Annotated in this window: 97 protein-coding genes (2 of these 97 cut by a window edge); 54 read left to right on the forward strand and 43 right to left on the reverse strand. The window is 72.0% G+C overall.

From position 1 onward, the window contains the following. Nucleotides 1-1435: the 3' portion of a tetratricopeptide repeat-containing sulfotransferase family protein gene (locus tag C7456_RS03105; protein ID WP_109722296.1), read on the forward strand. 158 nt of this gene lie to the left of the window's left edge; only the last 1435 of its 1593 coding nucleotides appear in the window; its start codon lies off the left edge, out of view; the stop codon is at nt 1433-1435. Nucleotides 1436-1601: 166 nt separating this feature from the next. Here C7456_RS03105 and C7456_RS03110 read toward each other — a convergent pair whose 3' ends face one another. After that, nucleotides 1602-4691 (reverse strand): TonB-dependent receptor, encoded by a 3090-nt coding sequence (locus tag C7456_RS03110; protein WP_109722297.1) that lies wholly within the window; start codon nt 4689-4691, stop codon nt 1602-1604. Nucleotides 4692-5135: 444 nt separating this feature from the next. Here C7456_RS03110 and C7456_RS03115 point away from each other — a divergent pair, with 444 nt between their 5' ends. Then, complete coding sequence (locus C7456_RS03115) at nt 5136-8303, forward strand: efflux RND transporter permease subunit (RefSeq protein WP_109722298.1); 3168 nt, start codon at nt 5136-5138, stop codon at nt 8301-8303. Between the two features lie 94 nt (nt 8304-8397). Next, nucleotides 8398-11559, forward strand: a complete 3162-nt coding sequence (locus C7456_RS03120; RefSeq protein ID WP_109722299.1) for an efflux RND transporter permease subunit — start codon at nt 8398-8400, stop codon at nt 11557-11559. Here the strand turns inward: C7456_RS03120 and C7456_RS03125 are convergent. Next, nucleotides 11556-13001, reverse strand: coding sequence for an MATE family efflux transporter (locus tag C7456_RS03125; RefSeq protein ID WP_109722300.1), 1446 nt, complete (start codon nt 12999-13001; stop codon nt 11556-11558). The two genes, C7456_RS03120 and C7456_RS03125, sit on opposite strands and share 4 nt — an antisense overlap. Before the next feature lie 54 nt (nt 13002-13055). Beyond that, a complete protein-coding gene (locus C7456_RS03130; RefSeq protein WP_109722301.1) occupies nt 13056-13619 on the reverse strand; it encodes a DUF2239 family protein in 564 nt (187 codons plus the stop codon). A 148-nt stretch (nt 13620-13767) separates the two neighbouring features. Between C7456_RS03130 and C7456_RS03135 the strand changes: the two genes are divergently transcribed. The 3 genes from C7456_RS03135 to C7456_RS03145 all read left to right on the forward strand — a co-directional run bounded on the left by C7456_RS03135 (nt 13768) and on the right by C7456_RS03145 (nt 17386). Beyond that, nucleotides 13768-15159: a M16 family metallopeptidase gene (locus tag C7456_RS03135; protein WP_109722302.1), complete on the forward strand. Its 1392-nt coding sequence runs from the start codon at nt 13768-13770 to the stop codon at nt 15157-15159. Between the two features lie 5 nt (nt 15160-15164). Further along, nucleotides 15165-16637, forward strand: a complete 1473-nt coding sequence (locus C7456_RS03140; RefSeq protein ID WP_245889754.1) for a M16 family metallopeptidase — start codon at nt 15165-15167, stop codon at nt 16635-16637. A 218-nt stretch (nt 16638-16855) separates the two neighbouring features. Then, nucleotides 16856-17386 carry an acyloxyacyl hydrolase gene (locus tag C7456_RS03145; RefSeq protein WP_109722304.1) on the forward strand — a complete coding sequence of 177 codons (531 nt, stop codon included), beginning with the start codon at nt 16856-16858 and terminating at the stop codon, nt 17384-17386. 76 nt (nt 17387-17462) lie between these two features. On the opposite strand, the gene C7456_RS03150 is transcribed toward C7456_RS03145, so the two are convergent. The 5 genes from C7456_RS03150 to C7456_RS03170 form a co-directional block, all read right to left on the reverse strand. Beyond that, the gene (locus C7456_RS03150) at nt 17463-18986 is read right to left on the reverse strand and encodes a DHA2 family efflux MFS transporter permease subunit (protein ID WP_109722305.1); all 1524 of its coding nucleotides are present in this window, start codon (nt 18984-18986) and stop codon (nt 17463-17465) included. 110 nt (nt 18987-19096) lie between these two features. Beyond that, nucleotides 19097-20293 (reverse strand): HlyD/EmrA/EmrK family protein, encoded by a 1197-nt coding sequence (locus tag C7456_RS03155; RefSeq protein ID WP_109722306.1) that lies wholly within the window; start codon nt 20291-20293, stop codon nt 19097-19099. 9 nt (nt 20294-20302) lie between these two features. Further along, entirely contained in the window at nt 20303-21778 is a 1476-nt protein-coding gene (locus C7456_RS03160; protein ID WP_109722307.1) for an efflux transporter outer membrane subunit, read from the reverse strand. Between the two features lie 28 nt (nt 21779-21806). Then, nucleotides 21807-22265, reverse strand: a complete 459-nt coding sequence (locus tag C7456_RS03165) for a MarR family winged helix-turn-helix transcriptional regulator (protein ID WP_109722308.1) — start codon at nt 22263-22265, stop codon at nt 21807-21809. Between the two features lie 75 nt (nt 22266-22340). After that, entirely contained in the window at nt 22341-22589 is a 249-nt protein-coding gene (locus C7456_RS03170) for a hypothetical protein (protein ID WP_109722462.1), read from the reverse strand. 226 nt (nt 22590-22815) lie between these two features. Here C7456_RS03170 and C7456_RS03175 point away from each other — a divergent pair, with 226 nt between their 5' ends. Continuing rightward, nucleotides 22816-23682 carry a helix-turn-helix transcriptional regulator gene (locus C7456_RS03175; protein WP_109722309.1) on the forward strand — a complete coding sequence of 289 codons (867 nt, stop codon included), beginning with the start codon at nt 22816-22818 and terminating at the stop codon, nt 23680-23682. Nucleotides 23683-23721: 39 nt separating this feature from the next. On the opposite strand, the gene C7456_RS03180 is transcribed toward C7456_RS03175, so the two are convergent. Beyond that, a complete protein-coding gene (locus tag C7456_RS03180; protein WP_109722310.1) occupies nt 23722-23988 on the reverse strand; it encodes a hypothetical protein in 267 nt (88 codons plus the stop codon). Nucleotides 23989-24151: 163 nt separating this feature from the next. Between C7456_RS03180 and C7456_RS03185 the strand changes: the two genes are divergently transcribed. Then, complete coding sequence (locus C7456_RS03185; protein WP_109722311.1) at nt 24152-24955, forward strand: AraC family transcriptional regulator; 804 nt, start codon at nt 24152-24154, stop codon at nt 24953-24955. Between the two features lie 130 nt (nt 24956-25085). On the opposite strand, the gene C7456_RS03190 is transcribed toward C7456_RS03185, so the two are convergent. The 3 genes from C7456_RS03190 to C7456_RS03200 all read right to left on the reverse strand — a co-directional run bounded on the left by C7456_RS03190 (nt 25086) and on the right by C7456_RS03200 (nt 28397). Further along, complete coding sequence (locus C7456_RS03190) at nt 25086-27515, reverse strand: S9 family peptidase (RefSeq protein WP_109722312.1); 2430 nt, start codon at nt 27513-27515, stop codon at nt 25086-25088. 153 nt (nt 27516-27668) lie between these two features. Next, entirely contained in the window at nt 27669-28064 is a 396-nt protein-coding gene (locus C7456_RS03195; RefSeq protein WP_109722313.1) for a tautomerase family protein, read from the reverse strand. 3 nt (nt 28065-28067) lie between these two features. Next, entirely contained in the window at nt 28068-28397 is a 330-nt protein-coding gene (locus C7456_RS03200; RefSeq protein ID WP_109722314.1) for a carboxymuconolactone decarboxylase family protein, read from the reverse strand. Nucleotides 28398-28502: 105 nt separating this feature from the next. On the opposite strand from C7456_RS03200, the gene C7456_RS03205 reads away from it, so the two are divergent. Continuing rightward, nucleotides 28503-29426 (forward strand): LysR substrate-binding domain-containing protein, encoded by a 924-nt coding sequence (locus tag C7456_RS03205; protein WP_109722315.1) that lies wholly within the window; start codon nt 28503-28505, stop codon nt 29424-29426. A gap of 7 nt (nt 29427-29433) precedes the next feature. Here the strand turns inward: C7456_RS03205 and C7456_RS03210 are convergent, their stop codons facing one another. Continuing rightward, nucleotides 29434-30387, reverse strand: coding sequence for a GlxA family transcriptional regulator (locus C7456_RS03210; protein ID WP_109722316.1), 954 nt, complete (start codon nt 30385-30387; stop codon nt 29434-29436). 132 nt (nt 30388-30519) lie between these two features. Between C7456_RS03210 and C7456_RS03215 the strand changes: the two genes are divergently transcribed. The 5 genes from C7456_RS03215 (at nt 30520) to hemC (ending at nt 34704) form a co-directional block, all read left to right on the forward strand. Then, nucleotides 30520-31194, forward strand: a complete 675-nt coding sequence (locus tag C7456_RS03215; RefSeq protein ID WP_109722317.1) for a cysteine hydrolase family protein — start codon at nt 30520-30522, stop codon at nt 31192-31194. Nucleotides 31195-31222: 28 nt separating this feature from the next. Then, nucleotides 31223-31888 carry an alpha/beta hydrolase gene (locus C7456_RS03220; RefSeq protein WP_109722318.1) on the forward strand — a complete coding sequence of 222 codons (666 nt, stop codon included), beginning with the start codon at nt 31223-31225 and terminating at the stop codon, nt 31886-31888. 61 nt (nt 31889-31949) lie between these two features. Continuing rightward, nucleotides 31950-33023, forward strand: a complete 1074-nt coding sequence (locus tag C7456_RS03225) for a sensor histidine kinase (RefSeq protein WP_109722319.1) — start codon at nt 31950-31952, stop codon at nt 33021-33023. Next, nucleotides 33001-33705 carry a LytR/AlgR family response regulator transcription factor gene (locus C7456_RS03230; RefSeq protein ID WP_109722463.1) on the forward strand — a complete coding sequence of 235 codons (705 nt, stop codon included), beginning with the start codon at nt 33001-33003 and terminating at the stop codon, nt 33703-33705. Before C7456_RS03225 ends, C7456_RS03230 begins: the two co-directional genes overlap by 23 nt. Nucleotides 33706-33792: 87 nt before the next feature. After that, on the forward strand, nt 33793-34704 hold the full coding sequence (gene hemC, locus C7456_RS03235) for a hydroxymethylbilane synthase (RefSeq protein WP_109722320.1): 912 nt from the start codon (nt 33793-33795) through the stop codon (nt 34702-34704). Nucleotides 34705-34934: 230 nt separating this feature from the next. Here the strand turns inward: hemC and C7456_RS03240 are convergent, their stop codons facing one another. Next, nucleotides 34935-35759, reverse strand: a complete 825-nt coding sequence (locus C7456_RS03240) for a DUF481 domain-containing protein (protein WP_109722321.1) — start codon at nt 35757-35759, stop codon at nt 34935-34937. Between the two features lie 41 nt (nt 35760-35800). Next, complete coding sequence (locus C7456_RS03245) at nt 35801-36661, reverse strand: hypothetical protein (protein ID WP_109722322.1); 861 nt, start codon at nt 36659-36661, stop codon at nt 35801-35803. A 130-nt stretch (nt 36662-36791) separates the two neighbouring features. Between C7456_RS03245 and C7456_RS03250 the strand changes: the two genes are divergently transcribed. Next, nucleotides 36792-37766 carry a helix-turn-helix transcriptional regulator gene (locus C7456_RS03250; protein WP_109722323.1) on the forward strand — a complete coding sequence of 325 codons (975 nt, stop codon included), beginning with the start codon at nt 36792-36794 and terminating at the stop codon, nt 37764-37766. A 173-nt stretch (nt 37767-37939) separates the two neighbouring features. Here C7456_RS03250 and C7456_RS03255 read toward each other — a convergent pair whose 3' ends face one another. Next, on the reverse strand, nt 37940-39715 hold the full coding sequence (locus C7456_RS03255) for an SLC13 family permease (RefSeq protein WP_109722324.1): 1776 nt from the start codon (nt 39713-39715) through the stop codon (nt 37940-37942). Between the two features lie 155 nt (nt 39716-39870). On the opposite strand from C7456_RS03255, the gene C7456_RS03260 reads away from it, so the two are divergent. Beyond that, the gene (locus tag C7456_RS03260; protein ID WP_109722325.1) at nt 39871-40818 is read left to right on the forward strand and encodes a patatin-like phospholipase family protein; all 948 of its coding nucleotides are present in this window, start codon (nt 39871-39873) and stop codon (nt 40816-40818) included. Here C7456_RS03260 and C7456_RS03265 read toward each other — a convergent pair. Together C7456_RS03265 and C7456_RS03270 are read right to left on the reverse strand one after the other, a co-directional pair. After that, a complete protein-coding gene (locus C7456_RS03265) occupies nt 40796-42550 on the reverse strand; it encodes a patatin-like phospholipase family protein (protein WP_109722326.1) in 1755 nt (584 codons plus the stop codon). The two genes, C7456_RS03260 and C7456_RS03265, sit on opposite strands and share 23 nt — an antisense overlap. Before the next feature lie 366 nt (nt 42551-42916). Continuing rightward, nucleotides 42917-43465, reverse strand: coding sequence for a DUF4166 domain-containing protein (locus C7456_RS03270; protein ID WP_109722464.1), 549 nt, complete (start codon nt 43463-43465; stop codon nt 42917-42919). A gap of 103 nt (nt 43466-43568) precedes the next feature. Between C7456_RS03270 and C7456_RS03275 the strand changes: the two genes are divergently transcribed. The 6 genes from C7456_RS03275 to C7456_RS03300 all read left to right on the forward strand — a co-directional run bounded on the left by C7456_RS03275 (nt 43569) and on the right by C7456_RS03300 (nt 49933). Next, nucleotides 43569-45644, forward strand: coding sequence for a M3 family metallopeptidase (locus tag C7456_RS03275; protein WP_109722327.1), 2076 nt, complete (start codon nt 43569-43571; stop codon nt 45642-45644). An 85-nt stretch (nt 45645-45729) separates the two neighbouring features. Continuing rightward, nucleotides 45730-46767, forward strand: coding sequence for an MBL fold metallo-hydrolase (locus C7456_RS03280; RefSeq protein WP_109722328.1), 1038 nt, complete (start codon nt 45730-45732; stop codon nt 46765-46767). Then, a complete protein-coding gene (gene xth, locus C7456_RS03285) occupies nt 46764-47531 on the forward strand; it encodes an exodeoxyribonuclease III (RefSeq protein WP_109722329.1) in 768 nt (255 codons plus the stop codon). Before C7456_RS03280 ends, xth begins: the two co-directional genes overlap by 4 nt. 9 nt (nt 47532-47540) lie before the next feature. Further along, nucleotides 47541-48224, forward strand: a complete 684-nt coding sequence (locus tag C7456_RS03290; RefSeq protein ID WP_109722330.1) for a YecA/YgfB family protein — start codon at nt 47541-47543, stop codon at nt 48222-48224. A gap of 238 nt (nt 48225-48462) precedes the next feature. Next, complete coding sequence (locus C7456_RS03295) at nt 48463-49296, forward strand: pirin family protein (protein ID WP_109722331.1); 834 nt, start codon at nt 48463-48465, stop codon at nt 49294-49296. A gap of 172 nt (nt 49297-49468) precedes the next feature. After that, nucleotides 49469-49933, forward strand: coding sequence for a hypothetical protein (locus C7456_RS03300; RefSeq protein ID WP_109722332.1), 465 nt, complete (start codon nt 49469-49471; stop codon nt 49931-49933). Nucleotides 49934-49940: 7 nt separating this feature from the next. Here the strand turns inward: C7456_RS03300 and C7456_RS03305 are convergent, their stop codons facing one another. The 8 genes from C7456_RS03305 to C7456_RS03340 form a co-directional block, all read right to left on the reverse strand. Further along, a complete protein-coding gene (locus tag C7456_RS03305; RefSeq protein ID WP_109722333.1) occupies nt 49941-50438 on the reverse strand; it encodes a gluconokinase in 498 nt (165 codons plus the stop codon). Between the two features lie 3 nt (nt 50439-50441). Beyond that, nucleotides 50442-51263: a carbohydrate ABC transporter permease gene (locus C7456_RS03310; protein WP_109722334.1), complete on the reverse strand. Its 822-nt coding sequence runs from the start codon at nt 51261-51263 to the stop codon at nt 50442-50444. Continuing rightward, the gene (locus C7456_RS03315) at nt 51260-52138 is read right to left on the reverse strand and encodes a carbohydrate ABC transporter permease (protein WP_109722335.1); all 879 of its coding nucleotides are present in this window, start codon (nt 52136-52138) and stop codon (nt 51260-51262) included. Before C7456_RS03315 ends, C7456_RS03310 begins: the two co-directional genes overlap by 4 nt. Beyond that, complete coding sequence (locus C7456_RS03320; RefSeq protein ID WP_109722336.1) at nt 52135-53448, reverse strand: extracellular solute-binding protein; 1314 nt, start codon at nt 53446-53448, stop codon at nt 52135-52137. Before C7456_RS03320 ends, C7456_RS03315 begins: the two co-directional genes overlap by 4 nt. Then, complete coding sequence (locus tag C7456_RS03325) at nt 53445-54902, reverse strand: glucoamylase family protein (protein ID WP_109722337.1); 1458 nt, start codon at nt 54900-54902, stop codon at nt 53445-53447. Before C7456_RS03325 ends, C7456_RS03320 begins: the two co-directional genes overlap by 4 nt. A 52-nt stretch (nt 54903-54954) precedes the next feature. Beyond that, nucleotides 54955-56481 carry a tryptophan halogenase family protein gene (locus tag C7456_RS03330; protein WP_109722338.1) on the reverse strand — a complete coding sequence of 509 codons (1527 nt, stop codon included), beginning with the start codon at nt 56479-56481 and terminating at the stop codon, nt 54955-54957. Nucleotides 56482-56575: 94 nt separating this feature from the next. Then, complete coding sequence (locus tag C7456_RS03335; protein WP_109722339.1) at nt 56576-59593, reverse strand: TonB-dependent receptor; 3018 nt, start codon at nt 59591-59593, stop codon at nt 56576-56578. A gap of 52 nt (nt 59594-59645) precedes the next feature. Beyond that, on the reverse strand, nt 59646-60665 hold the full coding sequence (locus tag C7456_RS03340; protein ID WP_245889755.1) for a LacI family DNA-binding transcriptional regulator: 1020 nt from the start codon (nt 60663-60665) through the stop codon (nt 59646-59648). Between the two features lie 286 nt (nt 60666-60951). On the opposite strand from C7456_RS03340, the gene C7456_RS03345 reads away from it, so the two are divergent. The 8 genes from C7456_RS03345 (at nt 60952) to C7456_RS03380 (ending at nt 66563) form a co-directional block, all read left to right on the forward strand. Beyond that, complete coding sequence (locus C7456_RS03345) at nt 60952-61395, forward strand: SPFH domain-containing protein (protein ID WP_342767291.1); 444 nt, start codon at nt 60952-60954, stop codon at nt 61393-61395. 153 nt (nt 61396-61548) lie between these two features. Then, nucleotides 61549-62181, forward strand: coding sequence for a 16S rRNA (guanine(527)-N(7))-methyltransferase RsmG (gene rsmG, locus C7456_RS03350; protein WP_109722465.1), 633 nt, complete (start codon nt 61549-61551; stop codon nt 62179-62181). Between the two features lie 68 nt (nt 62182-62249). Then, nucleotides 62250-63101, forward strand: coding sequence for a ParA family protein (locus C7456_RS03355; RefSeq protein WP_109722342.1), 852 nt, complete (start codon nt 62250-62252; stop codon nt 63099-63101). 2 nt (nt 63102-63103) lie between these two features. After that, nucleotides 63104-63976: a ParB/RepB/Spo0J family partition protein gene (locus C7456_RS03360; protein ID WP_211306216.1), complete on the forward strand. Its 873-nt coding sequence runs from the start codon at nt 63104-63106 to the stop codon at nt 63974-63976. Between the two features lie 222 nt (nt 63977-64198). After that, a complete protein-coding gene (locus C7456_RS03365) occupies nt 64199-64915 on the forward strand; it encodes a glycosyltransferase family 2 protein (RefSeq protein ID WP_109722343.1) in 717 nt (238 codons plus the stop codon). A 91-nt stretch (nt 64916-65006) separates the two neighbouring features. Further along, the gene (locus C7456_RS03370; protein ID WP_109722344.1) at nt 65007-65375 is read left to right on the forward strand and encodes a DUF488 domain-containing protein; all 369 of its coding nucleotides are present in this window, start codon (nt 65007-65009) and stop codon (nt 65373-65375) included. A gap of 325 nt (nt 65376-65700) precedes the next feature. Next, entirely contained in the window at nt 65701-66234 is a 534-nt protein-coding gene (locus tag C7456_RS03375) for a gamma carbonic anhydrase family protein (RefSeq protein WP_109722345.1), read from the forward strand. Continuing rightward, on the forward strand, nt 66231-66563 hold the full coding sequence (locus C7456_RS03380; protein ID WP_109722346.1) for a phosphotyrosine protein phosphatase: 333 nt from the start codon (nt 66231-66233) through the stop codon (nt 66561-66563). The genes C7456_RS03375 and C7456_RS03380 overlap by 4 nt, the downstream gene beginning before the upstream one ends. Before the next feature lie 19 nt (nt 66564-66582). On the opposite strand, the gene C7456_RS03385 is transcribed toward C7456_RS03380, so the two are convergent. The 3 genes from C7456_RS03385 to aroE form a co-directional block, all read right to left on the reverse strand. Next, nucleotides 66583-67116, reverse strand: a complete 534-nt coding sequence (locus C7456_RS03385) for a hypothetical protein (protein ID WP_109722347.1) — start codon at nt 67114-67116, stop codon at nt 66583-66585. A 126-nt stretch (nt 67117-67242) separates the two neighbouring features. Beyond that, nucleotides 67243-67494: a YkgJ family cysteine cluster protein gene (locus C7456_RS03390; RefSeq protein ID WP_109722348.1), complete on the reverse strand. Its 252-nt coding sequence runs from the start codon at nt 67492-67494 to the stop codon at nt 67243-67245. A gap of 5 nt (nt 67495-67499) precedes the next feature. Next, entirely contained in the window at nt 67500-68330 is an 831-nt protein-coding gene (gene aroE, locus C7456_RS03395; protein ID WP_109722349.1) for a shikimate dehydrogenase, read from the reverse strand. A 97-nt stretch (nt 68331-68427) separates the two neighbouring features. Between aroE and C7456_RS03400 the strand changes: the two genes are divergently transcribed. After that, nucleotides 68428-68643, forward strand: coding sequence for a hypothetical protein (locus C7456_RS03400; RefSeq protein WP_109722350.1), 216 nt, complete (start codon nt 68428-68430; stop codon nt 68641-68643). Nucleotides 68644-68742: 99 nt separating this feature from the next. Here the strand turns inward: C7456_RS03400 and C7456_RS03405 are convergent, their stop codons facing one another. Further along, a complete protein-coding gene (locus tag C7456_RS03405) occupies nt 68743-70227 on the reverse strand; it encodes a RimK family protein (protein ID WP_109722351.1) in 1485 nt (494 codons plus the stop codon). A 201-nt stretch (nt 70228-70428) separates the two neighbouring features. On the opposite strand from C7456_RS03405, the gene C7456_RS03410 reads away from it, so the two are divergent. Then, on the forward strand, nt 70429-70902 hold the full coding sequence (locus tag C7456_RS03410; RefSeq protein ID WP_109722352.1) for a GNAT family N-acetyltransferase: 474 nt from the start codon (nt 70429-70431) through the stop codon (nt 70900-70902). Between the two features lie 11 nt (nt 70903-70913). On the opposite strand, the gene C7456_RS03415 is transcribed toward C7456_RS03410, so the two are convergent. Next, nucleotides 70914-71606: a hypothetical protein gene (locus tag C7456_RS03415; RefSeq protein WP_109722353.1), complete on the reverse strand. Its 693-nt coding sequence runs from the start codon at nt 71604-71606 to the stop codon at nt 70914-70916. Between the two features lie 82 nt (nt 71607-71688). Here C7456_RS03415 and lptM point away from each other — a divergent pair, with 82 nt between their 5' ends. The 4 genes from lptM to xerC all read left to right on the forward strand — a co-directional run bounded on the left by lptM (nt 71689) and on the right by xerC (nt 74360). Further along, the gene (gene lptM, locus C7456_RS03420; protein ID WP_109722354.1) at nt 71689-71850 is read left to right on the forward strand and encodes an LPS translocon maturation chaperone LptM; all 162 of its coding nucleotides are present in this window, start codon (nt 71689-71691) and stop codon (nt 71848-71850) included. Between the two features lie 8 nt (nt 71851-71858). Further along, nucleotides 71859-72704, forward strand: coding sequence for a diaminopimelate epimerase (gene dapF / locus C7456_RS03425; protein ID WP_109722355.1), 846 nt, complete (start codon nt 71859-71861; stop codon nt 72702-72704). Nucleotides 72705-72774: 70 nt separating this feature from the next. Beyond that, nucleotides 72775-73461 (forward strand): DUF484 family protein, encoded by a 687-nt coding sequence (locus C7456_RS03430; protein ID WP_109722356.1) that lies wholly within the window; start codon nt 72775-72777, stop codon nt 73459-73461. Between the two features lie 11 nt (nt 73462-73472). Beyond that, nucleotides 73473-74360 (forward strand): tyrosine recombinase XerC, encoded by an 888-nt coding sequence (xerC, locus tag C7456_RS03435; RefSeq protein WP_109722357.1) that lies wholly within the window; start codon nt 73473-73475, stop codon nt 74358-74360. A gap of 91 nt (nt 74361-74451) precedes the next feature. Here the strand turns inward: xerC and C7456_RS03440 are convergent, their stop codons facing one another. Continuing rightward, entirely contained in the window at nt 74452-77445 is a 2994-nt protein-coding gene (locus C7456_RS03440; protein ID WP_109722358.1) for a TonB-dependent receptor, read from the reverse strand. Between the two features lie 461 nt (nt 77446-77906). On the opposite strand from C7456_RS03440, the gene hslV reads away from it, so the two are divergent. The 4 genes from hslV (at nt 77907) to rbsK (ending at nt 81621) form a co-directional block, all read left to right on the forward strand. Continuing rightward, a complete protein-coding gene (hslV, locus tag C7456_RS03445) occupies nt 77907-78440 on the forward strand; it encodes an ATP-dependent protease subunit HslV (RefSeq protein ID WP_109722359.1) in 534 nt (177 codons plus the stop codon). 120 nt (nt 78441-78560) lie between these two features. Next, a complete protein-coding gene (hslU, locus tag C7456_RS03450) occupies nt 78561-79892 on the forward strand; it encodes an ATP-dependent protease ATPase subunit HslU (protein ID WP_109722360.1) in 1332 nt (443 codons plus the stop codon). Between the two features lie 36 nt (nt 79893-79928). Further along, nucleotides 79929-80543 (forward strand): hypothetical protein, encoded by a 615-nt coding sequence (locus C7456_RS03455; RefSeq protein WP_109722361.1) that lies wholly within the window; start codon nt 79929-79931, stop codon nt 80541-80543. A 193-nt stretch (nt 80544-80736) separates the two neighbouring features. Beyond that, nucleotides 80737-81621 carry a ribokinase gene (gene rbsK, locus C7456_RS03460; protein ID WP_109722362.1) on the forward strand — a complete coding sequence of 295 codons (885 nt, stop codon included), beginning with the start codon at nt 80737-80739 and terminating at the stop codon, nt 81619-81621. Here the strand turns inward: rbsK and mnmE are convergent, their stop codons facing one another. The 4 genes from mnmE to rpmH all read right to left on the reverse strand — a co-directional run bounded on the left by mnmE (nt 81622) and on the right by rpmH (nt 85471). After that, a complete protein-coding gene (gene mnmE / locus C7456_RS03465; RefSeq protein WP_109722363.1) occupies nt 81622-82971 on the reverse strand; it encodes a tRNA uridine-5-carboxymethylaminomethyl(34) synthesis GTPase MnmE in 1350 nt (449 codons plus the stop codon). Between the two features lie 198 nt (nt 82972-83169). Further along, nucleotides 83170-84882, reverse strand: a complete 1713-nt coding sequence (gene yidC / locus C7456_RS03470) for a membrane protein insertase YidC (RefSeq protein ID WP_109722364.1) — start codon at nt 84880-84882, stop codon at nt 83170-83172. A gap of 61 nt (nt 84883-84943) precedes the next feature. Next, entirely contained in the window at nt 84944-85324 is a 381-nt protein-coding gene (gene rnpA / locus C7456_RS03475; protein WP_109722365.1) for a ribonuclease P protein component, read from the reverse strand. 12 nt (nt 85325-85336) lie between these two features. Continuing rightward, nucleotides 85337-85471 carry a 50S ribosomal protein L34 gene (rpmH, locus tag C7456_RS03480; RefSeq protein ID WP_007510029.1) on the reverse strand — a complete coding sequence of 45 codons (135 nt, stop codon included), beginning with the start codon at nt 85469-85471 and terminating at the stop codon, nt 85337-85339. Nucleotides 85472-85665: 194 nt separating this feature from the next. On the opposite strand from rpmH, the gene dnaA reads away from it, so the two are divergent. From dnaA to C7456_RS03525, 9 genes are all read left to right on the forward strand, one after another. Further along, nucleotides 85666-87006: a chromosomal replication initiator protein DnaA gene (gene dnaA / locus C7456_RS03485; protein WP_109722366.1), complete on the forward strand. Its 1341-nt coding sequence runs from the start codon at nt 85666-85668 to the stop codon at nt 87004-87006. A 240-nt stretch (nt 87007-87246) separates the two neighbouring features. Next, on the forward strand, nt 87247-88347 hold the full coding sequence (dnaN, locus tag C7456_RS03490; protein WP_109722367.1) for a DNA polymerase III subunit beta: 1101 nt from the start codon (nt 87247-87249) through the stop codon (nt 88345-88347). A gap of 91 nt (nt 88348-88438) precedes the next feature. Next, on the forward strand, nt 88439-89515 hold the full coding sequence (gene recF, locus C7456_RS03495) for a DNA replication/repair protein RecF (protein ID WP_109722368.1): 1077 nt from the start codon (nt 88439-88441) through the stop codon (nt 89513-89515). Nucleotides 89516-89594: 79 nt separating this feature from the next. Then, nucleotides 89595-92009, forward strand: a complete 2415-nt coding sequence (gyrB, locus tag C7456_RS03500; RefSeq protein WP_109722369.1) for a DNA topoisomerase (ATP-hydrolyzing) subunit B — start codon at nt 89595-89597, stop codon at nt 92007-92009. A gap of 439 nt (nt 92010-92448) precedes the next feature. After that, the gene (locus C7456_RS03505; protein ID WP_211306220.1) at nt 92449-93738 is read left to right on the forward strand and encodes a tetratricopeptide repeat protein; all 1290 of its coding nucleotides are present in this window, start codon (nt 92449-92451) and stop codon (nt 93736-93738) included. Nucleotides 93739-94013: 275 nt separating this feature from the next. Next, the gene (locus C7456_RS03510; protein ID WP_425454612.1) at nt 94014-94607 is read left to right on the forward strand and encodes an energy transducer TonB; all 594 of its coding nucleotides are present in this window, start codon (nt 94014-94016) and stop codon (nt 94605-94607) included. A 47-nt stretch (nt 94608-94654) separates the two neighbouring features. Next, nucleotides 94655-95407, forward strand: coding sequence for a MotA/TolQ/ExbB proton channel family protein (locus C7456_RS03515; protein ID WP_109722371.1), 753 nt, complete (start codon nt 94655-94657; stop codon nt 95405-95407). 11 nt (nt 95408-95418) lie between these two features. Further along, a complete protein-coding gene (locus C7456_RS03520; protein ID WP_109722372.1) occupies nt 95419-95832 on the forward strand; it encodes an ExbD/TolR family protein in 414 nt (137 codons plus the stop codon). A 6-nt stretch (nt 95833-95838) separates the two neighbouring features. Continuing rightward, a complete protein-coding gene (locus C7456_RS03525; protein WP_109722373.1) occupies nt 95839-96255 on the forward strand; it encodes an ExbD/TolR family protein in 417 nt (138 codons plus the stop codon). 514 nt (nt 96256-96769) lie between these two features. Here the strand turns inward: C7456_RS03525 and C7456_RS03530 are convergent. Together C7456_RS03530 and C7456_RS03535 are read right to left on the reverse strand one after the other, a co-directional pair. Next, nucleotides 96770-97513 carry a pyridoxine 5'-phosphate synthase gene (locus C7456_RS03530; RefSeq protein WP_109722374.1) on the reverse strand — a complete coding sequence of 248 codons (744 nt, stop codon included), beginning with the start codon at nt 97511-97513 and terminating at the stop codon, nt 96770-96772. A gap of 60 nt (nt 97514-97573) precedes the next feature. After that, on the reverse strand, nt 97574-98215 hold the full coding sequence (locus C7456_RS03535) for a 4'-phosphopantetheinyl transferase family protein (RefSeq protein ID WP_109722375.1): 642 nt from the start codon (nt 98213-98215) through the stop codon (nt 97574-97576). Between the two features lie 83 nt (nt 98216-98298). Here C7456_RS03535 and C7456_RS03540 point away from each other — a divergent pair, with 83 nt between their 5' ends. After that, a complete protein-coding gene (locus C7456_RS03540; RefSeq protein WP_211306221.1) occupies nt 98299-101787 on the forward strand; it encodes a hybrid sensor histidine kinase/response regulator in 3489 nt (1162 codons plus the stop codon). 143 nt (nt 101788-101930) lie between these two features. Here C7456_RS03540 and C7456_RS03545 read toward each other — a convergent pair whose 3' ends face one another. Further along, nucleotides 101931-102605, reverse strand: a complete 675-nt coding sequence (locus C7456_RS03545) for a response regulator transcription factor (protein WP_109722376.1) — start codon at nt 102603-102605, stop codon at nt 101931-101933. Between the two features lie 252 nt (nt 102606-102857). After that, nucleotides 102858-104798: an acetate--CoA ligase gene (gene acs, locus C7456_RS03550; RefSeq protein WP_109722377.1), complete on the reverse strand. Its 1941-nt coding sequence runs from the start codon at nt 104796-104798 to the stop codon at nt 102858-102860. Between the two features lie 202 nt (nt 104799-105000). Between acs and C7456_RS03555 the strand changes: the two genes are divergently transcribed. Both C7456_RS03555 and C7456_RS03560 read left to right on the forward strand, forming a co-directional pair. Beyond that, complete coding sequence (locus C7456_RS03555) at nt 105001-106452, forward strand: hypothetical protein (RefSeq protein ID WP_109722378.1); 1452 nt, start codon at nt 105001-105003, stop codon at nt 106450-106452. A 172-nt stretch (nt 106453-106624) separates the two neighbouring features. After that, entirely contained in the window at nt 106625-108283 is a 1659-nt protein-coding gene (locus C7456_RS03560) for an MFS transporter (protein ID WP_109722379.1), read from the forward strand. Between the two features lie 70 nt (nt 108284-108353). Here the strand turns inward: C7456_RS03560 and C7456_RS03565 are convergent, their stop codons facing one another. Both C7456_RS03565 and C7456_RS03570 read right to left on the reverse strand, forming a co-directional pair. Then, nucleotides 108354-108608, reverse strand: a complete 255-nt coding sequence (locus C7456_RS03565; RefSeq protein WP_109722380.1) for a GlsB/YeaQ/YmgE family stress response membrane protein — start codon at nt 108606-108608, stop codon at nt 108354-108356. A 92-nt stretch (nt 108609-108700) separates the two neighbouring features. Then, nucleotides 108701-108928, reverse strand: coding sequence for a hypothetical protein (locus tag C7456_RS03570; RefSeq protein ID WP_109722469.1), 228 nt, complete (start codon nt 108926-108928; stop codon nt 108701-108703). A 143-nt stretch (nt 108929-109071) separates the two neighbouring features. On the opposite strand from C7456_RS03570, the gene C7456_RS03575 reads away from it, so the two are divergent. Together C7456_RS03575 and C7456_RS03580 are read left to right on the forward strand one after the other, a co-directional pair. Beyond that, nucleotides 109072-111306 carry a hypothetical protein gene (locus C7456_RS03575; protein WP_109722381.1) on the forward strand — a complete coding sequence of 745 codons (2235 nt, stop codon included), beginning with the start codon at nt 109072-109074 and terminating at the stop codon, nt 111304-111306. A 9-nt stretch (nt 111307-111315) separates the two neighbouring features. Then, a complete protein-coding gene (locus C7456_RS03580) occupies nt 111316-112416 on the forward strand; it encodes a PA0069 family radical SAM protein (protein ID WP_109722382.1) in 1101 nt (366 codons plus the stop codon). A 3-nt stretch (nt 112417-112419) separates the two neighbouring features. On the opposite strand, the gene C7456_RS03585 is transcribed toward C7456_RS03580, so the two are convergent. After that, nucleotides 112420-113118 carry the 3' portion of a patatin-like phospholipase family protein gene (locus C7456_RS03585; protein ID WP_109722383.1) on the reverse strand. 234 nt of this gene lie beyond the right edge of the window, so 699 of the gene's 933 nt are visible here — the last part of the coding sequence; the start codon falls outside the window, past its right edge; the stop codon is at nt 112420-112422.

Consider the following 113118-nt stretch of genomic DNA (forward strand, 5'->3'; position numbering starts at 1 on the left):
CATGTTCAAGCGCGGTCGGTTCCGCGCCTCCAGCCGACCGCTGCTCCAGGCGGCACGTCGACTGCCCAGGAACGCGCCGCTGATCCTGGAACTCGTGCAGCATCTGATCGCGCGCGGAGAGATCGTCGTCGCCCGCGCCTGCCTGACGCTGCTCGCGCAAGCTCCCGATCCGCCGTCCGAACTGCTTGTTGCCCAGGCACGGATGCGCTTTTCGCTCGGCGAGCTGGATGAAGCGCTGGCGCTGATGAGGCAGGCGATTCGTGCCGGGGCAGATGCGCCGGGCGAGCTTCACTTGTATGCAATGCTGCTCCAGTTCGGCGGCGCCCTCGGCGAGGCCGGGGCCGTACTGGAACGCTGCCTCGAACGCTGGCCGCATTTCGGCGACGCGGCCATGGTGCTGGTCAACCTGCGCAAGCAGAAACCGGAGTCCAACCGTCTGGCTTGGCTGGATGAACAGCTGGGTCGGCTGCCCGATGCATCCGCCGGGCCAGACCATGCGTTCAATCGGGCCGAGTTCGAATATGCGCGCTTCAAGACACTGGACGATCTGGGCCGTCACAACGAGGCGTGGGATTCGCTTGCGCGTTGCAACGCACTCATGCATGCATTGAACCCCTACGATGCCGATGCCGAGGAAGCCGTTACCTCGGCATTGATCGCAATGCCCGCCGTATCCGCACCTGTTACCGCCTTCGAGGGCCCCACACCCATCTTCATCGTCGGCATGCCGCGTTCCGGCACGACCCTGCTGGACCGCATGCTGTCCAGCCATTCCCGGATCACCTCTGCTGGAGAGATCATCGAATTCTGGCGGCAGCTTCACTGGGTGGCCGATGTGAAACCGGCCAGAGCCGAGGGGCTACTCAGATTGATCGAACGCAGTGCGGATATCGACTACCGCGAGGTCGGTGCGCGCTACCTTCAGCAAACTCAATGGCGGGCGCAAGGCCGCGCCTACTACATCGACAAGCTGCCGGCCAACATCCAGATGGTCGCGTTCATCCGGCGAGCATTGCCCCACGCGCCTATCCTGCACATGGTGCGTGATCCGATGGATACCTGCTTTTCGAACTTCAAGGCGATGTTCGGCAACGTCTCGCCGTATAGCTACGAACTTGGCGCGCTGGCGCACTATTACCGGCAATACTCGCGCCTGGTGCAGCATTGGCGCGCGACCTTGCCGGGCGCCATGCTTGAGATCCCATATGCAATGCTGGTGCAGGATCCGCAGACCACGTTGAGCCGTGTGCTCGCCCGTTGCGGGCTGGACGTGGAACAAGCCTGCCTGCGTCCCGAACGCAACACTACGCCGGTCGCCACGCCGAGCAGTCCGCAGGTGCGGGAATCGATCCATACCCGTGGCATCGGCCAGTGGCGAAGCTACGCACGGCAATTGGAGCCTCTGCGACAGGCATTGGCCATTTCGATCGAGTGACGGCGCAGCCGCTGCAGCACGCTGCGGAAAGTCTGCCGCAGTGGGCGCCCTCTGCGGCAATTCGAACGCAAGTCGAAAGGCCGTCGCGCCGTCCTTCCGCAAAGCCGACGAAAAAAAGCCACCGGTCTCGCGACCGGTGGCTTCGTCATGCAAGTCGCTCGCCTCGTCAGTAGTCGTACGTAACCGACAGGCGCACGGTGCGGGGCGTCTGCCAGAAGATCCCCTCGCCGTAGGCATTGTTGATGGAGATCAGGTCCGGGGCCGGAGTGGCGCCATCCGGACCCAGGCCACCGTTGTAAGCGGCCTCGCCGGTGGGATTGGTCTGCAACGCCCTCTGCTGGTTCAGCGCGTTGAAGATATCCAGGTGGAAGCCGAGCTTGTGGTCCGCGAATGCCGGCATGTAGTGCAAGCCGAGATCGAGCTCTTCGGTCCACGGCGTGTGGCCCACGGAACCCGGCGTGACGCGCACGCCATGGCACCAATGGTAGTTGCCGCCGCCGCCGTTGTTGTAGCCGGTCGGATCGCCGACGCCATTGGGGCCGTAGTAGCCCAGGCACTCCTTCGGAATGCCCGACTGCGCCAGCAGCGTGCCGGACACCAGCCATTCCGGGCTGATCTGATAGGACCCGCGCGCACGGATCTGGTGCTTGCGGGTATTGATCAGCTCGCCGTACTGGCCGTCCATGAGCTCCGCGCTGTCCCAGTCCTCGGTCTTGGAGACATCGCCCTGGCCGAAGTCGGAACGCACCTGGCCCTCGGTGTTGCCGAAACCATGCGTGAAGGTGTAGTCGACGCGCGCTTCCCACTTGCCATCGAACGGATGCTCGAGGTAGAGGTTCACCGAGCCGATCTTGCGAACCGCACCCTTCGTGTAGCCCCAGTCCTGCTTGGTCATCGGCACGATGACGCGATTGGAACCGTCGTTCGAGACCAACAGCATGTCATTGGTCTTGCCCGGATTGATCAGGCGGCAATAGGAAGCACCGTAGATGGAGTCGGAGTAGTCATCCACGTTCAGCCCCATCTGGGCTGCCTTCGCGCCAAGCCGGTAGGCCGAGCACTCGTCGTCGATCGCAGCCTTCAGGTCGCGCCACATCGCCTTGGCGCCGTAGACCCAGTTGTCGCCCAGCTTCTTGTCGAAGCCGACGATGAACTCGTCCACGTACTCCGGCTTCAGGTTGCGCGCGGTCACCTGCTGCGGATCCTTGGGCAGGCCGAACTCGCCGTCGGGCGAGGTGGGCGCGCCTATCTGCGTCAGGCCCGTGGGTATACCCGTCACCGGGTCCACACCGGTGTAGCTGTAGGTCGTGACGATGTAGGTGGAACGGTTGGCCGCACGCTCCGCCGCATTGTCCGGCAGCGCAAGGTAGTAGCGGCCGGCATTGCCGTAGACCTTGAACGAGGAATCGCCGAACACGTCCCAGCTGACGCCCAGACGCGGCTCCCACTGGTTCTTCTCATCGACGAACGGCTTGCCGACGTCGTTGTAGTTGGTGAAGTGGTCGTTGCGGATACCGAGGTCCAGCAGCAGGTTGGGCGAGACCTGCCACGTATCCTGCAGGTAGTAGGCCTTCTGGCTGGTCGACATGCTGGTGGCCCAGCCGACCTCGCGCTTGCGCACGATGTTGCCGGGATAGTAGCGCCAGTAGTAGTTGATATCCGGATTGAACGGGTTCTGCTGGCTCGGACCCTGGTCATGGGCCCTGTAGTACATGTTGTCGATACCGACCGCCAGGTCGTGGTCGCCAAGCTTGTAGTCGAAGTCGACGCGCAGGCCGTGCGTATCGTTGGTCGCGTCAGGCGAGGTCCAGGTAGTGTTCGTCTGGGAGTTGATCGGAATACCCGGCAACTGGGACGGATTGGAGATGAACGGCAGCGGGCTGGTATTGCCGTACACCACCGGATCCTGGAACTTGGCCTTACCGTACAGGATGCTCAGGGTGGCCGAATCGGTGAGGTAGCTGGTGAAGTGGCCCACGTAGAACTGGGCGTTGTCCTTGGCGACGTCGTTCTTCGTCACATAGGACCCGGACTTCAGCGTGTCGTAGTCGAAATTGTAGGTCGAGCCCGCACCGGTGGACTGGTTGTTCTTCAGCGCCGTCAGCTCGAGGACGTTGTTATCGGTGATGTTCCAATCCAACTTGCCGTAGAACTTGGTGTTCTTGTCCTCGTTGTACTGGACGAGCGGAGTGCTGGCGGCCTCCACGTTGGTGGAATCCGTCTTGGTGGTTTCGGCTGCCAGGAACATGAACAGCTTGTCCTTGATCAGCGGGCCACCCAGATAGGCCGAGTAGATCGTCTCCCACTGCTTGTTGTCGTTGCGGTACTGGTGCAGGGTGCCGGGCAGGTCGGGGTTGGCCAGCTGGTAGTGCGTCAGGCCGTCGATGCTGTCGGCGTTCGGAATCGACGCGGGTACGACCGGATTGCCGTAACGGTCGTTGACCGGGCTTGCTTCGAGGAAGCGCGGGGCCCAGGCCACCTGGCCACCGAAATGCCATTCGTTGGTACCGCGCTTGCCGACCTGGTTGATCACGCCGCCGTCGGAGCGACCGTACTTGGCGCTGTAGCCGCCGGTCAGGGTCTCCTGCTGCTCGATCGCACCATATGGCAACTGGAAGCCACCCAGGTTCTTGTACGGCTCGCCGACGTTGTAGCCATTCACGTAGTAGGCGTTCTCGGAAACGCTGGAGCCGCCGAACGACACGAGCGAGTGCCCGCCGGGCCCCGTGAAGAAACTGCTACCTGCCGCGGTGTTCGGAGCGAGCAGCGCGATCGCCTCGGCGCTGTGCGTCAGAGGCAGCTTGCGCAGGTCGGCCGCGGTGATGATGGTGCTGGAGTTGACGCTGGTGACGTCGATGGCCGGCAGGGCGTTGGCCGACACGGTCACGGCGGCCAGCTGGGTGCTCTCCGTCGAGCTGCTGGTAAAATTGACGCCCGCGGCGCCGCCGGTGGACACCTGGACGCCCTCGTGCGTGCTGACCACCGCACCATCCTTCTTCAGCGTCACCGTGTAGGTGCCCACTGGGATGTTGTCCAGGCGGTAGCGGCCGGTGCTGTCCACTGCCACTTCTCGCGAGAAACCGGTGGCGCCTGAGGAAATCACCACGGTCTCGCCGGTAGCCGCAGGGGCCTGACCGAAAATGCCACCGGTGGTGCTCTGCGCCACCGCCGTGCCACCGAAGCTCATGCTCAAGGCAAGCGCCAGCGCGGTGTGTCGCCAGTGCGACGCGCGAAGGATTGGATTGCGGTTGTTCATTACAAGGACTCTCCCCAGAATGGCCTAGAAGGCCGAATGACGCGTAAAGCTGCGCCGAACAGCAGGCTGGCAACTTCTCTTGGCGCAATGGATGCCGGTCATTCAATACCTGGCACCATCCCCAGTGCCGTTCCCCGCCTGCTCAAAACAGCGGATTTGCCAGCGCGACCATAAAAGTGGCCACAGCTCACGTCAACAAAAATTTTATGTATCCAGAAGTCGTTGCTTACATAGCCTCCGCGGGAGTTTAATTTTATGGAACAATAAATGTTTTGTAGCGTACATTGTTTCTTTTTTAGAACAATACCAGCCCTTTGACGCCGACTTCATGCACATCCGCCGGGTACGTCTCTGGCTTAGAGTGCCGCGCCAGGGATGGTCACCTGGACAACCCTCCTTCTTCACACCAGCAGCCGCCCGGCGCATAGGCGCTAGGGGACTTCCATGAACCTCTTCGCCCCCCTCATCCGCCGCCCCGTCGGCACTTCGCTGCTCGCCGCGGGCCTGGCGCTGGCCGGGCTGTGCGCCTACCTGCTGCTCGGCGTGGCGGCGTTGCCGTCGCTGGATTTCCCGGGCGTCTACGTGGCGGCCAGCATGCCCGGGGCGAGCGCGCAGACCATGGCCAACACCGTGCTGGCGCCGCTGGAGCGGCACCTGGGGCGCATCCCCGGCGTGGACGAGATGTACGGCAACGCCAACGAGGGCTCCGCGGCGGTGATGGTGCGCTTCACCTTCGACCGCAAGGTGGACAGCGCCGCGCGCGACGTGCAGGCGGCGATCAACGCCGCCGCCGCGGACCTGCCCAGCGGCATGCCCAGCCCGCCGCAGTACTTCAAGTTCGACACCGCGCAGATCCCGATCCTGTTCATCACGCTGACCTCGGACGGGCTGCCGCAGGACCGGCTGTTCGACCTCACCGACACCCTGCTCAAGCCGGCGGTGGCGCAGATCCCCGGCGTGGCGCAGGTGCAGGTGTTCGGCGGCACGCCGCACGCGGTGCGCATCGAGCTGGACAGCGACGCGCTGGCCGCCAAGGGGCTCACCGCCAACGACGTGGCCAACGCGCTGCGCGCGGCCAACGTCACCTCGCCGCAGGGCACGCTGAGCGACGGCATCACCCAGATGACCGTCACCGCCAGCGACGGCCTGCACGAACCCGAGGAGTTCGCCAGCCTGCTGATCGCCATGCGCAACGGCGTGCCGGTGCGGCTGTCGGACGTGGCCAAGGTGTACGGCGGCCAGCAGGACCAGTACCAGGCGGCGTGGTTCAACGACGCGCGCACGGTCGGCATGCAGATCACCAAGCGGCCGGACGCCAACGCGGTGGCCACGGTGGAGGCGATCCGCGCCAAGCTGCCGCAGCTGGCCGCGGTGCTGCCGGCCAGCGTGCGGATGACGCCGGTGTTCGACCTCACCCAGACCACCAAGTCGGCGCTGCACGAGGTGCAGGTGGCGCTGCTGATCTCGATCGCGATGGTGGTGCTGGTGATGCTGGTGTTCCTGCGCCGGCTGCGGCCCACGCTGATCGCCACGCTGAGCGTGCCGCTGTCGCTGGCCGGCGCCTTCGTGGCGATGTGGGCGCTGGGCTACACGCTCAACACGCTGTCGCTGATGGCGCTGGTGCTGTGCATCGGCTTCGTGGTGGACGACGCCATCGTGGTGATCGAGAACATCGTGCGCCACATGGAGCACGGCGAGCCGCCGCTGCAGGCCGCGCTGACCGGCGTGCGCGAGATCGGCTTCACCGTCATCTCGATCACGCTGTCGCTGGTGGCGGTGTTCGCGCCGCTGCTGTTCGGCAACAACATGCTGATCATGCTGCTGCGCGAGTTCTCGGTGACGCTGGCGGCCGCGGTGGTGATCTCGGCGGTGGTGTCGCTGACCCTGACGCCGGCGCTGTGCGGCCGCCTGCTGCAGCACGAGCAGGCGCGCACGCGGCCGCCGGGCCGGCTGGAGCGCGCGGTGGAGCGCTTCGACCGCGCCCTGCTGCGCCGCTACGAGCGCGCGCTGGACTGGGCGATGCACCACCGCCGCCTGATGCGCTGGCAGCCGCTGATCCTGCTGCTGCTGACCGTGCTGCTCGGCATCGCGGTGGGCAAGACCGCCGGCGGCACCTTCATGCCCGACGAGGACACCGGCCAGCTGCAGGTGGACGTCCGCGCCGACGCGAACGTCTCGCCGGCCGCGCTCACCGCGCGCATCGGCCAGGTGCGGCGGATCATGCTGGAGGACCCCGCCGTGCAGGACCAGCTCACCATGCTCGGCGGCGGCGACGGCCCCAGCAACGGCGGCGTGGGCAACCGCGCGCAGATGTTCGTGGACCTCAAGCCGCGCGGCCGCGGCCCGGGCGAGCGGCGCGAGAACATCAAGGCGGTGATCGAGCGGCTGTCCGAGCAGTACAAGCGGTTGCCGGACGTGGACGTGTCGGTGAGCCCGGTGCAGTTCCTCGGCGGCGGCGGCAGCGGCGACCGGGGCGGCCAGTACGAGTTCCAGCTCACCAGCAGCAACGGCGCCGACCTGCAGCCGTGGACGCTGAAGATGGTGCAGAAGCTGCGCGGCATGAAGGAGTTCCGCGACGTCGGCAGCGACTTCGACCTGGTCGGCAAGCAGCAGCGGCTGAGCGTCGACCGCGCCGCCGCCGCGCGGCTGCACGTGGGCATGGGCACCATCGACTCGGCGCTGTACAACGCCTTCGGCCAGCGCCAGGTGTCGCAGATCTATTCGGACATCAACCAGTACTGGGTGGTGCTGACCACCGCCGGCGCGCAGACGCTGAGCCCCACGGCGCTGCTCAACCTGCACGTGCGCAACGACGACGGCCGGATGATCCCGCTGTCCGCGGTGGCGAAGCTCGAGCCGGGCATCAGCCCGCTGCGCGTGCGCCACCACAACCAGATGCAGGCGGCCACGATCACCTACAACCTGGTCAAGGACGTGAGCCAGGACCGCGGCATCCAGCTGGTGCAGCAGGCCGCCTACGCCGCCGGCCTGCCGGCCGGCGTCAACGTGGAGTTCACCGGGCAGAACCAGCGCCTGCAGCAGGCCCGCTCCAACGGCATGGTGCTGCTGTTCGCCTCGATCGTGGCGATGTACATCGTGCTCGGCATCCTGTACGAGAGCCTGGGCCACCCGCTGACCATCCTCTCCACGCTGCCGGCCGCCGGCATGGGCGCCTTCCTCGCCATGCTGGTGACGCAGACGCCGATCTCGCTGATGGCGATCATCTCGATCCTGATGCTGATCGGCATCGTGAAGAAGAACGCGATCCTGATGGTGGACTTCGCGCTGGTGGCCGAGCGCGAGCGCGGTCTGCCCTCGCCGGAGGCGATCCGCGAGGCGGCGCTGGTGCGCTTCCGCCCGATCACCATGACCACGCTGGTGGCGATGGGCGCGGCGCTGCCCTTGGCGATCGGCTTCGGCATCGGCTCGGAGATGCGCCAGCCGCTGGGCATCGCCATCGTCGGCGGCCTGCTGGTGTCGCAGCTGCTGACCCTGCTCAGCACGCCGGCGATCTACCTGTGGAACCACGACCGCAAGATCCGCAAGGCGGCGCGCCAGGCGCGCCGCGCGGAGAAGCGGCGGCTGCGCGCGCTGGCCGCCGCGGTACACTGAGCGCACCGGCCGCGGCGCGGCCCGCCATGCCCTTCGGCACGGGCGGACTTAAGGCACATCCGCGCGGCGGCCGCGGGCGGGCATAAAGCACGGCATGAATCTCTTCGCCCCGCTGATCCGCCGGCCGATCGGCACTTCGCTGCTGGCCGTCGGGCTGCTGCTGGCCGGCCTGTGGTCCTACCTGCTGCTGGGCGTGGCGGCGTTCCCGTCGATGGAGTTCCCGGGCGTGGTGGTGGTCGCCTCGCTGCCGGGCGCCAACGCGCAGACCATGGCCAACACGGTGATGGCGCCGCTGGAGCGGCACCTGGGCCGCATCCCCGGCGTGCGCAGCATGTCCGGCTCGGCCAACGACGGCGGCGTGCAGGTCCAGCTGCTGTTCGAGTTCGGCCGCAGCACCGACGTGCTGGCGCGCGACGTGCAGGCGGCGATCAACGCGGCGGCGCCGGACCTGCCCACCTCGCTGCCGGCGCCGCCGCAGTACTTCAAGTTCTCCACCAGCCAGTTCCCGATCCTGCTGGTCACGCTCACCTCCACCAGCATGCCGCCGGACCGGCTGTTCGACCTCACCGACACCCTGCTCAAGCCGGCGATGGCGCAGGTGCCCGGGGTGGCGCAGGTGCAGGTGTTCGGCAGCACGCCGCACGCGGTGCGGGTGGCGCTCGACCCGGCCGCGCTGGCGGCGAAGGGGATCAGCGCCAACGACGTGGCCAACGCGCTGCGCGCGGCCAACGTCACCTCGCCGCAGGGCACGCTGAGCGACGGCATCACCCAGCTGACCGTCACCGCCAACGACGCGCTGCACACCACCGCCGACTTCGCCTCGCTGCTGATCGCCATGCGCAACGGCGTGCCGGTGCGGCTGGCCGACGTGGCCACGGTCGGCAGCGGGCAGGAGGACAAGTACGCCGCCGCCTGGTTCAACGGCGCGCCGGCGGTGGGCATGCAGATCTCCAAGAAGCCGGAGGCCAACGCGGTGGCCACCGTGCAGGCGATCCGCGCCGCGCTGCCGCGCCTGCGCGGCCTGCTGCCGGCCGACGTGGAGATCACGCCGATCTTCGACCTCACCCAGTCCACCGCCTCGTCGCTGCACGAGGTGGAGACCACGCTGCTGATCTCGATCGCGATGGTGGCGCTGGTGATGCTGCTGTTCCTGCGCCGGCCGGGGCCCACGCTGATCGCCATGGCCAGCGTGCCGCTGTCGCTGGCCGGCGCCTTCCTGGCGATGTGGATGCTCGGCTTCACGCTGAACATCCTCTCGCTGGTGGCGCTGATCCTGTGCGTGGGCTTCGTGGTGGACGACGCCATCGTGGTGATCGAGAACATCGTGCGCCACATCGAGCAGGGCCGGCCGCCGCTGCAGGCGGCGCTGACCGGCGTGCGCGAGATCGGCTTCACCGTCGTCTCGATCACGCTGTCGCTGGTGGCGGTGTTCGCGCCGATGGTGTTCGGCAACAATGCGTTCACCCTGATCGTGCGCGAGTTCGCGGTGACGCTGGTGGCCACCATCGTGATCTCCGCGCTGGTCTCGCTGACCCTGACGCCGGCGCTGTGCGGCCGCCTGCTGCGGCACGAGCCGGCCGGCCGGCGCGTCCCCGGCCGGCTGGAGCGCGCCGCGGCCCGCCTCGACGAGGGCATGCTGCGGCTGTACCGGCGCGCGCTGGAGTGGGCGATGCGGCACCGCCGGCTGATGCGCTGGCAGCCGGCGATCCTGCTGCTGCTCACCGGCGCGCTCGCGGTGGCGGTGGTGAAGACCGCCGGCGGCGCCGCCATGCCGGACGAGGACAGCGGCATGATGATCACGCAGATCAGCGCCGACGCCGACGTCTCGCCGGCCGAGCTGGCGCGGCGCACGCGGCGCGTGGCCGACATCATGCAGGCCGACCCGGCGGTGCTCGACGTCACCACCCTGCTCGGCGGCAACAACAACAGCGGCGCGGTGGGCAACCAGTCCACCCTGTTCGTCGACCTGAAGCCGCGCGGCGACGGCCCCGGCCAGCGCCGCGAGCCGATGAACGCGGTGATCGACCGCCTCGACCGGCAGTACAAGGCGCTGCCCGGGCTCAGCATCGCGGTGAACGGCCTGCACCTGTTCGGCGGCGGCGGGGGCGGCGGCGGCCAGGGCTCGGCCTACGGCTTCCAGCTCAACAGCATCAGCGGCGAGCCGCTGCAGGAGCCGGTCGCTCGGCTCGCGCGGGTGATGCGCGGGATGAAGGAGTTCCGCGACGTCACCACCAGCTTCGACACCGCGGGCAAGCAGCAGATGCTGCAGGTGGACCGTTCCGCCGCCGCGCGGCTGGGCGTCTCGATCGGCGCCGTCGACGAGGCGCTGTACAACGCCTTCGGCCAGAACCCGGTCTCGACGATCTATTCGGACATCACCCAGTACCGCGTGATCCTGACCGCCGACAACGCCGAGCGGCTGCACCCCGACGCCCTGCTCAACACCTACGTGCGCAACAGCCACGGGCGGATGGTCCCGCTGTCGGCGCTGGCGCGGATCGCCGCGCGGCCGATGCCGAGCACGGTGGAGCACTACAACCAGCTCGAATCGGCCTCGATCGGCTACAACCTCGCCACCGGCGTGTCGCAGGCCGACGGCATGCGCCGCGTGGACGACGCGATGGCCGCCGCCGGCCTGTCGGGCGGCGTGCAGCGGCAGTACACCGGCAGCAACCAGAACCTCGCCGAGGTGCTGGTGAACGCGCTGCTGATGCTGCTGGCGGTGATCGTGGCGATGTACGTGGTGCTGGGCGTGCTCTACGAGAGCCTGATCCACCCGCTCACCATCCTCTCCACGCTGCCGGCCGCCGGCATGGGCGCCTTCCTCGCCATGCTGGTCACCCGGACCCAGCTCACCATGATGTCGGTGATCGCGGTGCTGATGCTGATCGGCATCGTGAAGAAGAACGCGATCCTGATGGTGGACTTCGCGCTGGTGGCCGAGCGCGAGCAGGGCCTGAGCCCGTCGGAGGCGATCCGCGAGGCGGCGCTGGTGCGCTTCCGCCCGATCACCATGACCACGCTGGTGGCGATGGGCGCGGCGCTGCCGCTGGCGATCGGCTTCGGCATCGGCTCGGAGATGCGCCAGCCGCTGGGCATCGCCATCCTCGGCGGGCTGTTCGTCTCGCAGCTGCTGACCCTGCTCAGCACGCCGGCGATCTACCTGTGGGGCCACGACCGCCGGGCGCGCAAGGCGGCGCGGCGCGCGCGGCGGGCGGAACGGCAGCGGCTGAAGGCGGCCGGGCAGGCGGCCTAGTCGGCCGCCTCCACCACGGTGCCTGCCGGCACGCCCTGGCCGGTGCTCGGCGCCTGCTGCACCGGCGCGGGCTCCAGCATGTGCGCCTGCCGCCAGCGGCCGAAGCGGTAGTAGCCCAGCGCGAGCAGCATCGAGGCCAGCGACCCCAGCGGGAAGCTCCACCAGATCGCGTCCGCGCCCATCCTCGGCTGCAGCAGCAGCGCGAACGGCGGACGGATGAACCACAGCGTCACCAGCAGCACGAACAGCGGCGGCCACACCGCGCCGGTGGAACGCACCACGCCGAACAGCACGAAGGTGACGCCGAAGAACAGGAACGACCACACCGCGATGGCGTTGAGGTGCTCGGCCAGGCCCAGCGCCGCGGCGTCGCCGGGCAGGAACAGCCCGAGCGCGGCGCGGTTGCACAGGTAGACCAGCCCGATCAGCGCGCCGCCGAGCAGGAAGTTGTAGGCCACGCCCGCGCCGGCGATGCGCGCCACGCGGTCCCAGCGCCTCGCGCCGACGTTCTGCGCCGCCATCGAGGACACCGCCGCGCCGATCGCCATCGCCGGCATCTGCACGTAGGTCCACAGCTGGGTGGCGGCGCCGTAGGCGGCCACCGTCTGCGAGCCGTGCGCGTTCACCAGCTTCATCATCACGATCGCCGAGGCGGAGATCACGATCATCTGCAGGCCCATCGGCAGGCCCTTGAAGACCAGCGCGCGCAGGATCGTCCAGTCCGGCTTGAGCAGCGCCAGCTCGCGGCGGCCGATCCACAGGAAGTGCCGGCGCAGGCGCAGCGTGGCGAGCAGGGCCAGCAGCGCCGTGCTCTGCGCGATCAGCGTGGCGGTGGCCGAGCCGGCGATGCCGAGCCTGGGGAACGGCCCCACGCCGAAGATGAACAGCGGGTTGAGCCCGATGTCCAGCAGCACCGACAGGCCCATGAACAGGAACGGCGTCCTGGAGTCGCCCGCGCCGCGCAGCGTCATCATCAGGAAGTTGTAGAAGTACATCGACGGCAGCGCGACGAAGATGATGCGCAGGTAGGCGCTGGCGTAGGGCTGCGCGTCCGCCGGCGTGCCCAGCAGGCGCAGCAGCGCCGGCGTGGCGAGGTAGCCGGCCACGGCCACCGCCACCGAGATGGCCACGAAGAAGCCCACGCCGGTGCCGACCACCCGCTTGGCCTCGGCCAGGTCGCGCGCGCCCAGGCTCTGCCCGACCAGGATGGTCGAGGCCATGCTCACGCCGAACACCGCCGACAGCAGCAGGAACAGGATCAGCGTGGCGTTGCTGGTGGCGGTGAGCGCGGCCTCGCCGAGGAAGTGCCCGATCCACATCGCGTTGACCGAGGCGTTGAGCGACTGCAGCACGGTGCCGCCCAGGATCGGCAGGGCGAACCACAGCAGGGTGCGGGCGATCGGCCCTTCGGTGAGCAGGGCCTGGCGGCCGGGCTGGGTCATGGTCGGTCCGTGCGAAGGAGGGAAGGAGTGGGGAGACCGGAACGGGACGCGGGCCTAGCGGCCCGCCTCGTCCCAGGCGATGGCGGCCAGCCGGCGCAGATGATCGCGCACATCGACCGGCCAGGGGTCGGTGAGCCGGGCGAAATCGGCGCGCTGGCCGCGCCAGAACGCGCGGCTGGCCTCCTCGTAGCCGGGCAGGTCGCCGGCCATCGCCAGCATGAAGCGGTCCACCGCCTCGCCGGCCTCGCGGGCGCGCTGCGCGCCGCCGTCGCGCATCGCCCGCTCCACCAGCCGGCGCAGCACCGCCGAGGCGCCGCCCGGCTGGGCCGCCAGCCAGTCCCAGTGCCGCGGCAGCAGGGTCACCTCGCGCGCGCTCACGCCCAGCCGCGGCCGCCCGCGGCCGCGCGGCGGCGGCGCCTGCGCCCGCAGCTCGGCCTCGCTGCCGCGCAGGTCGAACTCCACCGGATGGCCGCTGCGGTCGTCGAAGACCAGCAGCGGCCCCGCCGCGCCGGCGGCGGCCGCGCGCCTGAGGGCCGCCGCCACCTCGTCCGGCGCGCCGGAGGCAAGCAGGCGCGTGCCGTCGAAGGCGGTGCAGCTGCGGCTTTCGGAAGGAAGCATGGTTTTTACCCGGATCGAATCCGGACGTTTTTATCCGGAACAAAATAAACCATCAAGCCACCCGGCCGCGACGCCCGCGCGACTTCCGGACCACGCCCGCGCCCGCCCCGGCTTGCTATGGTGGAGCTTTCCAGAGGAGGGAATGCCCATGTCCAGACGTCTCCGGTCGGCCGCCCGGCTGGCCGCGCTCACCCTGCTGGCCGGCGCGGCGGGCGCCGCGGCGCCGGCGGCGGAGCTCGCGGTGCCGCCGATCGCCTACCACCAGCGCAGCCTGCCCAACGGCCTGGAGGTGCTCAGCATCGAGGACCATGCCAGCCCCACCGTCACCGTGCAGGTCTGGTACCACGTGGGCTCGAAGGACGATCCCGCCGGCCGCTCCGGTTTCGCCCACCTGTTCGAGCACCTGATGTTCAAGAGCACGGCGCACATGCACGCCGAGCAGATGGACCGGCTCACCGAGGACGTCGGCGGCGCCAACAACGCCTCCACCGGCGACGATGTCACCAACTACTTCGAGGTGATCCCGTCGAACTACCTGGAGACGCTGCTCTGGGCCGAGGCCGAGCGCATGTCCAACCTCAACGTGGACGAGGCCAACTTCAAGTCCGAGCGCGCGGTGGTGGAGGAGGAATACCGCCAGAGCGTGCTGGCCCAGCCCTACGGCAAGCTGTTCAACGCGATCGACCCGCATTCCTTCGCGGTGCACCCGTACAAGCGGCCGACCATCGGCAGCATCGAGGACCTGGAGGCGGCCTCGCTGGACGACGTGATCGCCTTCCACAAGACCTTCTACCGGCCGGACAACGCCACCCTGATCGTCGCCGGCGACTTCGACCCGAAGCAGCTGGACGCCTGGGTGGACCGCTACTTCGGCTGGATCCCCAGGCCCGCCGCGCCGATCCCGCAGGTCGCCGCGACGGAGCCCGCGCGCACCGCCGACAGGCGCTACACCGAGACCAGCGAGACCGCGCCGCTGCCCGCGGTGGCGCTCACCTGGCTGATCCCGCCGGCGAAGGACGCCGACGTGGTGCCGCTGCAGGTGGCCGCGGCGCTGCTCTCGCAGGGCGAGTCCTCGCGGCTGTACCAGGCGCTGGTCTACCGCTCGCGGGTGGCGCAGGACGTCGGCGCGGAGGTCGACGCGCGGACGGGGCCGGGCCTGTTCGTCGCCTACGCCATCCTCGCCAGCGGCCATCGGCCGGCCGAGGCGGAACAGCAGCTGCGCGCGGAGATCGCCCGGCTCGCCGACGGCCCGGTCGACGCCGCCGAGCTGGACAAGGTCAAGACCCAGCTGCTCACGCAGGAGCTCAAGCAGCGCCAGACCGCGCAGGGCAAGGCCTTCGCGCTCGGCCAGGCCGCGCTGATCGAGGGCGACCCGGCGCGCGTGAACGGCGACCTGGCCGCGCTGCAGCGGGTCGGCGCCGCCGACGTGCAGCGCGTGCTCCGGCGCTACGTGACCGGCGCGCACAGCGTCGCCATCGACTACCTGCCGCAGGCCAAGCCGCCCGCCGGCAAGGCCACGAGCAAGGGAGGTGCCCAATGAAGCGCATGCCGTATCGCCGTCTGGCCGTCTTTACGGCCGCCGCCCTGGCCGCCGGCTCGGCGTTCGCCGCGGGCGCCGACTTCCCCGCCGCGCCGCCGCCGCCCGGGCCCGCGCCCCGGCTGAGCGTGCCCACGCCCGCCGCGCAGACCCTGGCCAACGGCCTCACCGTGGTCAGCGTGCGCCGCACCGGCCTGCCGCTGGTCACCGCCCGGCTGCTGCTGCGCCGCGGCGCCGAGCTGGACCCGCCGGGCAAGGCCGGCCTGGCCGCGCTCACCGCCACCCTGCTCACCCGCGGCGCCGGCGGCCTCGCCGCGCCGCAGATCGCCGCGCAGGCCGAGGCGCTGGGCGGCTCGCTCGACGCCAACGCGGCCTGGGACCAGAGCGAGATCGGCATCACCGTGACCACGCCCCGGCTGCCGCAGGCGCTGGCGCTGCTCGCCACCGTGGCGCGCAAGCCGGACTTCCGCGCCGAGGAGCTCGAGCGCGCCCGCGCGCAGGCGCTGGACGAGCTGCACCTCGCGCTCAGCCAGCCCACCACGCTGGCCTCGCTGACCGCCGCCCGCGCGGTGTTCGGCGACGGCGCCTACGGCCATTCGCGCAGCGGCACGCCGGCCTCGCTGGCGGCGATCGGGCGCGCCGACGTCGAGCGCATGCACGCGGCGGTCTACCGGCCGGACAACGCGGTGCTGATCCTCACCGGCGACGTCACGCCGGAGCAGGCCCGCGCGCTGGCGCAGCAGAGCTTCGGCGACTGGGCCAGGCCGGCCGCGCCGCTGCCGGCCGCGCCCGCCGGCCAGGGCCGCGGCGCGCTGCCCGCGCTGCTGGTGATCGACCAGCACGGCGCCGGCCAGGCCGGCGTGGTGGCCGCGCACGCCGCGCCGCCGCGCGGCGACGCCGGCTACTACGTGGGCGAGGTGGCCAACGCGGTGCTCGGCGGCTCCTACTCGGCGCGGCTCAACGAGGAGATCCGCATCAAGCGCGGCCTCTCCTACGGCGCCAGCAGCCGGCTCGACGGCCGCCGCGACGGCGGGCTGTGGCTGGGCCTGGCGCAGACCAAGAACCCGTCGGCGGCGCAGGTGGTGGACCTGATGCTGGGCGAGTTCGCCCGGCTGGGCTCCGCGCCGGTGCCGGAGGCGGAGCTGGCGGCGCGCAAGGCCACCCTGGTCGGCGCCTACGGCCGCAGCCTGGAGACCACCGCGGGCCTGGCCGCGCAGGTGGGCGAGCTGGCCGCCTACGGCGTGGACCTGGCCGAGATCGGCCGCTACATCGAGCGCGTGCAGGCGGTGACGCCGGCGCAGGTCATGGCCTACGCCACGGCCCTCCTCGACGCCGGTGGCAGCCGCGTGGTGGTGGTGGGCGACGCCGCGCAATTCGGCGATGCGCTGCGCAAGGCGCACCCGCAGGCGCAGACCCTGCCGCAGCAGGCGCTCGACCTGGACCGTCCGGACCTGCGCGCGCCAGGCGCCGCCGGGCGCTGAGCCCGCCTCCCGCGCCGCGGCCCGGCCGCCGCGGCGCGGGAACGCCCCGCTTTCTCCCGACCGGTGCCGCCTCGGCACCGGACGGATCGCGCGCGTTCCGTCCGCGACGACACACCGTTGCCCATTCGTGGACGAGATTTTGAGGGACTTGTTTTTTAAACTATGGAGTACATAAAGAAGCCGCCAATCCCCCCACAAGACAAGAAAGGCAAGCTCCCATGTCCCATTCCTCCCTGACGCGCAGCGCGCTGGCGCTCGCCCTGCTCTCCGCCGTCTCGCTGCCGGCCGCCGCCGCCACCCGCGTGGAAGTGCAGGCCGGCCGCAGCTACATGGACTCCCACGGCGCCAACGCCGCCTTCGTCGAGGCCGTGTTCGACCCGCACCCGATCGGCGCCAGCCGCTTCACCTGGTCGCCGGACGTGTCGCTGGGCTGGATCGACGGCCGCGACGTCGCCCGCTACGACCGCATGGAGTACACCACCCGCCCGCCGGTGACCCTGCTCGCCGGCGGCGCGCGCCTGCGCACCAGCGACGAGTCGGCCTGGTACCACCCGTTCTTCTTCAGCTTCCAGCTGGCCGCCACCAACCACACCACGCAGGCACTCTCCAGCCATTACCAGTTCGTCAGCACGCTGGGCTGGCAGGCGCGCCACTTCACCGTGGCGCTGCGGCACATCTCCAACGGCAGCATCCAGGAGCCCAACCGCGGCGAGACGATGGCGCTGGTCGGCGTGGCCTTCGACCTCTAGGGAAGCCGCGCCGCCGCAAGAACGGCAACGGCCCCGCGCGGGGCCGTTGCCGTTTGCAGGAATGGAAACGCGCGGCTCAGTGCCCGCCGCCCGCCGCCGGGCCGGCCTTGGGCGCGAACGGCGGCCTCGCCATCCAGATCACCAGGATCAGCCCGAGGAAGATCCAGCCCAGCATGTGGAAGATCTCATTGAAGGAGATCTGGTAGCCCTGCTGGGTGATCATCTGGTTGAGCATGACGCTGGCGTGCTCGCCGCCGCCGAGCTGCTGCACCGCCGACTGGGTGGTCGCGTCGTACGGCGTGACGTGCTCGGTCAGCTGCGCGTGGTGCACCACCGCGCGGCGCTCCCAGATGTAGGTGGTGAGCGAGGCGGAGAAGCTCGCGCCCAGCGTGCGCAGGAAGGTGGCCAGGCCGCCGCCGGCGGCGATCTCGTTGTTCTGCAGGTCCGACAGCAGGATGGTGGTCACCGGCATGAAGAACAGCGCCACGCCCAGGCCCTGCAGCAGCTGCACCAGCGCCACGTGGGCGAAGTCGATGTCCAGGTAGAAGTCCGAGCGCAGGAAGCAGGTCACGCCCATCACCATGAACGCGGCGGAGGCGAGCAGGCGCAGGTCGGTGCGCGTGGCGTACTTGCCCACCACCACGGTGAGCAGCACCGGCAGGATGCCGATCGGCGCGGTGGCGAAGCCGGCCCAGGTGGAGGTGTAGCCGAGGTTGCGCTGCAGCCATTGCGGCACCAGCAGGCCGATCGAGAAGAACGAGGCGTAGGCCAGCACCAGCGCCAGCGTGCCGAAGCGGAAGTTGTGGTGGCGGAACAGCTTGAGGTCCACGATCGGGTGCTCGTCGGTGAGCTCCCAGATCAGGAAGACCGCCAGCGCGATCGCCGAGACGATGCTGGCGACCACGATGAACTGCGAGTTGAACCAGTCCTCGTCGTTGCCCTTGTCCAGCACGATCTGCAGCGCGCCCACGCCGATCACCAGGGTGATCAGGCCCACGTAGTCCATCCGCGGGCGCATCGTCGCGTCGACGCGGCCGCGCATCTGGTTGGTCACCACCATGCTGGCGAAGATGCCGATCGGCACGTTGATGAAGAAGATCCACGGCCAGGAATAGTTGTCGGTGATCCAGCCGCCCAGGATCGGGCCGGCGATCGGCGCCACCACCGTCACCATCGCCAGCAGCGCCAGCGCCATACCGCGCTTGGCCGGCGGGTAGATCGAGATCAGCAGCGACTGCGTGACCGGGTACATCGGCCCGGCCACCGCGCCCTGGATGGCGCGGAACAGGATCAGCATGCCCATGCTCTGCGCGATGCCGCACAGGAACGAGGCCAGCGAGAACAGCAGCGTGGACCACACGAACAGCTTCACCTCGCCGAAGCGGCGGGTGAGGAAGCCGGTCAGCGGCAGCGCGATGGCGTTGCTCACCGCGAAGGAGGTGATCACCCAGGTGCTCTGGTTCACGCTCACGCCGAGGTTGCCGGCGATGGTCGGCAGCGACACGTTGGCGATGGTGGTGTCCAGCACCTGCATGAAGGTCGCCAGCGACAGGCCGATGGTGGTCAGCGCCAGGTTGGGTGGACGGAAGCTCGTGGTCATGGGGCGCCGTGGGGGTCGGGGCGTGGGTTCGGGTGGAGCGGGGGCGAGGGACGGGGGCGAGGGACGGCCGACGGTCCGCCGCGCCGCTCACCGCCCGCCCTCGCGCTTCGTCACTTGGCCGCGCCGCCGGCCAGGTTGGCGTGGATGATCTGCGCGATCACGCCGTCGGCCTGCGCCAGCTCCTTGGCGTACACGTCGGTGCTGAAGGGCGGCTGCGCCGGCGGCCGCCGCGCCAGCATCGGGCCGTTCTGGTCGTGCAGGCTCACCTCCACCCTGGTCGACAGGCCGATGCGCAGCGGGTGCTCGTCCAGCTGCTTCGGATCGGTGAACACCACGCGCACCGGCACGCGCTGCACGATCTTGATCCAGTTGCCCGTCGCGTTCTGCGCCGGCAGCAGCGAGAACGCGCTGCCGGTGCCCACGCCCAGGCTCTGCACCTTGCCGGCGTACTTCACCGAGCCGCCGTACAGGTCGGCGCGGATCTCCACCGGCTGGCCGATGCGCATGTGGGTGAGCTGGGTCTCCTTGAAGTTGGCGTCGATCCACACCTGGTGCAGCGGCACCACCGCCATCAGCGGCGCGCCCGGCGCGATGCGCTGGCCCAGCTGCACCGAGCGCTTGGCCACGTAGCCGTCCACCGGCGCCACGATGGTGGTGCGCAGGTTGTCCAGGTAGGCGGCGCGCAGCCTGGCGGCGGCGGCCTGCACGTCCGGGTGCGAGGCGACCACGGTGTCGTCGACCAGCACCTTGCTGGTCTGGTACTGCTGCTGGGCGGCGGTGAGCGCGCTCTCGGCGGCGGTCAGCTCGTCCTGCGCGTGCGACAGCTCCTCGGCGGAGATCGCGCCGGTCCTGGCCAGGTCGCGGCGGCGCGCGAAGTCGGCGCGCGCCTTGTCCACCGCTACCTGCCGCGCGGCCACGTCGGCCTGCGCGCCGGACACGGTGCTGTACAGGCCGCGCACGCGGCGCACGGTGCCGGCCAAGTTGGCCTTGGCCTCGGCCAGCGCCACCTCGGTGTTGCTGGAGTCGAGTTTCACCAGCACGTCGCCGGCGTGCACCAGGTCGCCGTCGTCGGCGCCGATGGTGACCACCGTGCCGGGGATCTGCGGGGTGACCTGCACCACGTTGCCGCCGACGTAGGCGTCGTCGGTCTCCTCGTACCAGCGGCCGTCGAAGAAGTACCACAGGCCCCAGCCGACGAAGGCCAGGAGCACGACCACGCCGAGCAGGCGCAGCAGGAAGCCGCGACGGTTCTTCTCCGGCGGCGGGGCGACCGGGGCGGTGGTCGCGGTGGGAGCTTGGCTGGACATGGAGATGCCTCAGGGATGCGAAGTGGAGGAAACGGAATCGGAAGCGGCGTCCGCCGGCGGCGCGTCGCCCGCCTGCGGGCGGAAGCCGCCGCCGAGCGCCTGGATCAGCTGCACGGACTGGTCGACCTGCTGCGCCTTCAGCGCGGCCATGCGCTGCTCGGCGGCGAGCAGCTGCTGGCGCACCACCAGCGCCTCCAGGTAGCTGCCCACGCCGGCCTTGTAGCGCTGCTCGGCGAGCTGCCAGGCCTGGCTGGCGGCATCCAGCGCGCGCTGCTGCGCGGCCAGCTGTTCCTGCTGCGCCTTCAGCGCGGAGAGGTCGTCGGCGACCTGGTTGAGCGCGCCGACCAGCGCCTGGTCGTACTGCGCCACCGCCAGGTCGTACTGCGCGTCCTTCTCCGCGAGGTTGGCGCGGCGGCGGCCGCCGTCGAAGATCGGCAGGCTGAGCGAGGGGCCGGCGTCGTAGAAGCGCGCCGGCATCTGGAACAGGTTGGTGCCGCCCATCGCCACCAGGCCGGCCAGGGCGCTGATGCTGACGTTGGGCAGGAACTCGGTCCTGGCGGTCTTGATCTGCTTCGCCGCCGCCTCCACGCGCCAGCGCGCGGCGACCAGGTCGGGACGGTGGCCCAGGAGCTCCGCCGGCAGCTGCGCCGGCACCGCCAGCGCGGCCGGCTGCAGCGGCTGCGGCCGCGCGATGTCCAGGCCGCGGTCCGGGCCCTTGCCGAGCAGCACCGCCAGCGCCGAGCGTGCCGCGTCGATCGCGCGGTCGGCCACCGCCCGCTGCTGCTCGGCGCTGGCCACCTCGGCGTCGGCCTGCTTGAGCTGCAGCTGGCTGTCCAGGCCGGCGGCGACGCGCTGGCCGGTCAGCTCGCGCGCCTGCCGGGCGCGCGCCAGCTCGGCCTGCGCCACGTCCTGCTGGGCGAAGGCGTAGCCCAGCTGCACGTAGGCGCGGGCCACGTTGGAGGACAGCTCCAGCCGCGCGGCGCGCGCCTCGATCTCGGCGGCGCGCGCCTCGCCCAGCGCGGCCTCCCACGCGGCGCGCTTGCCGCCCCACAGGTCCAGGCCCCAGCTGAAGCTGGCGTAGCCGTACTTGGCCCAGGCGAAGTGGCCGCCGCCGGCGTCGGCCGGCAGCACCGTGGTGGGGATGCGCGCGCCGGCGACGCTGGCGCCGGCGTTGACGGTCGGGCCGCGCTCGGCGTCGGCCGCGCCGGCCTGCGCCTGCGCCTGGCGCGCGCGCGCGTCGGCCGCGGCGAGGCTGGGGTTGTCGGCCAGCGCCTCGGCGATCAGCCTGTCCAGCTGCGGATCGCCCAGGCCGGTCCACCAGTCCTCGGCGGGCCAGGCCGCCGGCGACAGGCCGGCCAGGCTGCGCCCGGCCTTCAGCCCCGCCGGATCGAGCGGCTTGCCGTCCGGGTGCAGGCCGCCGCTGCTGGCGCAGGCCGCCAGCGCGAGGCTCAATGCGGTTGCCACCGCGATGTGATGCAGACGCATGACTGTGTCTTCCGGGGAATGGGGGAAATCAGTGCTTGTCGCGGAGCGCGTGCAGCACGCGCTCCAGGTAGTCGTGCAGGCGCCGGCGCTCGGTCTCGCCGAGCGAGCGCTGCGCCGCGGCCAGCACGCGCTCGTTGCAGCCGGTCAGCTCGCGCCACAGCGCCTCGCCGGCCGCGGTCAGCTCGATGCGCAGCGCGCGGCGGTCCTGCGCGTGCGGGCAGCGCCGGAGGTAGCCCTTGCCCTCGAGGTGGTCGAGCTGGCGGGTCATCGCGCCGCCGTCCAGCTCCACCGCGCGGGCCAGCTCCGAGGCGGTCATCGGCCCCAGCATGCCGAGCCGCTTGAGGATCAGGAACTGGGTGAAGCGCAGGTCCAGGCCCTTGGAGGCCAGCTCGGCCTCCATCGCGCGCACCAGCTCCGAGCGCACCAGGCCGAGCAGCACGCCCAGGCTTTCCTGGGGATCCGGCGGATGGGGAATGTCGGCTTTCATGGGCCGCGCATTCTATTGCCGGAAGAATATTTGTCAAGTCAAATATATTCTTGTTGTATTTTGTTTCGGCAAAATTTAGCCCAGGCGGCGCTGGCGCGCCTCCAGCTCGTCGCGCACCAGCGCGCGCAGCGCCGGGTCGCGGATCTCGAACAGCTCGAACACGCCCAGCGCCTGCAGCGTCGGCAGCAGGGCGAGCAGGCGCGGCTCGGCCTGCCGGCGCACCGGCTCGGGCGTGGCCGGGTCCAGCATCAGCTGCGCGTGGACCACGAAGTCCGTGAGCGCGTCGCTGGCCGGCGTGGTGTCGGATGAAATGAGTAACGACATGTCGATCTCCTGTCCGTACATGCGGGGACGTCCGGGCGGGGCGCGGCGTGACAGCCTGGCGCGGGCCGGCGGGAACCGGCGGAAGAGCGCGCCTCGCCCGTGAGGCAGCCCGCACGTTGCGCGCGGGCCGGTGGTCGGGGACGGCCAACCGTACGCCAGCTGCCGCTACCATGGGGAGGCAGCCGCCGCTGCTGGTAGTCCCGCCACCACCCTTCGCGAGTCCCCCATGCCGCTGTCCCGGCAACGCACCGAGCTGAAGGCCTTCCTGCGCGCCCGCCGCGCCGCGCTCACGCCCGAGGCGGCCGGCCTGCCGCGCGGCGCGCGCCGGCTCACCCCGGGCCTGCGCCGCGAGGAGGTGGCCAGCCTCGCCGGGGTCGGCATCACCTGGTACACGTGGCTGGAGCAGGGGCGCGCGATCAACGTCTCCGCCGCGGCGCTGTCGCGCATCGCGCGGGCGCTGCGGTTGAGCCCGGTCGACGAGGCCTACCTGTTCGCGCTGGCCGGCGTGCCGCACGCCGAGCCGCAGGCGCGGCGCCAGCTGGTGCTGCCGCCGGCGCTGCCGGGCCTGCTGGAGCTGTACCAGGCGCCCGCCTTCGTGCTCGACCCGGTGTTCGACGTGCTCGCCTACAACCGCGCGGCCGACCGCCTGTACGACTTCGGCGCCGCGCAGGGGCCGCTGGCGCGCAACCACCTGTGGAACGCCTTCATGAACCCCGCGCGGCGGCGGCTGTACGCGCCGTGCTTCGAGCCGGGCGTGCTCAACCTGCTGGGCATCTTCCGGCTGAACCATGCGGCGCACCCGGACGATCCCCGCTTCGAGGCGCTGATCGACGCGCTCGCCGCCGCCAGCCCGGAGTTCGTGGCCCTGTGGGAGCGGCAGGAGGTGGCGCCGCTGCGCTCCTGGACCGCGCACTTCGCGCACCCGGACTTCGGCGAGCTGCGCATGCACTCGATGCGCCTGCCGATCCGCGACGGCAAGGCCGACGGCGCCACCGCGTTCTTCTTCGTGCCGCAGGACGAGGCCACCGCGGCCAGCTTCGCGCGCATGGCCGCGCGCCGGGAAGCCGCGGCCGGCGAACCCGAGCCGGCGTGAGCCGCCGGCCGGGCGCCGCGCGCCGGGCGCCGCGCCCATTCAGCCGGCCCGCGCCAGGCCGCGCGCGTGGCGCTGCTCCAGCGCCGCCAGCTCGTCGCGCAGCATGACGGCCAGGGCGCGGTCGCGCACGGCGAACAGCTCGAACAGCCCCAGCGCGCGCACCACCGGCAGCAGCGCCAGCAGGCGCGGCTCCAGCCGGCGCCGCACCGCCTCGGGCGTGGACGGGTCGAGCATCCGTCGCGCATGGCCCACGAAGCGGGACAGCGCGCGGCCGGCATCCGCCGGCGGGACGGGATTGGGTGGCATCTTCCGGTCTCCTGGGTTCGGCTCCGGGCGGCCGCCGGCGAGGCGGCGCGCTCCGCGGGCGGCGGCGGGCGGAGGGGGAAAACCCGGAGGGCGGAGGAAAGCCTAGTTTCGGCCGGCCTTGGCCTGATATCGTCATCCGGACAAATGATGTCGAGAATCCGCCATGCCGGAGACCGCCGAACGGATCCACCACCGCATCGAGAGCGCCGACGGCCCGCCGCTGATCGCCTACGTGATGGACGGCACCGCCGCCGTGCCGCCGATGGAGGAAACCGCGTGGCACAGCCACCTGCGCGGCCAGTTCTTCTACGTGGAGAGCGGCCTGGTCAGCGTGCGCACGCGCGCCGGCGCCTGGGCGCTGCCGCCGCAGCGGGTCGGCTGGCTGCCGCCGGGCGAACTGCACACCGTGAGCATCTCCGGCGGGCTGCGCGGCTGGGGCGTGTTCGTGGCGCCACAGGCGGCCGCGTGCCTGCCCGCGTACACCTGCGCGCTGGGCGCCAACCCGCTGATGCGCGAACTGGTGCACCGCGCCGCCGGCTGGATGATGCAGGACGCGCTGGACGAGGCGCAGCAGCGCATCCTGGCGGTGCTGATGGACGAGCTGCGCCGCGCGCCGCAGCAGCCGCTGCACGTGAACCTGCCGCGCGACCGCCGCCTGCAGCGGGTGGCCCTGGCCGTGCTGGAGCAGCCGCACGACGAGCGCAGCCTGGACGAGTGGGCCGGCTGGGCCGGCCTGTCCCCGCGCAGCCTGAGCCGGCTGTTCCGCCGCGAGACCGGCGCCAGCTTCGCGCAGTGGCGCCAGCAGGCGCGGCTGGGCCGCGCGCTGGAGCTGCTGGCCGACGGCGCCGCGGTCGGCCAGGTCGCCGATGCGCTGGGCTATGCCAGCGTCAGCGCCTTCGTGGCGATGTTCCGGCGCGCGTTCGGGCAGTCGCCGGGGCGCTACTTCGCGCGCGCGGCGGGCGGGTGAGCATGCCCTGGCCGTATCGGCGGGAGGATCGCGGCCGGAGGCCGCTCCCGCCGGGTCGCCGCAAGTCTGGGGGAGCGGCCTCCGGCCGCGATGGCCCGCACGCCGCGACGGGAGCGACCCGCCCCGCCGCTCAGGGCGCCGCCCCCGGCTCCCGCTTCACCCATGCGCGGAACAGCTCGTCGATGCGCCGGTACTCGTCGTACCACGCATCCGGGTGCACGAAGCCGTGCCGCTCCAGCGGGTACAGCGAGATCCAGAAGTTCCTCTTGTGCAGCTCGACGAGGCGCTGGTAGAGGCGGATCGAATCCTCCGCCAGCACGTTGTCGTCGATCAGGCCGTGCTCGATCAGCAGCGGGTCGGCCAGCTGGTCGGCGTACTCGATCGGCGAGCTGGCCGCGTAGGCCTGCGGGTCCAGCTGCGGGTCGTTGAGGATGTTGGCGGTGTACTCGTGGTTGTACAGCCGCCAGTCGCTGACCGGGCGCAGCGCGGCGCCGGCGGCGAACGCGCCCGGCGCGCGCAACAGCGCCATCTCGGTCATGAAGCCGCCGTAGCTGCCGCCGTAGATGCCCACCCGCTGCGGGTCGACGTGGTGCTCCTTCACCAGCCAGGCCTTGCCGTCCAGCAGGTCCTCCAGCTCCGGGTGGCCCATCTGCCGGTAGATCGCGGTGCGCCAGGCGCGGCCGTAGCCTTCCGAGGCGCGGTAGTCCATGTCCAGCACCACGTAGCCTTCCTGCACCAGCAGGTTGTGGAACAGCTGCTCGCGGAAGTAGTTGGACCAGGACAGCGTGACGTTCTGCAGGTAGCCCGCACCGTGCACGAAGATCACCGCGGGCCTGGTCGCGGCGTCCTCGCCGGCCGGGCCGTAGTACTTGGCGTAGATCGCGCCCGCGCCGTGCGAGGAGGGCACCTGGACGATCTTCGGCGCGATCCACGCGCGCGAAGCGAAGGCGGGCTTCATCGTGTCCGTCAGCTCGCGCGGCGCGCCGCCCGCGGCCGGCAGCACCGCCAGCTGCGGCAGCACGTAGGGCGAGGAATGCAGCACCGCCAACTGCGTGCCGCCGGGCGACAGCACGAAGTCGTCCATGCCCTGGTACTGGGTGATGCGCGCGAGCTCGCCGCCGCCGCTCGGCACGCGGTACACGTCGTAGCCGTAGGGCGCGGCCCGGTTGGCGCGCAGGTAGAACCAGCGGCCGTCCTCGGACAGCTGCGGATGGCTCACCTCGAACCGGCCGGAGGTCAGCGCCTTCGCCCTGCCGTCCAGCGGCTTGACGTAGAGCTGCGACCAGCCGCTTTCCTCGGACAGGTACCACAGCGTGCGGCCGTCCTTGAGCCAGCCGAAATCGTTGAAGTTCCAGTTGATCCACGCCTCGTCGTGCAGGCGGTGCTGCGGCACCAGCGCGTGGCGGGCGAAGTCCACGCTGGCGATCCAGCGGTCCTTGTTGTCGATCGCGCGCAGCTGGATGGCGAGGTTCTTGCCGTCGTCGCTCCAGGCGATGCCGCCGCCACCGCCGTCGTCCGCGTCGGAGACGATGCGCACCGCGCGCACGTCCGGCGCCTTCAGCGCCTCGGCGCGGTCGGCGTGGCCGTCCTGCTCCAGCGCGGCGACGGCCCTGGCGCGCAGCGCGGCGAGCGGGTCGTCCTTGATGCCGGGCAGGCCGTCGAGCGGCAGCGGGTAGCTCTGGTGCGCGGCGAGGTCGAGCAGCAGCAGCGACTGCGGCGCCGGGTCGTTGCGGCCGACGTAGACGCGCGCCTCCTGCGTCTCGGCGTAGCCGGACTCGGTGACGTAGTGGCTGAGCGTCGGCGCCTTGCCGGGCGCATGGTCCTTCGGCTGCGTCACCACCAGCAGCCAGCGGCCGTCGGGCGACAGCTCGGTGTCCACCGCCGCGGCCTTGTCGCCGAGGTAGAACGGCCTGGGCGCGCGGCCAGGATCGGCGGCGGCCAGCGCGTCCTGCGCGGCGCGGTCGGCGGCGCGGTCGGCCTTGAGCCGGCGCAGCGTGCCGAACAGGCGCAGCTGCTCGTCCTTCAGGTCGTCGCCCGGCCTGGCCTCGGGATCGTCGGCGAACTTCAGCACCGCCGCCGGCCCGGCCACGCCGCCGGCGATGTCGTAGCTGTACCAGTCGTTGCCGGACCGGTATTGCAGCGCGCGGCCGTCGGCGGAGAAGCGCGGCGCCGACTCCTCCTCCGGCGTGCGCGTGACCTGCACGGTGCGCCCGTCCGCCAGCGTGCGCAGGAACACGTCGCCGTGGCGCACGAAGGCGGCATAGCGGTGCGCGCGGTCGAACACCGCCGGGCCGTCCGCCTGCGCCACCGCGGCGGCATCCAGCTTCACGCCCGGCCCGCCGGCCGGGTCGACGCGGTAGAGGTCGCGCACCGGGCTGCCGTCGCGCTTCAGGCGGTAGTACAGGCTGCGCCCGTCCGCGCTCCAGTAGGGCGACTCCACCGCCTGGCCGATCCAGTCGGGGTCCGCCATCACGGTTTCCAAGTCCAGGCCCGCGGGCGCGGCGGCGGCGGCCGGCAGCGCGACGAGGGCGGCCAGGCCGGCGAGCAGGGTTCGGCGCATCGGGGATCTCCGCGGGCAGCGCAAACCGCGCAGCATAGCGGGTCGTCCGGGGGCCGCAACCGCCGGGGCCGGCCGGGGCGGGCGCGGGCCGCCGGACTGGCCGGCGCGGCGGGATCCGGCCCGCCGAGGGCCGTCGCCCGCCGCACGGCGCGATCAGGGCTGCGCCGCCGCGCCGATGCCGGCGCGGCCACCGCCGAAGGACCAGTCCTCGGCGGCGGTAGTGGTGACCACCACCATCACGTCCTCCGGATCGATGCCGGGCGCCGCCGCCAGCCGCTCCACCAGGCGCCGGTAGAACGCCTGCTTGACGGCGGCGCTGCGCGGCCGGCCGGCGGTGACCGCGACCAGCACGAAGTCCGCCGTGCGCGGACCGCCCAGGTAGTCGGGGTCGATCGACAGCTCGTGCGGCTGGTGCTGGTGGATCAGCACGAAGCGGTCGTGCGCGGGCACCTCGAAGGCTTCGTGCAGGGCGCGGTACACGCCGTCGGCGAGCGCGCGCAGGTGCTCGGGCGACTTGCCGCACTGCAGGGAAATGCGGGCCATCGGCATGGCTCAGCCCTCCTCGTCCTGTTGCAGCGCGCGCAGGCGCTCGGCCGCGGAAAACGCGGCCGGCCAGCCGGCGTAGAAGGCCAGGTGGGTGACCGCCTCGGCGAGCTGCTCGATGCCCAGGCCGTTCTCGCGCGCGCGGCGCAGGTGGAACGGCAGCTGCTCGGTGCGGTTCAGCGCCACCAGCGCGGCCACGGTGACCAGGCTGCGCTGGGCGGGCGTGAGCTGCCCGCGCCGCCACACGTCGTCGAACAGCACGCGGTCGGTGAGCTCGGCCAGCTTGGGGGCGATGTCGCCGACCATGCGGCGGCCGCTGTCGTTGGGTCGGGGATTCATCCGAGGCTCCTGTGCGTGGGTTGACGGGACCAAGGTAGCGCGCCCAGACTTTCCCGAAAATCGAAATATTCGATAGTTCATATCCAATAAAACGGTACGATTGCCATGCGCCGCCAGACCTTCGACCTGGACGCCCTGCGCGCCTTCGCGCTGGGCGTGGAGCTGGGCAGCTTCGCCCGCGCCGCCGGACGGCTGGCGCGCTCCACCTCGGCGGTGAGCGCGCAGCTGAAAAAGCTGCAGCGGCAGGCCGGTGCGCCGCTGCTGCGCAAGGCCGGCCGCGGCACCGCGCTGACCGAGGCGGGCGAGACCCTGCTGGCCTACGCGCGCCGCCTGCTCGAGCTCAACGACGAGGCCGCCGCCGCGCTGCGCGGGGTGGCACTGGAAGGCTGGGTGCGGCTGGGCCTGCCGGAGGACTTCGGCGAGAGCCTGCTGCCGGCCGCGCTGGGCCGTTTCGGTCGCGCGCATCCGAAGGTGCGCATCGAGGCGCGCATCGGCCGCAATGCCGACCTGCGCGCGCGCATGGCCGCCGGCCAGCTCGACCTCGCGCTGGTGTGGGACGACGGCCCGGTGCCGCCGCATGCCGAGCGGCTGGGCGAGCTGCCGCTGTGCTGGATCGGTACCGCCGGCGCGCCGCCGCCCGTCCCCGCGGCGCAGGAACCGCTGCCGCTGATCGCGTTCGAGCCGCCCTGCCTGATGCGCAGCCTGGCCACCGCCGCGCTCGACCGCGCCGGCCGGCCCTGGCGGCTGGCCTTCACCAGCCCCAGCCTGGCCGGCCTGTGGGCCGCCACCGCGGCGGGGCTGGGGGTGACGGTGCGCACGCGGGCCGGCCTGCCTTCCGGCCTGCGCCCGCTGGACCACGGCGAGCAGGGCCTGCCGGCGCTGCCGGCGCTCGGGCTGCTGCTGGTCCGCGGCGAGGCCACGCCGCCGCCCGCCGTGGCGCAACTGGCCGCGCTCCTGCGCGAACCCCTGCGCGCGCAGCTCGACGCGGCCGGCGCGGACGCACCGCGGACGCGCGCGCGGGCGGCGTAGGCGCCGCTCAGCGCCCGCGGAACTCGCGGCGGTAGCTCGCGGGCGTGGTGCCGAACGCGGTGGCGAAGTGCTGGCGCAGCGACAGCGGCGTGCCGAAGCCGGCACGCTCGGCGATGCGCGCGACCGGCAGGCCGGTGGTCTCGAGCAGGCGCTGCGCCAGCGCCAGCCGCTGGCCGAGCAGCCAGCGGCCGACGGTGGTGCCGGTATGCCGGCGGAAGTGGCGGGTGAAGCTGCGCCGGCTCATCGCCGCGCGCGCGGCCAGCGAGTCGAGGCTGTGCGCGGCGTCGAGATGGCGCGCGGCCCAGTCCAGCGTCCGCGTCAGCGGCGTGTCGCGCGCGGCCGCCAGCACCGGCTGCTCGATGTACTGCGCCTGCCCGCCCTGGCGGTGCGGCGGCACCACCAGCATGCGCGCGATGCGGCTGGCGGCCTCGGCGCCCAGGCAGCGGCGCACCACGTGCAGGCAGCAGTCGATGCCGGCGGCGGTGCCGGCCGAGGTGAGCACGTCGCCCTCGTCCACGTACAGCACGCCGGGGTCGACCCGCACCCGCGGGTAGCGCCGCGCGAAGTGCTCGGCCCAGCGCCAGTGGGTGGTGGCGCGGCGGTCGTCCAGCAGGCCGGCTTCGGCCAGCACGTAGGCGCCCACGCACAGGCCCACCACCAGCGCGCCGCGCGCATGGGCGCGCCGCAGCGCGGCCAGCAGCGGCCGCGGCGGCGTCTCGTCCGGGTCGCGCCACGAGGGCACCACCACGATGTCGGCCCAGGCCAGCGCGCGCAGGCCGTGCCGCGCGGCGATGCCGAAGCCGGCGCGGGTGCGCAGCTCGCCCGGCGCGGCCGCGCACACGCGCAGCTCGAACGGTGGCGCCGGCGCGCCGGCCGGCTCGTCGAACACCGCGCACGGCACCGACAGGTGGAACGGCCGGATGCGGTCGAACGCCACCACCGCCACGCGCGTCATCGCCATCGCCGCCGCTCCTGCCGAAGGTCTGGCCCGATTCTAACCTTGTCTGTCGTTCGGGCCACTCCCGCCGCAAGCGGACCGGAGCGGATCATCTCCCACGTCGGGGCACCCGCCCTTCGTCATCAGGAGACCGCCATGCCGAACCCGCCGCAAGCTCCACGCCGCGCCCTGCTCGTGATCGACGTGCAGAACGAGTACGCGACCGGCGCGCTGCGCATCCAGTACCCGCCCCTGGCCGATTCGCTGCGCAACATCGATCGCGCGATGGATGCCGCGCATGCCGCCGGCATTCCGGTGGTCGTGGTGCAGCAGTCCGCGCCGCCCGGCGCGCCGCTGTTCGCCACCGGCTCGCACGGGTGGGAACTGCACGAGGTGGTCGCCAGCCGCCCGCGCGACCACTGGCTCTGCAAGACCCTGCCCAGCGCGTTCGCCGGCACCGGCCTCGGCGAATGGCTGCGCGCACGCGCCATCGACGCCGTGACGGTGGTGGGCTACATGACCCACAACTGCGACGACACCACGATCAAGCACGCCTTCGACGCCGGCCTGCGGGTGGAATTCCTGATGGACGCCTCCGGCAGCGTGCCCTACGCCAACCGCGCAGGCTCCGCCACGGCCGAGGAGATCCACCGCGTGTTCGCGGTGGTGCAGCAGTCGCGCTACGCCGCGGTGACGACCACCGACGACTGGATCGCCCACCTCGCCGAGGGCACCGCGCCGGAGCGCGACAGCATCCACGCCTCGCACCGGCGCGCACTGGCCGCCGCGTCCGCCCCGGCTGGCGGGGCCACCGGGCATGGGCGACACTGAGCGGACCGCTTCCCGCACCGAATCCCGCATGAGCCTGCTGCCCGCCGTCGAGCACGAGACCGCGCCCCACCCGACCCACAGCATCGTCTGGCTGCATGGCCTGGGCGCCGACGGTCACGACTTCGCGCCGATCGTGCCGGAGCTGGTGGCGCCGGACTGGCCGGCGCTGCGCTTCGTGTTCCCGCACGCGCCGGTGCGCCCGGTGACGGTCAACGGCGGCGTGGCGATGCGCGCCTGGTACGACATCAAGGGCCTGGCGATCGCCGACCGGCAGGACGAGGAGGGCATCCGCACCGCGGTCGCCGCGATCGAGGCATTGATCGCGCGCGAGCACGAACGCGGCGTGCCGAGCGGGCGCATCGTGCTGGCCGGCTTCTCGCAGGGCGGCGCGATCGCGCTGGCGGCCGGGCTGCGCCACGCCGAGCCGCTGGCCGGCCTCGTCGCGCTGTCCACCTACCTGCCGCTGGCCCACGCGCTCGCCGCCGAGCGCAGCGCGGCCAACGCCGCGGTGCCGATCTTCCAGGCGCACGGCACCGCCGACCCGGTGGTGCCGCTGGCGCTGGGCAGCGCCGCGCGCGCGGCGCTCGCCGCGCTCGGCTACGCGGTGGACTGGCACACCTACCCGATGGCCCACGCGGTCTGCCCGCAGGAGATCGCCGACCTGCGCGCCTGGCTGGGCGCGCGGCTGCGCTGAGCCCCGCCGGCCGCGCGCCGGCGCACGGCCGGGCGGCGGGGCGCTGCGGCATACTCCCCGCATGCCGCCCGCCGCCGACCGACCGACCGCCGAAGCCAGCCCGCTGCCCGACTTCTGCAGCCTGCCGGTGCTGTTCGCGCTGTTCGTGGTCGGCGCGCTCACCGTCACCGTGATGTGGCTGGCGCCGGAGGGCAGCCGCGGCTGGCGCGGCTTCACCGTGGGCATGGCCTTCGTCGCCTGGCTGGCGCTGCTGCTGGCGGTGGCGCTGTGCAAGCTCGCGCCCTGGCTGCAGCGCCTGCCGGGGCGCGGGCCGTATGCCGGCGTGTGGCTGCTGATGGTGGCGATCGTGGCGCTGGCCAGCGCGGTGGCGCAGTGGATGGACGGCGCGCTGCAGCTGCAGCTGGTGCGCGGCGCCGGCGGCTTCGTGCGCGACAACGCGCTGATCGCCGCCCTGCTCGGCGCGGCGATGCTGCGCTACTTCTACGTGCTGGCGCAGTGGCAGGCGCGGCTGGCGGCGGTGGCGCACGCGCAGGTGGAGGCCCTGCAGGCGCGCATCCGCCCGCACTTCCTGTTCAACAGCATGAACACGGTGGCCGCGCTGGTGCGGATGGACCCGGCCGCCGCCGAGCGCACGGTGGAGAACCTGGCCGAGCTGTTCCGCGCCGCGCTGGGCGAGCAGGGCACGCGCGACGGCACGCTGGGCGAGGAGCTGGCGCTGGTGGAGCGCTACCTCGCCATCGAGCAGCTGCGCCTGGGCGAGCGCCTGCGCGTGCGCCGCGAGCTGGACGCGCTGCCGCCGGACTACCCGCTGCCGCGCCTGCTGCTGCAGCCGCTGGTGGAGAACGCGGTGCGCCACGGCATCCAGCCGCTGCGCGAGGGCGGCGAGGTCGTGCTGCGCGGCGCGCGCGAGGGCGGCGCGCTGCTGATCGAGATCGACAACCCGCTGCCCGCCGCGCCGGCCGCGGGCGGCCACGGCCACGGCCTGGACAACGTGCGCCGGCGCGTGGCCTACCGCTACGGCGCGAAGGCGCAGGTGGAGGCGGGCCCGCGCGAGGGCCGCTTCCTGGTGCGGCTGCGGCTGCCCGCGCAGGGCGCCGGACAGGGGAACGGCGATGCGCGTCCTGATCGTCGATGACGAGCCGCTGGCGCGCGCGCGCCTGGCCGCGCTGCTCGGCGAGTGCGGCGGCTGCGAGGTGGTCGGCAGCGTGGGCGACGGCGAGGCCGCGCTGGAGGCGCTCGCCGCCGCGCGGCCGGACCTGCTGCTGCTGGACATCAACATGCCGGGGCTGGACGGCACCGCGCTGGCCGCGCGCCTGGCCGGCCGCGCGCGGCCGCAGGTGGTGTTCTGCACCGCCTACGAGAACCACGCCATCGCCGCCTTCGAGCTGGGCGCGGTGGACTACCTGCTCAAGCCGGTGCGGCTGGAGCGCCTGCGCGAGGCGCTGCAGCGCGCGCGCCAGCGCCTCGCCGCCGCGGCGCAGGCGCCGGCCGGCCATCTCTATGCGCGCGTGCGCGGCGAGCAGGTGCGCATCGCGCTGACCGAGGTGATCTGCCTGCTCGCCGAGGAGAAGTACGTGCGCGTGCGCCACGCCGGCGGCGAGCTGCTGCTGGACGAATCGCTGCGCCAGCTGGAGGAGGCCTATCCCGAGCAGCTGGTGCGCCTGCACCGCAACTGCCTGGTGCCGGCGGAGCGGCTGGTCGGCCTGAAGGCCCTGGCCGACGGCCGCGTGCTGGCGCGCCTGGCCGGCACCGACTTCAGCCCCGAGGTGAGCCGGCGCAACCTGCCGGCGGTGCGCCGGCTGCTGCGGATGGGCTGAACCGCGCGACGCGGCGTCGCGCCGCCGGCGCGCCTCGCCCGATTACGCGACAATGCGCCCTTGGATACTCCTGCCGCGGAACAGCCCATGACTGCCCCCCCCCTGCGCATCGCCACCCGCAAGAGCGCGCTCGCGCTGTGGCAGGCCGAGCACGTGGCGGCGCGGCTGCGCGCGGTACATCCGGGCTTGGCGGTAGAGCTGGTGCCGCTGTCCACGCGCGGCGACGAGATCCTCGACCAGCCGCTGGCGACCATCGGCGGCAAGGGGCTGTTCCTCAAGGAGCTGGAGGTGGCGATGCTGGAAGGCCGCGCCGACCTCGCCGTGCATTCGCTCAAGGACGTGCCGGCCGAGCTGGAGCCCGGCTTCGCGCTGCCGGCGATCCTGCCGCGCGCGGACGCCGCCGACGCCTTCGTCAGCCGCCGCTACGCCGACCTGGCCGCCTTGCCGCAAGGCGCGCGCGTGGGCACCTCCTCGCTGCGCCGGCAGGCGCAGCTGCGCGCGCTGCGCCCCGATCTCGAACTGCTCGACCTGCGCGGCAACGTGGGCACGCGGCTGGCCAAGCTGGACGCCGGCGCCTACGACGCCATCGTGCTGGCCTGCGCCGGGCTGGAGCGGCTGGACCTGGCCGCGCGCATCCGCAGCCGGCTGGCCGCGCCGGACTGGCTGCCGGCGCCGGGACAGGCGGCGATCGCCATCGAGGCGCGCGCCGACCGCCCGGCCACGCTCGCCCTGCTGGCCGCGCTGGACGACGCCGACACGCGCGCCACGGTGGACGCCGAGCGCGCGATGAACCAGGCGCTGGGCGGCAGCTGCACGGTGCCGGTGGCGGCCTGGTGCGTGCAGGCCGAGCGCGGCCTGCACCTGTCCGGCCTGGTCGGCGACGCCGCCAGCGGCCGCCTGCTGCGCGCCGAGGCGAGCGGCGACGAGCCGGTCGCGCTGGGCCGCCGGGTGGCCGGGCTGCTGCTGGCGCAGGGCGCCGGCGAGCTGCTCGGCCGCTGAGCCGGCTGCGCCGCGGGGCGTACCCGCCCGGAGCAGGCCGGCCCGAGGGCCGGCCGCGGGCCGGGACGGTCCTCCCACCCTTCTCCATCCTTCCGCAGGATCGATGACCACCCGTGGGAGCGGCCTCCGGCCGCGAACGGCCATCCGCGAACGGCCATCCAGCCGTCCAAACGAAAGGCCCGCCGAAGCGGGCCTCCCTCTCGCCTTCCGCGGCGCGGCTGGCGCCGCCCTCAGAAGTTGTAGACCAGGTTGGTGGTGGTCAGGGTGTCGGTGTTCTTCACGCCCGGCAGCACGTCGCTGTTGTAGCGCACCTGGTAGCCCAGCTTGAGCGCCATCTTCTTGGTCATGCTGACCGACAGGCCGATGTCGTTCTGGTAGTACTTGTTCTTCGAGCCCGCTTCGGCGAGGAGCGTGTCCTCCAGCGCGGTGTTGTCGGTGAGGCGGTATTTGTAGTTGATCAGGCCGCGCGCCACCATCTCGCTCTCGGTGGGCTGGCGCACCTTGGTGTCCACGCCGTCGATCTCGACGGTGGTGTCCGCCGGCCGGTAGCGCTTGTAACCGGGGCCGATTTCGAAGGACAGCTCGGTGCGGTCGCTCTTCAGCGCGATGTAGCCGTAGCCGATCGAGACGATGCCCTGCCAGATGTTGGCGCCGAAGTCGTCGTGCTCGTAGCGCAGCGCGCCCACGATGTAGCTGCGCGGGTCCAGCTTGTAGCCCACCGAGGCGCCGGCGTCGTAGCGGTTGGCGGTGGTGCTGAACTTGTCGATGGTGTTGCCCTGGGCGTCCTGCACTTCCACGTCGCCCTTGGAGCGCAGGCCGTTGAGGAAGAAGTTGTTCTTCCAGTACTCGTTTTCCTGGCTGAGGCCGAGCTTGGCGTTGGCGTTGTCGGTGCGCGAGTTGCCGCGGGCCGAGGCGTAGCCGAACTCGCCCGAGCCGGTCCAGCCGCCGTTGCTGGCGGCGCTGTTGTCGGAGGTGCCGGTGTTGCCGTCCTGCGCGTGCGCGCCCGCGCAGGCGAGGGCGAGCAGGAGGCCGGCGAGCAGGGGCTTGTTGGTCATGGTCGAGAATCCGATTCGTTAAACAAAAGTGAGGCGCCACCTTAACGCGGCGTTTTGAACTTGCAGTGAACGCCGCCCCCTTCAGCCGTCCGCCGGGCCAGCGCCTGGACGTACAGGCGCCGCTCGATGGTCAGGCCGGCCAGGCAGCTCAGCGCCGCGCCGGCCAGCGCCGCCGGGTGGCTGTCGAAGCGGTCGTCCAGCAGCAGCACCACGCAGGGCAGCGCATAGGTGAACACCGCGGCGAAGAAGCGCGCCGGGCGCAGCTCGCCGCCGCGCGGCGCGGCGCGCAGCACCTGCCAGCGCAGGCCCTCGGTGAAGCCGAGCAGCAGCGCCAGCAGGATCAGCACCATGATCCACGGGTGCGTGCCGGCCGGGTGCACCGCGTCGTCCTGCGCGGCCAGGCACAGCCACAGCCACAGGCCGCCGCCGTAGGCGGCCGACACCACGCTGCCGAACGGCTGCGGGCCGGCGCCGCCGCGCGGCCAGCCGACGGCATAGGCCAGGTTGGCCAGGCTGCACAGCGCCAGCGCGGCACCGGCGGCGCGGGTGGCCCAGAAGCCGTTGTCGCCGCGCGCCAGGCCGGCCAGCGCCAGCATCGGCAGGTAGGCGGACAGCGCGAACAGCGCCTCGCGGCCGGGCCGGCTGTCGCGCGCGGGCTGCCAGCCGCGCCACTCGTGCACGCGCGGCAGGCGCAGCAGCGCGGCCAGCAGGCCGGCGCCGACGAAGCAGCCGCCCAGGGTCAGCGGCACCAGCACCTCGCTGCGGCCGCTGCGGTAGAGGCCCAGGGTCAGCGCGGCGCCGAGCAGCATCCAGATGCCGTAGCCGGCCAGCGCCAGCTCGTGCAGCAGGAGCGGCAGCCAGGCATCGCCGGCCCGGTTCGGTTCTGCCGCGGCGGCGGACATGGGTTGCGGCTTGAGCATGGGGAGGCCTGTGGCAGGTGGCGCGGGGACGCGACCGGCATCCCGGCGGGCGACTTGCGGCCGTCCGGAAGCATACCCATGCTACACAAGCCCCGCCCCCGACGACACGCCCATGGACCGTTACGAGCGCATCCTCACCCTGCACCGCCTGCTCAAGGCCGCGCACTACCCGGTGCCGCTGCCGCGGCTGATGGACGAGCTGCAATGCTCGCGCGCCACGCTGTACCGCGACATCGCCTTCCTGCGCGACGCGCTGGGCGCGCCGGTGGAGAGCGCCGGCGGCGAGCACGCGGCGTTCCGCTACGAGGCGGGCGAGGGCGAGCGCTTCGAGCTGCCCGGGCTGTGGCTGACCTCCGACGAGCTGGCCGCGCTGCTGGCGCTCAACGAGCTGATCGGCCGCTCCGGCCCCGGCGGCGTGCTGGCCGGCGCGCTGGCGCCGTTCAAGGCGCGCATCGAGCACCTGCTGTCCGACCGCGACAGCGGCAAGGCGCTGCCGGTGGAGCGCATCCGGGTGATCCCGTGGGGCGAGCGCCGGCTCGACCAGCAGGTGTTCCGCATCGTCGCCGGCGCGGTGCTGGAGCGGCGCCAGCTGCGCTTCCGCTACCGCGCGCGCACCACCAACAGCGACAGCCGCCGCACGGTGTCGCCGCAGCGCCTCACCCACTACCGCGACAACTGGTACCTGGACGCCTGGGACCACGACCGCGAGGCGCTGCGCAGCTTCGCGGTGGACCGCATCAGCGAGCCGCATGCGCAGGAGGCCGCGGCGACCGACGTGCCGGAGGCCGACCTCAACGAGCTGCTCGCCTCCAGCTACGGCATCTTCGCCGGCAAGCCCAAGGCCTGGGCCACCATCCGCTTCTCGCCGCACGCGGCGCGCTGGGTGGCCGACGAGCACTGGCACTCGCAGCAGCAGGGCAGCTGGCTGCCGGACGGCCGCTACGAGCTGAAGCTGCCGTACTCCAACGCCAAGGAGCTGCTGATGGACGTGCTCAAGTACGGCCCGGACGCGGAGATCGTCGCGCCGCTGCCGCTGCGCGAGGAGATGAAGGCGATGCTGCACCTGGCGCTGGCGGGCTACCAATAGAACCGGCGTCCGGCACCACGGGCGCCTTCGCATCCACCGGACGGTACGGCACCACGAACCCGCACGGCGCGTTCGCCTCCTCTCCCCTGCGGGGAGAGGGAGCAGGCTGCTTAGTCGCCGCAACGCACGGCGCGCTCGCTTCCTCTCCCCGGAGGGGAGAGGGCGCAGGCTGCTCAGCGGCCGGGATGGAACGGCCAGAACAGCGGGATCAGCCACATCGACAGCGCGCAGAACAGCGCGATCAGCGGGATGCCCACCTTCATGAAGTCGGTGAAGCGATAACCGCCCGCGTAGTACACCATCGTATTGGTGGGATAGCCCACCGGGGTGGCGAACGAGGTGGCCGCGGCGAACGCCACCGCCACCACGAACGGGCGCGGGTCGGCGTGCACCGCGTGCGCCACGCTGGCGGCGATGCCCACCATCAGCACCACCGAGGGGTTGTGCCCCATCAGCTCGGTGAGCAGCGCGGTGAGCAGGTAGACCATCGCCAGCGCCGCCAGCGGCCCGTGGTCGCCGACCAGCGCCATGCCGCCGTCGACCACCCACTGCGACAGCCCGCTCTTCTCGATCGCCGTGCCCAGCGGCAGGATCGCGCCGAGCAGCACGATGATCTTCCAGTCCATCGACTCGTACACGTCCTTGCGGCCGTAGCAGCCGGCCAGCGCCATCGCCGCGGCGCCGCAGATCGCGGCGATCGGGATCGGCAGCCAGTGCAGCGCCGAGACCAGCACCACCGCGGCCATGATCGCCACCGCCGCCAGCGCGCGGCGCGGCGTGCGCGGCGCGTCCTCGCGCTCGCTCAGCACGACCAGCGCCTCGTCGGCGCGCAGCCGCGGCATGGTCTCCTCGTCGGCCAGCAGCAGCAGCACGTCGCCCACCGCCAGGCGGGTGTCGCTGAGCTTCTCGCGCAGCACGTGGCCGCGGCGGTGGATCGCCAGCACGGTGATCCCGTAGCGCCAGTGCAGCTCGGTCTCCCGCAGCCGCTGGCCCTCCAGCGCGCTGGCCGGCGCCACCATCGCCTCGGCGAGCAGCCGCGGGCGGTCGCCGTCGCGCTCGTAGCGCGTCTCCGGCGCGTTCTCCAGGCCGGCGCGGCGGCGGAACTCCTCCAGCTTGTCCCAGTCGCCGCGCACCAGCAGCACGTCGCCGGCGACCAGCTGCTGCGAGCGCGGCGACCACATGCGCCGCTCGCCGCGCAGCAGTTCCAGCGGGTACACGCCGAAGCGCTCGCCCAGCCGCGCCTCGGCGATGCTGCGGCCGAGCAGCGGCGAGTCCGCGCCCAGGCGCAGCTCGGTGACGTACTTGCCGATCTCGGCGCCTTCCTCCGGCAGCTCCGCGTCGACGTGGCGCGGCAGCAGCCAGCGCCCGACCAGCATCAGGTAGAGGATGCCCGCCACCGCCAGCAGCGCGCCCATGCGGGTGAACTCGAACACGCCGAACGCCGGCAGCCCGTGCTGCCGCGCCAGCGTGTCGGCGAGCAGGTTGGAGGAGGTGCCGATCAGCGTGCACACGCCGCCCATCTGCGCGGCGAAGGCCATCGGCATCAGCACCCGCGCCGGCGAGGTGCGCGTGCGCTGGCACACGCGCAGCGCCAGCGGCACGAAGGTGGCGACCAGCGCGATGTTCTTGACGAAGGCGCCCAGCGGGGCGATCGCCAGCATCATCGCCAGGGTCAGCAGCCACGGCCGGCGGATGCGCAGCAGCAGGCGGATCAGCGGCTCCAGCGCGCCGGAGCGCTCGATCCCCAGGCTCAGCGCGAACATCGCCGCCACCGTCACCGTGGCCTCGTTGCTGAAGCCGGCCAGCGCCTCGCCGGGCGCGACCAGGCCCAGCACCGCCAGCGCCCCGAGCACCAGCAGCGCGACCAGGTCGATGCGCAGCTTCTCGCTGGCGAACAGCGCCATCGCCAGCACGATCAGGGCCAGGGTGGCCAGGGCCGGCCAGTTCATGCGGGGGCTCCGGGACGACCGGGCGCGGGCGGGGCGGCGCGGGGCATGGGCGCATGTTTCCATGCCCCCGCGCGGCTTGCCAAGCCGGCGCATCTTCACGCGCGCGGCCGGGCTCCGTATCGTGGCGGCTCCAGCCGCCGCCGCCCGAAGCCGCCATGGACCAGCCCGCCCGCACCGACCCGCCCCGCCAGCCCACCGTCGCGCTCGCGCTCGGCGCGGGCGGCGCCAAGGGCCTGGCCCACATCGGCGCGATCGAGGAGATCGAGCGGCGCGGCTACCGCATCGTCGCCATCGCCGGCAGCTCGATGGGCGCGCTGATCGGCGGCATCTACGCGATGGGCAAGCTCGACGTCTACCGCGACTGGGTCTCCACGCTGGCCAAGCTCGACGTGCTTCGGCTGGTCGACTGGACCTTCTCCGGCGGCGGCCTGATCAAGGGCGAGAAGATCATCGGCACGCTGCGCGAGCTGATCGGCGACGCGCTGATCGAGGAGCTGCCGCTGGCCTACACCGCGGTGGCCACCGACATCGACCGCGGCCGCGAGGTGTGGCTGGCGCGCGGAGGCCTGTTCGACGCCATCCGCGCCTCCATCGCCATCCCCACCGTGTTCCGCCCGTACACCATCGACGGCCGCCGGCTGGTGGACGGCGCCCTGCTCAACCCGGTGCCGGTGACGCCGCTGGTGCGCGAGCCGGCCGACCACCTGATCGCGGTCAGCGTGGACGGCCCGGCGGAGCCGTCCACGCCGGTGGAGGAGACCGCCACGCCGCCGGACGAGCACAAGCGCCGCCGCATCGCCGGCTTCATCGGCCAGCTGATCCCGCACGGCGAGAAGGCAGCCGAGACGCGCTCGCGCGAACCCGGCGCGCTGGACCTGCTGGCGCAGTCGATGGACCTGATGCAGGCCAACCTGGCGCGGCTGCGCCTGGCCGCCTACGAGCCGGACCTCTTGATCCAGCTGCCGCGCAACGTCTCGGCCGCCTACGAGTTCTACCGCGCCCGCGAGCTGATCGAGCTGGGCCGCCAGCGCACCGCGCAGGCGCTGGACGCCTGGCGGGCGCCGGCGCGCGCGCCGGCCGTCAGCGCGCCGCCCGCCGACTGATCGCCGCCGCGTCGTCGTCCTGCGCTTCCAGCCGGCTCCGCGCATGGCGGTAGCCGGCCTCGACGGCGCGCCGCCAGTCCTTCCACGCCAGCATGCCGACGTGCTCCAGCGGCGGGCTGAGCAGCAGGTCGGCGCGCGCGCGCCGCCCGGCGCTGGCCGCCTCGCCGTTGACCATGCCGGCGCGCACCAGCGTGGAGACCAGGCCGGGGCGCCGCGCCGTGTCCCGCTGCAGCAGCAGCTTCCACCACGGCGGCGTGGCGGCCTCCTGCACGCCGGCGGTGAGGCGGGTGTCGGCGCGGATGTCCAGCGCGGTGATGTGGGCGACGCCGTCGGCGGCCATCACGTCCACCGGCAGGTTGTCCACCAGCGCGCCGTCCACGTGCACCTCGCGCCCGTGCAGCACCGGCGGCAGCACGCCGGGGATCGCGCTGGAGGCGCGCAGCCACAGCCACAGCGGCCCCTCGCGGTGCACCGCCATGCCGTTGCCGGAGAGCGAGGTGGAGACGCAGAAGAACGGCAGCGGCAGGTCCTCGATCGCCAGCGCGCCGAAGGTCCGCTGCAGCATGCGCGCGGCGCGGCGGCCGCGGGTGAGCGCGACCAGCGGCAGCGTCCAGTCCGACAGCGGACGGCCGCGCACGAAGGCCTCGCGGTAGCGCTCGGTCATCGTCTCCAGGTCCCAGCCCGCCGCCACGCCGGCGCCGATGATCGCGCCGATGCTGGTGCCGCCCACCGCGTCGAACCCGTGTCCCGCCTCGCGCAGCGCGCGCAGCATGCCCAGGTGCGCCAGCCCGCGCGCGCCGCCGCCGGCCAGCACCAGGCCGCGGCCGTGCCCGCTGGCCAGCCGCGCCACGCGCGCGACGTCGGCCGCGCCGCAGACGTGGTGGTGGCGCAGCGCGCCGTCGAAGACCGCGCGCCAGCGCCGCGCCGCGCCCAGCGCCGGCTGCCGCCCGGCGTGCAGCAGCAGCAGGTGGCGCGGGCGGTGCCCGCTGCGCTCCGGCCGCAGCGCCGCCGCCTCCGGCCAGGGCCGCGCGGGCTCGGCCGCCTGCGCGGGCAGCAGCAGCGCGTCGGCCTGGCGCAGGCAGCGCGCGCGCCAGGCCGAGGGCCGCGCCGCGGTGTCCAGGTAGATCACGAAGCGCTGCTGCGCCTCGCGCATGGCGAACCAGCCGCTGTCGCGGCCGGCGGCCTGCTCGGCGTCGATCACCGCGCAGCCGCCGTGGACGGACAGGGCGCGCGCGAGCTGCAGCGCCAGCGCGCGCGCCGGCACCGTGGGCGTGCAGGGCAGCAGGGCGAAGGTACGCGGCGCGCCGGGCCGGCCGCCGGCGCGGTCCTCCTGCCAGGCGCGCAGCACCGCCTCGCGCGCCACCGCGGACAGCGCGTGCGGGTGGCGCGCCAGCAGCGCCTCGAAGGCGGCGCGGTCCAGCCGCAAGAGCTGCGAGTCGCGCAGCGCGCGCACCGTGCGCCGGCGCGGCTCGCCGGTGACCAGGCCGGCCGCGCCCACGCTGTCGCCGGCGGCCAGCAGGTGCCGCAGCGCGCCCTGCGCGTCGAACACGCCGAGGCTGCCGCTGGCCAGCAGGTAGAGCGCGTCGGACGGCTCGCCGGCCTTGAACAGCGCCCGCCCGCCGGGCAGGCCCAGCCACACCAGCGCCCCGGCCAGCGCCGCGCGCGCGGCCTCGTCCAGCGCGCCGAAGGTGGCGCTGGCGGCGAGCAGGCGGGGCAGGTCGGACGGCCGCATGACGGCAGGATGTCGGCCCTGCATGACAATCCGGTGCACGCGCCCCGTCCTCCATGACAGGACGGCGCGGAGTCGGCTCCAAGAGCCTGTTGACGATCTCCCCGCGCCCGGCGGGGAAGCCGACTGCGCGCGGGCCAAGGCGAAGGCGTGGACGCCGGTCCACGACGGCGCGGCATGGCGGGCGCCGGCGAGGATCTGGGCAGCGCGGCCGGAGGCCGTTCCCACGGCCCCGCCAGCCTTGCGGGAGCGGCCTCCGGCCGCGATCAGCCTGACGCGGGGCCGCCAACGGCCTCGACCCGGTGCGCTGACGCGGCACGGCGGCGGCACGGCGCGCAGACGCCGCCGAACACGATCACCGGCGCCGCGTCAGCGCGCGTCGTCGATCGCCAGGCGGCCGCGGTAGGCGACCAGCCGCCCGAGCAGCGGCAGGCGCACGTCGACCTCGAAGGCGTAGCCGCCGTCCTCCGCGCCGCTGCGCGAGCGCACCTCGCCGCACAGCGCGCGCGGCAGCGGCAGGCCCAGCCAGCGCACGCCTTGCAGGCGCCAGGCGATCGCCCCGCCGTCGCGCTCGAGCGCGAAGCGCAGCGACACCGGCCCCAGGCGCTCGCACAGGCGGCCGTCCGCGCCGCGGCTCAGCGTGGAGCGCATGCGCCGGCTGGCGAAGTGGCGCGTCCAGGTCTCGCGGCCGTCGCGGCGGCGGATCTCCAGGCGCAGCGCCTGCCCCGCGCCCGGCTCGGGCAGGCCGAGCCAGCGGCGCAGCAGGCGCGCCGGCCAGTGCGGCGCGCCTTCCACCCGCGCCACGCCGTGGGCGTCCAGCCGCGCCTCGCCGCCGTGCATCCGGCGCACCGCCGGCGCCAGCCGCGGCCACTCGGCGGCACCGAGGAGCGCGGGGAACAGGGCGGGCGGCGGCGACATGGCGGCAGCATGCCGCGCGGCCGCGGGCGCGGCAACGAAGCGGCGGCGCCGCTTGATTTCGCCCGGCCGCGTCGCCACGCTGGCGCCGCTGCAAGGAGCCCACATGACCGACACCAACCCGCTGCTGGCCGACGACGCGCTGCCGGCGTTCTCCCGCATCCGCCCCGAGCACGTGCCGCCGGCGATCGACGCCATCCTCGCCGACTACCGCGCCGGCGTCGCCGCGCTCACCGCGCCCGGCGCGCCGCGCGACTTCGCGCACGTGATGCTGCCGCAGGAGCGGCTGGAGCAGCGCCTGGCGCGCGCCTGGGCGCCGGTGTCGCACCTGCACTCGGTGGCCGACAGCGAGGCGCTGCGCGCGGTCTACGGCCCGGCCGAGGAGAAGATCACCGAGCACGCCATCGAGCTGGGCCAGGACCGCGACCTCTACGCCGCGGTGCAGGCGCTCACCGACGCGCCGGGCTTCGCCGCGCTGCCGCGCCCGCAGCGCGCGCTGGTGGAGCACGCGCTGCGCGACTTCCGCCTGTCCGGCGTGGCGCTGGAGGAGCCCGCGCGCACGCGCTTCCGCGAGATCGGCGTGGAGCTGTCGCGGCTGTCCACCGAGTTCTCCAACGCGGTGCTGGACGCCACCGACGCCTGGCACGAGCACGTCACCGACGAGCGCGACCTGGCCGGCATCCCCGAGTCCGGCCGCGCGGTGCTGCGCCAGTACGCCAGGGAGCAGGAGCTGGAGGGCTACCTGGTCACCCTCAAGCAGCCCAGCGTGCAGGCGGTGCTCACCTACGCCGACAACCGCGCGCTGCGCGAGCGCGTGTACTGGGCCTACCAGACCCGCGCCTCCGACCAGGGCCCGCACGCGGGCAGGTACGACAACTCCGCGCGCATCGAGAAGATCGTGGCGCTGCGCCACGAGGCGGCGCGGCTGCTCGGCTTCGCCAACGCGGCGGAGGAATCGCTGGCCACCAAGATGGCCGGCTCGCCCACCGAGGTGATGGAGTTCCTGCACGACCTGGCCGCGCGCGCGAAGCCGGTGGCGCAGCGCGAGCTGGACGAGCTGCGCGCGTTCGCGCACGACGAGCTCAAGCTGGACAACCTCGAACCGTGGGACGTGGCCTACGCCGCGGAGAAGCTGCGCCAGGCGCGCTACGCGCTGGACGAGGAGCAGCTCAAGCCCTACTTCCCGCTGCCGGCGGTGCTGGACGGGCTGTTCGCCATCGCGCAGCGGCTCTACGGCGTGACGCTGGCGCCGCGCGAGGGCGTCGACGTGTGGCACCCGGACGTGCGCTACTACGACGTGCGCGACGCCGACGGCCGCGTGTTCGCCGGCGCCTACGTCGACCTCTACGCGCGCGCCGGCAAGCGCGGCGGCGCCTGGATGGACGTGTGCCGCGCGCGCTTCGACGACGGCGCGCAGCCGCAGCTGCCGGTGGCCTTCCTCACCTGCAACTTCGCCCCGCCCACCGAAGGCCGCCCGGCGCTGCTCACCCACGACGACGTGCTCACCCTGTTCCACGAGTTCGGCCACGGCCTGCACCACCTGCTCACCGAGGTGGGGCTGCCCGCGGTGGGCGGCATCGAGGGCGTGGAGTGGGACGCGGTGGAGCTGCCCAGCCAGTTCATGGAGAACTTCGGCTGGAACCGCCAGGCGCTGGACCTGTTCGCGCGCCACTGGCAGACCGGCGAGCCGCTGCCGGAGGCGCTGTTCCAGCGCATGCTGGCGGCGCGGCACTTCCACGCCGGGCTGTTCCTGGTGCGCCAGCTGGAGTTCGCGCTGTTCGACTTCACCCTGCACCTGGAATACGACCCGGCCGAAGGCGCGCGGCCGCTGGCGGTGCTGGAGCAGGTGCGCAAGGCGGCGGCGGTGCTGCACCCGCCGGCGTGGCAGCGCTTCCCGCACGCCTTCACCCACATCTTCGCCGGCGGCTATGCGGCCGGCTACTACAGCTACCTGTGGGCCGAGCTGCTCAGCGCCGACGCCTTCGGCGCGTTCGAGGAAGCGGCCGCCGAGCGCGGCAGCGTGCTCGACCGCGCCACCGGCGAGCGCTTCCGCCGCGAGGTGCTGGCGGTGGGCGCCACGCGCCCGGCGCTGGAGAGCTTCGTCGCCTTCCGCGGGCGCAAGCCCGAGCCGGAGGCGCTGCTGCGCAGCCACGGGCTGGCCTGCGCGCCGCCGCGCCCGTGACCTGCGGCACGGGGCGCGGCGTCCGCCCTTGCGCGGCGCCGGCCGTGCGCCCATGTGCTGCGGAACCCCCGGAGACGAGTGGCGCATGGCCTGGCGAAATCCCCACTACGATCCTTCCCGCGCGCACCACACGCCGGAAGGTTTCCGCAACCTCGAACCGGAACAGCGCCGGCCGGGCGACCTGCAACGCTGGCGCGCGGAGCGCAAGGCCGCCGGCCTGCCGATACCGCCGCGCGAGGGCTACGAGGCATTCGCGCGGCGGTGGTGGCAGCCGGCGGACCTCGGCGGCGAGGAAAACGCCGCGTGGTGGCTCGGCCATGCCTGCGTGCTGCTGCGGCTGGACGGCCGCTACGTCATCACCGACCCGGTGTTCTCCGAGCGCGTGTCGCCGTTGTCCTTCATCGGGCCGAAGCGGCGCACGCCGCCCGCGGCGACCATCGAGCAATTGCCGCGCATCGACGCCGTGCTGGTCTCGCACAGCCACTACGACCACCTCGACACGGCCAGCATCCGCGCGCTGGCGAAGCGCTTTCCCGAGGCGGCGTTCGCGGCGCCGCTCGGCCTGGCCGCCACGCTGCGCAAGCTCGGCGCGCGCCACGCGCACGAGCTGGACTGGTGGCAGTCGCTGGACACCCACGGCTTCGAGCTGACCTGCGTGCCCGCGCGGCACTGGAGCGCGCGCACGCCGTGGGACCGCAACCGCACGCTGTGGGGCGGCTGGGTCGCGCGGCACGGCGGCTTCCGCTTCTACTTCGCCGGCGACACCGGCTACTCGCCGCGGCTGGCGGAGATCGGCGCGCGGCTCGGCCCGATCGACCTCGCCGCGCTGCCGATCGGCGCCTACGCGCCGCGCTGGTTCATGCGCGCGCAGCACATCGACCCGGCCGAGGCCGTGCAGCTGCACCGCGAGCTCGGCTGCCGGCACTCGCTGGCGATCCACTGGGGCGCGTTCGAGCTGGCCGACGATCCGCTGGACGAGCCGCCGCGCCTGCTGGCCGAGGCGCTGGCCGCGCAGGGCGTATCGGCCGAGGCCTTCCGCGCGCTGCCGGTCGGCGCGCGCTGGCCGCTGGCCGAAGGCGGCGCACGAGCCGCCGCGGCGCATCGCTTACAATCGGCCCGATGAAGATCGCCAGCTGGAACGTCAACTCGCTCAAGGTGCGCCTGCCGCAGCTCGCGCAATGGCTGGCCGACGCGCGGCCGGACGTGGTGGCGCTGCAGGAAACCAAGCTGGAGGACGCCAGGTTCCCGGTCGACGAGCTGGCCGCCGCGGGCTACCGCGCGGTGTACTCGGGGCAGAAGACCTACAACGGCGTGGCGATCCTCGCGCGCGGGGAACCACAGGACGTCGTCACCGACATCCCCGGCCTGGACGACCCGCAGCGGCGCATCCTCGCCGCCACCATCGGGGACTTGCGCGTGGTCGACCTCTACGTGGTCAACGGCAAGGCGGTGGGCGATCCCAAGTACGCCTACAAGCTCGACTGGCTGGCCAAGGTGCGCGAGTTCCTCGCGCGCGAGCACGAGCGCCATCCGAACCTCGTGGTGCTGGGCGACTTCAACATCGCGCCGGACGACCGCGACGTGTACGACCCGGTCGCCTGGGGCGGCGAAGTGCTTTGCTCGCCGCCCGAGCGCGAGGCGCTCAAGCGCATCACCGACCTCGGCCTGCACGACAGCTTCCGCCTGTTCGAGCCCGACGGCGGCCACTACAGCTGGTGGGACTACCGGCAGGGCGCGTTCCGGCGCAACATGGGCCTGCGCATCGACCTGATCCTGCTCGGCGACGCGCTGAAGCCCGCGGCGCGCGCAGCCGCCATCGACCGCGAGCCGCGGCGCTGGGAGCGCCCGTCGGATCACGCGCCGGCAACGCTCGACCTGGATATTTGACGAATCCAAATGAACACCACCTCCGACGCCTGGCCCAGCTCGCTGGACGACTCCGAACTGGACGAACTGGACCGCTACCTGCGCGCGCACGCCGAGGAGGGTCACCTGCTGCTCGACGGCGTGCACGGCCTGCTCTCCGCGCTGGCGGTGGGCCCGGTGCAGGTGCTGCCGGAGGAATGGCTGCCCGAGGTGCTGCACGAGCCCTTCGCCGACGAGGCCGAGGGCAACCGCGTGCTGGCCCTGCTGGCCAAGCTCAACGACTCCATCGTCGCCGAGCTGGAGGTGGACGCCTACGAGCCGATCCTCGGCGAGGTGGACACCGAGGACGGCCCGGCGCTCTCCGCCGCCGGCTGGTGCGAGGGCTTCAGCCGCGGCATCGACCTGCGCGCCGGCCTGTGGGAGAAGCGCCTGGCCGACGACCCGCAGCTGATGGAGCTGCTGGGGCCGGTGATGGCGCTGGCGGTGGACGAGGGCATCCTCAGCGCCGAGGCCGAGTTCGAGAAGCTCAGCGACGAGGAATACGACGAGTGCCTGGCGCAGCTGCCGGCGGTGCTGGGCGCGGTGAGCCGCTACTGGCACGAGCATCCCGCCACCGCGGGCGAGCTGGACGCGCTGGCGCAGGCGGCCGCCGGCCCGCGCGAGAACGACGGCACGCCGCCGCCGCGCCAGCGCAGCGGGCACTGGGTGCATTGAAGGGGCGAAGGATGAGGAGCCAGTAGCGAGGGCGCAGGCCCCCATGCCTCGCCGTCCGCGGTCCGCAAGCCAGCGCGACGCCGGATTTTTGCGCCCTCGCCACTCACTACTCGTCCCTTACCGCTCCGGAAACACTCGTCCCTCGCCGCCCCGGAAACGCTCCGTTCCACCCGCGCGCCTTGGCTCACCGCCGCCGCGGGCGCATCTTGGGCGCCATGCGATCCACCGGAGGCAAGCCATGAGCGAACGCCGCATCCTGCGCCGCATCCGCGGCACCGACACGTCCGACGGCGCGGGCGTGCGCCTGAAGCGCATCATCGGCCAGCCGGGCCTGGACATGCTCGACCCGTTCCTGCTGCTGGACGAGTTCCGCTCCGACAGCGCCGACGACTACATCGCCGGCTTCCCCGAGCACCCGCACCGCGGCTTCGAGACGGTGACCTACATGCTCGCCGGGCACATGCGCCACGGCGACAACCACGGCAACCGCGGCGACCTCGGCCCCGGCAGCGTGCAGTGGATGACCGCCGGCCGCGGCATCCTGCACTCGGAGATGCCGCAGCAGGAGAACGGCCTGATGTGGGGCTTCCAGCTGTGGGTGAACCTGCCGGCGGCGGACAAGCTGACCGCGCCGCGCTACCAGGACATCGCGCCGGAGCGCATCCCCAGCGTGCGGCCGGCCGAGGGCGTCACGGCGAAGGTGATCGCCGGCACGCTGGCCGGCGCCACCGGCCCGGTCGAGGGCATCGCCACCGCGCCGGTGTACCTGGACCTCGCGCTGGAGGCGGGCGCGCGGGTGGACATCCCGCTGCCGGAAGGCCACCACGCCTTCGCCTACGTGTTCGACGGCGAAGCCGCCGGGGTGGCCGGGCAGAAGCTCGCGCGCGGCGAGCTGGCGGTGCTGTCCGACGGCGCGAGCGTGCGCCTGGCCGGCCTGGACGCGCCGGCGCGCGTGCTGCTGGTCGCGGGCCGCCCGCTCGACGAGCCGGTGGCGCGCTACGGCCCGTTCGTGATGAACACGCCCGAGCAGATCCACGAGGCGATCGCCGACTTCCGCGCCGGCCGGTTCTAGCGGCCGGCACGGTACCGGGGAGTTTCTCCGCCCTTCGTCCTGGCGCATGATGCGTCCGGGACAAGGGCCAAGGGGTCGAGGCATGCAGCCAGGCGGACGGGGCACGCACGAGACGGCGCGGTCCGGCCGCCGGCGGCGCGCCGGCGCCGGGGCATGGATCGTCTGCATCGCCATGCTCCTTTTCGCGGGCGGCATGTACGCATTCTTCGCCCAGCGCGGTTGGACGCTGCGCGACGGCATCTTCGAGGGCGTCTGCGTCGCGCTCGGCCTCGGGCTCCTGGCGAGCTGCCTTTCGCGGCGCGCCTTCCTGGTGCTCTCGCGCATCGGCGCCGGACTGGTGTTCGCCGCCTACCTCGGCTACCTGCTTTACGAATGCTTTTATTCGGGCCAGGCTTGGCGCGTGGGCGACCCGGCGCAGCCCTCGCCCTTCGCCGCGACGCTCGGCCTGCTGCTCTGGGGGCTGCCCTGCCTGCTGTATGCGCTGTGGGGAAGTTTCTGGGGGCGCGCCGGCGTGACGCCCCCCGCGCACTGGTCGCGCCACGACGTGCTGGTGCTGCGCGTGGCGATGTACGCGCGCCGCCTCTTCCTCCTGCTGCTCGTGCTGGCGGTGGTGCGCCAGGTGCTTGCCCTGGTCTGAGCGGGCTTCAGGACTCCCGCCCGCCCGCCCGGATGGCGCGTTCCACCAGCGCCGCGACGGGAAGCGTCGCGTCCAGCACCAGTGCATGCTCGTCCATGGACGGTTCCTCCAGCGTCTGCAGCTGGCTGTCGAGCAGCGAGACCGGCATGAAATGTTCGCGTTCCCGCACGCGGCGCAGCAGTTCCGCCCGCGGGGCCCTCAGATACACCAGCCGCCATCCGGGGGCGGCGGCGCGCAGGTAGTCCCGGTACGCACGCTTGAGTGCCGAGCAGCTGATCACGCCCGGGCGCCGCCGTTGCGCGTGGTCGGCGATCCAGCCGGCGACGCGCGCCAGCCACGGCGCGCGGTCGGCGTCGTCGAGCGGGATGCCGGCGCACATCTTGGCGACGTTGGCCGGCGGGTGCAGCGCGTCGCCCTCCTGGAAGTCCCAGCCCAGCGCCTGCGCCAGCGCCGCGCCGAAGGTGCTCTTGCCGGCGCCGGACACGCCCATCACCACGACCACCATCGCTCAGCCCTTCACGCTGCCCAGCAGCAGCCCTTGCAGGTAATAGCGCTGCAGGGCCAGGAACAAGGCCAGCGCGGGCAGCACGGTGACCACCGCGCCGGCCATCATCAGCTCGGTGTCCTGCGCGTGCTCGCGCGCCAGCGAGGCCAGGCCCACCGGCAGCGTGTAGTGCTCCTGCCCGGTCAGCACGATCAGCGGCCACATGAAGTCGTTCCACGCGGCGAGGAAGGTGAAGATCGCCAGCGTCGCCATCGCCGGCCTGAGCAGCGGCAGCACGATGCGCGCGAAGATGCGCCACTCGCCCGCGCCGTCGATGCGCGCGGCCTCGATCAGCTCGCCGGGGATGGCGCGCGCGAACTGCCGCACCAGGTAGATGCCGAAGCAGCTGGCCAGCGCCGGCGCCACCACGCCGGCGTAGCTGTTCACCAGCCCGAGGTACTTGAGCTCCAGGAACAGCGGCAGCATCGCCACCTGCGCCGGGATCACCAGCGCGCCGAGCACGCCGCGGAACAGCGCGCGGCGGCCGGGGAAGTCGAGCTTGGCGAAGGCGTAGCCCGCCGTCAGGTTGCAGGCCAGCGACAGCGCGGTGATCGCGCACGACACCAGCAGGCTGTTGGCCAGGTAGCGGCCCATGCCGGCGCGCACGAACAGCGCCTGGTAGTTGGCCCAGGTGGGATGCGCCGGCAGCAGCGGCGGCGGCAGCGTGCCGCTCTCGCCCGGCGCCATGAACGAGGCGGACAGCATCCACGCCAGCGGGAACAGCGCCGCCGCCGCGCCGGCGAGCAGCAGGCCGTTGACCAGCCATTTCGCGGCGCGCGGGCTCATGCCTCGCTGCCGCGCCGGAACAGCCACAGCATCGCCGCGGTCACCGCGAAGGTGAGCGCGAACAGCAGGAACGCCACCGCCGAGGCGGAACCGAGGTTCCACCACTTGAAGCCCTCCTCGTACATCAGGTACAGCGCGCTCATCGTGCTCTGCAGCGGGCCGCCCTCGGTCATCACGTAGGGCTCGGCGAACAGCTGGAAGTAGCCCGCCACGGTGAGGATGGCCACCATGCCCAGGGTCGGCGCCAGCGCGGGCAGGGTGACGTGCCACAGCCGCCGCAGCGCGCCGGCGCCGTCGATGCGCGCGGCCTCGTGCAGCTCGGGCGGGATCGCCTGCAGCCCGGCCAGCAGGATGATCATGTTGTAGCCGAAGTTCTTCCACACCGCGAACAGGATGATCGCCGGCATCGCCCAGCGCGGGTCGCCCAGCCAGTCCACCGGATGGACGCCGAGCAGGCCCAGCGCGTGGTTGAGCAGGCCGTACTTGGTGTTGAGCAGGTAGCGCCAGACGATCGCCACCGCCACCACCGTGGTCACCACCGGCGCGAACAGCGCGGTGCGGAAGAACGCGCGGGCGCGCGCCAGCGGCGAGTCGAGCAGCAGCGCCGCGCCCAGCGAGGCGGCGATCGACAGCGGCACGCCGACCGCGACGAAGTAGCAGGTGTGCCCCAGCGCCGCCCAGAACAGCGGCCGGTGCAGCAGCTCCCAGTAGTTGCCCAGCGCCACGAAGCGCAGGTTGCGCAGGTCGGCCAGCGCGTACAGGTCGTAGTCGGTGAAGCTGAGCGCCAGCGCGCCCAGCACCGGCAGCAGGAAGAACACGCCCAGCACCGCGAAGGCCGGGGCGAGGAACGGCCAGGCGGCGCGGCGCGCGCTCACCGGCGCGCCTCCTGCCGGTCGAGCACCCAGCGCCGCTTGGCGAGGATGCGGTCCACGCGGCGGTCCAGTTCCGCCGCGGCCTGGTCGACGGTGTATTCGCCGGCGATCGCCTGCGCGGCGACCAGCTGCATCTCGTTGGCGATGCGCTCCCACTCGGGCACCGGCGGCGTGGGCTTCACGCGCTCCAGCTGCTCGCGGAAGGCGCGCGCCTTCGGGTCGTCGCGCAGCGCGCCGCCCGCCCACGAGCTGCGCCGCGGCGGCATGTCGCCGAGCAGGGCGTAGAAGCGCTGCTGCACCTCGGGCCGCGAGAGGTATTCGATCAGCGCCCAGGCCTCGTCCTGGTGCCGCGAGGCGCGGAACACCACCAGGCTGGAGCCGCCCGCCGCGCCGGCGCCGGGGCCGCCCGGGCCGGGCAGCGGCGCGGTGGACCACTCGTCCTGCGCCGCCGCCGGCAGGCGCTGGCGGAACTCGCCGATGTTCCACGGCCCGGAGAAGTAGAACGCATACACGCCGCGGCCGAACTCGAACCACGGGTTGCCGGCCTCCACGTTGCTGATCGCCGGCGCCTGGCGCAGGCGGAAGGTGTCCACGTAGAAGGCCAGCGCGCGCTTGAAGCCGGCGCTCCCGAAGTTGCCGTAGCGGCCGCCGTCGCGCAGCAGCGGCTCGGGCTGCTGCAGCGCCAGCGACATCAGCTGCTCGTACTCGTTGGTGGGCAGCAGGATGCCGTAGGTGCGCCGCGCCGGGTCGCTCAGCGCGGCCAGCATGCGCCGCCACTCGGCCCAGTCGCGCGGCGGGTGGTCGAAGCCGGCCGCGCGCAGCAGGTCGGCGCGGTAGAACAGCAGCCGCGTGTCGACGTACCACGGCACGCCGTACAGCCTGCCGTCGAACACGTTGGTGGCCCAGATGCTGGGGAAGTAGTCGGCCGGCCGCACCACCGCCGAGGCGGCCACGCGCGCGTCCAGCGGCGCCAGCGCGTCCAGCGCCACCAGCTCCGGCAGCCAGGTGTTGCCGAGCTGCGACAGGTCCGGCGTGGAGCCGCCCGCGAAGGCGGTGAGCAGCTTCTGGTGCGCGGCGGTGAGCGGCAGCTGCTGCAGCCGCACGCGGATGCCCGGGTGCGCGCGCTCGAACCCGGGCAGCAGCGCCGCCACCGCCTCGCCCTCGCGGCCGATGGTCCAGAACACCAGCTCGTCGCGGCGCTCCTTTCCCGCGCAGCCGCCGAGCAGTGCGACGGCCAGCGCGAGCGCCAGCAGCCGGCCGGCCGGCCGCGCACCGCGGCCCGCGCGACCCCGCTGGCCGCCGCGCCGGCTCATGGCGCGGGCGCGGCCTCGTCCAGCCAGCCGCCGGCGAAGCCGGCGCGCCGCAGGCCCTCGCGGATGTACGGGTTCTTGCCCATCACCTTCCACACCAGTCCGCTGCGCCAGTTCTCGATCATCAGCAGGATCGGCCCCTGGTCGATGCCCAGCTGCACGGTATCGGCCCAGCCCATGGGCACCAGTTTGCCAGTGCGCAGGTCGGTGCGGGTATGGAAGCTGGGGTTGAAGGCGTCGACGAAGCCGTAGCGGTTGTAGATGTCCCTGCCGTAGCGGCGCTTCATCTCCATCAGCGCCGGCACCACGATCTCCGGCGCGAAGGCGATCGAGCCGCCGGCCGCGGTGGGCGCGATGGTGCCGTCGTCCTCGACGTAGTCCAGCCCCGCGCCGCGCGCGGAATAGCCCTTGAACTCGCGCTCGCCCTGCGGCCCCTTCACCACGATCCCGCCCGGCCCGTTGCTGGCGGTGAGGCCCCACACGTTCGCGCCGTAGCCGGTCCACTTGCCGGGGTTGGCGATGGCGTAGTTGCGCTGGCTGTAGGTGGCGCGGCGGCTGTTCTCGAAGAAGTCGATGCCGTGCGCGCGGGCCCAGTCGTCGCGGATGCCGCGGAAGTCGATCCAGGCCTGGCTGTACTGGTGGCCGAACAGCGGCGCGAAGGTGAGGAAGGTCTCGCCGTAGAACGTGCCCCAGGTCTTGTCGTTGGTGGCGCTCCACGCCTTCCACGCCTCCGGCGCCACCGGGTGGGTGGGCGAGCCCAGCGCCAGCACGTACACCAGCATGCCCTCGCAGTAGCCGCGCCAGTCGTCGCGGATGAACTGGCCGCCCGGCGTCCAGCCCATGCTGATCAGCGGCGGCCGCGCCTGCATCCAGGTCCAGTCCGCCGCGCGGTAGAGCTCGTCGGCGAGGCGGCGGATCTCGCGCTCCTGCGGCGTGTCGCGGTCGTAGTAGGACTGCGCGAACAGCACGCCGCCGAGCAGCAGCGTGGTGTCCACGCTGGACAGCTCGACGAAGCGGCCGAAGCGCCGGCCGGTCTTCATGTCGAGGAAGTGGTAGTAGAAGCCGTGGAAGCCGGTGGCGTCGTCCTCGCTGCCGTTCTGCGGCGCGTCCCTGAAGAAGCGCAGCGTGGCCAGCGTGCGCTCCGCGGCCTGCGCGCGGGTGACGTAGCCGCGCTCGGCGCCGATGCCGTAGGCGGTGAGGCCGAAGCCCACCGCGGCGATGCTGGAGAACGACTCGCCGGGATAGTGGTCCGGCACCAGCCCGTTCTTGGGATCGGCGCTGTCCCAGAACCAGTCGAAGGTGCGCCTTTCCAGGTCCTCGATCATCGCCCGCTGGGACTTGGGCAGCGAGGCGAAATCCTGCGGCGTTGGCGCACGCGCCGGCGCGCCGGGTGCGGCAGGCGTCAGCGCGAAGGCAAGGATGCCTGCGCAAAGGGCATGGAGTTTCTTGAGGGACATCGGCTTCTCTGCAGCGTGGGGAATCGGAAACGCGGCGGACGTCGGTAGCGGATCAGGCCGGCACGGGGATCGGCGGCGCCGCGCAATAGCGTTCGATGAAGGCAGCCTGGGTCGGCATCGCCTCGACGCAGTTGGCGATCACCTGTCCGACGCCGGTGACGAACCGCCGTAGGTCCGCGTCCGGCACCTGGTCGACCATCGGATGATAGCCCTGCGGCACGATGCGCTGGCCGAGCATCACCTGCACCCAGCTCAATTGCGCGAAGATTTCTTCCGCATTGCGGAAGAAGCGCCCGCTGTCGCGGAACAGGCGGATGTTGTCGGCCAGGCTGTCGGGAATCGACATGGTCCTGCACTGGGTCCAGAACGCCGTGTCGGCGCGCTCGGTGGCGTGGTAATGCAGGATGAGGAAATCGCGCACCCGCTCGACCTCGAACGCCGTCTGCGCGTTGAAACGCTCGCTCAGCACCGGAGCGAAGTCCTTGCGCGGGAACAATTGCAGCAGCCTCGCGATGCCGGTCTGCACCAGGTGGATGCTGGTCGACTCCAGCGGCTCCATGAACCCGCTGGCCAGGCCCAGCGCGACCACGTTCCTGTTCCAGCACCGCTTGCGCATGCCCGTGACGAACCGCAATGGGCGCGGCTCGCCCAGCGCGCGGCCGTCGAGGTTCTTCAGCAGCGTGGCGACCGCCTCGTCGTCGCTGACGTGCGCGCTCGAATACACGTAACCGTTGCCGGTGCGGTGCTGCAACGGGATGCGCCACTGCCAGCCGGCGGGCCGCGCCGTGGCGCGGGTATAGGGCATGGGCGGTCCCGCGTTCTCGCTCGCCACCGCCACGGCGCGGTCGCAGGGCAGCCACTGGGTGAACTCGACGTAGCCGGTGTGCAGCGCCTGCTCGATCAGCAGACCGCGGAAGCCCGAGCAGTCGATGAACAGCTCGCCCTCGATCCGCTCGCCGCTTTCCAGCGCCACCGCCTCCACGAAGCCGTCGTCTGGCCGCAGCAGCACCTGCGCTATCTTCCCCTCGGTGCGGCGCACGCCGTGGCGCTCGGCGTAGTCGCGCAGGTAACGCGCGTACAGCGCGGCGTCGAAATGATAGGCGTAGGCGATCGAGGCCAGCGGCGAATTGGGCGGCACGTCGGTGGCCGGCGCCATGAACTTGTTCTGCACCGCGGCGGCGGTGTTCAGCGAATACGCGCCGATGTCCTGCGCCCAACCCTGCTGGCGCGCCTTCAGCCAGTACTGGTGGAAGGGCAGCAGCCCCAGGTCATGCCCGATGGCGCCGAAGCCGTGGATGTAGGCGTCGCCCGGCCGCGCCCAGCCGCGGAACTGGATGCCGAGTTTGAAGGTGCTCTGGGTCTTGCGGATGAAATCGATCTCGTCGATGCCGAGCAGGTTGTTGAACAGCTTGAGGTGGGTCATGGTGGCCTCGCCCACGCCCACGGTGCCGATTTCCTCCGACTCGACCAGGCGGATCGCATAGTCGCGGCCCAGCACCTTGGCGAGGGCGGCCGCGGCCATCCAGCCGGCGGTGCCGCCGCCGACGATCACGATGTGCTTGATGGGAGGTGCGTTCATGCGGTTTCGTTGGCGGCAATCCCGGCCCGCCGCGCACTAGCACCGCAAGGCCCGCGCGGCGGGACGCGCCGCAGCGCGTCCCGCCGTAACGGCCTCAGAACCTGAGGCCCACTTCGAACTTGAACGTGCGCGGCACGAAGGTGATGTTGCCGGTCCGGTTGTAGCTCACGCTCGCGTGCTGGTCGGCATACACCGGGATGTAGTCGACGAAGTTGTCCCAGTTGAACACGTTGAGCACGTCGAAGCGGCCGAAGAAGGTGACTCCATGGCCGAGGTCGAAGTTCTTGGTGGCCTGGAAGTCGAGGTCTCGATAACCCCAGATGTCGCCGCCGATCAGGAACTTCGAGCCGGACGGCGTGGCCGCGGCCGGGATGCAGTTGTTGCCCGCCGGGAACACGGCCCCGTCATAGCAGGCGATGCCGTTGAACGGCAGCGGCGTGGCCAGGGTCAGCTTGGCCGACAGCGTGATGCCCCACGGGCCGTCCATGTTGCCCGTCGCCACGAAGCGGTGCTTGGCCGCCGCGTTGGAGGTGATGAACGGGTAGTCGCCGATGGTCGCCTCGTCGAACGAGTAGTGCTCGTTGATGTCGCGGTTCTGCTTGGCATGGGTGAAGGTGTAGGCGAAGGTCGCACCCCAGCCCGATTCCCTGGTGTACGGCTTTTCCGCCGACAGCAGCACCTGGGTGGTGCGGGTGGAGATGCCGTTGTTGCCGATGATCAGGCTGCCGAAGCCCGGCACACCGTTGCCCCACGGCTGGCTGTTGTTCTTCCAGAACGAGCCGTCGGGATAGCGGTTGCCCAGCGTGAAGGCGAAGCCGTCGTAGCTGAGGATGCGCGTCACCGTGGCGTCGGTCTGCCACTCGCCGATCTGGTTGGACATGCCCAGGCTGAACTGGTCGGAGTACGGCGCCTTCAGGTGGTTGTTGAGCAGGTCCACCTCGGTGCCGGCGTTGCTGCTCGGCCCCAGCAGGGCCTGCAGGTTGGCCAGGCCGTTGAGGTAGTTGGGGTCCCATGCGTAGCAGGGCGTGTTGCCCTTGTAGCAGAGGCCGGTGGCCGGGTCCTGGAAATAGACCGTGTACTGCGGCAGCGCCGACTTGGTGGTCTCCAGCTGCAGGTAGTCGTACAGGTCGCGGTCGTACGAGCGGCCGGCGCCGCCGTGGATCACGTGCGCCTCGTCGCCGAACAGGTCGTAGGAGAAGCCCAGGCGCGGTTGCCATTCGCCCTTGTAGGCGTGGCGGTTGTGGCCGTCGCTGATGTAGTCGTTGATGTCGACGCCGCCGAGCGCCAGGGCCTGGGCGTAGGTCTGCCCGGGCGGCGCCGACGGATCGGGGTTGGGGCTGTTCAGCGCGGCGACCACGTTGGCCGGCGTGACGAAGTCGGTGTACGAGGGCGTGCGCTCGTAGTCCCAGCGCACGCCGAGGTTCAGCGTCAGCTTGTCGTTGACGTCCCAGTCGTCCTGGATGTACGCGCCGAACTGGTGGCTCTTGGTGGTCACGGTCGGGGTCAGGCCCAGGCCGGTCACCGGCTTGGTGAAGAAGGCCTTGTACGGCGTGTCCGAGACGCCGTCGGGGGTCACGTTGTAGGTGAACTGCGGGTTGACGTCGGCCGCGTCCGCCGCCTTCAGCGTGATGTTCTTCTTCTTGATGCCCACCTTGATGACGTGGTCGCCATGCCATTCCAGGTCGTTGAAGGTCAGGTCGTCCTGGAAGGCCGGGCCCTTCTGGCCCTTGTTCTGCGTCGCCAGCGGATTGGCCGCGCCGGTCGAGACGATGGTCGGATCGTCGTTGGGCCGGCTCCAGGTGTAGACGTAGCCGTTACCGTAGTTCAGCGCCGTCGGGGCGTTGAAGGCATCCTCGTAGGTGACCAGCAGCTCGTTGTAATAGGCCTCGCCGCTGTGCTGCCAGCGCAGCGAGTAGCGCTTGTCGTTGTTCTTCGTGTCGTAGGCGGCCGACGCGGCGGTCTGCCCGCCGATGCCGCCGCGCTGCTTCTCCTCGCGGATCTGCGCGCTGGCCTCGATGCGGTCGCGGTCGGTGGGCTCCCAGTCGATCTTGCCGAAGGTCAGGTCCTCCTTGAACGGCAGGTTCGCGGGACCGAGCTGGGCCGCGACGTCCGCCGGCAGGTAGGGCACGCCGGGCGCGCCGTCCGGGCTGGGTACCACCGTCACCGGCGTGTCGAAGCGCTTGCCTTCATAGGCGACGAAGAAGTGCGCCTGGTCCTTGATGATGGGGCCGCCGAGGGCGAAGCCGTACTCCTTCTCCTCCGACTCGGTCTTGGTGTCCGCGGCGTCCTCGGCCGGGGTGCGCTCGCGGAAGGCGTCGTTGGTGTAACGGTAATAGGCCTCGCCGTGGAACTCGTTGGTGCCCGACTTGGTGCTCGAGGTCACCGCCGCGCTGGAAACCTGGTCGTACTCGGCCTTGTAGTTGGAGGTGATGACCTTGTACTCGCCGATCGCCAGCTGCGGGAACGGGTTGCCCTGGCTGCCGATCTGGCCGCTGACGCCGCCCTCCTTCACGTAGCTCTTCTGGCCCACGCCGTCGATGTAGACGTTGACCGAGCTGTTGTTCATCGCGCCGCCGCGCAGCGAGGTGTTGCCGTTGGAGTCGACGTTGAACACCATGCCCGGCACGGTGTCGGCGAACTCCAGGAAGTTGCGCGAGATCTGCGGGATGGTCTGGATCTGGCGCAGCGAAATGGTGCCGCCCACTTCCGGCGTCTTCACCTCGCGCAAGGTGGTGGCCGACACGGACACGCTGCCCAGCGTGGTAGCGTTCGCCGGCGCCGCCGTTGCCGCGGCCGCCTGGAAATCCAGCGTGGCGGTCGAGGCCACGGTCAGGGTGACGGTGCGCTCGGTGCCCGGGCCGGCATCCACCTGGTAGGTGCCGGGCGGCAGCCCGGGCAGGGAGTAGCTGCCGTCCGCGCCGGTCTTGGTGCGGCGGGTGCTGCCCGTGGACACGTTCCTGGCGGTGATCTCGGTATTGGCCGGTCCCTTGCCGCGCAGGGTGGCATTGGCCGTCTGCGCCCAGCTAACCGTGGGGGCCGCCGCGATGGCCGCCACCGATCCGCCGATCAAACTCGCCAGCAACTTCTTCTTGAACCTTATCGATGACCTCATGGCCCGCCTCCCGAAATGGTCAGTAATCTGCTTGTTGTGCTTGGTTTGGTATCTAGCGGCCGCCGGATGAAGCGGCGGCGGAACTGGCGCCGCAGGTTTCGCGCACCACGAGCTCGCAGTCGAGCGTCTCCATGGCGGCGGGTCCGTCCGGCGTTTCCAGCAAAGTGGCGAGGCGCTCCAGCGCGTCGCGGCCCAGCTCGGCGATGCGCACGCGCACCGTGCTCAGCGGCGGCGTGAGGTAGCGCGCGATCGGGATGTCGTCGAAGCCGGCCAGCGCGATGTCCTCGGGCACGCGCAGTCCCGCTTCCTTGAAGGCGTACAGGCAGCCCACCGCCATCATGTCGTTGGCGGCGAACACCGCGCGCGGCCGGCGCGGCTGCGCGAGCAGGGCGCGGCCGGCCTGGTAGCCGGACTCCTCGGTGAATTCGCCGGGGACGATGTTCAGCGCCGTCCGCGGCGCGAACTCGGCCATCGCGGCGCGGTAGCCGAGCTCGCGCTGCTGCGCATCGTAGTTGGCCGCGGGGCCGGCGATGAAGGCCACGTCCGCGTGGCCCGCCCCGACCAGGTGCCGGGTCATGGCGTGCGCGCCGCCGAAGTTGTCGATGTTGAGCACGCTGTAGCCGGCGTCATGCACCGCGCTGTTGAGCAGCAGCACCGGCAGTGACGGCGGCAGGTTGGCGTGCAGGAAGGCGGCGTCCACCCACGGCGACAGGATCAGCATGCCGTCGACGCGGCCCTGCATGGCGCGCATCGCCGCGGCGGCGTCCGCCACGCCGTCGTGCGAGCTGGACACCAGCAGGTGCAGGCCGCGCGCCCGCGCGGCGAGGTCGACGCCGCGGATCAGCTCGGAGAAGAACTCGCCGTAGAGGTCGGGCAGCAGCGCGCCGATGGTGTGGGTGCGCCGGGTGATCAGGCTGCGCGCGGCCATGTGCGGCACGTAGCGCAGGCGCTCGGCGACCTCGCGCACGCGCTCGACCGTGTCGGCGGTGACGCCGCCGTGGCCGTTGAGCGCGCGCGACACGGACGCCACCGAGACCCCGGCTTCGCGCGCCACGTCTTTGATGGTCACCATGCCCACGTTTCCGCCGGCCTCCCCGTCGATGGGGCGGAACGTAAACGTTTTCATGAAGAAAAGTAAAGCTGCAGTGAAGCAAGCCCGCGGCGGCCTCAAGCCGCCGCCCGGCCGGCCGATGCGGTGGGTGCGGGACCGGCCGATCGGCCAGGCCCGATGGGGAATGGCGGGGACTTGCCGGATGCCGTTAAATCTGCATTAATCCAGCACGACTCAAGCCGTTGTAGCCTGCAACCGCTGAATTCTTACAAGAAAACATCGTAAGTCACTGTTTCTCATGATCCCGATGACGCTGCTACTGCTCATGCTCGCCGCCCTGATGGCCCTGGCGGTCAAGCGCGTGCCGGCCGGCCAGGTGTACAGCGTGCAGCGCCACGGCCGCACCCGCCTGCTGCAGCCGGGCGTGCACCTGGTGGCGCCGGGCCTGGACCGGATCGGCCACCGCATCGACCTGTCCGGCCAGGTGCTGCGCTTCCGCGAGCCGCTGCCCAGCGAGCGCGACGTCTGCGGCACCGTGTACTGGCAGGTGCTCGAGCCCGAGCGCGCCGACGCGGTGCTGGACGAGGTGGAGCAGCTGATCCGCCGCGGCGCGCTGGACGCGCTCAAGGCCGAGCCGGACGTGGCGCACAGCGACCGCCGCGACCTCGGCAGCCGGCTCAAGCAGCGCCTCAACGGCGCCCTGCGCGAGCGCGGCATGATGGTCACCCGCGTGGAGCTGGAGTTCGCCTGAGGGCGGACCGTCGGCAGACCGCCGCCAGAAGCGATCCCGCACAAGGAACTGCTCGAGACCCGCCGCGGCGGGTCTTTCTTTGCCCGCCCGCTGGCGGGCGCCGGCGGCGGCCCGGATACTGGCGGACCGCCCTTCGATCCACGGATGCCCGCCATGCCCACCACCGCCCTGCAGGACCAGCTGGAACGAGGCGTCGCCGCGCTCGGCCTGGCGCTGCCGGCCGGCGCGGTGCAGCGCCTGCTCGACTACCGCGCGCTGCTGGAGCGCTGGAACGCCGCCTACAACCTCACCGCGGTGCGCGACCCGGCCGAGCAGGTCACCCGCCACCTGCTCGACTCGCTGGCGATCCTGCCCTACGTGCAGGGCGACACCCTGGCCGACCTCGGCACCGGCCCCGGCCTGCCCGGCATCCCGCTGGCGATCGCCGCGCCGGGGCGGCAGGTGCTGCTGGTCGACTCCAACGGCAAGAAGGTGCGCTTCCTGCGCGAGGCGATCCGCGCGCTGAAGCTGGAAGGCGTGCAGGCGGTGCAGTCGCGGGTGGAGGACGTGCCGGGCCAGTTCGACTGCATCACCGCGCGCGCCTTCGCCAGCCTGGCCGACATGCTGGCCTGGGGCGGCCGCCTGCTGGCGCCGCGGGGCGTGTGGCTGGCGATGAAGGGCCAGGCGCCGGACGAGGAGCTGCCCGGCGTGCCGGCCGGCTTCGCGGTGCGCGCCGTGCACGCGCTCGCCGTGCCGGGGCTGGCGGCGCGCCGCCACCTGGTGGTGCTGGGCCGAGACACGGCCTGAGCGGCCACGCGGCGCGGCGGGCTGCTAATCTAGGCCCCCTTTCGCGCGCGCAACCGTACCGGACACCCATGGCCCGCATCATCGCTGTCGCCAACCAGAAGGGCGGCGTCGGCAAGACCACCACCGCCGTCAACCTCGCCGCCGCGCTGGCCGCGGCCAAGCGCAAGGTGCTGCTGGTCGACCTCGACCCGCAGGGCAACGCCACCATGGCGTCGGGCGTGGACAAGCACGAGGCCAAGCCCAACGGCTGCGAGGTGCTGCTGGACGAGGCGCCGATCGAGCGCGCCATCGTCGCCACCGAGGCGCACTACGACCTCCTGCCCGGCAACGGCGACCTCACCGCGGCCGAGCTCAAGCTGATGGACGCGCTGGCCCGCGAGAGCCGGCTGAAGGAGCAGCTGGCCAAGGTCGCCGGCCGCTACGACACCATCCTGATCGACTGCCCGCCCTCGCTGCACCTGCTCACGCTCAACGCGCTGACCGCGGCCGACGGCCTGCTGATCCCGGTGCAGTGCGAGTACTTCGCGCTGGAGGGCCTGTCCAGCCTGCTCGACACGGTGAAGGCGGTGCGCCAGCGGCTGAACCCCGCGCTGGAGATCGAGGGCCTGCTGCGCACCATGTACGACGTGCGCAACAACCTCGGCAACGAGGTGTCCGCGCAGCTCACCCAGCATTTCGGCGACAAGGTGCTGCGCTCGATCATCCCGCGCAACGTGCGCCTGGCCGAGGCGCCCAGCCACGGCCAGCCGATCCACCTGTACGACCGCAGCTCGCGCGGCGCGATCGCCTACATCGGCCTGGCCGGCGAGATCATCCGCCGCGAGCGCGGCGCGCAGGCGGCGGTGAACGCGCTGCACGAGATGCACGAGGACGGCGTCACCGAGACGCTCGACGCCGCCTCGCCCACTGACCAGGAGTAAGCATGGCGGCTGCCAAGAAACGGGGACTGGGACGCGGACTGGACGCCCTGCTCGGCGGCGGCGGCGAGGCCGCCGCGCCGGCGGTGCTGGAGCAGGAGGGCGAGCTGCGCGCGCTGCCGATCCAGCAGATCCAGCCCGGCAAGTACCAGCCGCGCCGGCACTGGAACGACGAGACGCTGGACGAGCTGGCCGCCTCGATCAAGGTGCAGGGCCTGATCCAGCCGGTGGTGGTGCGCGCGATCGGCAAGAACAGCTACGAGCTGATCGCCGGCGAGCGCCGCTGGCGCGCCGCGCAGCGCGCGCAGCTGGCCGAGATCCCCGCGCTGGTCAAGGACGTGCCGGAGGTGGCCGTGCCGGCGATGGCGCTGATCGAGAACATCCAGCGCCAGGACCTCACTCCGCTGGAGGAGGCCGACGCGCTCAAGCGGCTGATCGACGAATTCGAGCTGACCCACCAGCAGGCCGCCGAGGCGGTGGGCCGCTCGCGCGCGGCGGTGTCCAACCTGCTGCGCCTGACCGAGCTGCCCGAGCCGATCAAGAAGCTGCTCGACGAGGGCAAGCTGGAGATGGGCCACGCGCGCTGCCTGGGGACGCTGGAGGAGGCCATCGCGGTGCCGCTGGCGCGCCAGGCCTCGATGCTGGGCTGGTCGGTGCGCGAGCTGGAGGAAGCCGCCCGCCGCGCGCAGACCGCGCCCAAGGGCAAGGCCAAGCACGCGCCCGCGCGCGACCCCAACATCGACGCGCTGGAGCGCGAGCTGGCCGAGCGCTTCGCCACCCGCGTGGAGGTGGCGCACGGCCGCGGCGGCAAGGGCAAGCTGGTGATCCACTACCACAGCAACGACGAGCTGGAAGGCATCCTCGGCAAGCTGCGCTGACGCCCGGTAGCCGCCACCTCTCACGGCGGCTTTGCTTTTCCCTTCTCCCTCCGGGAGAAGGTGTCCGCAGGCCGGACGAGGGTACGGGCGGAGCGCGGCGCTCCCGCCCGTACCCTCATCCCCAGTCCCTCTCCCGAGGGGCGAGGGGAGTAGTCCGCGCGCATGGATTAAACTGCGCCCCTGCCGTCGCATTGCGGCACCCGTTCCCGCAAAGGCTCCGCCATGCCCCAGCTCTCCGTCGTCGTGCCGGTGTTCAACGAGCGCGACAACATCCCGCCGCTGCTCGCCGAGATCGCCGCCGCGCTGCGCGGCCGGCTCGACTTCGAGATCGTCTACGTGGACGACGACTCCACCGACGACAGCCGCGTCGTGCTCGCCGCGCAGAAGGCCAGCTATCCGGAGCTGCGCGTGCTGCACCACGTCAGCCGCAGCGGGCAGAGCACCGCGGTGTGGAACGGCGTGCACGCCGCGCGCTCGCCGTGGATCGCCACCCTGGACGGCGACGGCCAGAACGATCCGGCCGACATCCCCAAGCTGCTCGCCGCGCGCGAGGCCGCGCCGCCGGAGGTGAAGCTGTTCGCCGGCTGGCGCACCACCCGGCGCGACAGCTTCAACAAGCGCATCTCCTCGAAGATCGCCAACGCGGTGCGCTCGCGCATGCTCCGGGACGCCACCCCCGACACCGGCTGCGGGCTGAAGCTGTTCGAGCGCGAGACCTTCCTGCGCCTGCCGTACTTCGACCACATGCACCGCTACCTGCCGGCGCTGGTCAAGCGCGCCGGCTTCCAGAGCCGGAGCGTGCCGGTAGGCCACCGCCCGCGCACCGCCGGCACCTCCAAGTACGGCATGCTCGACCGCCTGTGGGTGGGCCTGGCCGACCTGCGCGGCGTGGCCTGGCTGATGCGCCGGGCCAAGGTCACCCGGGTCGAGGAGCTCTGATCGCAGGCGACGGCCCATCCACGCCGCCGTCACGCCGCGCGCCGCGGCGGCGGCGTATGCTGGACCGTCCCTTCCGCTCGTGGAGCCGCCCATGGGCTTCGCCGTCAAGCGTGTCTACGAGCCCGCCGCGCCGGAGGACGGCTACCGCGTGCTGGTGGACCGGCTGTGGCCGCGCGGCCTGAAGAAGGAGCACGTGGCGATCGACCTGTGGGCGAAGGAGCTGGCGCCGTCCACCGTGCTGCGCCGGTGGTTCGGCCACGACCCGGCGCGCTGGGACGGCTTCCGCCACCGCTACGCCGGCGAGCTGGACGGCGCGGCCGAGCACTGGCGCCCGCTGCTGGCCAAGGCCGCGCACCACCGCGTCACCCTGCTGTACGGCGCGCGCGACGAGGAGCACAACAACGCCGTCGCGCTGAAGGCCTACCTGGAGAACTACCTCGCTGCGCACGGGCCGCAGTAGGCCGCCCGGTTTCCCTCTCGTCCCGGCGTCATTCCGGCGAAGGCCGGAATCCAGTCGGATACTTTGTGCGAAGCACACAATCTATTTCGTGTGCTTCGCACAGCATATTTCACTGGTTCCGGCCTTCGCCGGAATGACGGTGAGGGATTCCGCGCCGCTGGTCACTTGCCGCACCCGTCCCTTCGGAGCCGCCTGCCACGCGAGTGTTCCGCATGCCTTGCGTGTCCGGCGCGTCCGGCCTTCGGCCGTTGAAAGGCGCTCCGCTCGAATGGCGTACCGGCACCGACCGGCGCAGGCCCGCAACCGGACGCACTAGAATGCGCGCATGACCCATCCCCTGCGCAGCTACCAGGGCGCCACGCCCCGCCTCGGCCAACGTGTCTACGTCGATCCCGCCGCCAGCGTGATCGGCGACGTGGCGCTGGGCGACGACGTCTCGGTCTGGCCGGGCGCGGTGCTGCGCGGCGACGTCAACTTCATCCGCGTCGGCGCGCGCAGCAACATCCAGGACGGCGCCGTGCTGCACGTCGCCCACGCCGGCCCCTACGGCCCCGGCTTTCCCTGCCTGATCGGCGAGGGCGTCACCGTCGGCCATGCCGCGGTCGTGCACGCCTGCAGCGTCGGCGACTACTGCCTGATCGGCATGCACGCCACCGTGCTCGACGGCGCCATCATCGGCGAGTTCGCGCTGATCGGCGCCGGCGCGGTGATCCCGCCGGGCAAGACGGTCGGCGCGCGCGAGCTGTGGGTGGGCAACCCGGCCCGCCGCGTGCGCGAGCTCACCGACGCGCAGGTCGAGCAGCTGCGCTACTCGGCCGACCACTACGTGCGCCTGAAGGACCGCTACCTCGCCGGATGAGCGCCCCGCGCCGCGTGCTGTTCCTGTGCAGCCGCCACCGGCGGCGCAGCCCCACCGCCGCCGCGGTGTTCGGCGACTGGCCGGGGCTGGAAGTGGATTCGGCCGGCCTGGCCGGCGACGCCGACGCGCCGCTGGACGCCGAGCAGCTGGCCTGGGCCGACCTGATCGTGGTGATGGAGGCCGCGCACAGGCGCCGCCTGCTCGCCCGCCACCGCGAACGCCTGAAAGGCAGGCGCGTGGTCGTGCTGGGAATCCCCGACGACTACGACTTCATGCAGCCCGAACTGGTCGCGCGCCTGCTGAAGGCCGCCGGGCCGCTGCTGCGCTGAGCCGGCGCCGGCCGCGCGCTCACTGCCCCGCGGCCGCCGGCGCCTGCATGCGCGCCGCGCGCGCCTCGTCCTCGCGGATCACGATCTGCCGCTGCGCGTCCAGCTTGCCGCCGAGCAGGGCCAGGGTGAAGTCGGTGGCGTCGTAGTCGCGCAGCAGGCGCAGCTCGCGCGCCGCCTCGTCCAGCTGCAGCGCGTTGATCGAGCGCTCCACCTCGGCGGTGGCGGCCGGGAACAACTGCTGCAGCGCCTGGCGCGCGGCGGCGTTCTGCGGGTCGAGCTCCAGCACGCTCAGGTAGAACTCGTAGGCGTTGCTGCCGGCCGGCGCGACCAGGCGTTTCTCGGCGACCGCCTTGCCGGCAAGGTCGAGCAGGATGGCCACGCCGTCCTGGTCGCCGCCCGCCGCCGCCGTGGCGTCGCCTTCCCGCGCGGGCGTCCCGCCCCAGCGCTGCCAGCCCCACCAGCCGAGCGCGGCAAGCGCCAGCGTCGCGGCGAGCGCCACGAGAACGAGGGTCGGCGCACGGCGCGGCGCGGCCACGGAGGCAGGTACGGTCATGGGCGATCGGGGCAGGGGATGGATGCGCGCCGGTCGGAACGCCCTGGCGCGTGGCGCACGGTAGCCGCGCCATGTGTCAGCGGGATGACGCGGGCCGCCGCAGGGCCGCGATCGCCGCGGACGGCTTCAGCGCGTGGCCTTCTCCAGCGCCGCGAGGTAGGCCAGCGCGTGCGCGCGGTCGCCGCCGCACATCGCCGGTTCCGGCCGCAGGCCGGCGCACACCGCCGGCCGGCGCGGGTCGCCGAAGATCGCGCAGCGGTGGTCGGCGGTGAGCTGCACGCAACGCATGCCGGCCGGCTTGCCGTGCGGCATGCCGGGAATCGGCGAGCTGATCGAGGGCGCGATGCAGCAGGCGCCGCAGCCGGGGCGGCAGTCCATCGCCGTCACCGCCGCGCGCGCAGTTCCGCGTAGACCGGGTCGGTGTCCGGGCGCACGCCGTGCCACAGCTCGAAGGCGTCGGCCGCGGTCTCCACCAGCATGCCCAGGCCGTCGAAGGCGTAGCGCGCGCCCGCCGCGCGCGCCCAGGCGAGGAAGCCGGCGGCGGCCTCGCCGTAGGACAGGTCGTAGCACAGCGCGCGTGCGCCGGCGAGCGCGAACGGCAGGTCCAGCGCGTGGCCCAGCACGCCGGCGGAGGTGGCGTTGACGATCAGGTCGAAGCTGCCGATGTCGGCCAGGTCCTCCCAGTAGCGGGTGTGCGCGCGGGCCGGCTCGCCGATGGCGTCGGCCAGCGCGTCGGCCGCGGCGGGCGAGCGGTTGACGATGGTCAGCGTGTCCACGCCGGCGTCGAGCAGGTGCCAGGCCACGCCGCGCGCGGCGCCGCCCGCGCCGAGCAGCAGCGCGGTGTGGCCGCGCAGGTCGACCCGGTGGCGCTCGGTGAGGTCGCGCACCAGCCCCGCGCCGTCGGTGTTGTGCGCGGCCAGCCGGCCGCCGGGCCGCGGCGTCAGCACGTTGGCGGTGCCGGCGCGGCGCGCGGCCTCGCTGGCCTCGTCGGCCAGCGCCAGCGCGCCGGCCTTGTGCGGCAGGGTGACGTTGGCGCCCGCGCCGCCGTCGGCGAAGAAGGCGCGCACCGCGTCGGCGAACGCCGCCGGCGCGGCGTCGATGGCGGCGTATTCCAGCGCGATGCCGAACTGCCGGGCGAAGGCCTGGTGGATCGCCGGCGACAGCGAATGGCCGATGGGATGGCCGAAAACGGCGTAGCGGGACGGTGCGCTCATCGCGGTGCTCCGGGAAGGGAACGCCATTGTACGAGTCGCGGCCGTTGAGACGGCGGCGCCGGAAGCTGCCGGCAGGCTTTCCACCGGAGTCGCCGCCATGCCCGTCCTGATCCGCGAACTGCCCCGCTGGCTGGCGCTGGCCGCCTGCGGCTGGCTGCTGCTCGGCCTGTTCCTGCTGCTGCTCACCCCGCTGCCGGCGCACACCGCGCGGCTGGGCTGGTCGCCGCTGTTCTGGCTGGCGCTGGCGCCGCTGTCGGTGCTGGCAGGAACGATGCTGCGCGGGGGATTCGCGCGGGTGGCGCGGGAGATTTGATCGCGTCGGCCACGGGTGGCGCGTCGGCTCCAGACAATGGAGCTTGCCGCAAGCGCGGCCCCTCACCCCGGCCCTCTCCCCGGAGGGTAGAGGGAGCGGTCAGCGGCGGATGCCGAGGCGCTTGTGCTCCATCCGGCGCAGGAACTCCTGCATCACGCGGCGGTACAGGTCCTCGCCGAGGTAGACGTCCTCCACGCCGGCGTCGATCGAGGGGTTGTCGTTCACCTCGATCACCACCGGCCTGTCGCCGACCTGCTTGAGGTCGACGCCGTACAGGCCGTCGCCGATCGCGTGGGTGGCCTTGAGCGCCAGCTTCACCACCTCGGCCGGGGCGTCGCGCACCGGGATGGTCTCGAAGCCGCCGGACTTGGCGGTGCCCTTGGCGCCGTGGTTGTAGATCTGCCAGTGGCCGCGCGACATGTAGTACTTGCAGGCGTACAGCGGCTCGCGGTTGAGCACGCCGATGCGCCAGTCGAACTCGGTGTAGACGAACTCCTGCACCAGCAGCAGCGCGCTGTGCTGGAACAGCTCGCCGGCGGCCTTCTCCAGCCCGGCGGCGTCCTCGACCTTGACCACGCCGCGCGAGAACGAGCCGTCCGGGATCTTCAGCACCAGCGGGAAGCCCAGCTTGCCGGCCACCTCGCGCATGCCCTTGGCGTCGTCGCGGTAGAGGATCTCGGTGCGCGGCACCGCCAGCTTGCGCGAGACCATCAGGTCGTTGAGGAAGATCTTGTTCGTGCAGCGCAGGATCGAGGCCGGGTCGTCGATCACCACCATGCCCTCCTTCTCCGCGCGGTGGGCGAAGCGGTAGGTGTGGTTGTCGCTGGCGGTGGTCTCGCGGATGAACAGGCCGTCGTACTCGGCCAGGCGCTGGTAGTCGTTCTTGCCGATCGGGTCGACCTCGATGCCCAGCTCCTTGCCGGCCTCGACGAAGGACTTCAGCGCCTTCCGGTTGGACGGCGGCATCGCCTCGTTGGGGTCGACCAGCATCGCCAGGTCGTAGCGGTAGCGCTTGCGCGCGCGCGGCTTGCGCCACAGCTTCTTGGAGAAGCGGTCCAGCGACTCGGCGAAGGCGTCCTCCTGCGCGTCGTCCAGCATGTGCAGGCCCACCGGCCGGATCGAGGCCACCTGCCACACCCGCTCGCGCTCGAACTCGATGCGCAGCAGCGGGCAGGGGAACATCTCGAACACCTGCCGCGCCAGGTCCTGCAGCGCGGGGTAGGCGGTCTCGCCGAAGTACACCAGGATGCCGAAGTCGGTGGTGTCGCGGCCGCCGGCGGGCAGGAAGTGGGTGAGCTTCTGGTTGAGGTCGTCGATGTCCAGGCCGTACAGCGAGCGCCGGCGCAGGTCGTTCACCGTGCGCACCGAGGGCAGCACGCGGTGCCCGCGCGCCTCGGCCAGCAGCGACACGTAGTAGCCGGTGCCCAGGTACTTGTAGCTGCGGCACAGGTTGATGACGTGGGTGCGCTCCTCGTCGGCGCCCACCGGCTCGCGCAGGTAGTCCATCGCGCTGACCACGTCCACGGACGGGTAGTAGGCGCTCCAGTCGGAAGCTTTCTCGACGACGATGACGAGGCGGGTCATGGCACCTTAGGGAGGTGGCGGGTGGAGTGTCGTCGCGTGGGGGAAACGGGCGGCACGGGCGCAAGGCGCGCAGTGTCGCATAGCTGTCGCGGCGCACAAGCGGCGGCGCTGAAGCGGGCTTGAACGACCCGCGTGGTGCGTTCGGCCGCGCTGCTCTACAGTGCCGCGCTTCGTCCGTCCCTGCGCCGCCGGGAAGCCGCCATGCCCCCATCGCCAGCCACCGCCGACGTGCGGGTACGCCGCGCCGAGCCGTCCGACCTGGACGACCTGGTCGCGCTCGAGAACGCCAGCTTCGACAGCGACCGGCTCAGCCGCGCGCAGTACCGCCGCCACCTGGACAGCGCCACCGCCCGCGTGCTGGTGGCCAGCGCCAACCGCCGCCGCTTCCTCGGCACCGCGGTGGTGTTCTTCCGCAAGGGCGCCGCGGTGGCGCGGCTGTACTCGCTGGCGACGCGGCCCGAGGCGCGCGGCAAGGGCGTGGGCTCGGCGCTGCTCGCCGCCGCCGCCGAGGCCGCGCGCCGCCACGGCTGCCGCGCGCTGCGGCTGGAAGTGCGCACCGGCAACGCCGACGCGATCCGCCTGTACGAACGGCACGGCTTCCGCCGCATCGGCCGCCGCGCCGCCTACTACGAGGACGGCGCCGACGCCTGGCGCTACGAGCTGGCGCTGGACTGAGGCCGCGCCGCTCAGCCGCCCAGCGGCGCGGCCAGCCGCTGCGCGGTGGCCTCGTCCGGGCGCGCCACCAGCGCGCCGGTGCGCATCAGGCCGACCGTGTAGTGGCCCTGGTCGACCAGCGGCAGGAAGGCGCCGCTGCCGTACACCGCATCCACTTCCGGCAGCCACTGCGGATAGCGGCGGCGCAGGGCCAGCAGGTCGAACGCGCCGGCCGGGGCGAAGCCGACCACCGTGCGCGGCGCCTGCGCCTCCTGCGCAGGGTCGTCGTAGCGGCCGTCCACGCGGTCGAGCCGGTACAGCGGCGGCGCGCCGGCGAGCAGGGCCGGCAACTTCCACTTCACCACCACCGCCTCGACGCGGAAGGCGTCGCCGGCCAGCTCCAGCCGCCGCGTGGCGCCGTCGGGCCAGGTGAGGACGAGCGCCCAGCGCTGCGGCGAGAGGATGCGCGCGTCCACCTCCAGCACCGGCCGCTCCTCCGCCAGCAGGCGGTAGCCGCGCAGCGCCAGCCCCGCACCGAGCAGCAGCAGCCCCAGGCCCAGGCCGACCAGCAGCAGCAGGAAGCGCCCGCTGGCGGCCAGCGGGCGGTGCTCGCGGCGGTGGCGCAGCATCGCCGCCAGCTGCAGCAGGGCGAACAGCAACGCCAGCCCCGCCAGCGCGAGCAGCAGGGTCATCGGCAAACGGATCAGGGTCGACCAGTCGTCCATGCGGGGAACTCGCCAACGGCAACGCGCCCGATCATAGCGGGACGGCGCTGGCTATACTCCGGCCATTTCCGGGATTTCCGCCATGCGCCGACTGCTTCCGCTCCTGCTCTGCCTGCTGCCCTTCCTCCTCGCCGGCTGCGGCAACAAGGGCCCGCTGTTCCTGCCGCCGCCCAAGCCCGCGCCGGCTGCCTCGGCGCCCGCGCCCGCCGCCACCGCGCCGGCGCCGGCCGGGCAGGCGCACTGAACGCGCCGATGCCCCTGCGCTTTTCCAAGATGCACGGCATCGGCAACGACTTCGTCGTGCTCGACTGCCGCGACCGCGCCTTCCCGCTGGACACGGCGGCGATCCGCGCGATGGCCGACCGCCACACCGGCATCGGCTTCGACCAGCTGCTCAGCGTGGAGCCGGCGCGCGATGCGTCGTGCGCGTTCTACTACGGCATCTGGAACGCCGACGGCAGCCCGTCCGGGCAATGCGGCAACGGCGTGCGCTGCGTGGCCGCCTGGCTGCACCGCGCCGGCGCACTGGAGCTCGGCCGGACGGTGCGCATCGAGAGCCCGTCCGGCGCGGTCGCGGTGCGCCTGCTCGGCCCGCGCGAGGCGGCGGTGGACATGGGCGAGCCGGCGTTCGCCCCCGCGCGCGTGCCGTTCCAGGCCGAGGCCGAGGCCGACCGCTACGCGATCGACGTGGCCGGCCGTGCCCTGGACATCGGCGCGGTGTCGATGGGCAACCCGCACGCGGTGGTCGAGGTGGACGACCTCGACGCGCCCGCGCTGGACGAGCTCGGTCCGCGGCTGACCGCGCACGCGCGCTTCCCCGCGGGCGCCAACGCCGGCTTCGTGCGCAGGCTCGACCGCGCCCACCTGCGCCTGCGCGTGCACGAGCGCGGCAGCGGCTGGACGCTGGCCTGCGGCACCGGCGCCTGCGCCGCGATGGCGGTGCTGCGCCGGCGCGGCGAGGTCGACGCCAGCGTGGAAGTGGCGCTGCCCGGCGGCCGCCTGCGCATCGACTGGGCCGGCCCCGGCCACACGCTGTGGATGACCGGCCCGGCCGCCTTCGCCTTCGAGGGCGAATGGCCCGGCGCGCCCGCGCATTGATGCGCGGCCGCCGGCGTCGCACACTGCGGGCGGAAGCCCGTTCCGTCCTTCGCTTTCCAAGGCAGTCCGCATGACCGACACCCTGCTCGACGAGATGCCCAGCGCCACCGCGGTGGCCGCCTATCTCAAGCGCCACCCGCAGTTCCTCAGCGACTACCCGGAACTGGCCGCGCAGCTCACCCTGCCGCGCGGCGAAGGCTCGGTCGCCTCGCTGGCGGCCTACCAGCTGCAGCAGCTGCGCGAGAAGAACGCCGAGCTCGAGCGCCGGCTGGCCGAGCTGGTCGCCATCGCCGCCGAGAACGAGAAGCTGATGCAGCGCGTGCACGAGCTCAACGTGACCATGCTGCGCGCCGCCACCCCGGCGGTCGCCGCGCGCAGCGTGATCAGCAAGCTCGCCGCGGACTTCCACATCGAGCAGGTGCGCCTGCTGCTGTTCGGCAACCAGCTCGGCCTGCCGCCGGCGGACTGGCTGCTGGTGGAGCCGCGCGGCCGCGGCGCGGTGCCGGAGTTCGCCAGCTTCCTGGCCAACCACGAGCCGATCGTCGGGCGGCTCTCCGCCGAGCGGCTGTACCGCCTGTTCGGCGAACAGGCGCCGCAGGTGCACTCGGCCGCGGTGATGCCGCTGGGCGAGCAGGGCCTGCTCGCGCTGGGCAGCGCCAGCGCCGACCATTTCCAGCCCGGCATGGGCACGCTGTTCCTGAAGATGATCGCGGCCACCGTCAGCGCCGCGCTCACCCGCTCGCAGGAACTGGCCTGAGCGACGCGACGATGGCGCCGCGCGCGCAGGTCGAGGCTTGGCTGGCGCGGCTGGCCGGCGAGCGCCAGGCCTCGGCGCACACCGTCGCCGCCTACCGCCGCGACCTGGACAAGCTGCTGGCGTGGATGGAGGCGCGGGGCATGGCCGGCTTCGACGCGCTCGACCCGCACCGGCTGCGCGCCTTCGTCGCCGCCGAGCACCGCGGCGGGCTGTCGCCGAAGAGCCTGCAGCGCCTGCTCTCCTCCTGCCGCAGCCTGTTCCGCCACCTCACGCGCGAGGGCGCGCTCGCGCACGATCCGGCCGCCGGCGTGCGCGGCCCCAAGGTGCACCGCAAGCTGCCCGAGGTGCTCGACGTGGACGAGGCCGCCGCGCTGGTCGGGCACGCCGGCGACGGCGCGCTGGCGCTGCGCGACCGCGCGATGCTGGAGCTGTTCTATTCCTCCGGCCTGCGCCTGTCCGAGCTGACCGGCCTGCGCTGGGGCGACCTCGACCTCGACGGCGGCGAGGTGCGCGTGCTCGGCAAGGGCCGCAAGACGCGCATCGTGCCGGTCGGCCGCCACGCGGTGGCCGCGCTGCGCGCGCTGGCCGCGGCCGAGGGCGGCGCGCCTGCAGCGCCGGTGTTCCGCGGCCGCGGCGGCGCGCCGATCAGCCCGCGCACCGTGCAGGCGCGCCTGCAGCGCCTCGCGCTGGCGCAGGGCTTCGCCAAGCGCGTGCACCCGCACCTGCTGCGCCATACCTTCGCCAGCCACATGCTGGAATCCTCCGGCGACCTGCGCGCGGTGCAGGAGCTGCTCGGCCACGCCGACATCGCCACCACGCAGATCTATACCCACCTGGACTTCCAGCACCTGGCGAAGGTGTACGACGCGGCGCATCCGCGCGCGCGGCGGCGCGGCTGAGGCTGTGCAAAAAAAGGGCCGCCGCATCGCGCGGCGGCCAATCCGGGGAGTAACGCCGGCCCTCTGCGGGGCCGGGGGAAGAACGCCGCGGCTACAGCGAGAAGTCGTAGCGGGCCGAGAACTCGAAGTAGCGCGGCGTCTGGTACGACAGCGGCTGCTGGTAGCTCAGGTTGGTGTCGCCGGTGCCGGTCTCGCCGTGCTCCTCGATGCTCTGCACCGTCTGCGCGTTGAACACGTTGAACACGCGCGCCTGGAACGCCAGGTTGTGGCCGGCCCAGGCCGGACGCCATTCGGTGCTCAGGTTGAGCTGGTAGGTCCAGGGCAGGCGGCCGACCGAACCGCGCGGCACCAGCTGGCCGTCGCAGTAGAAGTACGAGTTGCCGTAGTTCATGTCCGCCGGGATCGATCCCGGGTAGGTGCCGAAGCAGTTCTTCGGGCGCCCGGACTGCACCGCCAGGTCGAAGCCGAACAGCCACTCGGGGGTCATCTGGTAGTAGCCGTAGGCGCGCACCTGGTGGGTGCGGTCGTTCGCCTCGGGGCCATTGGCGCCGATCATCAGCTCGGCATGGTCCCAGTCCTGCGTGACCGAGGGATCGAGCTGGCCGATGTCGGATTTCATCAGCCCCTCGCTGTTGCCGTAGCTGCGCGAGAAGGTGTAGTCGAGGCGGCCGTACCACTTGTCGCTGAACTGGTGCTCCAGGTACAGGTCCAGCGCGTAGTACGAGCGCTTGGCCTCGGGCAGGCCGATGTCCTTGGCGCTGAGCTTGATGTCCTCGAGCTTGCCGTCGCCGTCCAGGTCGATCAGGAACTCGTTGCCCTTGCCCGGATTGATGATGTAGCAGTTGGCGGCGATGCCGGACGAGTCGACGCCGTGCTCGTCGGCCCACTTGATGAACGGGCGGTTGTCGCACCAGTCGTCGATGATGCTCTTGAGCTTGCGGTAGCGCAGCTTGGCGCCGAAGGTCCAGTCCGCGGCGAGCTGCTTGTCGAAGCCGAGGATGTACTCGTCCTGGTAGTAGGCGCTCAGGTTGCGCGCCGAGATCGAGCGCGGGTCCGGCGGCGTGCCGTCGGCGCCGTTGGCGTAGACGGGCGCCTCGATCGGGTTCCAGTTCGGCGGCGTGCCGTTGGTGTTCGGCGCGCCGTCGTAGGTACCCCATTGGGTCAGGTACAGCGAGCCGGAGGCGCCGCGCACGGCGACGTTGTTGGGAATCGCCAGGTGGTAGCGGCCGGCGTTGGCGTACACCTTGAAGGTGGAGTCGCCGTTGACGTCCCAGGTCAGGCCCAGCCGCGGCGCCAGCTGGTGGCGCTGCTTGGTGAACACGTCGTTGTCGGCGTTCAAGTTGGAGAACTGCTCGTTGCGCAGGCCGAGGTAGGCGAGCCAGCGCTCGGCCACCTGCCAGTGGTCTTCCAGGTACTGCGATTCCTGCTCCACCTTGGCCACGCCGACCGCCTCGAAGATGTAGCGCTCGACGATGCCGGTGTGCCCGGGCGGCACCGGCAGGTGGTCGCGTCCGGCGACCATGCCGTTGGCCGGGTTGTCGTAGTAGAACCAGCCCACGCCGCCGGAGGTGACCGAGCCGTTCAGCGACTCGACGTCGTAGCGGTCCACACCCGCGCGCAGGTCGTGGCTGCCGAGGCGGTACTCCAGGTTGAGGTGCCAGCCGTGGGTGTCGTCGTGCGCGCCGGGCGCGGCGACCGAGCTGCTGATGTTGCAGCCCTGCAGGCGCTGCGTGGGCGGCACGCTGTCGCGGTTGTCGGCGAAGTAGACGCAGTCCGAGCCCGAGGTCAGGTTGACGTGGTCGCTGTGCTGCTTGCCGTACAGCGCGTCCAGGGTGAGGTTGTCGGTGATGTAGCTGGTGTAGCGGGCCACGTACACGCGCCCGCCCGGCGCGGTGCCGGCGGTGCCCTGGTTCTTCTGGCTCTGCCAGCCCTTGTAGGCGCCCTGGATGTCCTGGATGCCGTTGTAGTAGTACTGGTTCGAATAGCTCGAGTTGCTGTCGTTGAGCCCGGTCAGCTCGACGATGTTGCTGTCGTTGATGTTCCAGTCGAGCTTCAGCAGCCAGCGGTCGGCCTTGTTCTCGTTGTAGTAGCGCGTGGTGTTGTTGGAATAGCCGTAGCTGTTGTTCTCCGACTTGGTCGTCTCGTAGTCGCCGAACAGGAACAGCTTGTCCTTCACCAGCGGACCGCCGATGTAGCCGCTGTAGGTGGTCTGCCAGGTGCGCTGCGAGCGCAGGTTGCGGCCCTGCAGCTGCGCGCCGTCGCCGGGCCGGTAGGTGATCCGCGGCGTCGCCTTGAGCGCGCGCGGCTGGTAGAGCACCTGGCCGCCGGCCTCCCAAGTGTTGGTGCCGCGCTTGGTGATGATGTTGACCACGCCGCCGGTGGAGCGGCCGTACTCGGCGCCGTAGCCGCCGGTGAACACCTGTTCCTGCTCGATGGCGTTGAACGGCAGCGTGGTCGCGCCCAGGCCGGTGAGCGGGTTGGTGACCGGGAAGCCGTTGATGTAGTACTGGTTCTCCGCCGCCGAGGAGCCGCCCAGCGAGACCGCGTTGCCGTAGCGCGAGTCCGCGTTGACCGCGCCCGGCGCCAGCAGCACCGCGGCGTTCACGCTCTGCGCCACCGGCAGGCGCTGCAGCTGTTCGGCGGTGAGCACCGTGCGGGTGTCCACCGAGGACACGTCGATCGCCGGCAGGGCGGTGCCGGTCACGCTGATCGCGGTCAGCTCGGTGGCCGCGCTGGTGTTCACGAACGAGACGTCGGTGCCGGTGCCGACGTTCACCTGCACGCTGTCGCGCGTCTGCACGGTCTGGCCGTCGCGCTGCAGGCTCACCCGGTAGGTGCCCACCGGCAGCGCGCCCGCGCGGTAGCGCCCGTCCTCCGACACGCCGACGTCGCGGCTGAAGCCGGTCGCCGGATTCTCGATGTGGACCGTGGCGCCGCCGCCCGCATCGACGCGCCCGAAGATCGCGCCGGACGCATTCGATTGCGCCAGCGCGGTGGTGCCAGCCAGGCAGCCCCCCAAGGCCATGGCCAGCGCGCCCAGGCGCAGCGGGCCGGCCCGTCCTGTCGACTTGCTGTTCAGAAGCATGCTTTCGATCTCCCCAAGATGCCCCGCAGGGCGGTTTCCGGCGCGAGACGCCGGTTCCAGGGGGCCGCGCTTGCCGGACCCGGGCGCGAGCACTCTTTAACTGAAGCCTCGATTTGCATCGATCTAAATTCGGCGGAAAAGGAATTTCAATCGATCCAAATCGGCGACTGGCCATCTGGCTGCGAACGACTCCTGGATTGCAGCCCACCGGAACGCCCACCGTGCCCCTGGAAGCGGCACGGTCCCCCGGGCGTCTTGGCCGCCAGTCGCGAGTTCCTTCGAGGCGACCCCCTCCAGGCGGCAGTAAAAGGTCCCGGAGCGCCGATGTCAACCGCGACCGGCCGCGAAATCCCGTCGCAGGATGATGCGCGCGCATCGCGCAAGCGCGCTCCCGCCGACTTGGGATTTGCCCGACCCCTCCCCACATCCTCGTTTCCGTATCCGCAGGACCCGTCTCCTCCATGGACTCCTTCCACGCCACCACCATCGTCTCGGTGCGCCGCGCCGGCCGCGTCGTGATCGGCGGCGACGGCCAGGTCACCCTCGGCAACACGGTGATGAAGGCCAACGCGCGCAAGATCCGCCGGCTCGGCAGGGGCGACGTGCTGGCCGGCTTCGCCGGCGCCACCGCCGACGCCTTCACCCTGTTCGAGCTGTTCGAGGAAAAGCTGGTCAAGCACGGCGGCAACCTCACCCGCGCCGCGGTGGAGCTGGCCAAGGAGTGGCGCACCGACCGCCGCCTGGGCCGGCTGGAGGCGATGCTCGCCGTCGCGGACAAGGACGCCTCGCTGCTGATCTCCGGCAACGGCGACGTGCTGGAGCCCGAGCACGGGCTGATCGCGATCGGCTCCGGCGGCCCCTACGCGCAGTCCGCCGCGCTGGCGCTGATGGAGAACACCGAGCTGGACGCGCGCGCGATCGTCGAGAAGGCGCTGAAGATCGCCGGCGACATCTGCATCTATACGAACCACAACGCGACGATCGAAGAGCTTTGAGGGACGAGGGGCGAGCAGCGAGGGCGCAAGTCCGCCGAACGCACCGCCCCGAACCCCATGCCGAAGCGCGGGGCACGCCCTCGCGCCCTCGCCACTCAACCCTCACCCCTGGTTTTCCCCATGTCCGAACTGACCCCCCGCGAAATCGTCAACGAGCTGGACCGCTACATCATCGGCCAGCACGAGGCCAAGCGCGCCGTCGCCATCGCGCTGCGCAACCGCTGGCGGCGCATGCAGCTGGACCCCGAGCTGCGCAACGAGGTGACGCCGAAGAACATCCTGATGATCGGCCCCACCGGCGTGGGCAAGACCGAGATCGCGCGGCGCCTGGCCACGCTGGCCAACGCGCCGTTCGTGAAGGTGGAGGCGACCAAGTTCACCGAGGTCGGCTACGTCGGCAAGGACGTGGAGTCGATCGTGCGCGACCTCGCCGACGTGGCCTACAAGCTGGTGCGCGACCAGGCCACCAAGCGCGTGCGCAGCCAGGCCGAGGACCGCGCCGAGGACCGCATCCTGGACGCCCTGCTGCCGCGCCGCCAGGCCGCCGACTGGAGCCACGACGCCGCGCCCGCCGAGTCGGGCGAGACGCGCCAGAAGCTGCGCAAGCAGCTGCGCGAGGGCGCGCTGGACGAGCGCGAGATCGAGCTCGACTTCGCCATGAACGTGGGCGTGGAGATCATGTCACCGCCCGGCATGGAGGAGATGGGCCAGCAGCTCAGGCAGATGTTCCAGAGCCTGGGCGGCGCCAAGACACAGAAGCGCAAGCTCGCCATCAAGGCGGCGCGCCCGCTGCTGGTCGAGGAGGAGGCCGCCAAGCTGGTCAACGACGAGGAGATCCGCGCGCAGGCGGTGTTCGCCGCCGAGCAGAACGGCATCGTGTTCATCGACGAGATCGACAAGATCGCCCAGCGCTCCGAATGGGGCGGCGCCGGGGTCAGCCGCGAGGGCGTGCAGCGCGACCTGCTGCCGCTGGTGGAAGGCTCCACCGTGGCCACCAAGTACGGCCCGATCAGGACCGACCACGTGCTGTTCATCGCCTCCGGTGCGTTCTCGCTGGCCAAGCCGTCCGACCTGATCCCGGAGCTGCAGGGCCGCCTGCCGATCCGGGTCGAGCTGTCGGCGCTGTCGGTGGAGGACTTCAAGCGCATCCTGCGCGAGCCGCACAACTCGCTGACCAAGCAGTACGTCGCCCTGCTCGGCACCGAGGGGGTGCGGCTGGAATTCACCGACTCGGGCATCGACCGGCTGGCCGAGGTGGCCTTCCAGGTGAACGAGCGCACCGAGAACATCGGCGCCCGCCGCCTGCACACGGTGATGGAGCGCCTGCTGGAGCGCATCTCATTCGAAGCGGCGGACAAGTCCGGCGAAAAATACGTGATCGACGCCGAAAAGGTAGACAAAAACCTGGGAACCCTGGTCAAGGACGAAGATCTCAGCCGTTACATCCTGTAAACGAGCGGGGACCCCCGCTCTGGTAAAATTTCCGGTATGGGCAAGGTCATAGAGTTGAAAACCACGGGCCAGCGGGCGCAGCTGCGCGAGGCGCAGCAGAAGCACCAGCTGGTCCGGCTGTGGCGCGGCGAACTCGAGCACGGCAGCTTCTGCGGCTACGTGGGCGGGGTCGGCCGCGAGTTCTTCCTGCTGTGGGTGGTCGGCGACGGCATCACCTACGACGGGCTGTACGTGATGCGCCACCGCGACGTCACCGAGCTGGAGGCGCCGGACAAGCACCACGCCTTCATGGAGAAGGCGCTGGCGCTCAAGCACCTGCTGCCGCGCCCGCCGCGCGGCTTCCCGCTGGACTCGATCCGCGAGGTGGTGCAGGCCGCCGGCAGCATGGCGCCGGTGATCGGCGTGCACGTGGACAGCGAGGACGAGTCGGAGGTCTGCTACATCGGCCGGCTGGTCGGGGTGGAGGAGGACGGCTTCAACCTGCAGGAGATCACCCCGGATGCCGAGTGGCTGCGCGAGCCCTCCTTCTTCGCCTGGGACGAGGTGTCCACCCTCAGCATCGAGGACGGCTACGCGCAGGCGCTGCTGGCCGTGGCCGGCACGCCGCCGCCGCTGGAGCACGGCGATCCCGGCGTGGGCCGGGCGCACTGAGCGTTTTTCCTCACCGCCGAGACGACGACGGGGCGCCCAGGCGCCCCGTTCGCTTTTCCAGCCCCCAGCCTGCCGGAACGGCGCGGTCCGGCGGCGCGGTGGCCAAGCACCGGCATCCGCCCGAGGGGCACGCCGCCGTCCGTCCGTTCTCGCGTATGCTCCCGCCTCCTTTCAAGGCAAGGCGGGAACGGACATGACGCGCATCGCCGTGGTCGGCAGCATCAACATGGACCTGGTGACGCTGGCGCCGAGCTTCCCCGCGCCCGGCGAGACCCTGCTCGGCGAGCGCTTCCTCACCGTGCCCGGCGGCAAGGGCGCCAACCAGGCCGTCGCCGCGGCGCGGCTGGGCGCCGAGGTGGCGCTGGTCGGCGCGCTGGGCCGCGACGCCTTCGGCGACGAGCTCGAACGCGGGCTCGCGCGGGAAGGCGTGGCGCTCGACCACGTGCGCCGCTGCGACGGCGCGGGCAGCGGCACCGCCTCGATCACCGTGGCCGGCGGCGAGAACCAGATCGTGGTGGTGCCCGGCGCCAACGCCGAGGTGAGCCCGGCGCAGGTGGAGGCGGCCCGGTCCGCGCTGGCGCAGGCCGACGCCGTGCTGGTGCAGATGGAGATCCCGCTGGCGACGGTGGAGGCCACGCTGCGCCTGGGCCGCCGGCTCGGCGTGCCGGTGATCCTCAACCCCGCGCCGGCGCAGCCGCTGCCGGCCGAGCTGCTGGCGCAGGCCAGCTACCTCACGCCCAACCAGCACGAGCTGGCGACCCTGCTCGGCGCCGACCCGGCGGAGGACTTCCGCGCGCTGATGCGGCGCGCGCCGGTGCCGGTGGTGCTCACCCGCGGCGCCGAGGGCGCCTGGTACAGCGCCGACGGCGGGCCCGCGCACCAGCCCGGCTTCGCCGTGGAGGCGGTGGACACCACCGGCGCCGGCGACACCTTCAACGCCGCGCTGGCGGTGTTCCTGCGCGAGGGCCTGCCCGCCGCCGTGCGCAAGGCCTGCGCCGCCGCCGCGCTGTCGGTCACCCGGCTGGGCGCGCGCGACGGCATGCCCACGCGCGCGGCGCTGGATGCCTTCCTGCGCTGATCACTTGCCGATGCAGAAGCTGGAGAAGATCGCGCCGAGCAGGTCGTCGCTGCCGTAGACGCCGGTGATCTCGCCCAGCGCGTGCTGGGCCTGGCGCAGCTCCTCGGCGGCCAGCTCGCCGGCGCGGGTGGCGGCGAGGACTTCAGCGGCGCGGTCGAGATGGACGGCGACGCGCTCGAGCGCCAGCACGTGGCGGCGGCGCGCGCTGAAGGCGCCCTCGCCGCCCGTGGCGCCGGCGAGCGCGCGCAACCGCGCGCGCAGCGCGTCCAGGCCGGCGCCGGTGCGCGCGGAGAGCCACAGCCAGGGCAGGCCGGCGCGCGTTTCCTCGCGTGCCGCCGCGCCGTCCAGGTCGATCTTGTTGACCAGCACCAGCCGTGCCGCCGTGGGCGGCAGCGCGTCGAGCAGGGCGAGGTCGGCCTCGGCATGCGCGGCCTCGGTCACCAGCAGCACGGCGTCCGCGCGCTGCAGCTCGCCGTGCGCGCGGCGCACGCCTTCCCGCTCGACCGGGTCCTCGGTCTCGCGCAGGCCGGCGGTGTCGGCCAGCTCCAGCGCGATGCCGTCGAGGTCCACCTGCTCGCGCAGCACGTCGCGGGTGGTGCCGGCGATGGCGGTGACGATGGCGCGCTCGCTGCCGGCCAGCGCGTTGAGCAGGCTGGACTTGCCGGCGTTGGGGCGGCCGACGATGGCCACGCGCAGGCCGTCGTTGAGGCGCACGCCGCGCCGCGCCTCGTGCAGCAGCGCGGCGAGGTCGGCGCGCAGCGCGTCGAGCCGCGCGCCGATCGCCGGGTCGGCGAGGAAATCGATCTCCTCCTCGGGAAAGTCGATGGCCGCCTCCACGTGCACGCGCAGCGCGACCAGCGCCTGCAGCAGCGCTTCCACGCGCCGCGAGAACACGCCCTCCATCGAGGCCAGCGCGGCGTGCGCGGCGGTGGCCGAACGCGCGGCGATCAGGTCGGCCACCGCCTCGGCCTGGGCGAGGTCGAGCTTGCCGTTGAGGAAGGCGCGCTCGGTGAATTCGCCCGGCCGCGCCAGCCGCGCGCCGAGCGCGCAGGCGCGGCGCAGCAGCGCGTCGAGCAGTACCGGGCTGCCGTGGCCCTGCAGTTCCAGCACGTGCTCGCCGGTGTAGGAGGCCGGGGCGGGGAAGTACAGCAGCAGGCCGCGGTCGAGCAGCGCGCCCTCACCGTCGCGGAAATCGGCGAAGTGCGCATGGCGCGGTCGCGGCGCGCGGCCGAGCAGCGCCGCCGCGATCGCCGGCGCCGCCGGCCCCGACACGCGCACCACACCCACGCCGGCCGCGCCCGGCGCGGTGGCGATGGCGGCGATGGTGTCGTGGTCGGGCATGGCGGGCATTATGGGTGGTGTCGCATCGGATGCGGCTGCCTCGCCGTCATTCCGGCGCACGGCGGAATCCAGCGACGTTGAGGATGTCGGGCAAGAACGAAAGGCACTGGATTCCGGCTTGCGCCGGCATGACGGGACCCGGCTCACGAATGGCGGAAGCGAAAAGGGCCGCATGGCGGCCCTTTCCCAGGCAACCGGACGGCCGGATCAGGCCGTCTTCGCCTTGTGCTCGGCCTGCTCCACCTGGCGGGTGATGAACCACTGCTGGGCCAGGCTGGTGGCGCCGTTGACCACCCAGTACAGCACCAGGCCGGCAGGGAAGAAGGCGAACATCACCGCGAACAGGAGCGGCATCACCTTCATCATCTTCGCCTGGGTCGGGTCCATGCCGGTGGTGGGCGTGAGCCACTGCGTGGCCAGCATCACCAGCACGTAGATCGCCGGCAGCACGAAGAACGGGTCGGGCGCGGACAGGTCGTGGATCCAGCCGACGAACGGCGCCTGGCGCAGCTCCACGCTCTCCATCAGCACGCGGTACAGGCCCAGGAACACCGGGAAGGTCACCAGGATCGGCAGGCAGCCGGCCATCGGGTTGACCTTCTCCTTCTTGTACAGCTCCATCATCGCCTGCTGCAGCTTCATCTTGTCGTCGCCGTAGCGCTCGCGCAGCGCCTGTACGCGCGGCTGCAGCTTGCGCATGCGCGCGCCGGAGCGGAACTGCGCGGCGGTGAGCTTCCACAGCGCCGCCTTCAGCAGCAGCACCAGCAGCACGATCGCCAGGCCCCAGTTGCCGCACAGCGCGTGCAGCTTGGACAGCAGCCAGTGCAGCGGCTGCGCGATCGCGGTGAGCCAGCCGTAGTTGGTGGTCAGCTCCAGTCCCGGCGCGATCGCGTCGAGCTGGCCCTGCAGCTTGGGACCGACGTACAGCCGCGCGGCGGCGGTGGCGCGCTGGCCGGGTGCCACGCTGAGCGCGGGGCCGACGGCGCGGATCAGGTAGGCCGGCTGCGCCGTGTCGGGATTGACCACCGCGGTGGCGTAGGAGTCGGCCTCGCCCGCCGGCGGGATCCAGGCGGCGAAGAAGTAGTGCTGCAGCATTGCCACCCAGCCGCCGGTGACCGTGCGGTGCAAGGTCTTCTTCGGGTCCTTGAAATCGGCGAAGGGCAGCGAGTCGAACTTGTCCTCGGGGCTGTACCAGGCGGCGCCCAGGAAGCTGTGCGCGCTGGGGTTGGTGAAGTTGGCGAACCAGCCGCTCAGCTGCGGCGGCTGCACGCGCTGCAGCTGGGTGTAGGCGTTGCCCTGCCAGGGCGCGCTGCCGCCGTTGTCCACGGTCTGCTCGAGGTTCACCACGTAGCTGCCGCGCTTGAGCGTGTAGGTCTTGGTGACCTTGAGGCCGGCGGCGTCCTGCCAGGTGAGGTCGACCTTGAGCTCGTCCTGGCCGTCGGCGAGCTGGTAGCTGCCCTGCGCGGCCAGGAACACCGCGCGATGGTCGGGCGCCTCGCCCTGGCTGCTGACCAGGCCACTCTGCGCCACGAAGTACTGCGCCTGCTCGTCGTCGAGCAGGCGCACCGGCGGCGGCGCCGGGTTCTTCCTGGTGCGTGGCTCGGCGGGGTAGTGCAGCAGCTCGGAACGCACCACGGTGCCGCCGCGGGTGTCCACGGTGAGGCGCAGTACGTCGGTGCTCAGGGTGATCAGCCGCGCGGGCGCGGCCGGCGCGCCGCTGCCGCCGGCCGGCACGGCCGCCGCCGGGGCGGACGCGGCGGCGCCCGGCACTCCGGCGTCGGCCGGCGCGGTGCCGCTGGCCGCGGCCACCGGGGCCTGCGGTTGCGCCGGCCTGGGGCCGTAGTCCTTTTCCCAGGCCATCCACAGCAGGTAGGCCACCGCCATCAGGGCGAACAGGAGAAACGTGCGCGTTTGGGTCATCGCGGAAACAGATCCGGTGGGCGCCGTGGCGTGCGCGGCGGCGCAGGGGCGGGAGAAAGGGTCAACGCTCGATTGTGCCGGCGCCTTGCGGCGGCTTCAATGCGGCCAGACGACGCCACAGCTGCTCCAGCTCCGCCAGCAGGACCGGCCCGGGCTGCCCGGCGGCCTGTTCGCGCGCCATCACCATCACGTCCAGCGGCGGCAGTTGCGCGCGCATCCGGCGGAAGGATTCCCGCACCAGCCGCTTGATGCGGTTGCGCTCCACCGCGCGCTTGGAGACGCGCTTGGACACCGCCAGGCCCAGCCGCGCCAGGCCCTGTTCGCTCGGACGGTAGCGCACAGAAAAACAGCGGCCGCCGAGGCGACCGCTGGCTTGACGCAAGGCTACGAAGTCGGCGGCGCGGCGGAGCCGCGCGGGGCGCGGCAGGCCGGCGGCACGCATGCCTGGGTCCGCTTACGGGATCAGGCGCTTGCGGCCCTTGGCGCGGCGCGCGTTGAGCACCTTGCGGCCGTCGGCCGTGGCCATGCGGGCACGGAAGCCGTGGGTGCGGGCGCGCTTGAGCTTGCTGGGCTGGAAGGTCCGCTTCATGGCTGGCTCCAGAGGATAAGTCGGTAAAAAGGTTGGAAAGTATGCCGGCCGGCCGCGCGCGGTGTCAAATCGGCGCGTCCGCCCGCTGTGGGCAGCGCTGTGGATATCCTGGGGGCCGACGGGCCCGGCCAGCTGCTAGACTTGCCGATCCACCCCGCGCGCAAGCGCCCTTCCTGTGGTCGAAAGAGTCATCCATGAGTGATCTGTGGCGGCGCTGTCTGGAGCGCCTCGAGAGCGAATTGAGCACCGAGGAGCTGCATACCTGGCTGATGCCGCTGCAGGCCCGCGAGGACGGCGAGGGGCTGCAGCTGTACGCGCCCAACCCGTACACCCTGGACGCCGTGCGCGAGCGCTACCTGGGCCGCATCCAGACCCTGCTGGGCCAGCTCGGCGGCGACCACCTGGGCGTGCGCCTGGAGGTCGGCTCCAGCTCGCCGCGGCCGGCGCCGGGCAAGCCGGCCGCGGCCGGCCGCGCCGCCACGCCCGCCGCCGCCGAGGCGCCGGCGCCCGCCTTCGCGCACAACCTGGACCCGCACTACACCTTCGAGACCTTCGTCGAGGGCAAGTCCAACCAGCTCGGCAAGGCCGCCGCGATGCAGGTGGCGATGAACCCCGGCCGCGCCTACAACCCGCTGCTGCTGTACGGCGGCACGGGCCTGGGCAAGACCCACCTGATGCACGCGGCCGGCAACCTGATGCGCGAGCGCGACCCGGGCTGCAAGGTGCTGTACCTGCGCTCGGAGCAGTTCGTCGGCGCGATGATCGAGGCGCTGCGCACCAAGAGCATGGACGAGTTCAAGCGCCGCTTCCGCTCGGTGGACGCGCTCCTGATCGACGACATCCAGTTCTTCGCCGGCAAGGACACCACGCAGGAGGAGTTCTTCCACACCTTCAACGCGCTGTTCGAGTCCAAGCAGCAGATCATCCTCACCTGCGACCGCTATCCGAAGGAGGTGGACAAGCTCGAGCCGCGCCTGAAGTCGCGCCTGGGCTGGGGCCTGTCGGTGGCGATCGAGCCGCCGGACTTCGAGACGCGCGCGGCGATCCTGCTGGCCAAGGCGCAGGAGAAGGGCGTGGCGGTGAGCGAGGACGTGGCGATGCTGCTGGCCAAGCGCATCCGCTCCAACGTGCGCGACCTGGAGGGCGCGCTCAACACGCTGGCCGCGCGCGCCAACTTCTACGGCCGCCCGATCACCACCGCGTTCGCCGAGGAGACCCTGCGCGACCTGCTGGCCACCCACGCGCAGGCGGTGACGGTGCCGAACATCCAGAAGACGGTGGCCGACTACTACCAGGTGCGCCTGCAGGACCTCCTGTCCAAGCGCCGCGTGCGCTCGCTGGCACGGCCGCGGCAGATCGCGATGGCGCTGTCCAAGGAGCTGACCGAGCACAGCCTGCCGGAGATCGGCGAGGCCTTCGGCGGGCGCGACCACACCACCGTGCTGCATGCCTGCCGCACGATCCGGAAGCTGTGCGAGGCCGACGCGCGGATGCGCCAGGACTGGGAACAGCTGATCCGCATCCTCACCGGCTAAGGAATGGGGTTAAACACTTGAAAAGCAGGCGGGCAAGCTGTGGATAATAGGTGGACGATCCGCCGCCCGGCTTTATCCACAGACCACGCACAGCAACCGGTGGCTTCCATGCACACCGTGATCGCTCTCAACATGTTGATTATCAAGAGATAATCGGAAGAATCCCGATATCCACCGCGACAGCAACAACCACCGCACTTCTTTTCTAAAAACAGGACAGCAGGTAGGGGACGCGCACACATGCAATTCAGCATCCAACGAGAAGCTCTGCTCAAGCCGTTGCAGCAGGTCGTCGGTGTGGTGGAACGGCGGCAGACCCTTCCGGTGTTGGCGAACCTGCTGGTGAAGGTCGCCGACGGCAAGGTCACCCTGACCGGCACCGACCTGGAGGTGGAGATGGTCGCCAGCACGACGGCCGACCAGCTGGCCGATGGCGAGATCACCATCCCCGCCCGCAAGCTGTTCGACATCGTGCGCGCGCTGCCGGACGGCGCACGGGTGGACCTCAAGCTCAACGGCGATCGCGTGGCGCTGAGCGCCGGGCGCAGCCGATTCACCCTGGCGACGCTGCCGGCCAGCGAGTTCCCCACCATCGACGAGATCGAGCTGGTCGAGCGCGTGTCCGTGCCGGAGGAAGCGCTGCGCGACCTGATGGAACGTACCGCCTTCGCCATGGCGAACCAGGACGTGCGCTACTACCTCAACGGCATGCTGCTCGACCTGCAGGAGCACAGCCTGCGCTGCGTGGCCACCGACGGCCACCGCCTGGCCCTGCGCGAGACCCAGCTGGAAAGCTCGGTGTCCGCGCGTCGGCAGATCATCATCCCGCGCAAGGGCGTCAACGAGCTGATCGGGCTGTTCGAGCCGGGCGACGGCCAGGTCGAGCTGGAGTTCGGCCGCAACCACCTGCGCGTGCGCCGCGGCGAGGTGGTATTCACCTCCAAGCTGATCGACGGCCGCTTCCCCGACTACGAGGCGGTGATCCCGCTGGGCGCCGACAAGCGGGCGGTGATCGACCGCGAGGTGTTGCGCGGGGCGCTGCAACGCGCCGCGATCCTGTCCAACGAGAAGTACCGCGGCGTGAAGCTGGAGCTTTCGCCGGGCAGGCTGCGCATCGTGGCGCACAACCCGGAGCAGGAAGAGGCGGTGGAGGAAGTCGAGGCCGACACCGTGGTGTCGGATCTCGCGGTCGGCTTCAACGTCGGCTACCTGCTGGACGCCCTGGGCGCGCTGCGCGGCGAGAAGGCGCGCCTCAACCTGCGCGACGCGCAGTCCAGTTGCCTGGTGCAGGAAGACGACAACGACCAGTCCCGGCATGTGATCATGCCGCTGCGCCTCTGATGCGGATGGCGGGTCGACCCGCATCCTGCCCGTCCAGCGACGCCGGAGCCATCGAGAGATGCTCCGGCGTCGCGCGTTTGTAGGGCCCGGCATGCGCCTGCTCGAACTCCAGGTCCGCCATCTGCGCAGCTTCGGCGAGACGCGCGTCGAACTGGCTCCGGGCATCAACGTCTTCCATGGCCCCAACGGGGCGGGGAAGACCACCCTGCTGGAAGCGGTGTTCCTGCTGTCGCACGGCCGCTCGTTCCGCAGCGGCGCGCGCGAGGCGCTGCTGCAACGGGGGGCGGAAGGCTTCACGGTATTCGCCGAGTGGGAAGCCGCGGATGGATGGCGGCACCGGCTCGGCCTGGGCCGGGAGAAATCGCGCTGGGAAGCCCGGCTGGACGGCGAGCTGGTGTCGCTGGGCACCCTGGTGCGGCACTGCGCGGTGATCTGCTTCGAGCCCGGCTCGCATGCCCTGATCGCCGGGGGCGCGGAGGAGCGCCGCCGCTACCTCGACTGGGGCGTGTTCCACGTGGAACAGGATTTCCTGGCCCCGTGGCGCCGCTACCAGCGCGCCCTGAAGCAGCGCAACGCCCTGCTGCGCGCCGGCACCGGCGCGCCGGCGGAATATCTCCCCTGGGAAAGCGAGCTGGCGGACTGCGCCGAAGCGATCGATGCCGCGCGCCGGCGCTACCTGGACCTGCTGCGTCCCGAGCTGGTCGCCGCGATGCAGGGCCTGCTGCCCGAGCTGGGGGAGGTCGAGCTGCGCTACCGCTCCGGCTGGCCGGACGGCGTGCCGCTGGCCGGGCACCTCGCCGCGCAGCGCGGCCGCGACCAGGCCCGCGGGCACACCGGGGCGGGCAGCCATCGCGCCGACTGGGAACTGGGTTTCGCCGCCGCGCCGCAGCGCGAGCACCTCTCGCGCGGGCAGGAAAAGCTGACCGCCCTCGGCTGCCTGCTGGCCCAGGCAGCGCTGTATGCCCGGCTGCGCGGCGAATGGCCGGTCATCTGCCTGGACGACCTGGCCTCCGAGCTGGACGGCCCGCACCAGCAGGCGGTGGTCGACCGCCTCGTCGCCGCCGGCGCACAGGTGCTGGTGACCGGCACCGAGCTGCCGCCGGCGCTCGCGCCGCTGGCGGCGCGGGTGTTCCACGTGGAACAGGGCCGGGTGGCCGGCCTGCTATAATCGATCGAATGATCTGCCGCCCGGCATCGATGTTGGCGCCAAGCCGGGCGCGCGAGCCGGCGCCGCACACGGGCAACGCATGAACGCATCCTACGATTCGAGCAACATCAAGGTTCTCAAGGGACTGGAAGCGGTGCGCAAGCGCCCGGGCATGTACATCGGCGACACCGATGACGGCACCGGCCTGCACCACATGGTGTTCGAGGTCGTCGACAACTCCATCGACGAGGCGCTGGCCGGCTACTGCGACCGCGTAGAGGTGACCATCCACGAGGACGGCTCGGTCAGCGTGGCCGACAACGGCCGCGGCATCCCGGTGGACATCCACCCGGAGGAGGGCCGCTCCACCGCCGAGGTGGTGATGACCGTGCTGCATGCCGGCGGCAAGTTCGACGCCAACTCCTACAAGGTTTCCGGCGGCCTGCATGGCGTGGGCGTGTCGGTGGTGAACGCGCTGTCCTCGCACCTGTGGCTGACCATCTACCGCGACGGCAAGGAGCACCGGCAGGAGTACGCGCTGGGCGAGCCGCTGTACCCGCTCAAGGCGGTGGGCGAGTCGAGCCGGCGCGGTACCACGGTGCGCTTCCTGCCCAGCCCGGAGACCTTCTCCAACACCGAGTTCCACTACGACGCGCTGGCCAAGCGCCTGCGCGAGCTGGCCTTCCTCAACTCCGGCGTCACCATCGAGCTGAAGGACGAGCGCGGGGAAGGGCGGGCCGACACCTACGCCTACGAGGGCGGCATCCGCTCCTTCGTGCAGCACCTGGCGCAGCTGAAGACCGCGCTGCACCCCAACGTGATCTCGCTGAGCGCGCAGCAGGACGGCATCACGGTGGAACTGGCGATGCAGTGGACCGACTCCTACCAGGAGACGATGTTCTGCTTCACCAACAACATCCCGCAGCGCGACGGCGGCACCCACCTCACCGGCTTCCGCGCCGCGCTGACCCGCTGCCTGACCCAGTACATCGAGAAGGAAGGCCTGGCCAAGAACGCCAAGGTCGCGCTGTCCGGCGACGACATGCGCGAGGGCCTGATCGCGGTGCTGTCGGTGAAGGTGCCGGACCCGAAGTTCTCCTCGCAGACCAAGGACAAGCTGGTGTCGTCCGAGGTCAAGACCGTGGTCGAGCAGGTGGTCAACGAGAAGCTCGGTGAGTTCCTGCTGGAGCACCCGAACGAGGCCCGCGCGATCGCCTCCAAGGTGGTGGACGCCGCGCGCGCCCGCGAGGCCGCACGCAAGGCGCGCGAGATGACCCGCCGCAAGGGCGCGCTGGACATCGCCGGGCTGCCCGGCAAGCTGGCCGACTGCCAGGAGAAGGACCCGGCGCTGTCCGAGCTGTTCCTGGTCGAGGGCGACTCGGCCGGCGGCTCGGCCAAGCAGGGCCGCAACCGCCGCACCCAGGCGGTGCTGCCGCTGAAGGGCAAGATCCTCAACGTGGAGAAGGCACGCTTCGACAAGATGCTGTCCTCGGCCGAGGTCGGCACGCTGATCACTGCGCTCGGCACCGGCATCGGCAAGGACGACTACAACCCGGACAAGCTGCGCTACCACCGCATCATCATCATGACCGACGCGGACGTGGACGGCTCGCACATCCGCACCCTGCTGCTCACTTTCTTCTACCGGCAGATGCCGGAGCTGATCGAGCGCGGTCACGTCTACATCGGCCTGCCGCCGCTGTACAAGGTCAAGCAGGGCAAGCAGGAGCTGTACATCAAGGACGACGCGGCGCTGAACGCCTACCTGATCTCCAGCGCGGTGGACGGCGCCGAGCTGGTCTACAGCCCGGACGCCCCGCCGATCGGCGGCGAGGCGCTGGAGAAGCTGCTGCGCGACTACCAGCTGGCCACCGACCAGATCGAGCGCCTGGGCCACCGCTTCGACACCAGCGTGCTCGGCGCGCTGCTCGAGCACGCGCCCCTGGAAGCGGCGACCTGGGCCGACCCGGCGGCCATGCGGGCCTGGCTGGACGGCGTGGCCGCACGGCTGGCGGCCAGCGGGCTGGGCAAGCCGCGCTACCGCCTGGCGCTGCGCCCGGCGCACGAGAACCAGCCGGCGGCGGTCGAGGTGGTGCGCGACCAGCACGGCCTCAGCCACACCCTGCTGTTGCCGCAGCCGTTCTTCGCCGGCGCCGAGTTCCGCCCGATCCTGCAGGTCAGCCAGCAGCTGGCCGGGCTGGTCCAGCCCGGCGCGGTGGTGCGCCGGGGCAACGCCTCGCGCGGCGTGACCAGCTTCGCCGAGGCGCGCAGCTGGCTGCTGGAGGAGGCCAAGAAGGGCCGCACGATCCAGCGCTTCAAGGGCCTGGGCGAAATGAACCCGGAGCAGCTGTGGGAGACCACGGTCAACCCGGAAACCCGCCGCATGCTGCAGGTGGGCATCGAGGACGCGATCGCCGCCGACCAGATGTTCTCCATGCTGATGGGCGAGGCGGTGGAACCGCGGCGCGAGTTCATCGAGGCCAATGCGCTGAAGGTGGCCAACCTCGACATCTGAGAGCCTGTTCACGATCTCCAAGCATCCCTCCATGAAACGTCATCCCAGCGAAAGCCGGGAACCGGCGTCGTTGGCTTTTCGAGGGAAAATCCCTGACCAGCCCTTCGGCTGTTGAAAAGCGCCTCCTGCTTTCGCAGGAATGACGGAGTAGGGAATAGCCGGACCGACGGTAGATCGTTGAACAGGCTCTGAGGCGGCCGCGGGGCCGTCCGCGCCGGCACGGCCGGGCGGACCGCTTTGGGGAAGGGTGGCGGCGCGCCGTTCAAGCTTCCGATGCGCCGGTCGATACCCGCTTTCCCGCCTTCCCATACGGGCGGGTCAAGTTATTGATTTTTAACGACCTCCATGCGGCGCTGCGACTTGTTATCCGGCGACCGATGGAGGTACGCTCAATGATCCCCTGCACGAATCGTGCGTGACATCCGACCAGAGGACCGCCATGAAGCACCTCCCCCTCATCAAGATGCTGGCCGGCGCCGTGGTGGCGCTGTCGATCGCGAGCACTCCCGCGGTCGCGCGCGAGCGGCATGCGGACAAGGAGAAGAAGGAGGCGCTGTACCCCAACGCCACCCGCACCGAGCCCAAGCTCGACCTGACCAGCGAGAAGGACCAGAAGGCGCTCAACGACGCGCTCGACGCGGTCAACGAGGGCGACAAGGCCAAGGCGGAGCCGAAGCTGCAGGCGATCATCGACGGCAGCAAGAGCAAGTACGCCCAGGCGCTGGCGCTGCAGGGGCTGGCCAACCTCAAGTACAACGACGGCGACCTCAAGGGCGCCATCGCCACCATGAAGCAGGCGCTGGACAACGGCGTGCTGCCGAACGACACCTACTTCCAGCTCGAGTACGAGCTGGCGCAGTTCTACGTCGCCGACGAGCAGTACCAGCAGGCGCTGGACACCCTGACCAAGTGGCGCGCCGAGGGCCGCAAGGAGACCGCCGAGTCCTACGCGCTGGAAGGCAACATCGACTACCGCCTGCAGAAGTACCCCGAGGCGATCGCCGCGATCAAGAAGGCGCAGTCGCTCACCGACAAGCCGCAGGATTCGTGGAACCAGATCCTGATGGCCAGCTACGCCGAGTCCGGCCAGAGCGACCAGGCCGCGCAGCTCGCCCAGCAGCAGCTGGCCGCCAACCCCAACGACGCCACCGCGCTCAACAACGCCGTCGCCGTGCTGATGCAGTCGCAGAAGTACCCGCAGGCGATCGAGCTGATGGAGAAGTCGCGCGCCGCCGGCGCCTTCAAGGACGAGAAGCAGTACGTCAACCTGGCCAAGCTCTACCTGGTCAGCGGCCAGGACGGCTCCGATCCGAAGCCGAACGCGGCCAAGGCGGTCGCCGTGCTCGAGGACGGCTTCGGCAAGGGCGTGGTGCAGGGCAACGCCGACAACTACAAGCTGCTGGGCGACGCCGCCTACATCGCCGAGCAGCCGGCCAAGGCGATCGACGCCTACAGGAAGGCCATCCCGCTGGCGAAGGACGGCGAGCCGGCGCTGCGCGCGGGCCAGCTGCTGCTCACCGAGAACAAGTACAGCGAGGCCAAGGGCCTGATCCAGCAGGGCATCGGCAAGGGCGTCGAGCACAAGGGCCGCGCCTACATGCTGCTGGCCGAGGCCGAGCGCGGGCTGAAGAACAAGCCCGGCGCGATCGCCGCGATGAAGCAGGCCGCGCAGGACCCGGACACCGCCGCCAAGGCCAACGCCTGGCTGAAGCAGGCGGGCGCGAAGTAAGGAAGCGACGCTTCCCGACGGGCGGTGACAGCGACCAGATGGACGTCCATTTGGTTGCTGTACAGATGCTATACAAATGCCATGGGCTGTTGTACCGTTGGGAACCCCATTCCCGCATGTGTCCAGTGGCAAATGTCACCTCATCCGTGCATTTGCCGTTGCATGCTGCGACCACGTCATTCCGATTGACTAGCTCCAGAAAGTGACAGATGGCCTCAAGTAACGAAGAAACCGGCTCCGTGCCGTTCAATTGGAGGCGCACTTGGGCGTTGGCCGTGGCCATCGCACTGCATGCTTTCGCGTTCCTGATGCTGGTGGCGCCGATGGCGCCGCCCAAGTCCGAGGCGAAGAAGCAGGAGCGCATCGTCCAGGTGAACTTCATCGAACCGCCGCCGCCGCCGCCGCCGCCGCCGCCGCCGCCGCCGGAACCGCCGAAGCAGCCGCCGCCGCAGATCATCAAGCAGGTGCAGCCGCCGCCGACCCCGCCGCCGCCGGCGCCGCCGCCGGCCGTGGAGGAGGCGTCGACCAACGCCATCCCGGCGCCGCCGCCGGCGCCGCCCGCGCCGCCTGCACCGCCCGCCGATATAGCTGCCAGTTCGGACCTCAGCTATAACAGCCGCATCACGCCCAAGTACCCGCCCCAGGCGATCCGCCAGCGGCACGAAGGCACGGTGGTGCTGCTGATCCTGGTGGGCGTCGACGGCATGCCCAAGGACATCAAGGTGGACCAGTCCAGTGGCTACCGCGAGCTCGACCGCGCAGCGGTCGAGACCGCGCAGCGCTGGCGCTTCAACCCGACGATTCGCAACGGACAGAAGGTCGAGGGGTATGCGCGCGTACCCGTCAACTTCAATCTCAACCAGCTGTGACCCCGGTTACAGTTAAAGTTCAGGCCTGACTTACCAAAGGTAGCGTTATGTTCTTCCAAGACACCTCCGCGCCGGCCGCAGCTGGCGGTACCACCAACGCCGAAGCCATGAAGCAGATGGGCTTCGACCATCTGATCCACAACTTCGACCCGCTCGGCTGGATCGTGTTCATCACGCTGGTCGTGATGTCGTTCTCCTCGTGGTACTTCATCATCGCCAACGCGATCCGCAACGCGATGGTGCGTTCGCGCGCCGACAAGGTGATCCAGGGCTTCTGGAGCACCACCTCCACCCAGGACGCGATCCGCGAGCTGGAAGCCCAGCCCAAGGGCGAGCCGTTCTCGAAGATCGCGCTGGACGCCGCCTCGGCGGTGGCCCACCACCAGCAGGCCTCGCAGGGCGGCGGCCGCTTGGCCGAATCGCTGAGCCGCTCGGAGTTCATCGACCGCGCGCTGCGCCAGGCGGTGGCCCGCGAGAGCCTGCGCCTGGAGGGCGGCCTGACCCTGCTCGCCACGGTCGGCTCCTCCGCGCCGTTCATCGGTCTGCTCGGTACCGTGTGGGGCATCTACCACGCGCTGATCAAGATCTCCGCCTCGGGCAACGCCTCGATGGAGGCCGTGGCCGGCCCGGTGGGCGAGGCGCTGATCATGACCGCGTTCGGTCTGTTCACCGCGATCCCGGCGGTGCTGGCGTACAACGCCTTCAACCGCGCCAACCGCGTGACCTACGCCCAGTTCGACGAATTCGCGCACGACCTGCACGACTTCTTTGCCACCGGCGCCCGCGTCGAGAGCAAGTGAGGATCTGACCCATGGCAATGAGCACTGGAGGGGACTCCAGCGGCGCAATGTCGGAGATCAACGTCACGCCGCTGGTCGACGTGATGTTGGTGCTGCTGATCATCTTCATGATCACCGCGCCGCTGATGTCGCACCGGATCACGGTCGCTCTGCCTACCGCGAATCCGAAGACCGTCGACACCGGGCCGGTCGAGCCGATGGACCTGGCCATCAAGGACGATGGCAGCATGTACCTCAACGACCTTCCGGTCACCGAGGCCGAGCTGAAGGCGCAGTTCGCGGTGGCGGCGGCCAAGTCGCCGCAGCCGGAGCTGCAGATCCGCGCGGACAAGGGCCTGGAGTGGAAGAACATCGGCAAGGTGCTGGGCGACGCCAAGGCCGCCGGCATGGTCCATGTCGGTTTCATGACGACCGGCAAGGAGTGACGACCCATGGCATTCAGTAGTGGAAGCGGCAAGGGGCCGATGGCGGACATCAACGTCACGCCGCTGGTCGACGTGATGCTGGTGCTGCTGATCATCTTCATGATCACGGCGCCGATGCTCACCCACAAGGTGAAGATCGACCTGCCGCAGCCAAACCCCAACATCGTCCAGCCCGAGAACCCGCCTGAGCCGGTCCGCCTGAAGATCGACCAGTCCGGTGCCCTGTACTGGAACGACACGCCGATCGACGAGCTGGGCCTGAAGGCGCAGCTGGCGGTGATCGGCGGCCAGACCGACACCAGCAAGCAGCCGGAGGTGCAGATCAGCGCGGCCGACGGCGTGGCCTACGAATCGGTGGCGCGCGTGCTCGCCGATGCGAAGAGCTACGGTTTGACCAAGATCGGCTTCAACGAAGGCGAATAAGCGGCCCGCGGGCCGCCGCAACGACGCTACCTGGAACCCCCGCCTCGCGCGGGGGTTTTCTTTTGCCCGTGCGACGGGCGCGGATCGTGGCGGGGAATCGACGGCGGGCCGCCGTTCCGCGCTCCGGGCGGGCGCCGGAACGCGCCAATGCGGGCTGCGATCCGGGCCGGGCCCGTCCGCCTTGCCCGGCGTGAGCGCAGGAGAATGAGCAAGCCATATGGACGTCCAGACGGCTGGGCATGCAGACGGCCATGCGCCACGTGGGCTCAGGGAAGAACGGAGGAAGGTGGATGCCGGTCCTCGACGGTGCGGCATGGCGCGAGCGGGGCGATGATCCGGACATCGCGGCCGGAGGCCGCTCCCACCAGGCTTGCGAGGCCCGCTGTGGGAGCGGCCTCCGGCCGCGATCAACCCGGCGCGGGCCCGCCAACGCAGAACGCTACCTCCACACCAGCCCGTGCTTCATTCCGCCGGCCATCCCGGCGACCTTCTCCGGAAGACCTTGGACAGGCGCTCAGCGCAGGATCTGCAGGTAGTTGCGCACGGTGGTGGCCAAGCCCTCGTACAGCGCCTCGCCGATCAGCGCGTGGCCGATCGAGACCTCGGCGAGGCCGGGGATGGCCGCGCGCAAGGTGCCCAGGTTGGCCTGGCTGAGGTCGTGCCCGGCGTTCACCGCGAGCCCCGCCTGCTGGGCGCGGCGCGCGGTCTCCACGCAGTCGGCCAGCGCCGCGCGCACGTCGCCGCGGGCGAAGGCCTCGGCGTAGGGGCCGGTGTAGATCTCCACGCGCTGCGCGCCGATCGCCGCCGCCGGCGCAAGATCCGGCGCGCCCGGATCGACGAACAGGCTGACCCGGCAGCCGTACGAGCGCAGCTCGGCCACCAGCGGGCGCAGGCGTTCGGCGTCGCGCGCGAGGTCGAAGCCGTGGTCGGAGGTGAGCTGGGCGTCGCCGTCGGGCACCAGGGTGACCTGGGTGGGACGCACCTCGCGGCACAGCGCGAGCAGGCCGGGGTAGGCGTCGCGCGGCGGCGCGAAGGGGTTGCCCTCGATGTTGTACTCGACCCGGCCGCGCAGCAGCGCCGCCAGCGCGCGCACGTCGTCGGGGCGGATGTGCCGCAGATCCGGCCGCGGGTGCACGGTGATGCCGCCGCAGCCGGCCTCGATGCAGGTCTGCGCGGCGCGCAGCAGGTCCGGTTCGCTGCCGCCGCGCGAGTTGCGCAGCACGGCGATCTTGTTGAGGTTGACGCTGAGCAGGGTCATCGGTGCGGGCTCGTGGCGCGGCCGGAATCGCCGGCCGGGCCCGTCACAGTGCCGCGAAGCTCAGGGCCCGGCAAGTGGCCGGAGCACGATGCGGCGCGGTCCGCCGTGCCAGGCGAGGGCGGCGACGTGGCCGTCGTCCGCCGGCACGGCGTGCAGCTGCCAGTCGGCCGGACGCTGGCTTTCCAGCCGGCGCAGGCGCGGCGTCCCGTCGTCGAGGCCGATCTCCAGCCGGTGCAAACCGAAGGCAAGGCCGCGCCCGAGCGCCTTGAGCACCGCCTCCTTGGCCGTCCACAGGCGCAGGAAGGCGGCGTCGCGCGCGGCGTCGGGCAGCGCCGCCAGCCAGTCGGCCTCGGCCGGCGCGAAATAGCGCCGGGCGATCTCCAGTGCGTGCGGCCGCGGGCGCACGCGCTCGAGGTCGATCCCCGGCGCGAGCCCGCGCGCGACGGCGAGGAATGCCTGCGCGCCGCTGTGCGACCAGTTGAAGCCGAGCGCGTCGTCCAGGCCCGCCGCCAGCACGGGCCGCCCGTGCGGGCCGGCGGCCAGCTCGACCCGCGCCGGGGGAACGCCGAGGTAGGCGGCCAGCACCGCGCGCAGCGGCGCGCGCCCCTGCGCGCGGTCGTAGCGGAGCCGCCACACGTGCACCTCGTCAGCGCCCAGGCGCTCTGCTACTTTCGAGATCGTCCGAGTTTCGGCGGATTCCATCCGCGCATGGTGCCGGGCACGCCGGGCTGCGTACAAGCCGCGCGCCGCTTCCGCCGTCCACCTCGCACGCTACGGAGAAACGCTTGGTCGCCGGCTGGCTGCTGCTGCTCGTCTCGCTGCTCTACGTGGGCCTGCTGTTCCTGGTGGCCTACGCCGGCGACCGCCGCCCGCTGTATCCGCGCCAGCCGCGCCTGCGCCCGGTGATCTACAGCCTGGCGCTGGCGGTGTACTGCTCGTCCTGGACCTTCTACGGCGCGGTGGGCACGGCGGCGCGCGCCGGCATCGGCTACCTGCCGATCTACCTGGGGCCGGTGCTGCTGTTCGTGTTCGGCTTCGGCCTGCTGCGCCGGCTGGTGAACGTGGCCGGGCAGCGCAACATCACCTCGATCGCCGACTTCATCGGCGCGCGCTTCGGCAAGTCGCACGGCCTGGCCGCGCTGGTGGCGGTGATCGCGGTGACCGCGGTGGTGCCGTACATCGCGCTGCAGTTCAAGGCGGTGGCGATGTCCTTCGGCGTGCTCGACGGCAGCCTGGCCGCGCCGCGCTCGCCGGCCGCGGACAGCGCGCTGTGGTGCGCGCTGCTGCTGGCGGTGTTCGCCATCCTGTTCGGCACGCGCAGCATCGACGCCACCGAGCACCACCACGGCATGGTGCTGGCGATCGCGCTGGAGTCGCTGATCAAGCTGCTCGCCTTCGTCGCGCTGGCCGGCTACGCGCTGTGGAAGGGGCCGGGCCTGGCGGCCACCGCGCAGTGGTCCGTCGCGCAGGTCGCCGCCGGCGGCGCGCCGGGCTTCCTGGCGCAGACGCTGCTGGCGTTCTGCGCGATGTTCTGCCTGCCGCGGCAGTTCCAGATCGCCGTGGTCGAGTGCGAGGACCCGCACGACCTCACGCGCGCGCGCTGGGGCTTCCCGCTGTACATGGCGGTGGTCTGCCTGGCGGTGCCGCCGATCGTGGCGGCCGGCATGCACCTGCCGGCGGTGCGCAACGGCGCCGCCGACGCCTGGCTGCTCAATCTGCCGCTGGCCCTCGGCGACCGCGGCATGGCGGTGCTGGCCTTCATCGGCGGCTTCTCCGCCGCCACCGGCATGGTGGTGGTGGCGGCGGTGGCGCTGGCCACGATGATCAGCAACGACCTGGTGATGCCGGCGCTGCTGCGCATCCGCGCGCTGAAGCTGGAGCAGCGCAGCGACCTCTCGCAGCTGGTGCTGCGCGTGCGCCGGGTGGCGATCGTGCTGCTCGCGCTGATGGCCTACGCCTACTACCGCGTGGCCGCCGACGCGCAGAACCTGGCGGCCACCGGCCTGCTCGCCTTCGCCGCGGTGGTGCAGTTCGCGCCGGCGATCGTCGCCGCGCTGTACTGGCGCGGCGCCAGCAGCCGCGGCGTGGCGCTGGGGCTGGTCGCCGGCTTCGCGGTGTGGTTCTACACCCTGCTGCTGCCCGCGGTGAGCGGCCCCGGCGCGTGGCTGGCGCAGGGGCCGTGGGGCATCGACTGGCTGCGCCCGCAGGCGCTGTTCCGCCTGTCCGGCTGGGACCCGGTGATGCACGGCACCTTCTGGTCGCTGCTGGCCAACGTCGCCTGCCTGGTGTTCGTCTCGCTGCGGGTGCGGCCCACGCTGGAGGAGCGGCTGCACGCGGCGATGTTCGTCGCGCCGTTCCCCGCCGGCGGCGCCGGCAGCGGCGACTGGCGCGGCCGCGTGGCGGTGGCGGACCTGCGCACCATCGCCGAGCGCATCGTCGGCGAGCGCAGCGCGCGGCGCGCCTTCGACGACTACGGCGCGCGCCGCGGCAAGCCGCTGCAGCCGCACGAGTCGGCCGACCGCGCGCTGATCCAGGCCACCGAGCGCCTGCTCGCCGGCGCGGTGGGCGCGGCCAGCGCGCGACGCATCCTGATGGGCGCGCTGTCCGGCTCGGGCCTGGACATCGCCGAGGCGATGGCGCTGATGGACGAGGCCTCGCAGGAGCTGCGCTTCAACCGCGAGCTGCTGTCCAGCACGCTGGAGAACGTCTCGCAGGGCATCAGCGTGGTGGACGCCGAGATGCGCCTGGTGGCGTGGAACCACCGCTACCTGGAGCTGTTCGACTATCCCGACGGCATGGTCTACGTGGGCGTGCCGGTGGCCGAGCTGATCCGCTGGAACGCCGAGCACGGCGAGTGCGGCCCCGGCGAGGTGGAGGAGCACATCGCCAAGCGCATCCGCCACATGCGCGCCGGCTCGCCGCACCTGTTCCAGCGCATCCGCCCGGACGGCACGGTGATCGAGATGCGCGGCCGCGCGCTGCCGGGCGGCGGCTACGTCACCACCTATTCCGACGTCACCGCCTACAAGCACGCCGAGCAGGCGCTGATCGAGGCCAACGAGACGCTGGAGCAGCGCGTGGAGCAGCGCACCGCCGAGCTGTCCGAGGCGCTGATCGCCACCGCCGCGGCGCGGCGCGAGGCGGAGGCGGCCAACGTGTCCAAGTCGCGCTTCCTCGCCGCCGCCAGCCACGACCTGCTGCAGCCGCTCAACGCGGCGCGGCTGTTCACCTCGGCGCTGCGCCAGCATCCGGGCCTCGACGCCGAGGCGGCGCAGCTGGCCGAGCGCATCGACGCCTCCTTCCGCGCCGCCGAGGACCTGCTCGACGCGCTGCTCGACGTCTCGCGGCTGGATGCCGGCCGCTACCAGCCGGAGCCGAGCAGCGTGGCGCTGGCCGACCTGTTCGAGTCGCTGCAGGCGCAGTTCGCGGTGGTGGCGGCACAGCGCGGCCTGCGCCTGCGCGTGGTGCCGACGCGGCTGGCGGTGCGCAGCGACCCGCAGCTGCTGCGCCGGGTGCTGCAGAACTTCCTCTCCAACGCGCTGCGCTACACCCGCGCGGGCGGCGTGCTGCTGGGCGCGCGCCGCGCGGGCGAGGAGGTGCGCATCGAGGTGTGGGACACCGGGCCGGGCATCGCGCCGGAGCAGCGCGAGCGCATCTTCGACGAGTTCCAGCGGCTGGACCGGCCCTCGCCGTGGGGCGAGAAGGGCCTGGGGCTGGGCCTGTCGATCTGCGACCGCATCGCCGGCATGCTCGGCCACCGGCTCGACCTGCACTCGCGCGTGGGCCACGGCAGCGGCTTCTCGATCACCGTGCCGCGCAGCGCGGCCGCGCCGGTGCGCCGGCCGCGCCTGCGGGTCGGCGGCGGCGGTGGCAACGAGCAGCTGCCGCTGAGCGTGCTGTGCCTGGACAACGACGCGGCGATCCTCGACGGCATGCAGGCGCTGCTGCGCCGCTGGGGCGTGGAGTGCCGCGTGGCGCAGGACCTGGCGCAGATGCGCGCGGAACTGGCGCGCGGCCCGGTCGACCTGATCCTGGCCGACTACCACCTGGCCGACGACCTGGACGGGTTGCAGGCGCTGGAGCGGTTGCGCGTGCAGCTCGGCGCGCTGCCGCCGGTGGCGATGATCACCGCCGACGGCAGCAGCGAGCTGAAGCAGCGCGCCCGCGCGCTGGGCTATCCGCTGCTGCACAAGCCGGTGCGCCCGGCGGCGCTGCGCGCGCTGCTGACCTCGTTGCTGCGGCGGCAGGGCGAGAAGGTGGCGGGCGAGGCCTGAACGGGGTTTCCGCTCCGATGGGAGCCGTCCTCGGCCGGGTCTGCACGGCAGTCCGGATTTTTGCCGTCATTCCGGCTTTCGCCGGAATGACGGCGAGGGATGCGTGCCGGCCTGGCAAGAGGGGAGGCCAGGCAAACCGCGCTTCAGCCCTCGTCATCCTCCGGCAGCGGCGGCAGCGCGCTCTGCTCGATCGCCAGCTGGCTGGCGGCCAGCGCCACCTGGGTGCGGTTGTTGACGCCGAGCTTGCGCATGATCGCGGTCATGTGCGCCTTCACCGTGGCCTCGGAGACGCCCAGCTCGTAGGCGATCTGCTTGTTGAGCAGGCCTTCCGCGATCATGGTCAGCACGCGGAACTGCTGCGGGGTGAGCGCGGCGACGCGCGCGGCCACCTCGGCCTCGTCGGGCCTCAGCTCCGCGGCGCCGTCGAGCAGCTGCGGCGGCAGCCAGACGTCGCCGTCGAGCACGGCGCGGATCGCCGCGACGATGTCCTCGCCGGCGGTGGACTTGGGGATGTAGGCGGCGGCGCCGTGGGCGAGCGCGCGGCGCGCCACCGGCGCCTCCTCGTGGCCGGACACCACGATGACCGGCAGGCCCGGGTACTGCCCGCGGATGTGCGCCAGCGCCGAGTAGCCGCGCGCGCCGGGCATGTGCAGGTCCAGCAGCAGCAGCTCGGCGTCCGGGTACTGCTCGACCAGGCCGAGCAGCGCGTGCACGCTGTCGGCGCAGCGCACGCGCGCGTCCGGCAGCGCCTGCAGCACGGCACGCTGCAGCGCGTCGCGGAACAGCGGGTGGTCGTCGGCGATCAGGACGTCGGGCATGGGGCGAGGAGTGGGAAGTGGGAGGCGAGAAGCGGGAGGTGCATGGCGAGGGATGAGGGGCGAGTAGCGAGGGCGCAAGCCTGGATCATCCGGCTTGCAAAGGTAGGGCGGCGGCCGCCGGTTGTCGCGCCCTCGCTACCGTCCCTCGCCCTGCCCCGATCAGCCGCCAGCAAACCTGGCCTGCAAAGATAGGGCGGCGATGGCCGCTTGTCGCGCCCTCGCTACTCGCCCCTCATACCTCGCCCCCGCCTCTCACTTGATCAGCCGCTCCTCCACCAGGCTCCTCACCACCGACGGGTCGGCCAGGGTGGAGATGTCGCCCAGCTGGTCGGGCTGGTTCTCGCCGATCTTGCGCAGGATGCGGCGCATGATCTTGCCCGAGCGGGTCTTGGGCAGCGCCGGCGCCCATTGCAGGTAGTCGGGCGTGGCGATCGGGCCGATCTCCTTGCGCACCCAGGCGACCAGCTCCTTGCGCAGCTCCTCGCTGCCGCTCTCGCCCACCACCAGGGTGACGTAGGCGTAGATGCCCTGGCCCTTGATCTCGTGCGGGCAACCGACCACCGCCGCCTCGGCCACCTTCGGGTGCGCCACCAGCGCGCTCTCCACCTCGGCGGTGCCGATGCGGTGGCCGGAGACGTTGATCACGTCGTCCACGCGGCCGGTGATCCAGTAGTAGCCGTCCTCGTCGCGGCGCACGCCGTCGCCGGTGAAGTAGTTGCCCGGATAGGTGCTGAAGTAGGTCTCGATGAAGCGCTGGTGGTCGCCGTACACCGTGCGCATCTGGCCCGGCCAGGAGTCGGTGATCACCAGGTTGCCCTCGCAGGCGCCTTCCTGCACCGCGCCGCTGGTGTCGACGACCGCCGGCTTCACGCCGAAGAACGGCAGCGTGGCCGAGCCGGGCTTGGCGGCGATCGCGCCGGGCAGCGGGGTGATCAGGATGCCGCCGGTCTCGGTCTGCCACCAGGTGTCCACGATCGGGCAGCGCTCGTCGCCGACCACGCGGTAGTACCACTCCCACGCCTCCGGGTTGATCGGCTCGCCCACCGTGCCGAGCAGGCGCAGCGAGGCGCGCGAGCACTTCCTCACCGGCGCCTCGCCCTCGCGCATCAGCGCGCGGATCGCGGTGGGCGCGGTGTAGAACAGGGTGACCTGGTGCTTGTCGATCACCTGCCAGAAGCGGCTCACGTCCGGGTAGTTCGGCACGCCGTCGAACATCAGCGTGGTGGCGCCGTTGGCCAGCGGGCCGTACACCACGTAGCTGTGGCCGGTGACCCAGCCGACGTCGGCGGTGCACCAGTACACGTCGTCCTCGCGCAGGTCGAACACGCACTCGTGGGTGTAGCTGGTGTAGACCAAATAGCCGCCGGAGGTGTGCAGCACGCCCTTGGGCTTGCCGGTGGAGCCGGAGGTGTACAGGATGAACAGCGGGTGCTCGGCCTCCATCGGCTCGGCCGGGCAGTCGGCGCTCTGGCCGTCCATCAGCACGTGCCAGTAGCGGTCGCGCGGCGACTGCATCGGCACCGCGCTGCCGGTGCGGCGCACCACCACCACGGTCTCCACGCTGCTGGTGCCGGGCCGCTCCAGCGCGGTGTCCACGTTGGCCTTGAGCGGGATCTTCCTGCCGCCGCGCACGCCCTCGTCGGCGGTCACCACCAGCTTGCACTGCGAGTCGGCGATGCGCCCGGCCAGCGAGTCGGGCGAGAAGCCGCCGAACACCACCGAGTGCACCGCGCCGATGCGCGCGCAGGCCAGCATCGCCACCGCGGCCTCGGGGATCATCGGCAGGTAGATCGCCACGCGGTCGCCCTTGGCCACGCCCAGGTGCTTGAGCGTGTTGGCGAACTTGCACACCTCGGCGTGCAGCTCGCGGTAGCTGAGGCGGCGCGACTCGTTCGGGTCGTCGCCCTCGAAGATGATCGCGGTCTTGTCGCCGCGCCGGTCCAGGTGGCGGTCCAGGCAGTTGGCCGCGACGTTGAGCAGGCCGTCCTCGTACCAGCGGATGTACAGGTCCTTCGCGTCGAAGGAGACGTTCTTGATCCGGGTGGGCGCCCTGGCCCAGTCCAGCCGCCGGCCGATCCTCGCCCAGAAGCCTTCCGGGTCGTCCACCGATTCGGCGTACAGCCGCGCGTAGTCGTCCGCGGTGATGCGCGCCTTGGCGGCGAACTCGGGCTTGACCGGGTAGAGCTTGGACATGGGACGGCCTCCTGCGGACCTGCGGGCGTGACGTTGAAGGGCGCGCCGGCGCGCGCCGTCCGCCGAGTGTAGCCCCGCGCGCGCGGGCGCACGCGGCCGCGCGCTTCGACTTTGGTCGAGGCTCGACCATCGGCGAATAGCCCTCCGCGCCGCAGCACGACCATGCTCGGCCGAACCTTGGCCCGGGGAGAGGCAAGCCACCATGACGTCGAACAAGCACAAGGCGAAGTACCGGCTGCTCGCGCTCAGCGTCGCCTGCGCGCTGGGGTTGCCGCTGGCCGCGCACGCCGCGCCGAGCGGCAAGCAGCAGGCCGCCCATGCCACGCGCGAGCAGCAGCTGGAGCAGCGCGTGAACCAGCTGGAGCAGGAGCTGGCCGAGCTGAAGGCGATGATCCAGGAGCAGAAGCAGGCCACCGCGCAGGCCAGCCAGACGGCGCAGGCCGCGCAGGCCACCGCCGAGGCGGCGCAGACCAGGGTGGCCGCCGCGCCGGCGGAGCCGGCCAAGCCGGCCTTCACCACCGCGCCGGGCATGTCGGTGGCGTTGCACGGCTTCGTCAGCGCCAGCGCGTTCGGCCAGGACAAGAGCTTCACCTTCGGCAACGGCCAGAACGCCGAGTACCCGGTGCCCGGCTCGAAGGGCTCGCTGTCCGGCTTCGACGTGCGCAACACGCGCTTCTGGCTGGACTTCAGCGGCGCCAAATTCGCCGGCGACTGGGGCGGCGGCGGCCGCATCGAGATGGACTTCTTCGGCGGCTTCAACGGCACCGGCGCCTACTCGCGCCAGCAGCCCACGCCGCGCCTGCGCCAGGCCTACATGGACCTGACCAACCCCACCACCGGCAGCACGGTGCGCATCGGCCAGCAGTGGGACCTGATGTTCCCGCTGGACAACGTGCCGGTCTCGCTGGCGCACATCGCCTTCCCGCTCGGCTTCGCCGCCGGCTTCGTCGGCTGGCGCTTCCCCGGCGTGGTATGGATGCAGGAGCTCAACCACGGCAGCGACGGCGCCAAGTGGCGCCTCGACCTGGGCGCGTTCGACGGCTCCTGGAACGGGCCCAACGGCGCCACCAACAACACCAACTGGCTGACCGGCGGCAACGCCGGCTTCCGCCCGCAGGTGGAGGCGCGCCTGCGCGTGCAGGACAAGACCTGGCTGGCCTACCTGGTGGCGCACTACAGCGAGATCGACCTGAAGGGCGTGGACGGCAGCGCGCCGACGCCGGTCAAGGACAAGGTCAAGAGCGTGGGCTACGAGGTCGGCGGCAAGTGGAAGCCCGGCCCGTGGCTGCTGCAGGGCCTGGTCTACACCGGCAAGGGCCTGGGCGAGATCTTCGGCGACCTGTCGCAGTTCGGCGACATCAAGGAGACCGGCGGCTTCGTGCAGGCCGGCTACAGCTTCACGCCGAACTGGAGCCTCAACGCCTTCTACGCGATCAGCAAGCCGGACAAGGACGACGTGGTCGACTGGCTCGGCAACGGTGCCTCGGGCCTGCTGAAGAACCGCCAGGCGGCCCTGAGCCTGCAGTACGCGGCGGGCGCCTACGAGCTGGGCCTGGAGTGGATGTACGACAAGCTCGACTCCACCAGCGACGGCGTGACGCGCAGGACCACCAAGGGCAACCAGGTGAGCCTGAGCGGCCTGTACAAGTTCTGACGCGCGCGGCCGGCGGCGCGCCCGCGGGCACGCCGCCGCCACGCGCGGTTTGCGCACCGCCGGCACGGAGCCGGCGCGCGGGGAGGCGTCGGCGGGGGAGACGCGGCCGCCTCCAGCACGGCCGGCCTGGCGGTCAGGCGGACCGCTCCATCACCTCGGGGAGGCATCCATCATGGCGACAACCGCGATCGACGCGCGCGGCGGCGCGCTCGATACCAGCCACAAGCGCGTGATCCTGGCGTCCAGCCTGGGCACGGTGTTCGAGTGGTACGACTTCTACCTGTACGGCTCGCTCGCCGCGATCATCGGCAAGCAGTTCTTCACCGGCCTCAACGAGACCAGCGGCTTCATCTTCGCGCTGCTGGCCTTCGCCGCCGGCTTCGCGGTGCGGCCGTTCGGTGCGCTGGTGTTCGGCCGGCTGGGCGACCTGGTGGGGCGCAAGTACACCTTCCTCATCACCATCGTGATCATGGGCCTGTCCACCTTCCTGGTCGGCGTGCTGCCCAACTACACCGCGATCGGCGTGGCCGCGCCGGTGCTGCTGATCGCGCTGCGCCTGCTGCAGGGCCTGGCGCTGGGCGGCGAGTACGGCGGCGCGGCCACCTACGTGGCCGAGCACGCGCCGCCGGGCAAGCGCGGCCTCTACACCAGCTTCATCCAGATCACCGCCACCTTCGGCCTGTTCCTCTCGCTGCTGGTGATCCTGGGCACCAAGCTGTGGCTGGGCGAGGCGTTCGACACCTGGGGCTGGCGCGTGCCGTTCCTGATCTCGGCGGTGCTGCTGGCGGTGTCGGTGTACATCCGCCTGCAGCTGGCCGAGTCGCCGGTGTTCCAGCAGATGAAGGCCGAGGGCAAGCACTCCAAGGCGCCGCTCACCGAGTCGTTCCTGCGCTGGGGCAACCTCCGGCTGGTGATCCTGGCCCTGCTCGGCGCCACCGCGGGCCAGGCGGTGGTGTGGTACTGCGGGCAGTTCTACGCGATGTACTTCCTCGGCACCACGCTGAAGATCGACGCCACCGCGACCCAGCTGCTGATCGCCGGCGCGCTGCTGATCGGCACGCCGTTCTTCGTGTTCTTCGGCTGGCTGTCGGACAAGGTCGGGCGCAAGCCGGTGGTGCTGGCCGGCTGCCTGCTGGCGGTGCTCACCTACTTCCCGATCTTCAAGGGGCTCACCCACTTCGGCAACCCGGCGATCGAGGCGGCCGCCGCGTCCGCGCCGGTGCGCGTGCAGGCCGACCCGGCCAACTGCCACCTGCAGATCGACCTGATCGGCAAGAAGGTGTTCACCAGCTCCTGCGACGTGGCCAAGAGCTTCCTGGCCAAGAAGGGCATCCCCTACGAGAACGTGGCGGCCGGCCCCGGCACGCTGGCGGTGGTGTCGGTGGGCGAGCACGACTTCCCCTCGTTCGAGGGCGGCGGCCTGTCCAAGGCGGACTTCGCCGCGCAGAGCAAGGCCTTCGGCGAGCAGGTCGGCGCCGCGCTCACCGCGGCCGGCTATCCGGCCAAGGCCGAGCCGGCGCAGGTGAACTACCCGATGGTGCTGCTGCTGCTGACCCTGCTGGTGATCTACGTGACCATGGTCTACGGCCCGATCGCCGCCTGGCTGGTGGAGATGTTCCCCACCCGCATCCGCTACAGCTCGATGAGCCTGCCCTACCACATCGGCAACGGCTGGTTCGGCGGCTTCCTGCCGCCGGTGGCCTTCGGCATCGTCGCCGCCACGGGCAACTTCTACGCCGGCCTGTGGTATCCGGTGGCGGTGGCGCTGATGACCTTCGTGGTCGGCCTGCTGTTCGTGCGCGAGACCAAGGACGTGGACATCACCGCCTGACGTTTCCCGCCGGGAAAAGCGAAGGGCGCGCCGCGCGGGGCGGCGCGCCCTTCCTGTCCGCGTCCACGGGCTAGACGCGCCGGATCAATCCGATGATCACCAGCAGGATGATCGCGCCGATCAGCGCGTTGATGATCGCCGCAACGATGCCGCCGCCGATCACGATGCCGGCCATCGGCAGCAGCCAGCCGGCCAGGAAGGCGCCGACGATGCCCACCACGATGTTGCCGAGCAGGCCGAAGCCGAAGCCGCGCACGATCAGGCCGGCCAGCCAGCCGGCGATCGCGCCCACGATGAGAAAGACGATCAGACCCGATGCCGTCATCGCCGTACTCCTTGGGGTTGGGAAGACGAGGCCCGGCGTACCGGGCCGGCGGCAGCTTCCGAAGCGGCGCGTGCAGCCGGCGTGACGGATGCCTAACGGTCGTTCAGGGTCGGCTTGCCCTCGCGCAGGCGGGCCAGGTCGTAGTCCGACAGCGTCTCCTCGCGCGCGCTGGCGTCGATGCGCGCCTGCGCGAAGGCGAACACGGTGGCGATCGAGCCGAGGATGGCCAGCAGCAGCCAGGCCGCCATGGCGCCGCCGCTGTGGCGGGTGCAGCACAGCAGCACGGACAGCGCGGTGGCGGCGAGCAGGATCCAGCGCATCGGGAGCACCTCGTCGGCGGGCAGCGGCGCTTCCCCGGCGCCGTCGCGCGCATCATACGTCCGCCGCGTGCGCGCGGCAGCGAAAGCCGTCGCGCGGCGCGCGTAAGATCGCCCCACCGGCGCCGCCTCCCCGGGAATGCCGCATGCCGTCCGCCCGCCGCCACCGCTCCCTGCTCCGCCGCCTCTACCGCGGCCTGCTGCGGCTGGCCGGCTGGGTGGCGATCGTGCTGGACCACCTCAAGCCGGTGCGGGTGCCGCTGCTGGTGCTCGCCGTGGCGGTGGCCGCGGTGCTGGGCGTGGACCAGGTGAGCGAGCTGTTCCTGATCGCGCTGTGGACCGACCCCGACACCGGCCGCTACCTGTGGCTGCTGGCCGGCGCCGCGCTGGCGGGCCTGGCGGTGTGGTACGAGGCGCGGCACGCCTACCGCATGGTCTACCCGCGCTGGCCCGCGTTGCAGGACCCGCGCGCGCGGGGCCTGCGCGAATGGCTGCCGCGCGTGCTCGGCGCGGCGGTGCCCACGCTGGTGCTGCTCGGCTACCTGGTCGCCGTGCGCCGCGTGCCCGACGGCCTGTGCCGCGCGGTGGGCGACTGCCTGCGGCGCGACCTGCGCGCGGCCGGCCTGCTGCTGGAGACCGCCGCGCTGACCGCGTTCTTCGTCGGCCGCCGGCCGCTGCTCGACCGCTGGTGCGCGCACCGCGGGCGGCCGCCGCTGCTGGCGCCGCGGCCCGCGCTGGAGCCGCGCGCGCGGCGGCTGCGCGAGCTGGGCCGCGCGCCGCGGCGCATCCTGGCCGGCGCGCTGCTGCTCAACGTGGCGGTGACGGTGCTGATCGGCTGGCGGCCGACCCTGCTCGACGGCGGCGGCCCGCTGGCGATCCTGCTGCTGGCGGCGGCCTTCCTCGCGCTCTCCGGCGGCCTGCTGTGCATGCTCGCCGACCGCCGCGGCTGGCCGCTGCTCAGCGTGCTGCTGCTGGTCACCGCGGCGCTGCACGCGCTGCACCTCAACGACAACCACCGCGTGCGCCAGTACCCGGCGATGAGCACGCACCAGCATCCGGCGCCGCCGCCGCCGGACGCGCGGCCGCGCTTCGACGACTACGCGCAGGCCTGGCTGGCCGACCGCTGCGCCGGCCGCGCGGTGTGCCCGGTGGTGCTGGTGTCCGCCGAGGGCGGCGGCATCCGCGCGGCGGCCTGGACTGCGCTGGTGCTGGGCCGGCTCACCGAGCGCGTGCAGGCGCTGGCGCCCGCGCCGGGCGAGCCGTGGCTGGCGCGCCACCTGTTCGCCGGCAGCGGCGTGTCCGGCGGCAGCCTGGGCCTGGCCACCTACGTCGGCCTGCTGCGCGCGCCGCCGGACGGCGCGCCGCTGGACCGCCGCGCGCAGGCGCTGCTCAGCCACGACTTCCTCGCGCCCGCGCTGGCCAACCTGTTCTTCGTCGACTTCACCCAGCGCTGGCTGCCCGGCGCCTGGTTCGACGACCGCGCCCGCGCGCTCACCCGCGCCTGGGAGAACGCCGCGCGCAAGCAGGGCGTGGCCGCGTTCGCGCAGCCGTTCGCCGCGGCGTACCTGCGCGCGGACGGCACGCCGGACACCGCGGCCCCCGCGCTGTTCCTCAACAGCACCACCGTGGCCGAGGGCCGGCGCTTCGTCCAGCACCCGTTCCAGCCGCTGGCCACGCCGCAGCGGCAGCCGTGGACGGCGGCCTACGACGGCGCGGCCTGGCTGGACCCGCGCGTGCCGCTGAGCGAGGCGGTGCTCAACAGCGCGCGCTTCACCTACATCAGCCCGGCCGGCACGCTGGAGACCGCCGGCGACCCGCGCCCGGTGCCGGCCACGCTGCAGCTGGTGGACGGCGGCTACTTCGAGAACTCCGGCGCCACCACCCTGCTGGAGGTGATGCGCCTGCTGCGCGGCCTCGCGGCGCAGCGCGGGCAGCGGCTGCGCTTCATCGTGCTGCACATCAGCAACGACCCGCAGCTCAGCGACTTCGTCGACCGCCACGACCGCGCGCGCTTCATGCCGTTCTATTCCGCCGACTGCCCGGCGCCCGCGCCGCTGCCCCCGTCGCGGCCGAGCGGCGAGGCCGCTGCGCCGCTGCGCGCGCTGCTCGACACGCGCAGCGCGCGCGGCGGCTACGCGCGCGCCCAGCTGCTCGGCGCGCTGCACCCGGACGAACGGGAGCCGGCGCGCGGCGACCTGCTCTGGCACTTCCGCCTGTGCGGCGGCGGCTACCCGATGCCGCTGGGCTGGACCATCTCCGCCCCGGTGTTCGAGGCGATGCGCCGCCAGCTGGAGGCGAACTACCCGCTGGACGCGATGGCGCGCGCGCTGCGCGAGCAGCTCGCGCCGGATGTCGCACGGGATGAGACGTCGCCGCGCTAGGCTCGCGGGATGTCCGCCACATCCGCCGACCCCTTCGGCCCGCGCGCCTGGAAAGGCCGCGGCGCCGCGTCCAACCCGGAAGGGCGCTTCGAGTCGATCCGCCACCAGGCGGAGGACGACGGCTGGCAGAGCGCGCTGCTCGACCAGGCAGCGCCGCGCCCGCGCACCGAGGTGACGGAGGAGCGCGCGCGCAGCGTGATCACCCGCAACGACTCGCCCGACATCGCCTTCGAGCAGGCGATGAACCCGTACCGCGGCTGCGAGCACGGCTGCATCTACTGCTTCGCGCGGCCCTCGCACAGCTACCTCAACCTCTCGCCGGGCCTGGACTTCGAGACCCGGCTGCGCGCCAAGGGCAACTTCGCCGAGGTGCTGCGCGCCGAGCTGGCCCGGCCCGGCTACGTGCCGAGGCCGATCAACATCGGCAGCAACACCGATCCCTACCAGCCGGTCGAGAAGAAGTGGCGGCTCACCCGCGCCGCGCTGGAGGTGCTGCTCGAATGCCGCCACCCCTGCACCCTGGTCACCAAGAACGCGCTGGTCGAGCGCGACCTCGACCTGCTCGCGGCGATGGCGCGCGAGCGGCTGGTGCAGGTGTTCGTCTCGGTCAACTCGCTGGACAACCACCTCGCCGCGAAGCTGGAGCCGCGCGCCAGCGCGCCGCACCGGCGGCTGAAGGCGATCGGCGCGCTGGCCGGGGCCGGCGTGCCGGTGGGCGTGCTGGTGGCGCCGATCATCCCCGCGCTCAACGACCACGACATGGAGGCGGTGCTGGAACGGGCGCACGCGGCCGGCGCGCGCTGCGCCGGCTACACCGTGGTGCGGTTGCCGTGGGAGCTCAAGCGGCTGTTCCGCGAATGGCTGGCGCTGCACGCGCCCGAGCGCGCCGCGCACGTGATGAGCCTGGTGCAGCAGATGAACGGCGGCCGCGACTACGACAGCGACTTCCGCACCCGCATGCGCGGGCAGGGCGTGTTCGCCGAGCTGCTGCGCCGCCGCTTCGAGCTCGTCTGCCGCCGGCTCGGCTACGGCCGCGCGCGCGAGCTCAGGCTCGACGCCTCGCGCTTCGTGCCGCCGCGCGAGCCCTCGCCGCAGGGCGAGTTGTTCTAGGCCTCAGCGCCCGGCGCGCGCGGCCAGGTCGGCGGCGCCCTGGCGCGCCTCCTGCAGCGCGGCGAGCCTGGCGCGGATGGCCGGGACCGCCGCCAGCGCGGCCTGCTCGCCGGCCAGGATGGCCTGGTGCTTCTGCGCGAAGTCGGCGGCGCCGATGCCGTCCACGCGCGGGCGGATCACCACGTCGGCGCGCTGCATCTCCTGCGCGCCGAGCTGCTGGCCCATGATGCTGATCGACTGGCCGAGGATGCCGAGCATGTCCTGCGGGCTGCGGCCGTCGGCCTTGCTGGAGATGTCCACCGCGATCACGAAGTCGGCGCCGAGCTGGCGCGCGGCGTCCACCGGCACCGGGCTGCTCAGGCCGCCGTCGACGTAGTGGCGGCCGCCGATCGCGGCGGGCTCGAACACGCCGGGGATGCTGCAGGAGGCGCGCACCGCCTGGCCGGCGTCGCCGCGCACGAACACCGTGCGCCGGCCGCTCTCCAGCTCGGTGGCGACGGCGGCGAAGGGGCGCGGCAGGCGCTCGATCGGGCGGCGCTGCAGCAGCCCGTCCACGTAGTCCTGCAGCGCCTGGCCCTGCACCAGGCCGCCGGCGAACAGGTGCACGTCGCGCAGCTTCGTCTCGTCCAGCGCGAAGGCGGCCCGCTGCAGTGCGAAGGCGTCCATGCCGCCGGCGTACAGCGCGCCCACCACGCTGCCGGC

The sequence above is a fragment of the Fulvimonas soli genome (genome assembly GCF_003148905.1).
Classification (GTDB): Bacteria; Pseudomonadota; Gammaproteobacteria; order Xanthomonadales; family Rhodanobacteraceae; genus Fulvimonas; species Fulvimonas soli.

Coding starts and splice junctions, on each gene's coding strand:
- C7456_RS03110 (WP_109722297.1), bottom strand. CDS start 4,691: ATGAACAACCGCAATCCAATCCTTCGCGCGTCGCACTGGCGACACACC.
- C7456_RS03115 (WP_109722298.1), top strand. CDS start 5,136: ATGAACCTCTTCGCCCCCCTCATCCGCCGCCCCGTCGGCACTTCGCTG.
- C7456_RS03120 (WP_109722299.1), top strand. CDS start 8,398: ATGAATCTCTTCGCCCCGCTGATCCGCCGGCCGATCGGCACTTCGCTG.
- C7456_RS03125 (WP_109722300.1), bottom strand. CDS start 13,001: ATGACCCAGCCCGGCCGCCAGGCCCTGCTCACCGAAGGGCCGATCGCC.
- C7456_RS03130 (WP_109722301.1), bottom strand. CDS start 13,619: ATGCTTCCTTCCGAAAGCCGCAGCTGCACCGCCTTCGACGGCACGCGC.
- C7456_RS03135 (WP_109722302.1), top strand. CDS start 13,768: ATGTCCAGACGTCTCCGGTCGGCCGCCCGGCTGGCCGCGCTCACCCTG.
- C7456_RS03140 (WP_245889754.1), top strand. CDS start 15,165: ATGCCGTATCGCCGTCTGGCCGTCTTTACGGCCGCCGCCCTGGCCGCC.
- C7456_RS03145 (WP_109722304.1), top strand. CDS start 16,856: ATGTCCCATTCCTCCCTGACGCGCAGCGCGCTGGCGCTCGCCCTGCTC.
- C7456_RS03150 (WP_109722305.1), bottom strand. CDS start 18,986: ATGACCACGAGCTTCCGTCCACCCAACCTGGCGCTGACCACCATCGGC.
- C7456_RS03155 (WP_109722306.1), bottom strand. CDS start 20,293: ATGTCCAGCCAAGCTCCCACCGCGACCACCGCCCCGGTCGCCCCGCCG.
- C7456_RS03160 (WP_109722307.1), bottom strand. CDS start 21,778: ATGCGTCTGCATCACATCGCGGTGGCAACCGCATTGAGCCTCGCGCTG.
- C7456_RS03165 (WP_109722308.1), bottom strand. CDS start 22,265: ATGAAAGCCGACATTCCCCATCCGCCGGATCCCCAGGAAAGCCTGGGC.
- C7456_RS03170 (WP_109722462.1), bottom strand. CDS start 22,589: ATGTCGTTACTCATTTCATCCGACACCACGCCGGCCAGCGACGCGCTC.
- C7456_RS03175 (WP_109722309.1), top strand. CDS start 22,816: ATGCCGCTGTCCCGGCAACGCACCGAGCTGAAGGCCTTCCTGCGCGCC.
- C7456_RS03180 (WP_109722310.1), bottom strand. CDS start 23,988: ATGCCACCCAATCCCGTCCCGCCGGCGGATGCCGGCCGCGCGCTGTCC.
- C7456_RS03185 (WP_109722311.1), top strand. CDS start 24,152: ATGCCGGAGACCGCCGAACGGATCCACCACCGCATCGAGAGCGCCGAC.
- C7456_RS03190 (WP_109722312.1), bottom strand. CDS start 27,515: ATGCGCCGAACCCTGCTCGCCGGCCTGGCCGCCCTCGTCGCGCTGCCG.
- C7456_RS03195 (WP_109722313.1), bottom strand. CDS start 28,064: ATGCCGATGGCCCGCATTTCCCTGCAGTGCGGCAAGTCGCCCGAGCAC.
- C7456_RS03200 (WP_109722314.1), bottom strand. CDS start 28,397: ATGAATCCCCGACCCAACGACAGCGGCCGCCGCATGGTCGGCGACATC.
- C7456_RS03205 (WP_109722315.1), top strand. CDS start 28,503: ATGCGCCGCCAGACCTTCGACCTGGACGCCCTGCGCGCCTTCGCGCTG.
- C7456_RS03210 (WP_109722316.1), bottom strand. CDS start 30,387: ATGGCGATGACGCGCGTGGCGGTGGTGGCGTTCGACCGCATCCGGCCG.
- C7456_RS03215 (WP_109722317.1), top strand. CDS start 30,520: ATGCCGAACCCGCCGCAAGCTCCACGCCGCGCCCTGCTCGTGATCGAC.
- C7456_RS03220 (WP_109722318.1), top strand. CDS start 31,223: ATGAGCCTGCTGCCCGCCGTCGAGCACGAGACCGCGCCCCACCCGACC.
- C7456_RS03225 (WP_109722319.1), top strand. CDS start 31,950: ATGCCGCCCGCCGCCGACCGACCGACCGCCGAAGCCAGCCCGCTGCCC.
- C7456_RS03230 (WP_109722463.1), top strand. CDS start 33,001: ATGCGCGTCCTGATCGTCGATGACGAGCCGCTGGCGCGCGCGCGCCTG.
- hemC (WP_109722320.1), top strand. CDS start 33,793: ATGACTGCCCCCCCCCTGCGCATCGCCACCCGCAAGAGCGCGCTCGCG.
- C7456_RS03240 (WP_109722321.1), bottom strand. CDS start 35,759: ATGACCAACAAGCCCCTGCTCGCCGGCCTCCTGCTCGCCCTCGCCTGC.
- C7456_RS03245 (WP_109722322.1), bottom strand. CDS start 36,661: ATGTCCGCCGCCGCGGCAGAACCGAACCGGGCCGGCGATGCCTGGCTG.
- C7456_RS03250 (WP_109722323.1), top strand. CDS start 36,792: ATGGACCGTTACGAGCGCATCCTCACCCTGCACCGCCTGCTCAAGGCC.
- C7456_RS03255 (WP_109722324.1), bottom strand. CDS start 39,715: ATGAACTGGCCGGCCCTGGCCACCCTGGCCCTGATCGTGCTGGCGATG.
- C7456_RS03260 (WP_109722325.1), top strand. CDS start 39,871: ATGGACCAGCCCGCCCGCACCGACCCGCCCCGCCAGCCCACCGTCGCG.
- C7456_RS03265 (WP_109722326.1), bottom strand. CDS start 42,550: ATGCGGCCGTCCGACCTGCCCCGCCTGCTCGCCGCCAGCGCCACCTTC.
- C7456_RS03270 (WP_109722464.1), bottom strand. CDS start 43,465: ATGTCGCCGCCGCCCGCCCTGTTCCCCGCGCTCCTCGGTGCCGCCGAG.
- C7456_RS03275 (WP_109722327.1), top strand. CDS start 43,569: ATGACCGACACCAACCCGCTGCTGGCCGACGACGCGCTGCCGGCGTTC.
- C7456_RS03280 (WP_109722328.1), top strand. CDS start 45,730: ATGGCCTGGCGAAATCCCCACTACGATCCTTCCCGCGCGCACCACACG.
- xth (WP_109722329.1), top strand. CDS start 46,764: ATGAAGATCGCCAGCTGGAACGTCAACTCGCTCAAGGTGCGCCTGCCG.
- C7456_RS03290 (WP_109722330.1), top strand. CDS start 47,541: ATGAACACCACCTCCGACGCCTGGCCCAGCTCGCTGGACGACTCCGAA.
- C7456_RS03295 (WP_109722331.1), top strand. CDS start 48,463: ATGAGCGAACGCCGCATCCTGCGCCGCATCCGCGGCACCGACACGTCC.
- C7456_RS03300 (WP_109722332.1), top strand. CDS start 49,469: ATGCTCCTTTTCGCGGGCGGCATGTACGCATTCTTCGCCCAGCGCGGT.
- C7456_RS03305 (WP_109722333.1), bottom strand. CDS start 50,438: ATGGTGGTCGTGGTGATGGGCGTGTCCGGCGCCGGCAAGAGCACCTTC.
- C7456_RS03310 (WP_109722334.1), bottom strand. CDS start 51,263: ATGAGCCCGCGCGCCGCGAAATGGCTGGTCAACGGCCTGCTGCTCGCC.
- C7456_RS03320 (WP_109722336.1), bottom strand. CDS start 53,448: ATGAGCCGGCGCGGCGGCCAGCGGGGTCGCGCGGGCCGCGGTGCGCGG.
- C7456_RS03325 (WP_109722337.1), bottom strand. CDS start 54,902: ATGTCCCTCAAGAAACTCCATGCCCTTTGCGCAGGCATCCTTGCCTTC.
- C7456_RS03330 (WP_109722338.1), bottom strand. CDS start 56,481: ATGAACGCACCTCCCATCAAGCACATCGTGATCGTCGGCGGCGGCACC.
- C7456_RS03335 (WP_109722339.1), bottom strand. CDS start 59,593: ATGAGGTCATCGATAAGGTTCAAGAAGAAGTTGCTGGCGAGTTTGATC.
- C7456_RS03340 (WP_245889755.1), bottom strand. CDS start 60,665: ATGGTGACCATCAAAGACGTGGCGCGCGAAGCCGGGGTCTCGGTGGCG.
- C7456_RS03345 (WP_342767291.1), top strand. CDS start 60,952: ATGACGCTGCTACTGCTCATGCTCGCCGCCCTGATGGCCCTGGCGGTC.
- rsmG (WP_109722465.1), top strand. CDS start 61,549: ATGCCCACCACCGCCCTGCAGGACCAGCTGGAACGAGGCGTCGCCGCG.
- C7456_RS03355 (WP_109722342.1), top strand. CDS start 62,250: ATGGCCCGCATCATCGCTGTCGCCAACCAGAAGGGCGGCGTCGGCAAG.
- C7456_RS03360 (WP_211306216.1), top strand. CDS start 63,104: ATGGCGGCTGCCAAGAAACGGGGACTGGGACGCGGACTGGACGCCCTG.
- C7456_RS03365 (WP_109722343.1), top strand. CDS start 64,199: ATGCCCCAGCTCTCCGTCGTCGTGCCGGTGTTCAACGAGCGCGACAAC.
- C7456_RS03370 (WP_109722344.1), top strand. CDS start 65,007: ATGGGCTTCGCCGTCAAGCGTGTCTACGAGCCCGCCGCGCCGGAGGAC.
- C7456_RS03375 (WP_109722345.1), top strand. CDS start 65,701: ATGACCCATCCCCTGCGCAGCTACCAGGGCGCCACGCCCCGCCTCGGC.
- C7456_RS03380 (WP_109722346.1), top strand. CDS start 66,231: ATGAGCGCCCCGCGCCGCGTGCTGTTCCTGTGCAGCCGCCACCGGCGG.
- C7456_RS03385 (WP_109722347.1), bottom strand. CDS start 67,116: ATGACCGTACCTGCCTCCGTGGCCGCGCCGCGCCGTGCGCCGACCCTC.
- C7456_RS03390 (WP_109722348.1), bottom strand. CDS start 67,494: ATGGACTGCCGCCCCGGCTGCGGCGCCTGCTGCATCGCGCCCTCGATC.
- aroE (WP_109722349.1), bottom strand. CDS start 68,330: ATGAGCGCACCGTCCCGCTACGCCGTTTTCGGCCATCCCATCGGCCAT.
- C7456_RS03400 (WP_109722350.1), top strand. CDS start 68,428: ATGCCCGTCCTGATCCGCGAACTGCCCCGCTGGCTGGCGCTGGCCGCC.
- C7456_RS03405 (WP_109722351.1), bottom strand. CDS start 70,227: ATGACCCGCCTCGTCATCGTCGTCGAGAAAGCTTCCGACTGGAGCGCC.
- C7456_RS03410 (WP_109722352.1), top strand. CDS start 70,429: ATGCCCCCATCGCCAGCCACCGCCGACGTGCGGGTACGCCGCGCCGAG.
- C7456_RS03415 (WP_109722353.1), bottom strand. CDS start 71,606: ATGGACGACTGGTCGACCCTGATCCGTTTGCCGATGACCCTGCTGCTC.
- lptM (WP_109722354.1), top strand. CDS start 71,689: ATGCGCCGACTGCTTCCGCTCCTGCTCTGCCTGCTGCCCTTCCTCCTC.
- dapF (WP_109722355.1), top strand. CDS start 71,859: ATGCCCCTGCGCTTTTCCAAGATGCACGGCATCGGCAACGACTTCGTC.
- C7456_RS03430 (WP_109722356.1), top strand. CDS start 72,775: ATGACCGACACCCTGCTCGACGAGATGCCCAGCGCCACCGCGGTGGCC.
- xerC (WP_109722357.1), top strand. CDS start 73,473: ATGGCGCCGCGCGCGCAGGTCGAGGCTTGGCTGGCGCGGCTGGCCGGC.
- C7456_RS03440 (WP_109722358.1), bottom strand. CDS start 77,445: ATGCTTCTGAACAGCAAGTCGACAGGACGGGCCGGCCCGCTGCGCCTG.
- hslV (WP_109722359.1), top strand. CDS start 77,907: ATGGACTCCTTCCACGCCACCACCATCGTCTCGGTGCGCCGCGCCGGC.
- hslU (WP_109722360.1), top strand. CDS start 78,561: ATGTCCGAACTGACCCCCCGCGAAATCGTCAACGAGCTGGACCGCTAC.
- C7456_RS03455 (WP_109722361.1), top strand. CDS start 79,929: ATGGGCAAGGTCATAGAGTTGAAAACCACGGGCCAGCGGGCGCAGCTG.
- rbsK (WP_109722362.1), top strand. CDS start 80,737: ATGACGCGCATCGCCGTGGTCGGCAGCATCAACATGGACCTGGTGACG.
- mnmE (WP_109722363.1), bottom strand. CDS start 82,971: ATGCCCGCCATGCCCGACCACGACACCATCGCCGCCATCGCCACCGCG.
- yidC (WP_109722364.1), bottom strand. CDS start 84,882: ATGACCCAAACGCGCACGTTTCTCCTGTTCGCCCTGATGGCGGTGGCC.
- rnpA (WP_109722365.1), bottom strand. CDS start 85,324: ATGCGTGCCGCCGGCCTGCCGCGCCCCGCGCGGCTCCGCCGCGCCGCC.
- rpmH (WP_007510029.1), bottom strand. CDS start 85,471: ATGAAGCGGACCTTCCAGCCCAGCAAGCTCAAGCGCGCCCGCACCCAC.
- dnaA (WP_109722366.1), top strand. CDS start 85,666: ATGAGTGATCTGTGGCGGCGCTGTCTGGAGCGCCTCGAGAGCGAATTG.
- dnaN (WP_109722367.1), top strand. CDS start 87,247: ATGCAATTCAGCATCCAACGAGAAGCTCTGCTCAAGCCGTTGCAGCAG.
- recF (WP_109722368.1), top strand. CDS start 88,439: ATGCGCCTGCTCGAACTCCAGGTCCGCCATCTGCGCAGCTTCGGCGAG.
- gyrB (WP_109722369.1), top strand. CDS start 89,595: ATGAACGCATCCTACGATTCGAGCAACATCAAGGTTCTCAAGGGACTG.
- C7456_RS03505 (WP_211306220.1), top strand. CDS start 92,449: ATGAAGCACCTCCCCCTCATCAAGATGCTGGCCGGCGCCGTGGTGGCG.
- C7456_RS03515 (WP_109722371.1), top strand. CDS start 94,655: ATGTTCTTCCAAGACACCTCCGCGCCGGCCGCAGCTGGCGGTACCACC.
- C7456_RS03520 (WP_109722372.1), top strand. CDS start 95,419: ATGGCAATGAGCACTGGAGGGGACTCCAGCGGCGCAATGTCGGAGATC.
- C7456_RS03525 (WP_109722373.1), top strand. CDS start 95,839: ATGGCATTCAGTAGTGGAAGCGGCAAGGGGCCGATGGCGGACATCAAC.
- C7456_RS03530 (WP_109722374.1), bottom strand. CDS start 97,513: ATGACCCTGCTCAGCGTCAACCTCAACAAGATCGCCGTGCTGCGCAAC.
- C7456_RS03535 (WP_109722375.1), bottom strand. CDS start 98,215: ATGGAATCCGCCGAAACTCGGACGATCTCGAAAGTAGCAGAGCGCCTG.
- C7456_RS03545 (WP_109722376.1), bottom strand. CDS start 102,605: ATGCCCGACGTCCTGATCGCCGACGACCACCCGCTGTTCCGCGACGCG.
- acs (WP_109722377.1), bottom strand. CDS start 104,798: ATGTCCAAGCTCTACCCGGTCAAGCCCGAGTTCGCCGCCAAGGCGCGC.
- C7456_RS03555 (WP_109722378.1), top strand. CDS start 105,001: ATGACGTCGAACAAGCACAAGGCGAAGTACCGGCTGCTCGCGCTCAGC.
- C7456_RS03560 (WP_109722379.1), top strand. CDS start 106,625: ATGGCGACAACCGCGATCGACGCGCGCGGCGGCGCGCTCGATACCAGC.
- C7456_RS03565 (WP_109722380.1), bottom strand. CDS start 108,608: ATGACGGCATCGGGTCTGATCGTCTTTCTCATCGTGGGCGCGATCGCC.
- C7456_RS03570 (WP_109722469.1), bottom strand. CDS start 108,928: ATGCGCTGGATCCTGCTCGCCGCCACCGCGCTGTCCGTGCTGCTGTGC.
- C7456_RS03575 (WP_109722381.1), top strand. CDS start 109,072: ATGCCGTCCGCCCGCCGCCACCGCTCCCTGCTCCGCCGCCTCTACCGC.
- C7456_RS03580 (WP_109722382.1), top strand. CDS start 111,316: ATGTCCGCCACATCCGCCGACCCCTTCGGCCCGCGCGCCTGGAAAGGC.